This window comes from Nonlabens xiamenensis, from assembly GCF_003865345.1.
In the GTDB taxonomy this organism is placed as follows: Bacteria; Bacteroidota; Bacteroidia; order Flavobacteriales; family Flavobacteriaceae; genus Nonlabens; species Nonlabens xiamenensis.
Map to the genome: position 1 here is coordinate 230686 of NZ_RMVE01000003.1, position 115343 is coordinate 346028.

At 41.2% G+C, this 115343-nt stretch carries 102 protein-coding genes and 1 tRNA gene (1 of these 103 running past the window's edge); 49 read left to right on the top strand and 54 right to left on the bottom strand.

Annotation, left to right across the window (positions count from 1 at the left end; translation table 11 throughout):
* Positions 1-210: 210 nt before the first annotated feature.
* The 3 genes from EGM47_RS09475 to EGM47_RS09485 all read right to left on the bottom strand — a co-directional run bounded on the left by EGM47_RS09475 (position 211) and on the right by EGM47_RS09485 (position 4243).
* A complete protein-coding gene (locus tag EGM47_RS09475) occupies positions 211-3126 on the bottom strand; it encodes a S8 family serine peptidase (RefSeq protein ID WP_124980569.1) in 2916 nt (971 codons plus the stop codon).
* 632 nt (positions 3127-3758) lie between these two features.
* Positions 3759-4046 carry a 4a-hydroxytetrahydrobiopterin dehydratase gene (locus EGM47_RS09480; protein ID WP_124980570.1) on the bottom strand — a complete coding sequence of 96 codons (288 nt, stop codon included), beginning with the start codon at positions 4044-4046 and terminating at the stop codon, positions 3759-3761.
* A gap of 5 nt (positions 4047-4051) precedes the next feature.
* Positions 4052-4243, bottom strand: coding sequence for a CsbD family protein (locus EGM47_RS09485; protein WP_124980571.1), 192 nt, complete (start codon positions 4241-4243; stop codon positions 4052-4054).
* A 122-nt stretch (positions 4244-4365) separates the two neighbouring features.
* On the opposite strand from EGM47_RS09485, the gene EGM47_RS09490 reads away from it, so the two are divergent.
* The 6 genes from EGM47_RS09490 to EGM47_RS09515 all read left to right on the top strand — a co-directional run bounded on the left by EGM47_RS09490 (position 4366) and on the right by EGM47_RS09515 (position 9070).
* Positions 4366-5112, top strand: a complete 747-nt coding sequence (locus EGM47_RS09490) for an autotransporter outer membrane beta-barrel domain-containing protein (protein ID WP_124980572.1) — start codon at positions 4366-4368, stop codon at positions 5110-5112.
* A 73-nt stretch (positions 5113-5185) separates the two neighbouring features.
* Positions 5186-5704 (top strand): SRPBCC family protein, encoded by a 519-nt coding sequence (locus EGM47_RS09495; RefSeq protein WP_124980573.1) that lies wholly within the window; start codon positions 5186-5188, stop codon positions 5702-5704.
* 5 nt (positions 5705-5709) lie between these two features.
* Positions 5710-6408, top strand: coding sequence for an SDR family NAD(P)-dependent oxidoreductase (locus EGM47_RS09500; RefSeq protein ID WP_124980574.1), 699 nt, complete (start codon positions 5710-5712; stop codon positions 6406-6408).
* Complete coding sequence (locus EGM47_RS09505; protein WP_124980575.1) at positions 6408-7730, top strand: cryptochrome/photolyase family protein; 1323 nt, start codon at positions 6408-6410, stop codon at positions 7728-7730. The genes EGM47_RS09500 and EGM47_RS09505 overlap by 1 nt, the downstream gene beginning before the upstream one ends.
* A gap of 39 nt (positions 7731-7769) precedes the next feature.
* Positions 7770-8429, top strand: a complete 660-nt coding sequence (locus EGM47_RS09510; protein WP_124980576.1) for a hypothetical protein — start codon at positions 7770-7772, stop codon at positions 8427-8429.
* A gap of 74 nt (positions 8430-8503) precedes the next feature.
* The gene (locus EGM47_RS09515; protein ID WP_124980577.1) at positions 8504-9070 is read left to right on the top strand and encodes a hypothetical protein; all 567 of its coding nucleotides are present in this window, start codon (positions 8504-8506) and stop codon (positions 9068-9070) included.
* A 171-nt stretch (positions 9071-9241) separates the two neighbouring features.
* On the opposite strand, the gene EGM47_RS09520 is transcribed toward EGM47_RS09515, so the two are convergent.
* Entirely contained in the window at positions 9242-11677 is a 2436-nt protein-coding gene (locus EGM47_RS09520) for a zinc-dependent metalloprotease (RefSeq protein WP_124980578.1), read from the bottom strand.
* A gap of 222 nt (positions 11678-11899) precedes the next feature.
* Between EGM47_RS09520 and EGM47_RS09525 the strand changes: the two genes are divergently transcribed.
* From EGM47_RS09525 to EGM47_RS09565, 9 genes are all read left to right on the top strand, one after another.
* Entirely contained in the window at positions 11900-14101 is a 2202-nt protein-coding gene (locus EGM47_RS09525) for a RelA/SpoT family protein (RefSeq protein ID WP_124980579.1), read from the top strand.
* 4 nt (positions 14102-14105) lie between these two features.
* The gene (locus tag EGM47_RS09530) at positions 14106-14570 is read left to right on the top strand and encodes a Fur family transcriptional regulator (RefSeq protein WP_124980580.1); all 465 of its coding nucleotides are present in this window, start codon (positions 14106-14108) and stop codon (positions 14568-14570) included.
* 2 nt (positions 14571-14572) lie between these two features.
* On the top strand, positions 14573-15844 hold the full coding sequence (locus EGM47_RS09535) for an adenylosuccinate synthase (protein WP_124980581.1): 1272 nt from the start codon (positions 14573-14575) through the stop codon (positions 15842-15844).
* 114 nt (positions 15845-15958) lie between these two features.
* Positions 15959-16918, top strand: a complete 960-nt coding sequence (locus EGM47_RS09540) for a DUF368 domain-containing protein (RefSeq protein ID WP_124980582.1) — start codon at positions 15959-15961, stop codon at positions 16916-16918.
* Entirely contained in the window at positions 16919-17938 is a 1020-nt protein-coding gene (locus EGM47_RS09545; RefSeq protein WP_124980583.1) for a DUF368 domain-containing protein, read from the top strand.
* Positions 17913-18704: a shikimate dehydrogenase family protein gene (locus EGM47_RS09550; protein ID WP_124980584.1), complete on the top strand. Its 792-nt coding sequence runs from the start codon at positions 17913-17915 to the stop codon at positions 18702-18704. Before EGM47_RS09545 ends, EGM47_RS09550 begins: the two co-directional genes overlap by 26 nt.
* A gap of 65 nt (positions 18705-18769) precedes the next feature.
* The gene (locus EGM47_RS09555) at positions 18770-20887 is read left to right on the top strand and encodes a DUF349 domain-containing protein (RefSeq protein ID WP_124980585.1); all 2118 of its coding nucleotides are present in this window, start codon (positions 18770-18772) and stop codon (positions 20885-20887) included.
* A 150-nt stretch (positions 20888-21037) separates the two neighbouring features.
* Positions 21038-21733 (top strand): hypothetical protein, encoded by a 696-nt coding sequence (locus tag EGM47_RS09560; RefSeq protein ID WP_164510854.1) that lies wholly within the window; start codon positions 21038-21040, stop codon positions 21731-21733.
* A gap of 147 nt (positions 21734-21880) precedes the next feature.
* Positions 21881-22399: a CIA30 family protein gene (locus EGM47_RS09565; protein ID WP_124980587.1), complete on the top strand. Its 519-nt coding sequence runs from the start codon at positions 21881-21883 to the stop codon at positions 22397-22399.
* Between the two features lie 66 nt (positions 22400-22465).
* Here EGM47_RS09565 and EGM47_RS09570 read toward each other — a convergent pair whose 3' ends face one another.
* The 3 genes from EGM47_RS09570 to pfkA form a co-directional block, all read right to left on the bottom strand.
* On the bottom strand, positions 22466-23329 hold the full coding sequence (locus EGM47_RS09570; protein ID WP_124980588.1) for a BadF/BadG/BcrA/BcrD ATPase family protein: 864 nt from the start codon (positions 23327-23329) through the stop codon (positions 22466-22468).
* A gap of 187 nt (positions 23330-23516) precedes the next feature.
* Complete coding sequence (gap, locus tag EGM47_RS09575) at positions 23517-24521, bottom strand: type I glyceraldehyde-3-phosphate dehydrogenase (RefSeq protein ID WP_124980589.1); 1005 nt, start codon at positions 24519-24521, stop codon at positions 23517-23519.
* A gap of 92 nt (positions 24522-24613) precedes the next feature.
* On the bottom strand, positions 24614-25600 hold the full coding sequence (gene pfkA, locus EGM47_RS09580) for a 6-phosphofructokinase (RefSeq protein WP_124980590.1): 987 nt from the start codon (positions 25598-25600) through the stop codon (positions 24614-24616).
* A gap of 116 nt (positions 25601-25716) precedes the next feature.
* Between pfkA and EGM47_RS09585 the strand changes: the two genes are divergently transcribed.
* Together EGM47_RS09585 and EGM47_RS09590 are read left to right on the top strand one after the other, a co-directional pair.
* Positions 25717-27459 carry a sodium:solute symporter family protein gene (locus EGM47_RS09585; protein WP_124980591.1) on the top strand — a complete coding sequence of 581 codons (1743 nt, stop codon included), beginning with the start codon at positions 25717-25719 and terminating at the stop codon, positions 27457-27459.
* 36 nt (positions 27460-27495) lie between these two features.
* A complete protein-coding gene (locus tag EGM47_RS09590) occupies positions 27496-28566 on the top strand; it encodes an acyltransferase family protein (RefSeq protein WP_124980592.1) in 1071 nt (356 codons plus the stop codon).
* Between the two features lie 59 nt (positions 28567-28625).
* Here EGM47_RS09590 and EGM47_RS09595 read toward each other — a convergent pair whose 3' ends face one another.
* Positions 28626-29798 (bottom strand): DUF3095 family protein, encoded by a 1173-nt coding sequence (locus EGM47_RS09595; RefSeq protein ID WP_240642381.1) that lies wholly within the window; start codon positions 29796-29798, stop codon positions 28626-28628.
* Between the two features lie 132 nt (positions 29799-29930).
* Here EGM47_RS09595 and EGM47_RS09600 point away from each other — a divergent pair, with 132 nt between their 5' ends.
* Positions 29931-31895 carry an endonuclease gene (locus EGM47_RS09600; RefSeq protein ID WP_124980593.1) on the top strand — a complete coding sequence of 655 codons (1965 nt, stop codon included), beginning with the start codon at positions 29931-29933 and terminating at the stop codon, positions 31893-31895.
* 152 nt (positions 31896-32047) lie between these two features.
* Here EGM47_RS09600 and EGM47_RS09605 read toward each other — a convergent pair whose 3' ends face one another.
* From EGM47_RS09605 to EGM47_RS09625, 5 genes are all read right to left on the bottom strand, one after another.
* On the bottom strand, positions 32048-33940 hold the full coding sequence (locus EGM47_RS09605) for a DEAD/DEAH box helicase (RefSeq protein WP_124980594.1): 1893 nt from the start codon (positions 33938-33940) through the stop codon (positions 32048-32050).
* Between the two features lie 288 nt (positions 33941-34228).
* Positions 34229-34771, bottom strand: coding sequence for a nitroreductase family protein (locus EGM47_RS09610; RefSeq protein WP_124980595.1), 543 nt, complete (start codon positions 34769-34771; stop codon positions 34229-34231).
* Between the two features lie 98 nt (positions 34772-34869).
* Positions 34870-35142 (bottom strand): hypothetical protein, encoded by a 273-nt coding sequence (locus tag EGM47_RS09615; protein WP_124980596.1) that lies wholly within the window; start codon positions 35140-35142, stop codon positions 34870-34872.
* On the bottom strand, positions 35139-36536 hold the full coding sequence (locus EGM47_RS09620) for a radical SAM protein (RefSeq protein ID WP_124980597.1): 1398 nt from the start codon (positions 36534-36536) through the stop codon (positions 35139-35141). Before EGM47_RS09620 ends, EGM47_RS09615 begins: the two co-directional genes overlap by 4 nt.
* The gene (locus EGM47_RS09625; RefSeq protein WP_124980598.1) at positions 36523-37293 is read right to left on the bottom strand and encodes a prolipoprotein diacylglyceryl transferase; all 771 of its coding nucleotides are present in this window, start codon (positions 37291-37293) and stop codon (positions 36523-36525) included. The genes EGM47_RS09620 and EGM47_RS09625 overlap by 14 nt, the downstream gene beginning before the upstream one ends.
* A gap of 155 nt (positions 37294-37448) precedes the next feature.
* On the opposite strand from EGM47_RS09625, the gene EGM47_RS09630 reads away from it, so the two are divergent.
* Together EGM47_RS09630 and EGM47_RS09635 are read left to right on the top strand one after the other, a co-directional pair.
* Positions 37449-38987, top strand: a complete 1539-nt coding sequence (locus EGM47_RS09630) for a YifB family Mg chelatase-like AAA ATPase (protein WP_124980599.1) — start codon at positions 37449-37451, stop codon at positions 38985-38987.
* 487 nt (positions 38988-39474) lie between these two features.
* Positions 39475-39834, top strand: a complete 360-nt coding sequence (locus EGM47_RS09635; RefSeq protein ID WP_124980600.1) for an Hpt domain-containing protein — start codon at positions 39475-39477, stop codon at positions 39832-39834.
* Here EGM47_RS09635 and EGM47_RS09640 read toward each other — a convergent pair.
* Both EGM47_RS09640 and EGM47_RS09645 read right to left on the bottom strand, forming a co-directional pair.
* Entirely contained in the window at positions 39831-40259 is a 429-nt protein-coding gene (locus EGM47_RS09640) for a DUF4268 domain-containing protein (protein ID WP_124980601.1), read from the bottom strand. The two genes, EGM47_RS09635 and EGM47_RS09640, sit on opposite strands and share 4 nt — an antisense overlap.
* 171 nt (positions 40260-40430) lie before the next feature.
* Positions 40431-42902 (bottom strand): alpha/beta hydrolase family protein, encoded by a 2472-nt coding sequence (locus EGM47_RS09645; protein ID WP_124980602.1) that lies wholly within the window; start codon positions 42900-42902, stop codon positions 40431-40433.
* A 149-nt stretch (positions 42903-43051) separates the two neighbouring features.
* On the opposite strand from EGM47_RS09645, the gene mnmE reads away from it, so the two are divergent.
* Positions 43052-44506, top strand: coding sequence for a tRNA uridine-5-carboxymethylaminomethyl(34) synthesis GTPase MnmE (mnmE, locus tag EGM47_RS09650; protein ID WP_124980603.1), 1455 nt, complete (start codon positions 43052-43054; stop codon positions 44504-44506).
* 37 nt (positions 44507-44543) lie between these two features.
* Here the strand turns inward: mnmE and EGM47_RS09655 are convergent, their stop codons facing one another.
* The 3 genes from EGM47_RS09655 to EGM47_RS09665 form a co-directional block, all read right to left on the bottom strand.
* Positions 44544-45221 carry a HupE/UreJ family protein gene (locus EGM47_RS09655; RefSeq protein ID WP_124980604.1) on the bottom strand — a complete coding sequence of 226 codons (678 nt, stop codon included), beginning with the start codon at positions 45219-45221 and terminating at the stop codon, positions 44544-44546.
* Positions 45214-46290, bottom strand: coding sequence for a DUF4198 domain-containing protein (locus EGM47_RS09660; protein WP_124980605.1), 1077 nt, complete (start codon positions 46288-46290; stop codon positions 45214-45216). The genes EGM47_RS09655 and EGM47_RS09660 overlap by 8 nt, the downstream gene beginning before the upstream one ends.
* Positions 46291-46455: 165 nt before the next feature.
* Positions 46456-46950, bottom strand: coding sequence for a DUF2306 domain-containing protein (locus EGM47_RS09665; RefSeq protein WP_124980606.1), 495 nt, complete (start codon positions 46948-46950; stop codon positions 46456-46458).
* 513 nt (positions 46951-47463) lie between these two features.
* Between EGM47_RS09665 and EGM47_RS09670 the strand changes: the two genes are divergently transcribed.
* From EGM47_RS09670 to EGM47_RS09690, 5 genes are all read left to right on the top strand, one after another.
* Positions 47464-48513 (top strand): hypothetical protein, encoded by a 1050-nt coding sequence (locus EGM47_RS09670; protein ID WP_124980607.1) that lies wholly within the window; start codon positions 47464-47466, stop codon positions 48511-48513.
* Positions 48514-48649: 136 nt separating this feature from the next.
* Positions 48650-49546, top strand: a complete 897-nt coding sequence (locus EGM47_RS09675; protein WP_124980608.1) for a hypothetical protein — start codon at positions 48650-48652, stop codon at positions 49544-49546.
* 15 nt (positions 49547-49561) lie between these two features.
* A complete protein-coding gene (locus tag EGM47_RS09680; RefSeq protein WP_124980609.1) occupies positions 49562-50653 on the top strand; it encodes a DUF3810 domain-containing protein in 1092 nt (363 codons plus the stop codon).
* Between the two features lie 75 nt (positions 50654-50728).
* The gene (locus EGM47_RS09685; RefSeq protein WP_124980610.1) at positions 50729-53683 is read left to right on the top strand and encodes an amidohydrolase family protein; all 2955 of its coding nucleotides are present in this window, start codon (positions 50729-50731) and stop codon (positions 53681-53683) included.
* A 10-nt stretch (positions 53684-53693) separates the two neighbouring features.
* A complete protein-coding gene (locus EGM47_RS09690) occupies positions 53694-54998 on the top strand; it encodes an amidohydrolase family protein (RefSeq protein WP_240642387.1) in 1305 nt (434 codons plus the stop codon).
* A 139-nt stretch (positions 54999-55137) separates the two neighbouring features.
* Here EGM47_RS09690 and EGM47_RS09695 read toward each other — a convergent pair whose 3' ends face one another.
* The 3 genes from EGM47_RS09695 to EGM47_RS09705 are packed head-to-tail and all read right to left on the bottom strand — an operon-like array spanning position 55138 to position 58578.
* Entirely contained in the window at positions 55138-56115 is a 978-nt protein-coding gene (locus EGM47_RS09695) for a transglutaminase-like domain-containing protein (RefSeq protein ID WP_124980612.1), read from the bottom strand.
* 23 nt (positions 56116-56138) lie between these two features.
* Positions 56139-57086 carry an alpha-E domain-containing protein gene (locus tag EGM47_RS09700; protein WP_124980613.1) on the bottom strand — a complete coding sequence of 316 codons (948 nt, stop codon included), beginning with the start codon at positions 57084-57086 and terminating at the stop codon, positions 56139-56141.
* Positions 57087-57114: 28 nt separating this feature from the next.
* Positions 57115-58578: a circularly permuted type 2 ATP-grasp protein gene (locus tag EGM47_RS09705; protein WP_124980614.1), complete on the bottom strand. Its 1464-nt coding sequence runs from the start codon at positions 58576-58578 to the stop codon at positions 57115-57117.
* A 174-nt stretch (positions 58579-58752) separates the two neighbouring features.
* On the opposite strand from EGM47_RS09705, the gene EGM47_RS09710 reads away from it, so the two are divergent.
* Positions 58753-59325 (top strand): NUDIX domain-containing protein, encoded by a 573-nt coding sequence (locus EGM47_RS09710; RefSeq protein WP_124980615.1) that lies wholly within the window; start codon positions 58753-58755, stop codon positions 59323-59325.
* 13 nt (positions 59326-59338) lie between these two features.
* Here EGM47_RS09710 and EGM47_RS09715 read toward each other — a convergent pair whose 3' ends face one another.
* From EGM47_RS09715 to rpsF, 4 genes are all read right to left on the bottom strand, one after another.
* Positions 59339-59833: a DUF6495 family protein gene (locus tag EGM47_RS09715; protein ID WP_124980616.1), complete on the bottom strand. Its 495-nt coding sequence runs from the start codon at positions 59831-59833 to the stop codon at positions 59339-59341.
* A gap of 64 nt (positions 59834-59897) precedes the next feature.
* Positions 59898-60347 carry a 50S ribosomal protein L9 gene (gene rplI / locus EGM47_RS09720; protein ID WP_124980617.1) on the bottom strand — a complete coding sequence of 150 codons (450 nt, stop codon included), beginning with the start codon at positions 60345-60347 and terminating at the stop codon, positions 59898-59900.
* Positions 60348-60365: 18 nt separating this feature from the next.
* Positions 60366-60662 carry a 30S ribosomal protein S18 gene (gene rpsR / locus EGM47_RS09725; protein WP_124980618.1) on the bottom strand — a complete coding sequence of 99 codons (297 nt, stop codon included), beginning with the start codon at positions 60660-60662 and terminating at the stop codon, positions 60366-60368.
* Between the two features lie 2 nt (positions 60663-60664).
* Complete coding sequence (rpsF, locus tag EGM47_RS09730) at positions 60665-61009, bottom strand: 30S ribosomal protein S6 (RefSeq protein ID WP_124980619.1); 345 nt, start codon at positions 61007-61009, stop codon at positions 60665-60667.
* 549 nt (positions 61010-61558) lie between these two features.
* On the opposite strand from rpsF, the gene EGM47_RS09735 reads away from it, so the two are divergent.
* Positions 61559-62263, top strand: coding sequence for a LytR/AlgR family response regulator transcription factor (locus EGM47_RS09735; RefSeq protein ID WP_124980620.1), 705 nt, complete (start codon positions 61559-61561; stop codon positions 62261-62263).
* A 91-nt stretch (positions 62264-62354) separates the two neighbouring features.
* On the opposite strand, the gene priA is transcribed toward EGM47_RS09735, so the two are convergent.
* A complete protein-coding gene (priA, locus tag EGM47_RS09740; protein WP_124980621.1) occupies positions 62355-64808 on the bottom strand; it encodes a replication restart helicase PriA in 2454 nt (817 codons plus the stop codon).
* Positions 64809-64991: 183 nt separating this feature from the next.
* On the opposite strand from priA, the gene EGM47_RS09745 reads away from it, so the two are divergent.
* Positions 64992-65402 carry a glyoxalase gene (locus EGM47_RS09745; RefSeq protein WP_124980622.1) on the top strand — a complete coding sequence of 137 codons (411 nt, stop codon included), beginning with the start codon at positions 64992-64994 and terminating at the stop codon, positions 65400-65402.
* Here EGM47_RS09745 and EGM47_RS09750 read toward each other — a convergent pair.
* A complete protein-coding gene (locus EGM47_RS09750; RefSeq protein WP_124980623.1) occupies positions 65397-66068 on the bottom strand; it encodes a DUF2461 domain-containing protein in 672 nt (223 codons plus the stop codon). The two genes, EGM47_RS09745 and EGM47_RS09750, sit on opposite strands and share 6 nt — an antisense overlap.
* 63 nt (positions 66069-66131) lie before the next feature.
* Entirely contained in the window at positions 66132-68024 is a 1893-nt protein-coding gene (locus tag EGM47_RS09755) for a S8 family serine peptidase (RefSeq protein ID WP_124980624.1), read from the bottom strand.
* 198 nt (positions 68025-68222) lie between these two features.
* Between EGM47_RS09755 and dnaN the strand changes: the two genes are divergently transcribed.
* Positions 68223-69338, top strand: a complete 1116-nt coding sequence (gene dnaN / locus EGM47_RS09760; protein ID WP_124980625.1) for a DNA polymerase III subunit beta — start codon at positions 68223-68225, stop codon at positions 69336-69338.
* A 62-nt stretch (positions 69339-69400) separates the two neighbouring features.
* Here dnaN and EGM47_RS09765 read toward each other — a convergent pair whose 3' ends face one another.
* From EGM47_RS09765 to EGM47_RS09780, 4 genes are all read right to left on the bottom strand, one after another.
* Positions 69401-69949: a type 1 glutamine amidotransferase domain-containing protein gene (locus EGM47_RS09765; RefSeq protein ID WP_124980626.1), complete on the bottom strand. Its 549-nt coding sequence runs from the start codon at positions 69947-69949 to the stop codon at positions 69401-69403.
* Positions 69950-70073: 124 nt separating this feature from the next.
* Positions 70074-70586 carry a DinB family protein gene (locus EGM47_RS09770; RefSeq protein WP_124980627.1) on the bottom strand — a complete coding sequence of 171 codons (513 nt, stop codon included), beginning with the start codon at positions 70584-70586 and terminating at the stop codon, positions 70074-70076.
* Entirely contained in the window at positions 70587-71060 is a 474-nt protein-coding gene (locus EGM47_RS09775) for an Lrp/AsnC family transcriptional regulator (RefSeq protein ID WP_124980628.1), read from the bottom strand.
* Positions 71061-71132: 72 nt separating this feature from the next.
* A complete protein-coding gene (locus EGM47_RS09780) occupies positions 71133-72245 on the bottom strand; it encodes a M14 family zinc carboxypeptidase (protein WP_124980629.1) in 1113 nt (370 codons plus the stop codon).
* Positions 72246-72647: 402 nt separating this feature from the next.
* On the opposite strand from EGM47_RS09780, the gene EGM47_RS09785 reads away from it, so the two are divergent.
* From EGM47_RS09785 to EGM47_RS09795, 3 genes are read left to right on the top strand one after another with little or no spacing between them, the layout of a single operon-like run.
* On the top strand, positions 72648-73070 hold the full coding sequence (locus EGM47_RS09785; protein WP_240642388.1) for a helix-turn-helix domain-containing protein: 423 nt from the start codon (positions 72648-72650) through the stop codon (positions 73068-73070).
* 30 nt (positions 73071-73100) lie between these two features.
* On the top strand, positions 73101-73481 hold the full coding sequence (locus EGM47_RS09790; RefSeq protein WP_124980631.1) for a DNA topoisomerase IV: 381 nt from the start codon (positions 73101-73103) through the stop codon (positions 73479-73481).
* 3 nt (positions 73482-73484) lie between these two features.
* Positions 73485-74321 (top strand): TerC family protein, encoded by an 837-nt coding sequence (locus tag EGM47_RS09795; protein WP_124980632.1) that lies wholly within the window; start codon positions 73485-73487, stop codon positions 74319-74321.
* Between the two features lie 113 nt (positions 74322-74434).
* Here the strand turns inward: EGM47_RS09795 and mscL are convergent, their stop codons facing one another.
* From mscL to EGM47_RS09810, 3 genes are all read right to left on the bottom strand, one after another.
* The gene (gene mscL, locus EGM47_RS09800; protein ID WP_124980633.1) at positions 74435-74878 is read right to left on the bottom strand and encodes a large conductance mechanosensitive channel protein MscL; all 444 of its coding nucleotides are present in this window, start codon (positions 74876-74878) and stop codon (positions 74435-74437) included.
* Between the two features lie 51 nt (positions 74879-74929).
* On the bottom strand, positions 74930-77608 hold the full coding sequence (locus tag EGM47_RS09805) for a DNA gyrase/topoisomerase IV subunit A (RefSeq protein ID WP_124980634.1): 2679 nt from the start codon (positions 77606-77608) through the stop codon (positions 74930-74932).
* A 102-nt stretch (positions 77609-77710) separates the two neighbouring features.
* Positions 77711-79576 (bottom strand): DNA topoisomerase IV subunit B, encoded by a 1866-nt coding sequence (locus EGM47_RS09810; RefSeq protein ID WP_124980847.1) that lies wholly within the window; start codon positions 79574-79576, stop codon positions 77711-77713.
* 530 nt (positions 79577-80106) lie between these two features.
* Here EGM47_RS09810 and EGM47_RS09815 point away from each other — a divergent pair.
* Positions 80107-82515: a M43 family zinc metalloprotease gene (locus EGM47_RS09815; protein WP_124980635.1), complete on the top strand. Its 2409-nt coding sequence runs from the start codon at positions 80107-80109 to the stop codon at positions 82513-82515.
* Positions 82516-82645: 130 nt separating this feature from the next.
* Here the strand turns inward: EGM47_RS09815 and EGM47_RS09820 are convergent, their stop codons facing one another.
* From EGM47_RS09820 to EGM47_RS09830, 3 genes are all read right to left on the bottom strand, one after another.
* Positions 82646-83998, bottom strand: coding sequence for an NAD-dependent succinate-semialdehyde dehydrogenase (locus tag EGM47_RS09820; RefSeq protein ID WP_124980636.1), 1353 nt, complete (start codon positions 83996-83998; stop codon positions 82646-82648).
* Between the two features lie 173 nt (positions 83999-84171).
* Positions 84172-85134 carry a phosphoribosylaminoimidazolesuccinocarboxamide synthase gene (locus EGM47_RS09825; RefSeq protein ID WP_124980637.1) on the bottom strand — a complete coding sequence of 321 codons (963 nt, stop codon included), beginning with the start codon at positions 85132-85134 and terminating at the stop codon, positions 84172-84174.
* Positions 85135-85354: 220 nt separating this feature from the next.
* On the bottom strand, positions 85355-86305 hold the full coding sequence (locus EGM47_RS09830) for a PhoH family protein (protein ID WP_124980638.1): 951 nt from the start codon (positions 86303-86305) through the stop codon (positions 85355-85357).
* 149 nt (positions 86306-86454) lie between these two features.
* Here EGM47_RS09830 and EGM47_RS09835 point away from each other — a divergent pair, with 149 nt between their 5' ends.
* From EGM47_RS09835 to gldG, 4 genes are read left to right on the top strand one after another with little or no spacing between them, the layout of a single operon-like run.
* On the top strand, positions 86455-87291 hold the full coding sequence (locus EGM47_RS09835) for an SAM hydrolase/SAM-dependent halogenase family protein (RefSeq protein WP_124980639.1): 837 nt from the start codon (positions 86455-86457) through the stop codon (positions 87289-87291).
* Positions 87288-87584, top strand: coding sequence for a putative quinol monooxygenase (locus tag EGM47_RS09840; RefSeq protein ID WP_124980640.1), 297 nt, complete (start codon positions 87288-87290; stop codon positions 87582-87584). Before EGM47_RS09835 ends, EGM47_RS09840 begins: the two co-directional genes overlap by 4 nt.
* Positions 87581-88309 carry a gliding motility-associated ABC transporter permease subunit GldF gene (gene gldF, locus EGM47_RS09845; protein WP_124980641.1) on the top strand — a complete coding sequence of 243 codons (729 nt, stop codon included), beginning with the start codon at positions 87581-87583 and terminating at the stop codon, positions 88307-88309. Before EGM47_RS09840 ends, gldF begins: the two co-directional genes overlap by 4 nt.
* Before the next feature lies 1 nt (position 88310).
* A complete protein-coding gene (gene gldG, locus EGM47_RS09850; protein ID WP_124980642.1) occupies positions 88311-90029 on the top strand; it encodes a gliding motility-associated ABC transporter substrate-binding protein GldG in 1719 nt (572 codons plus the stop codon).
* 603 nt (positions 90030-90632) lie between these two features.
* Here gldG and ychF read toward each other — a convergent pair.
* The 5 genes from ychF to EGM47_RS09880 all read right to left on the bottom strand — a co-directional run bounded on the left by ychF (position 90633) and on the right by EGM47_RS09880 (position 94117).
* A complete protein-coding gene (gene ychF / locus EGM47_RS09860) occupies positions 90633-91727 on the bottom strand; it encodes a redox-regulated ATPase YchF (RefSeq protein ID WP_124980644.1) in 1095 nt (364 codons plus the stop codon).
* Between the two features lie 181 nt (positions 91728-91908).
* Positions 91909-92538, bottom strand: a complete 630-nt coding sequence (locus tag EGM47_RS09865) for a DUF4252 domain-containing protein (protein ID WP_124980645.1) — start codon at positions 92536-92538, stop codon at positions 91909-91911.
* A 39-nt stretch (positions 92539-92577) separates the two neighbouring features.
* The gene (locus tag EGM47_RS09870; RefSeq protein ID WP_124980646.1) at positions 92578-93108 is read right to left on the bottom strand and encodes a DUF4252 domain-containing protein; all 531 of its coding nucleotides are present in this window, start codon (positions 93106-93108) and stop codon (positions 92578-92580) included.
* Positions 93109-93143: 35 nt separating this feature from the next.
* On the bottom strand, positions 93144-93611 hold the full coding sequence (locus EGM47_RS09875) for a hypothetical protein (RefSeq protein WP_124980647.1): 468 nt from the start codon (positions 93609-93611) through the stop codon (positions 93144-93146).
* Positions 93608-94117 carry an RNA polymerase sigma factor gene (locus EGM47_RS09880; protein WP_124980648.1) on the bottom strand — a complete coding sequence of 170 codons (510 nt, stop codon included), beginning with the start codon at positions 94115-94117 and terminating at the stop codon, positions 93608-93610. The genes EGM47_RS09875 and EGM47_RS09880 overlap by 4 nt, the downstream gene beginning before the upstream one ends.
* 179 nt (positions 94118-94296) lie before the next feature.
* Between EGM47_RS09880 and EGM47_RS09885 the strand changes: the two genes are divergently transcribed.
* The 7 genes from EGM47_RS09885 to EGM47_RS09915 all read left to right on the top strand — a co-directional run bounded on the left by EGM47_RS09885 (position 94297) and on the right by EGM47_RS09915 (position 101879).
* Complete coding sequence (locus EGM47_RS09885; protein WP_124980649.1) at positions 94297-95724, top strand: S41 family peptidase; 1428 nt, start codon at positions 94297-94299, stop codon at positions 95722-95724.
* A 68-nt stretch (positions 95725-95792) separates the two neighbouring features.
* Complete coding sequence (locus EGM47_RS09890; RefSeq protein WP_124980650.1) at positions 95793-96452, top strand: hypothetical protein; 660 nt, start codon at positions 95793-95795, stop codon at positions 96450-96452.
* The gene (locus EGM47_RS09895) at positions 96452-96829 is read left to right on the top strand and encodes a VOC family protein (RefSeq protein WP_124980651.1); all 378 of its coding nucleotides are present in this window, start codon (positions 96452-96454) and stop codon (positions 96827-96829) included. Before EGM47_RS09890 ends, EGM47_RS09895 begins: the two co-directional genes overlap by 1 nt.
* 57 nt (positions 96830-96886) lie before the next feature.
* Complete coding sequence (locus EGM47_RS09900) at positions 96887-97693, top strand: hypothetical protein (RefSeq protein ID WP_124980652.1); 807 nt, start codon at positions 96887-96889, stop codon at positions 97691-97693.
* 68 nt (positions 97694-97761) lie between these two features.
* Positions 97762-100911: a WD40/YVTN/BNR-like repeat-containing protein gene (locus EGM47_RS09905; protein WP_124980653.1), complete on the top strand. Its 3150-nt coding sequence runs from the start codon at positions 97762-97764 to the stop codon at positions 100909-100911.
* 85 nt (positions 100912-100996) lie between these two features.
* Positions 100997-101071 (top strand) — tRNA-Pro (locus tag EGM47_RS09910).
* Positions 101072-101600: 529 nt separating this feature from the next.
* The gene (locus EGM47_RS09915; RefSeq protein ID WP_124980654.1) at positions 101601-101879 is read left to right on the top strand and encodes a hypothetical protein; all 279 of its coding nucleotides are present in this window, start codon (positions 101601-101603) and stop codon (positions 101877-101879) included.
* A 511-nt stretch (positions 101880-102390) separates the two neighbouring features.
* Here the strand turns inward: EGM47_RS09915 and EGM47_RS09920 are convergent.
* The 9 genes from EGM47_RS09920 to EGM47_RS09950 all read right to left on the bottom strand — a co-directional run bounded on the left by EGM47_RS09920 (position 102391) and on the right by EGM47_RS09950 (position 110856).
* Complete coding sequence (locus tag EGM47_RS09920) at positions 102391-103683, bottom strand: HlyD family secretion protein (protein WP_124980655.1); 1293 nt, start codon at positions 103681-103683, stop codon at positions 102391-102393.
* Complete coding sequence (locus tag EGM47_RS09925) at positions 103683-105872, bottom strand: peptidase domain-containing ABC transporter (protein ID WP_124980656.1); 2190 nt, start codon at positions 105870-105872, stop codon at positions 103683-103685. Before EGM47_RS09925 ends, EGM47_RS09920 begins: the two co-directional genes overlap by 1 nt.
* A 667-nt stretch (positions 105873-106539) precedes the next feature.
* Complete coding sequence (locus EGM47_RS09930; protein WP_164510855.1) at positions 106540-107700, bottom strand: thioredoxin domain-containing protein; 1161 nt, start codon at positions 107698-107700, stop codon at positions 106540-106542.
* Positions 107684-107935, bottom strand: a complete 252-nt coding sequence (locus EGM47_RS16325) for a hypothetical protein (RefSeq protein ID WP_164510856.1) — start codon at positions 107933-107935, stop codon at positions 107684-107686. Before EGM47_RS16325 ends, EGM47_RS09930 begins: the two co-directional genes overlap by 17 nt.
* An 89-nt stretch (positions 107936-108024) precedes the next feature.
* A complete protein-coding gene (locus tag EGM47_RS09935; RefSeq protein WP_124980658.1) occupies positions 108025-108420 on the bottom strand; it encodes a DsbA family protein in 396 nt (131 codons plus the stop codon).
* 45 nt (positions 108421-108465) lie between these two features.
* Positions 108466-109593: a vitamin K epoxide reductase family protein gene (locus tag EGM47_RS09940; protein WP_124980659.1), complete on the bottom strand. Its 1128-nt coding sequence runs from the start codon at positions 109591-109593 to the stop codon at positions 108466-108468.
* A complete protein-coding gene (locus EGM47_RS16330) occupies positions 109590-109823 on the bottom strand; it encodes a hypothetical protein (RefSeq protein WP_164510857.1) in 234 nt (77 codons plus the stop codon). The genes EGM47_RS09940 and EGM47_RS16330 overlap by 4 nt, the downstream gene beginning before the upstream one ends.
* Before the next feature lie 109 nt (positions 109824-109932).
* A complete protein-coding gene (locus EGM47_RS09945) occupies positions 109933-110175 on the bottom strand; it encodes a DUF5675 family protein (RefSeq protein ID WP_124980660.1) in 243 nt (80 codons plus the stop codon).
* A 45-nt stretch (positions 110176-110220) separates the two neighbouring features.
* Complete coding sequence (locus EGM47_RS09950; protein WP_124980661.1) at positions 110221-110856, bottom strand: transglutaminase-like domain-containing protein; 636 nt, start codon at positions 110854-110856, stop codon at positions 110221-110223.
* Positions 110857-110961: 105 nt separating this feature from the next.
* On the opposite strand from EGM47_RS09950, the gene EGM47_RS09955 reads away from it, so the two are divergent.
* The 3 genes from EGM47_RS09955 (at position 110962) to EGM47_RS09965 (ending at position 113349) form a co-directional block, all read left to right on the top strand.
* Complete coding sequence (locus tag EGM47_RS09955) at positions 110962-112296, top strand: MBL fold metallo-hydrolase (RefSeq protein WP_124980662.1); 1335 nt, start codon at positions 110962-110964, stop codon at positions 112294-112296.
* 78 nt (positions 112297-112374) lie between these two features.
* Positions 112375-112932: a YeeE/YedE family protein gene (locus EGM47_RS09960; RefSeq protein ID WP_124980663.1), complete on the top strand. Its 558-nt coding sequence runs from the start codon at positions 112375-112377 to the stop codon at positions 112930-112932.
* Positions 112933-112935: 3 nt separating this feature from the next.
* Positions 112936-113349, top strand: coding sequence for a DUF6691 family protein (locus EGM47_RS09965; protein ID WP_124980664.1), 414 nt, complete (start codon positions 112936-112938; stop codon positions 113347-113349).
* Between the two features lie 3 nt (positions 113350-113352).
* On the opposite strand, the gene EGM47_RS09970 is transcribed toward EGM47_RS09965, so the two are convergent.
* Entirely contained in the window at positions 113353-113577 is a 225-nt protein-coding gene (locus EGM47_RS09970) for a VF530 family protein (protein WP_124980665.1), read from the bottom strand.
* A gap of 2 nt (positions 113578-113579) precedes the next feature.
* Positions 113580-114110 (bottom strand): SixA phosphatase family protein, encoded by a 531-nt coding sequence (locus EGM47_RS09975; protein ID WP_124980666.1) that lies wholly within the window; start codon positions 114108-114110, stop codon positions 113580-113582.
* 123 nt (positions 114111-114233) lie between these two features.
* On the opposite strand from EGM47_RS09975, the gene EGM47_RS09980 reads away from it, so the two are divergent.
* Positions 114234-115343, top strand: partial view of a bifunctional alpha/beta hydrolase/OsmC family protein gene (locus EGM47_RS09980; protein ID WP_124980667.1) — the 5' portion only. Its footprint extends 108 nt past the window's final position; only the first 1110 of its 1218 coding nucleotides appear in the window; it begins with the start codon at positions 114234-114236; its stop codon lies beyond the right edge, outside the window.

The window sequence follows — 115343 nt, forward strand, 5'->3', positions numbered from 1 at the left end:
CGAGTTTCAATCATCAATCCCTATCAATTCTGATTATTACAAAAATGGGGTTATTCATTGTTTAGTTCAATGAATAACCCCAAATTTTGGCTACGATAGCTGATCTAATTAAACTATCATAGGAGACTTCACGAAGGTTTTATAGTTTCCGCTAAATGACACATTTTGAAATGCCTTCATTAGAATAACCTCCATTGATAGTCAAGTGAATTATTTCTTCACGAATCTCTTCACTACTGTTTCTCCATCCATCTCCAACCTAATCAAATATACACCAGTAGCAAGCGTAGAGATATCGATCTGCTTACTGAATTTACCTTCGAATACAGTTTGTCCGGTCGTATCATAAATGCTTAAACTATTAATTTTTAAGTTATCCGTAACAATATTGATGTTATCAACCGCTGGATTGGGATATAGAACGATCTGCTGCTGGATTTCAGATGTTCTTTGATCAGCGATTGCATCCTTTGGTTGTGCAGCATTAAAGTTTGGATCACCTAAAAGTACGACGGCATAATCTTCTACTTCTCCATATTCAACTCGGGAACATGGGCCATTGATTATATCATAATGCATAATCACCCTCATACGGGTACGACCATAGCCTATCTGTTGAGGAATGTTAAATGTGCCTATAACACGAGTTGACTCAGAAAAAGATCTTTCGTACACCAACTCTCCAGGATCATCAAAATCTCCGTCCCTGTTGTAATCAATGTACACAGCATAATCCTCTGGAAATCTCTGACCAGACCATCCTGGTTGAATAGCAACACTTCTAGTTTCCAATGGACCTATTTCAGTAAACATGGACTGAAAATCTGTAAAATTACTATAGCCACTATAATTCTCTGACGGTCCAGAATCATTCAATATATCAATGAAAGAGACTTGTTGAATCCATTCAAAAGTATTATCTGGTTCAGCCAAACCTATCTCGCAATATCCATCTGGCTCGGGAATGGTTGCTGCTCCAATATTGATTACCACATTATCCAAACCAACCACGGCACCAACGTCAAAGCGATTCCTGCTATAAACAAATCTCAACTCCATATCTCTACGGAAAAAAGGTTTCTGGAAATCAACACTCGCCGTTTCCCAACCAGAGCTTCCAAAAGAGCTCCATATCGGCTGCCAAAAATCATCACTTAATCTCATTTCCAACTTCAGGTAGCCTTTTCCATTGGGTCCTGCCATATTATAGGAGAAGGTAATATTACCGAGGCGCTCACTGCCCATATCTAAAATAGGCGTGAATAAATGAGCCTCGTGAGACCATCCATATACGTTTTCGTCAGGAACCACCAAGAAACCATCTCCTTGTTCAGCTTGCATTGGCAATACGACTCCGGCATTTGTAACTTCCTCACTATGCTTCCACTCCACAACATTTCCTATACCCCCTACACTCCATGGCAGCACAGACTCTTGCTCAAATCTCTCATAATAAGGAAATTCTGTCCTGGTCACCTGAGGGATATCATCAACGGATATTACTGATTGAATACCAGTGATGATTAGTGAAAAATTTTGGATGTTATTTTGAATGCTTCCTTTATGGTTTATTGTAATTGTATAGATACCACTAGCATTATCAACATCTACTCTTTCATAATTATCTACTGTATTGTCGCCACGATCATTACTGGTTATGGAAGTAAGCTTCCAAGGAAGATATTCCGTTCCATTTTGAGATACTCTAATATCTAAATCATTTACCAGTACTGGAGTGGATGAATTGACATCATTCTGCGTTGGCCCAGGGACATCTGTCCATGAAATAGAGGCTATCAACTTATCAATATCATTAGAAGCCACTGTAATTGTATAGGATTGACCATTATAAAGTTCTATTTCATTAATAACCGCCGTTGAGCCACTTGCGGTGATAGTTTCTGCAGCCTTTTTTGAGTTGAGCAAACCCCAACCTGTAGTAGCATCTGGTCCTGGGCCGGCAACATCGTCTGCGGTGTGAAGCGCGAGACCTTTGAGCGTGGCGGCCCTCATAAAACTGTTGTTCAGGTTCTGATAATGCTGTTGCAACAGAATCAATGAACCGGCGACATTGGGGGCGGCCATAGAGGTACCAGATTTTAGACCGTAGGCACTATCAGAAAAATCTAGTGCAGAATAAACAGATAAGCCATTACCTCCTATATCAGGTTTGATGCGTAAATCATCAGTTGGGCCTTCACTTGAAAAAGTAGCTCGTCTGATTAAAGATGTAGGATTTCCAAGGCTGTCTACCGATATATCAGCAAATGCTGCCACTACAAGATTATTTTTAGACACAGCCTCATTTAACAACTTGTCATATTCCGAATTACCGTTTAAAGGCATACTGTTAATATCGTCCCTGTTCCCATCATTTTGAGCTGATTTGACCGATAGATAATATGGAGCATTGTACAAAACCTCATCCCATTCAAAAGCTCTCGTATTATATTGTCCAAATAGTTCGGCCGGAACGACAAAATCTATAGTGTTTCGTCCATAGCTATGATTGGAAATCAAGAGGCCATTGGCTGCAGCTTGAGCGGCCTCCGCGATGTCATTGCTTGACGTATAAGCATCAATATGGGCATATGGCGCCATACCTTTTGCACTTGGATCTATTCCTGCGGCAGCAATGGTTCCCATGACATGATTAGCATGATAGGAAGAATAATTAAATGTATCTTGCTGGGTGACCCTGTCTGTACCTCCTGGCCCATCAAATTCCTGATGGGTCAACCTGGGACTTCCTACCTCCCAAACTCCAACAGTCATACCCTGACCATCCAGCTGTAGTCCAAGGCCACCTCCAGAATTTATAAAATTGGTCCGCGTTGTGCGGGCTGCATTGACATTATCGTCGGTAAAATAAACTGGTCGCCCTTGCTCATCAAAATATTGGAGAACAGACACGGATTGATTCCCTGTCTTGACTACCATGGGTATGTTATTTTCTTGGGCTTTGAGTTCAAGGTTCTGATAATCCTTGTTTTTCTCTTTTTGCAAAGCGCGTAATTGAACCATATTTGACTTGGCTCTAATCTTAGCGATTTGTTGCTGATTTTGTGCATTTGAATAGCCCATACACATCAGAAATGCGATGATGGGGAAATAAATCTGTTTCATAATTTAAGGGGTTTGATTTTTCAGGGGTTATGTAATGATGAAAACGGTTAAACTTTGTTGCAATAAAAGTGGAAACTATTGAACAAATCAAGAATGAATAATTTCCTATAAGCAATCCATCAAAATAAAGGGAGATATGCTGAAAAACCAAATTTTTTTAACATTTTTTTAAGTCTTTAAACCCTATCGTTTAACTATGGATTTCACCGTGATCACTGGACATAACGACTGTGGTGGCAAGAGATAAGAGAACAATTAAACTATTGGAGCGAAACAAGGTATTGAAAATATAGTATTGGAAATTGTAAAAATAAGTTAGTATTCAGTTGATCAACTCCACACAATGGAAATCATGGGTTGAAAGAAAATCTAATCTAATCGATGATCCACGTTCTCATTGATAAAAGAGACTTAATTATTGGGGGGTATTTTCAACTGAACTATTTTAAGCCTCAGCATGAATTGGACGGTAAATGAAGGTGATCATGAAATATAGGTCTCCGTTTCAACATTTATTTAGTTCGCCAGGCACTGTAAAGACCTGTTCAATTACCAGAATTGTGAAAAGGTCTAAAACAAAAAAATCCCGTTTGAAAAAACGGGATTTTTAAATGTTAAAAATGGATCAATAATTATTCATCACCCACTATATGCTCAATCGCATGAGCAAGTTTAAAATCTTTTTCTGTGAGTCCACCAGCATCATGTGTGCTTAAACTAATTTCTAGCGTAGCATAAGTATTATGCCAGTCTGGATGATGTTCCATCTTCTCAGCTTCAAGCGCGATACGGGTCATTACAGAAAAACAATCCATAAAATTGTCAAATTCAAAAACTGTATGGATGGCATCATCATAGTGATCCCAACCTTCAAGATTCTCCAGATGTTTTTCAATCTGTGCGTCGGTCAGTTTGCTCATAAGGTTTATTTTGAGTCGCTGTCAAAGGCATTTTTAACCTTGCGTTTGGCCTCACCAAAACCTTCTTTGATCTTTCCTTCTGCCTGTTCGGCTTTTCCTTCAGCTTCCGTACTGGAATCATTGGTGAGCTTTCCATACTCTTCTTTAGCTTTTCCTTTGGCTTGATCCCATTTTCCTTCTAGTTCCTTGTCGCTCATAATTATTGTTTTTTTGATTATTACCCTAAATTTAAGATCGCTTTCGCGAAAGCCAGCCCAACAAAATCCTAATCCTACACTAAAGCTTTCCCAATACGCCAAAAGTCTGCTATCTTTATATCATGAAAAAAACATGGCTTTTACTGCTGCTTCCAGTCTGCTTGTGGGCGCAAAATGATTCTTTGGTCAATTCCAAATTCAAGGACGCTGTTCACTTGAGAGAGGTGCCCAGGCATAATTGGGTGATCGATTTGGGATTGACAGAAGCTACAGGAGACTATGCCGATATTGCCAGAACCGGACTGAACTTGGGTGCCGAATATGTGTATTATGTCAATAAAAATCTCGGTATTGGTGCTGCAGCTAGACACCAATACAATGAGTTTGCCTACCTGGATTTTCAAAATTCAGATACTGTGAATAGCACAGATAATAACTATTCGATGACCTCCGTCTCCATAGGCCCTAGTCTCAGCCTAACTAAAAAACGCTTTCAAATTGATTTTTTTGCCAGGTCTGGGGTGGCCTTCTTGAACAATCCAGATAATTTGGTAACTCAGCTCGGAGTTGGTAATACACAGGTTTTTGCAAGTGATCAGACAAGTTCCTCTGACGCGGCTGCGTTTTTGGAAGGTGGTATTAGGCTTAATTATTATTTTAGAAGAAGTGTCCAGGTATTTTTTGCCCCTCAATATTCCACCACCCTAGGGAAACCAATTACCTATACCATACGCGATAACGACTCAACTGCTCCCATCGTCCCCAATACATCTATTCGCATCAATGCTAGTAATCTATTACTCAATCTGGGAATCAAAATTGCCATTGGAAAAGAATATAGCAATGGTGAGTGCCGGATAGATGATTAAACACAGATTTTAACAAGTCCTTATCGGTTCGCTGTTTGTTTAGGTATTAACTTTAAAACTTAAACAAACAAAGTTGAAATTATACCAATTTTCTTCCCAACAAAATCTTCCTATTTCTGTTCCCGAAGCCTGGGAATTCCTTACTGATGCACGCAATTTAAAATTGCTTACTCCAGACGAATTAGAAATGGAGATTCAATATGGAACAGAGCGTGGGATGTATCCGGGCCAATTAATAGAATATAGCGTCAAGCCTCTACCCTTCTATCGCACCCATTGGGTCACTCATATCACCCAAGTAGAAAAAGAGCGTTTTTTTGTGGACGAACAAATGTATGGTCCCTACGCCACCTGGCACCACAAACATTTTATCAGCGCTATTCCTGGTGGAACACTCATGGAAGATTTGATCCACTATCGCTTACCTTTTGGGTGGTTGGGGAAATTGGGCGCTCCCATGGTCAGGAAAAAACTGGAAGAGATTTTTCGCTTTCGCGAAAGCGCACTCATACGCCATTTTGGGCAATTTCATGAATCTGATGCCGATACAAAACCTCAGGCATCGCATCTTAAACACGAAATTTTACAATAAATCCTATGTCAAAGAATATTTTACTCATCGGCGGAAGCCACGGAATCGGCAATGCCATCGTCCAACATATGCACCAAGATCACAACATTATTGTAGCCTCCAGGGAAAATGAAAACCTACCCGACGGTGTCAAGCACATCCAATTTGACGCGCTGAATGACGAGCTTGATACCAGCGAATTACCAGATTCCCTGGATGGATTTGTTTATTGTCCAGGTAGCATCAACTTGAAACCCTTCAAAATGCTGAAACAAGAGCAATTTGATGAAGACATGAATATCAACTTCTTTTCACTTATTAAAGTTACACGCAATGTTTTGCCTCTGCTAACTGCAGCGGGTAACAGTAGTATTGTCTATTTTTCTACTGTAGCCGTAGGAACGGGTATGCCTTTCCATACCAGCGTGGCTGCCGCCAAAGGAGCCATTGAAGGTTTTGCAAAAGCCTTGGCTGCCGAATATGCGCCTACGGTCAGAGTTAATGTGATTGCTCCTTCCCTGGTTGACACTCCATTGGCGGGACGACTGTTGAACAGCGAAGACAAAAAACAGAAAATGGGAGACATGCATCCGCTGAAAAGAGTAGGAACTCCAGAGGATATTGCACAAGTAGCGTCTTTTTTACTTGAAAAAAACCAAGGCTGGATTACCGGTCAGGTAATTGGTGTTGATGGCGGTAAATCTACTTTAAATCTAGGCGCTTAATGGCTGAAGCAGTAAACGTTTTTTGGTTCAGAAGGGATTTGCGTCTGGATGATAATGTAGGTTTTTATGAAGCTTTAAAAGCCGATCTTCCAGTGTTGCCCATTTTTATTTTTGACAAGGAAATACTGGACGAACTTCCAGAAGATGATGCTCGGGTAACTTTTATTTATGAAGAGTTGCAACGCATGAGAAAAACTTTACAGGACGATCACGGGAGTTCGCTGGCTATGTATCATGGTAAACCAGCAACCATATGGAATCAACTGATGAATGATTATGATATTCAGGCAGTGTATACCAACAGGGATTATGAGCCTTACGCCAAAGAGCGGGATGAAACCATTACTAAATTACTGGAAGATCAAAACATATCTTTTCACAGCTTTAAAGATCAGGTGATCTATGAAAAGGATGAAATCGTTAAAAACGATGGAGATCCTTATGTAGTTTACACACCTTATAACAACAAATGGTTAGAACATTTCCGGGAAGATTTTGGCTCGGGTGAGGACCAGAAGTTTTATTATACCAATGATGTATTGGGTAATCTGATTAAAAATCTGCGCCTACCCAATTTGACTTTGAGTGATATGGGATTCAGAAAATCCAGTATTGAGGTACCAGAATATAAAGTAACACCCACACTGATTGAGGAATATGAAGACACCCGTGATTACCCTGCCATTGATTACGGAACTTCAAGGTTAGGAGTTTATCTGCGCTTTGGAGTGGTGAGCGTTAGAAAAATGGTGCGTAAAGCAGATCATGCAAAAAATAAAACCTTTTTGAGCGAACTCATTTGGCGGGAATTTTTCATGCAGATTCTTTACCATTTTCCAGACACTAGAAAAAAAGCCTTTAAGTCCAAATACGATCGGATTGAATGGCGCAATAATGAAGACGAGTTTGACCGATGGAAAAACGGGCAGACGGGTTATAAAATGGTGGACGCAGGTATGCGTGAATTGAACGAAACTGGTTATATGCACAATAGAGTGCGCATGTTAGTGGCCAGTTTTTTATGTAAACACCTATTGATCGACTGGCGTTGGGGTGAAGCTTATTTTGCTGAAAAACTCTTGGATTATGAAATGTCCAGCAATGTGGGGAATTGGCAATGGGCAGCTGGTAGTGGTGTAGATGCTGCTCCTTACTTCAGGATTTTTAATCCTATCACCCAAAAAGATAAATTTGATAAGGATCGGGAGTACATCAACCAATACGTTCCAGAACACGATACCAGTGATTATCCAGACATGATGGTAGATCATAAAGAGGCACGTGAAAGATGTCTTAAAACCTATAAGGAAGCGGTGCAGTAAATTTACCTTTGGTTGATAAACCACAAATCCTCCACTCCTATGAAAAATTATTTTTTACCTGTTTGCCTGGCCTTGGCAACGATATTAATGGGTTGTAAAAACAACCAGTCCGATCAGGAAATTGAACCCGAACAAGACATGGTCGATAGTCTTACCGTCAAAGCTCAAGACACCCAAGACCAACAAATCAGCAGTAATCCTAACAATAGCAGTGCGACACAATCAAACTCGGTTGAGGTTGATACAGGTCTCAATAGCTTTGATTTCAATCAGGCAATTCAACACATGGAATTAGATGGCCTAGAAGTAGGCATGGAAGCTAAAGATTTTCAGGAAATGAATATCAAAGCCAACCAAAATGTGGAAAAGAAGGAGCGAACAGATAGAAAAGGTGAATACCATGAAATTAGCAAGGGTGGTATTCCGATCGTTGAAGTTCACATGAATGGAGATCGAATCTCACAGATCCATTTGGTGAGCAAGCAATCTACTCCCAATGATATGGTTGGTGTTGGAACAAATTATGCGAGCTTGAAGTTAGTTTACCCCAATAACCAAAGCTCGATCGGAAATTCGGCTAGCTCTGATAAAATCATGTTGTCGGATAGGATTCATCTACAAATGAGTGCGACAGCTAAAACTGGTACAGACTCCACTTTTCCAGAGGCTGCTGAAATTGAGCGAATAATTATCCAATAAGGTTCGGGAAGTACTTTTTACGAGTGGAGGAGGTAGATTCTTGACGTTTTTTTAGTTTTGAAAAAATTAGATACGTGAAAAATTTAATCCTCTTAGTTGCTATCATTATCCTTAGTTCCAACTGCAAGCCTAAGGAATCAAACAAGATATCGGATGAGAGCAACGTTAAGGAATACCCAGTCAGTGATGTTCTACTTGATCCATTTGATCCTACAATAGCACTTGAATCGCTGGGTTTGGAGGAACTCGATTTGGGTAAAAACTTACCCGATTTGGCCCTAATTACTCCTGAGGGCACCGAATTAGAACGTTCAGTTTACAGAACCGAGCAAAGTAGTTTTGATGTGATTTACTATCGAGAAAATGGCCCTCACTTGATTAGATTCTATCCCGATATAGATCGCATGTTCATGATGACTTTTCTCGAACCAGAAGCAGTGCCAGATTCTATGATCAAGCCAGGAAATGTCTGGGCTGACCTTAAAAAAACCTATCCAGGTGTAGAAGTGGAAAAAGCTTATGATGGAAGGTTGGTAGTAAGAGTACCACAGTTGACTTTTGTTTTGGATGCAAAAAACATCGATCCTAAGGAAATTCCGCCAGGAACCAGAATTCAGGAGATAACAGCCCAGGGCCAGTAACCCGAACTCAATAAAAAAAGGCTGTCCGAGGTCATAAGCTTTAATGTTGTCAAGTTTGAGCTTGTCAAAGACCTTTTGAAAATCCAGAAGTTAAAAACTTCGACAACTTCAGTTTGACATGATAAAGTTTCTTGTTGGACAGCCTCTTTTTTGCATCGCTATAAAGTATGCCTACTTTTCAGGTTCAAGGATGATATCAACCCTGGCCAATAGATCTTCGTAATGATATTTGTTGATCGTATTGGAAGTTCTACTGAAACTTCTCAACTGATTCTTCAAACGCTTCAGTTCACCACGTACCAATGCCCGGATATCGCTTTGTGAAACATTGAAACCTGCACGGTTTGAATCCCCAGTCATCAGATAGCCTAAACGCTCGACATAAGCGCGCTGCAAATTACGGGTATACAAATCCACATTTCTGTTATTGAATAAGCCAGTTCTCATATCCACTAACATATTTAAAGCTGAATAATACTGGTCATTAAAAGTCTCGGCATTGATTAATCTACCGATACGATCAAAACTGAGCAAGTTATTCAAGTGACGTACCTGAAGCGAACGTACTTTTTCAAAATAGGCCTCATGATCGATGTTTTGCAATATACTTTTATCGATTAACCATGAAGGCGTGTCAAATAAATTGGCTTGTAGCCATTGTACAGAAGCCCGTTGGGTTTCAGCATCAACGTTGGAATATACCACACCTGACTGAGAAGGTTTTTTAAGGTTTTCATTGACTCCTCCTACATTAGTAACCACGTGGCCTACATATCTTGAATACACCCCTATGAGTTCGCTGTACAACTCTTCAAGATCATTATAATCATTGGTTTGGTCAGATGTCCATACGGGAAGGTTTTTGGCCACATACTTTAAATTTTTTAAAGCGTAGGTACTGGCTTTGATTGGGTCATTCCCAATGGCTTCTGTCTGCGACTGTGGGTCAAACCTGCTGCTCTGACGACCAAATTTGTATTTGGGGTCACCAGCTTTTTCTTCAATCCAGGAATTAAGGGTCGATACCTCTTCTTGTGCTGTATCTGCCTCAGGAATTACACGATAACCCCAATTCACCGCATAATGATCGTAAGGTCCCATCTGTCTTACAAACCGAATATTTTCGTCACCAGGTTGGGCGATGTAGTTGTACCTGGCATAATCCATCAAACTGGCAGCGATACCAAACTCTTGGGTAAATGCACCATTTCTGTAATCTTCCACGTCATAGGCATAACTGGCTGCCATATTGTGTGGAAAGCCCAAGGCGTGTCCTACCTCATGAGCGATTACCTGTCGCATCATTTCGCCAATTTCTTCTTGTGGGGTATCCAAAGTTCGCGCACTGGGATTGGCGGCTGCAGTTTCTAATAAGTATCTGTTTCTGTACGACCTCAAGTGATTGTGGTACCAAATAATATCGCTCTCAATAATCTCCCCACTACGTGGATCACTAACGCTGGGTCCTACTGCATTACGCGTGGTACTGGCCACATATCTCACTACACTATAGCGTATATCTTCAGGACTAAATTCTGGATCTTCTTCTGGTGTAGGAGCATCACGCGCAATAATAGCATTCTTAAAGCCTGCTGTTTCAAAAGGTCCCTGCCAATCCTCAATACCTTGTTTGATATAAGGTTTAAGGGATTCTGGGGTTCCTGGATCCAAGTAATAAACAATAGGTTTTACCGGTTCTGTCAATTCCCCTCGGGCATAGGCTTCAGGGTCCTTGGGTTCTAATCTCCATCGTCGTATATATGACTTTTCATCAGCTTTAAGTGCCTCACTGCTGTAATCGATTTGGTCAACGTTAAAGAAACCTACCCGTGGATCATACAATCTAGGCTGCATAGGTTCTTTGGGTAATAAGATCATGGATTGGTTCATCTGCAGGCTTATGGATCCTACCGAAGCGTTAGAAGGTGGCTCAGTAGCTGTGTAGGTCATGTCCTGTTTTACTTCGATATTTTCAGGGAAAGATTTGACGGAATGAATAAAACTCCGATCCCTATCCAGGCTGCGTACTTTGTAGGATCTTCTCAATCGGGAATTAAGACCACTAATGGCTTGTACGTCCGAGGCAAAAAATTTGCTTACATCAATGACGGTAGCCGTAGAGTCCTTATCAAAAGCCAAAATATCAAAGGCATACAAAGTTGGCTCATAGTTATTCACTTTGACAGATTTGCTAATAGCCGCATTTTCATCCAGGGCCACTTCAGCATAAGACTTTACCTTGAGTAAAATTTTATCTTGAAAACGTTCCCAGGCTACAACTTGCTCATTTGTTTTACTACCCGCATTCATGTAGCCTCCCCCTAAATTGGAAGGAATCTGTGAGATACGACTGACCCAAAGCATGTCCATACCCAACAAGCTATCTGGAATCTCGTAGTAATATTTATCTTTAACTTGATGCACCTTGAACACTCCCTCATCCGTCAAAGCATCCTTAGTGATGATTTTGGAATAGGGTTTAAACCGGTCATCTTTCTTTTCCTTTTCAATCGGAGACTTTACTGCAACAGCTTTTTTATTGCTGGCACAAGCAGTGATCAGTACGCAGATGACGACCAGCCAGCCAGTCCAATGGATTTTCTTCATGGGCATTTTTATTTTTTGTTTAAAAATCACAAGTTAAGGCCTGCAAGAGTAATTTCCCATTTTGGGGTATACAAATTAGGACGATTCGCACAAATATTGTGCTTGAAGTGAATTCCACCATCAGCTTTTGCGTCAAGCCTTACAAAAGGAAAGGGGAAACCACTATTGTCGACTTAGGTTTTATTATTGCCCATGTTGACAAAGTAGTTTAATTTTACTCATATGACCGAGGTGCAAATTGATAAGGAAAATAAGCTGATCGCAAAAGGTTACAAAGACCTCTTGAAGATCAGTTACCAGACCTTGACCGATACTGACAAGAAGTTGATACGCAAGGCTTTTGATATTGCTGTCGAGGCGCATGCTCCACAAAGACGTAAATCTGGAGAGGCTTATATTTTCCACCCTATCGCTGTCGCGAAAATCGTTGCCAAACAAATAGGCCTGGATGCGACCGCCATTGCCGCTGCACTCCTACACGATGTGGTAGAAGATACCGCCTATACGCTCGCTGATATAGAACGTATATTCAATGAGACCATCGCTCGTATTGTGGATGGTCTCACCAAAATTGCCCATTTAAAGAAAGAAGCAGACATTTCCCAGCAAGCAGAAAACTTCCGGAAAATGCTGCTGACCCTGAACGACGACATCAGGGTGATAATTATTAAAATTGCTGACAGGCTGCACAACATGCAGACCATGGATAGCATGCCTGACTATAAACAAGTCAAAATTGCGAGTGAAACCCTCTATATCTACGCTCCTATCGCACACCGTTTGGGATTGTACAACATCAAGACTGAACTCGAGGATCTTGGATTAAAGTACACAGAGCCTGAAGTGTACAATGACATTCAGCAGTCCATTGCAGAAAGTAAAGAGCAGCAAAAGAAATATATTGCAGACTTTAGCGGAGTAATCGATGAAAGTCTTCAAAAAGAAGGGCTGGAATATCAAATTTCCGGTCGACCCAAATCCGTTTTTTCCATACGTCGTAAAATGCTCAAACAAGGCGTAAGCTTTGACGAAGTATATGACAAATTTGCTATTCGTATAATTTTTAGAAGCGATCGTGCCAATGAAAAATTTCTGGCATGGAAAATTTATTCTGTGGTAACAGATCACTTTGTTCCTAATCCTGTCCGCTTACGAGATTGGATCAGTTCGCCCAAATCTACCGGCTATGAAGCCCTACATATCACAGTAATGGGACCTGATGGCCGTTGGGTGGAAGTACAAATCAGATCCGAGAGGATGCATGAAATCGCTGAAAAAGGCTATGCAGCGCACTATAAATATAAGCAAGGTGACAAGGAAGACGGTCTAGACGAGTGGCTTAATCGTTTACAAGATGCGTTGGAAAACCCTTCTGCCAGTGCAGTAGACTTTGTAGAGCAATTTAAACTCAACTTGTACAGCAAGGAGATATTTGTCTTTACACCTAAAGGCGAACTCAAATCTTTACCTAAAGGAGCTACGCCTTTGGACTTTGCTTTTGCCATCCACACCGAGATAGGTATGCAAACCAGAGGAGCCAGGGTCAATGGTAAACTGGTGCCGCTGAGTCATGAGCTCAAGAGCGGTGATCAGGTGGACATCATCACCTCTGAAAATCAAAAACCTACCAAAAACTGGCTGGATTACGCTACCACAGCCAGGGCCAGAGCCAAAATCAAAAGTGCCCTGAAGGAGGATCAAAAACTCATAGCTGAAGAAGGTAAGGTTGTACTGGCGAGGAAGTTGAAATCCCAGAAGATTAGTTTGGATCAGAACACCGTCAACCAAATGGTCAACTTTTTCAAATTAAAGACCAGTCACGATCTGTTCTACAGAGTGGGTACAGGGAATATCGATAATAAAGCGATTAAGGATTATGCCAATAGCCGTAGCAATGCCTTGTACAGCTTTATCAAAAACAAAATCCGCAAGCCGAAAGAAAATCCAGATATCAATAAGGAGGAAATTACCGAGACTTATGACGAGCTGGTTTTCGGAAAGGAAGGCACTACCCTGGATTATACGTTGTCAAAATGTTGTAATCCAATTCCGGGTGATCCAGTATTTGGTTTTACCACGGTAAGTGACGGGATCAAAGTGCATAAAAACAATTGCCCAAATGCCATTAGTCTCCAAAGTAAATTTGCCTATCGTATCATTAGCGCCAAATGGATTGATTCCTCGCAAAAAGAACACAAAGCCGATATCAAGCTCACTGGAATGGATCGAATGGGATTGGTACAGGAGGTTACACGTCTGATTTCAGAGAGTATGCACGTGGATATAAGAAATATATCCTTTGATAGCAACCACGGTGTATTTAAAGGAAATATAACGGTTGTAGTCCCTAATATCAATCTGCTGACCAAACTCATGCAGAATCTCAATAAAATAAACGGTATCGATAAAGTTACCAGATCATAAAATTATGTCAGAAATTATCAACACTTTGGAGAAGGAACAGGAAATAGTGCGTAATGTGTTTACCCAATTTCTAAACGAAAACAAGCACAGGAAAACACCTGAGCGCTATGCAATTTTGGATGAAATTTATGCCAGTGAGGAGCACTTTGATGTGGAATCATTATACATCAAGATGAAAGAGCAAAATTATCGTGTAAGCCGCGCCACACTTTACAATACGATCGAACTTTTATTAGAATGTAAGTTGGTGAGGAGACATCAATTTGGTCAAAATCAATCACATTATGAAAAATCGTATTTCGATCGTCAGCATGACCATCTTATCCTTTCAGATACTAACGAAGTAATTGAGTTTTGCGACCCCAGAATAGAGTCAATAAAAAAGACTATTGAAGAGGTCTTTGATGTCAAGATAACCAATCATTCTTTATATTTTTACGGGCTGAAAAACACAACTGAAAAACAGTAACAATGGCAGTAGATTTATTGCTCGGCCTTCAATGGGGCGATGAGGGAAAAGGTAAAATCGTTGACGTGCTTACCTCTAATTATGACATCATCGCAAGATTTCAGGGAGGGCCTAATGCAGGACACACTTTGGAATTTGATGGTATTAAACACGTCCTGCGTACCATTCCTTCGGGTATCTTTCATGATCAGGCGGTTAATTTAATCGGTAATGGTGTAGTTATAGATCCAGTAGTATTTGTCCAGGAATTGGATGGTTTGGATCAATTTGATATAGATTACAAAAAGAAGTTGATTATTTCGCGTAAAGCGCACATCATACTTCCTACCCACAGGTTATTGGATGCAGCTTCTGAGACGTCAAAAGGAAAGGCCAAAATTGGATCTACGCTTAAAGGCATCGGACCTACTTATATGGATAAAACAGGTCGCAACGGTATTCGTATCGGCGATTTGGAAATGGGAACCTGGAAAACCAAATACAGAAATCTGGCCAATAAACACGAGGAATTGATCAAATTCCACGATGTAGATATTCAATACAACCTTCCCGAGATGGAAGAAGAGTTCTTCAAAGCGATCGATAGATTAAAAGAGCTTAGCTTCATAGATTCTGAGGAGTATCTACAACAAGCCCAAAAGAATGGAAAAAGTATTTTGGCAGAAGGGGCACAAGGATCATTACTTGATATAGATTTTGGAACTTATCCTTTTGTCACCTCTTCTAACACTACTGCTGCAGGAGCATGCACTGGACTGGGAGTTTCACCCAGACAAATTGGTGAAGTTTACGGGATTTTTAAAGCTTACACTACACGTGTGGGTAGCGGACCTTTCCCCACCGAACTCTTTAATGAAATAGGTGCCAAAATGGCCAAAGTAGGTCACGAATTTGGTGCAGTGACCGGAAGGCCGAGACGCTGCGGGTGGTTGGACCTGGTTGCGTTAAAATACACATGCCAAATCAATGGCGTGACTCAACTGATGATGATGAAAGGTGATGTTCTTTCTGGATTTGATAAGCTAAAGGTTTGTACCGCCTACAAATACAAGGGTGAGAAAATTACTCACTTACCCTACAATATAGAGCCAGAGAACTTAACCCCTTTATACGCCGAATTTGATTGCTGGGAAGAAGACTTAACTGCAATGACCACGGCCTCAAAATTCCCGAAAGAGTTGAATGAATATATAGAGTTCTTGGAGAAAGAACTGGAGATTCCCATCAAAATTGTAAGTGTAGGACCTGACCGCACCCAGACGATCCATCGCTAAATATAAATTCACCACCCATAGCTGTCAGCTTACCGATCTAAAAAGTAATGAGCTGTCGCGGTGTAAAGGTTGATTAACATCTCAAGATTTTACCTCCAATTCAACGACTGAATTATGGCGCTCAAAAAGTATCTCAATATTTGTTTCAAAGGAATTCTTATGGGTGCAGCCGATGTTGTACCGGGAGTTTCTGGCGGAACGATTGCATTTATCACGGGTATTTATGAAGAATTGATCAAAGCCATTGATGGATTAGGTCCAGAAGTGCTGCGGGATTTTTTCAAATTAGGCGTAAAAAATACGTTTGTAAAATATAACCTTAGCTTCCTGCTCTCATTGGCATCAGGTATTCTGATAAGCATACTCAGTTTATCCAAATTGATTACGTACTTGTTGCAGACAGCACCCGTACTGCTTTGGGCTTTCTTTTTTGGGTTGGTACTGGCCAGTGTTTGGTATATAGGCAAACAAATTACGCGATGGAATTATTTGGTCATCATTGCCATACTTATCGGCTCTATTGCTTCCTATTACATTACAATCGCAGAGCCTCTGGGAAGTCCTGACAGCTGGTGGTACATCATCTTTTCTGGTTTTATTGCCATCATTGCCATGATATTACCTGGTGTCTCTGGTGCATTTTTGCTATTGCTGTTGGGTAGTTATGAAAGCGTTCTGGGCGCCGTAAGCGGACTGGTAGAAGCGGTGGCTGCTGGCGATTGGAATAAGGCTTGGGAATCTCTGGGAACGATCCTGTTATTTGCCGTGGGATGTGTGGTAGGGCTTAAAGTGTTTTCGCGAATACTTACCTGGTTGTTTGAGCATTACAAAAATGTGACCCTGGGTTTGCTTACCGGGTTTATGATAGGTTCGTTAAATAAGCTGTGGCCTTGGAAAGAAGTGTTGGTATATCGCACCAATAGTCACGGTGAAGAAATACCATTTTTGGAACGCAGTATCCTGGCATCGGATTTTGATGGAGACCCTCAAATTTTATGGGTCGTCCTGCTATCAATCAGCGGTTTTTTACTTATACTTATGTTAGAAAAATGGGCCAGTAAAAAACAATCATAATTGCGTCAAGCCACCAGAACATTCAGCGACAAATTCTTTCTCGTTCTTAAGGGAATCGCTATGGGTACCGCAAATAAGGTTCCTGGAATTAGCGGTGGCGTGGTGGCTTATGTAGCTGGATTTTACGAAGAATTCATCTACTCCTTACAAAAGCTCAACCTCAAGGCGCTCAAACTTCTGGTCAACGGTAGATTCAGGGTGTTTTTTGAATATATCAACGGGCGTTTTTTGTCCCTGTTAATCTTGGGAGAAACATTGAGTTATTTTACCGTCAGCATAGGCTTTGATGTACTAATCAGGTTTTATCCCATCCTTGTTTGGGCCTTGTTCTTTGGGATGATCCTGGGATCGATCTACTATATCTCCCGTAGTTATGGGGAATGGACCAGGCGCAATTTATTTTTGCTGGTTACAGGCGTGTTGGTAGGTGTAGGCACTTCCCTACTCGACCCTGCGACGCAAAATGAAAACTTGATGTTTGTGTTTTTTTGCGGGATGGTCAGTATCTCAGGTATGACCTTACCAGGATTAAGTGGAAGTTTTATATTGATTCTTTTAGGCAATTACGTGCTTTTAATGGTAGATAGCATTAATGCTTTTTTTGATACCATGGTATGGATTGTACAAGGTGATTTTTCCTGGTGGAATGATACAGCGAATATGGATATGTTGCTTATTCTCATCGTTTTTGTGCTGGGATCAATAACAGGTCTGATCAGTTTATCACACTTGTTGGGCTGGACCATCAAACATTATCGCAATGAGACCAATGCCGTCATTATAGGTTTTATAACCGGTTCGTTGGGTGTAGTTTGGCCCTGGAAAAAGGAGGTTTTTAAAAAAACACTGGATGGAAGTATCAGCGTGGATGCCTCAGGAGCTCCTATTCTTGAAAATTACAGCCGTTACTGGCCAGAAATTACAGATACCCACACTTGGATAGCCGTGGTCATGATTACCATAGGTTTTGCCAGTGTATATATTTTAGATCGTTATGGAAACAAAGCAAATCCCGTCTAGTATATTCGGTCTGGTAGGCAAGCGTTTGGACTATAGTTTTTCGCGAGCCTACTTCTCAGAGAAATTTGAAAAACTTAAGCTGACTGACCATGAGTACCGCAATTTTGAAATGGATCGAGAATATTTGTTAAGCCGCTTTCGCGAAAGCGTGACCTACGACCCTCAAACCCGTACAACAAACGGAAAGTCTGAAATTATCAGAGGGCTCAACGTTACTATTCCCTACAAAGAGGACATGTTGAAGGTGGTCGATCATATCAGCGAGGAAGCCAAAGCCATCGGTGCCATCAATACAGTGGTCATCGAGGATAATATCTGGACCGGACACAACACGGATTGCTATGGTTTTGCCAAAAGCCTAGAAAATTTACCTCCTATTCAGAAAAATGCACTCATTCTGGGAACAGGAGGAGCCTCTAAAGCAATTGCCTATACCCTAGAAGCCTTACAGATACCCTACCTTTTTGTGAGCAGGAATCCGCAGGATGAATACATTATAAGTTACACCGCTTTAAACAAGGAGGTAATGCAGAGTGTAGGATTGATCGTTAACACAACGCCGCTTGGTGTGACGCCAGAGGTACATTTACGTCCAGAAATCCCTTATGAATGTTTAAATGAATCCCATCTGTTATACGATCTCGTGTACAATCCAGCCCAAACCATGTTCATGAAATTGGGACAGCGACATGGTGCCCAAGTGACCAATGGATACCAAATGCTTGTGCATCAAGCAGAAAAAGCCTGGGAACTTTGGAACAACTAAATGCCCGATAGATTGTACTTCCTGCCGAATCTCTTTATCTTGCCATCCCATTAGAAATGATTGATATGGAACAGAAGGACAACCTGCAGGATGCAGACGGAACAAAAGACACCTTGGAAAATGCCATGGTAGAAGAATCACTACCCAAAAACCCTGAAACAGGTATGGAGACCGTTGCTGTTGATGGAAAGGATGAAGATGCGCTACGGGAAGGAACTAATAAACCGGCCGGGAGAAAGGAAGATGAATCCACAACACACGAGGATGCGATCGTAGAGGAGAAAACTACGGTTGAACAATCTGAAGATACCATTGTTGACCTGGATGAGGACGAGGATGAAGATGAGGATCCGAATGACACCAGCGCCAATGAAATCCCTGAAAAAGATTACGATGCGATGGACATGCCCGAATTGATTAAAGAATTGAGGCATTTGATGCAAGAGTATCCGATCAATAGTTTCCGCAGTCAGGCCGAAGATATCAAGAAAGCTTTTGAAGCTGCTGATGCTGAAAACAAAAAAGAAGCCCAGGAAAAATTTCAGGAGGAGAATCCGCCGAGTGATGATCCATTGGCTCCCGAATTTGACTATAACAACCCGCTGGCATCAGAATTTAACGATCTTCATGCCTTATACCGCAAACAAAAAGGTCAATTTCAACGTGATCGTCGCAAACAACAGGAGAAGAATCTTGAAAAGCGTCGCGAAATCATCGAAGGTATCAAACAGCTGATCGATGAAGAAGAGAATATTGGTACTACCTTCAAGAAGTTTCATGCTTTACAAGATGAATGGAAAGCTACCGGAAATATTCCTCATGATGCCTATAATATCACTTGGGAAGACTACCGACTGGCTGTACAAAATTTCTATGACTATATTGACCTGAGCAAGGAATTAAGGGACAAGGATTTTGAACGCAATCTCGAGTTCCGTAAAAAGATAATTGCCAGGGCCGAAGAATTGGGTCAAGAAGAAAACATTCACAAAGCTTTACGTGAGTTACAAGAGCTTCACCGGATGTGGAAAGAAGACTCAGGGCCTGTTGCCAAGGAATTACGTGATCCTATCTGGGATGAATTCAGCGCTGCCACCAAAGTTATTCACGACAAACGACAAGCCTATTATGAGGAGCGTGATAAACTGGCGGCCAAAAATCAGGTGGTCAAAGAAAATATCATTGCCGAAATAGCCAAAATCACCCAAGAAGGAGCTAAAAATCACAGGGAATGGCAAGAAAGATTGCAAGAGATGAAGGTACTGCGCGAACTCTTTACCACGACAGGACCTGCACCAAAGGCAGTTAATAACGATCTGTGGAATAAGTTCAGGGCCGGTACGAGAGCCTTTAATAAAGCCAAGAACAATTATTACAAAGATTTAAAACGCGAGCAACAAGAGAATCTTGAAAAAAAGATGAAACTGATTGAAATCGCCGAAGAACATCAGGATAACGAGAACTTTGCAGAAGGTCTTGAAATCATGAAGCGTATTCAGGCCGATTGGAAAAAGATAGGTCATGTCCCTCGCAAAGACAGTGATAAAATCTGGAAGAGATTCCAAAAAGCATGTAATGCCTTTTTTGACAAGAAAAACGCCAAAAAGAAAGAGGATAGTAAGGAAGAGTTGGCCAATTACGAAGCCAAAATAAAAGTATATGACGCTTTAAAGGAAATGCTGCCACAAGATGATAAAAAAGCTATGCAGGCCGATATCCAAAAGCACATGGAAGAATGGGCGGCGATAGGTCGCGTTCCTTATAGCAAGAGACATATCCAGGATAAATTTGAAAAGTTATTGAAGGCAAAACTTAAAGCGGCGGGTATGAACGCTGTTGATGCCGAAATGATGAAATATCAAAATAAACTATCCAGCCTGGAAAATGGTAGCGAAAGAGACTTTAAAAATGAGCGTTTCTACCTTTCCAAACGCAGAGATGAAATTCAGAAGGAAGCATTGCAATTGGAAAACAACCTACAATTCTTTAACGCAAAGGATGACAAGAATCCTTTATTAGTGGCCCAACGTAAAAACATTGAGGAGCTAAACAAAGAATTGGAGGTCATTAAGGAAAAACAAAAGCAACTCAATATTCTTCAACGACAGTTAGAGAGAGAAGAAAATGAAGCCCAAGCTGAAGAGGAAGATAACAAGCCTACTGAAGAGGATAGCAAGGATTGACACAAAGTGAGAGGTGAATTTTATTTTCAAGTGAAAGCTTGACATTGACTTGCTATTTGTCTCCCAACACCCATATCCTTTTCATTAAACTTTTACAAAATGCACCGAAATTGATCGGTGCATTTTTTATTTTTAAAGAAAGTTCAGTTGATGTTCAAATTTTTGGAAAGGGTTTTCGGCAAACCTATGCGTTATTATGAAAACCTCATGGAATCCAGAAAGGAGCACTCAAATATCACTGCTGGACAAATAAATGAGGTAAAAAAGCTGTTAGAACCTTGTGTCCTTCAGGCGACCGCTTTCACGCCGATAGCTGAAACACCCGCCTCCATTGCTCTGAAAGCAACAGCGGAATTACCAACAGACCCAAAGGGAAATGCTTTGCCCTATTGGGGTCGATTTAAGCATAATTCAACAACTTGGGACTTTTTTGCAAAACCTGAAAAAATCACCCCTCGTCAATATGAAAATTTTTCTAGGTTGGTTCCTCAAATTGATGACCTTTCAGCTACGATATCCAAAGATTGGGAACAAAAAAGCGTGAACAGTTTACCTATTTGGGAGGAAATCATCCATCGTTTCCCAGAAATTCATCGCGAGATTGTCAGCTTACAGCCTAATCATCCTTGGACGCTTTACCGCAGAGCAAAAAAAACGATCGCTGACCTGGACTATCAGTTTGTTTTGGGAGGCTATCCGCAATGGAAGGTGAATAATGTAGATTTCAGAAAAATCAAGGATATTGAATTTATTGGAGAATTTAAGGTACCCTCTACTGATTACTCCCTTTATTATTTCAAAGATCCAGTAAACAATGTACTGGATATTAAAATACAAAGTTTTTAACAAAATAGTTGAATGTCCTGTGAACAATACATGGATTAGATATGTCGTTTGCCTTGTTTAAGTGGGCGATTGTCCATTATTATTGTTATTCCTTTATTTATAAAGGGAATTTCCCTTAATTTAAACGAAAGCAAAAATCCCTAAATTATGCTTAGTAAAACCATTAAGATTACCCCTGAAGAGATCAAGTTCGGGAGGCAGGAACTGCGCTATCAGTGGCTGCCCTTTGATGATAAGGTCACTGGTGGAAGATCCACAAGCATTGTGGAGCAACATGAAAATCATACCACCTATAGTGGCGAGATCAGACATATCAACAATAGCGCATGGAGTTGCCTACGTTCCAATAAGGTCATTCAGGATTTGAGTAAATACACTTCGATCGAAATCAAGTTAAAGACAGATGGTCGTCCGTATGCCTTTGAAATGGAGTACAATGAAGGTTGGCAACATGAAAAAATAGGATTCTTGATCCGTACATTGCCCAATGAATGGACCACTGTACATTTTCCTATCGCAGATTTTCAACACTCTATTTTTGGCGAAATTCAGGATAAACCAGTTGATTTATCGGTATTAGATAATATACTGCGTTATAATTTCTATGTAGCCGAACGTATTACTGGCCCTTTTAGACTGGAAATAGAATACATCAAATTCTTTTGAATCTATCACTAAAAAAGCCGTCTAAATCAATAGACGGCTTTTATTATTAGTTCAAATTAACTCCAATCAAGAAGCCTTGAGTTTTTTGATGTGGTAGGCCACGACCCCTTCAATAGGTCTTCTGACGATGTTTCCGACTTCATAATCGTACTCATCAGCTACTTGTTTGATACGGCGCTCGGCAAAGTAAGCGATACTTCCGACAAAATGGACTTTATATTGCTTGATCTCTTCATGGAATTGCAGGATCATATTTCGCGAGAATTTACGCAAGCCTCTGCGCAACACCTTTTTTATATAAGGTTCTTCCAGGTTTTGAAAGATAAACTCAGCATGGGTCGCCAAGAAAGCATTGGGATTGGGTTGCTTATACAGATTGTTCTTGATGTAATCAGATTCCAGATTGTAATTGGCCACAAATCGCTCCCTTAATATTTCCGGCATACGCTTGAAATAATAATCTCGGATCAACTCCTTTCCATACCAGTTGCCACTGGCCTCATCCATAATGGTATATCCCAGTGATGTCACTTTTTGATGGATCTCCTTACCGTCTGAAAAACAACAATTGGAACCCGTCCCCAAGATACAAACAACACCTGGTTTATCCCCTACTGCGGCGTACACAGCGGCGGCGGTATCTTCCTTTACCACCACTTCGTCAGCTTTGTCGAAATAAGCGGTCAACAGGGCTTCTAGTGCGGTACGAGGCTTTTCAGTACCACAACCCGCTCCATAAAAATAAAGTTTTTCAACCTGATCTTTGGCATTGACCAATTCCTCACATTCCAGGATACGCGTTTGGAGTTCATCCACACTCAGTATGGCTGGATTCATGCCTTTAGTGCGTGCTTTAAATAACTGCTCACCGTTGTTATCGATGGCAATCCAATCACATTTGGTCGAGCCACTATCCGTAATAAGAATCATAATGGGTGTTTTAATTGAATTTCCTAAGCTGGGAAAATAAAAAAGAGGTCGTCTAAAAAGCAACGTTTTAATGTCAAACTGAACCTGTCGAAGTTTTTAACTTTTTGATTTTCAAAACGTCTTCGACAAGCTTAGATTGATAACATTGTCATTGATGGGCTTTTTAGACAGCATCTTAGGTATAGAATTAAAGAGAGTTGACTTTTTCGGCCAGATCAACCAACTTATTGGAGTACCCAAATTCGTTGTCGTACCAGCTGACCAACTTAAAGAAAGTTGGATTCAACTGGATGGCAGCTTCGGCATCATATATACTTGTGCGGTCATCACTCACAAAGTCTTGGGACACTACAGCTTCATCGGTGTAACCTACGACACCTTTCATGTCTCCCTTAGCTGCTTTCGCGAAAGCGGCATTGATCTCCTCCAAACTGGTTTCCTTTTCCAATTTTACCGTAAGGTCTACCACAGAAACATCGACTGTAGGCACCCTAAAAGCCATTCCGGTCAGTTTACCTTTCAATTCCGGGATTACCTTAGTTACGGCTACGGCAGCACCAGTAGAAGTAGGTATGATGTTATTCATAGCGCTACGGCCTAATCTATAGTTTTTCTTACTAGGTGCATCTACGGTCTGTTGAGTAGCGGTGGTAGCGTGCACAGTAGTCATCAATGCTTCCTGGATCCCAAAATTATCGTTCAGAATCTTGGCCATCGGTGCAAGACAGTTGGTCGTACAAGAGGCATTGGAAACGATATTGTGATCTGCGGTCAGTTCATTATCATTTACCCCCATTACAAACATAGGAGCTGTTTTTGATGGAGCAGAAATCACTACTTTTTTGGCACCGGCATCCAAGTGAGCCTGTGCATTGTCTAGATCTGTAAAGATTCCGGTACAGTCGGCTACCACATCTACATCTACCTCATTCCATTTCAGGTTTTTGGGATCACGTTCAGAAGTTACGCGCACTTCTACACCATCTATAACCAAGTTTCCGTTTTTGATCTCAATGCTTCCACCATATCTCCCGTGTACCGAGTCATATTCTAACAAGTAGGCCAATTGCTCTACATCTACCAAGTCGTTGATGGCAACTACTTCTACATTTTCTCTTTTTAGAGTCGCTCTAAACACAATACGACCTATACGACCGAATCCATTGATTCCTAATCTTAGTTTTTTACTCATTTTTCTGTAATTTAATTAGTTGTTATTATGGGTCCCTTGAATTTGTCTTCGGGACAAGTTGACCATTGCTATCAATGGCAATTCATTTTTAATTAGGTAGTCATGATATCACTTACCCTGAGTAATTCAAGATCGATATCGGTTTTTCCTTTTACCGCCTGATCGATCGGACAGAGCGTGATTTTAGAATCTTGTATACCGACCATATAGTTAGACTTCCCGTCTAAGAGGCTCTCAACTGCTTTGACCCCCATACGACTGGCCAGCACCCTGTCCCAACAGGATGGGCTACCGCCACGCTGCATATGACCCAACACAGAAACACGTACCTCATATTCAGGAAGGTTTTGCTCTACATAATCCTTAAGGTCAAATACATTTTCCCCAGTGGTATCACCTTCTGCTACCACAACGATACTAGACGTTTTCCCAGATTCCCGAGAGCGCTTTAAACTTTCGAGCAAACGGTCCTTACCTAGATTTTCTTCTGGAATCAAGATCTCTTCTGCACCTGCTCCTACTCCCGCATTTAAAGCGATATGACCGACATCACGACCCATCACCTCTACGAAAAACAAGCGGTTGTGCGAGCTGGCCGTATCCCTGATCTTATCAATGGCCTCGACTACTGTATTCAAAGCGGTATCATATCCCAAAGTTGAGCTAGTACCATAAATATCATTATCGATAGTGCCTGGAATACCCATGACAGGAAAATCAAATTCTTGGGAGAAAATCATGGCACCTGTAAAACTTCCGTCCCCTCCTATGACTACAAGAGCATCAAGTCCAGCTTCCATGGCATTGGAATGTGCCTTTTTTCTACCCTCTACAGTGCGGAATTCCTGGGATCTGGCACTTTTCAATATGGTACCTCCCTTGTTGACAATGTTGTTCACACTACGGGCATTCATCTCCTTAAAATCACCTTCTATCAATCCCTGATATCCTCTATAGATTCCTATACAATCTACTTTATGAAACGCACAGGTTCTTACCACCGCTCTGATGGCTGCATTCATTCCTGGAGAATCGCCCCCAGAGGTCATGACCCCAATCTTTTTAATCGATTTACTCATTAATTTTTTGATAATAAACACGCTAATCTATTAAAGTTTTATGATTGTAAATAGTGAATGTTTCTATATTTAGCTTTTTAATGAAATTCAAACGTTATCGTTAATAACTTTTGCCTATGAAGCTGGAAATCATTGACATTTGTATCATCATCACCTTCTTTTTGATCTCTTTGGCCATAGGTATACTGGTGTCTAAAAAAAGTTCGCAAGACAGCTCGTCTTTTTTTCTTTCAAGTAGAAATATGCCATGGTGGCTGTTGGGTGTTTCCATGGTCGCCACTACATTTGCCGCAGACACCCCAAATCTTGTAGCTGGCCTCGTACGTTCAGATGGTGTAGCCGGGAACTGGGTCTGGTGGGCTTTTCTGATCACTGGTATGCTCACCGTCTTCTTTTATGCCAAGCTATGGCGACGCAGTGGCATCACCACGGATCTCGAATTTTATGAAATGAGATATAGCGGTAAAAGCGCTGCATTTCTCAGAGGCTTCAGGGCCATATACCTGGGCGTTGTCTTTAATATTATTATCATGGCCACTGTTTGTCTGGCAGCCATCAAAATCGGCCATGTGATGTTTGGCTTTAGCGCAGGTACCACCCTATTCTATGCCTCCGTCGTTACCCTGGCTTATTCTCTTTTAGGAGGTCTTAAAGGTGTTTTGTTGACGGACTTTGTGCAATTCATTATTGCGATGGTGGGATCCGTATGGGCGACCTTGTATATATTAGATCTCCCTGAGATTGCAGGGATGAACTCACTGATGACACACCCGAATGTATCCGATAAATTAGCCTTGTTACCTGACTTCACCGATACAGATCTGGCGATGGGTATTTTTATTATTCCCATTGCTGTACAATGGTGGAGTACTTGGTATCCCGGTGCAGAACCTGGCGGCGGCGGATATATTGCCCAACGTATGCTGGCGGCCAAAAACGAAAAACATGCTACTTGGGCAGTTTTATTTTTTAATGTAGCTCATTATGCCTTGAGACCATGGCCCTGGATCATCATCGGTCTGGCTTCACTGGTTATTTTCCCAGACCTCTCAGCATTGCAATCTGCCTTTCCAGAGCTGAATGAAAGTTTTATTAAAGATGACCTGAGTTATCCGGCCATGCTCACCTATCTCCCGGCTGGCTTGTTGGGATTGGTTGTGACTTCACTGGTCGCGGCTTTTATGAGTACGATATCAACCCATTTGAATTGGGGGTCCAGTTATGTCGTCAATGATTTTTACGCTAGGTTTTTTCAACCCCAGGCAACGGAAAAGGAAAAAGTGATCATAGGACGTGTTTCCATGGTATTTATGATGGGGGCCGCAGCCCTATTGTCACTGGTATTGGAAGAAGCCAAATTTGCCTTTGACCTCATTATTCAAATTGGTGCTGGCTCTGGACTGCTCTTTATTTTGAGATGGTTCTGGTATCGCATCAATCCGTGGTCAGAAATTACGGCTATGATTTCCTCCTTCATCATGGCCCTCTTGTTTTTTGTCAACTCGAGTGAACGACTGGGCTTTCAGCATCAATTATTTGGTGAAATAAAAGGCTGGGAAGCCATATGTTTGAATGTGTTGGTCACCAGTATCGCCTGGTTAGTTGTCACATTTATCACTTCGCCCAGCAATACGGAAACCCTTGAAAAATTCCACCAAAGTATTTTTGGCACCCACTCAAAATTTCACCATTTCCAATTTAAAAGTCTTGGATTTATGTTGGGCATCATTGGGATATATGCACTTCTCTTTGGAACTGGAAAGTTTTTCTACGGCCAGCATGTCTTCGGACTGTGCTTGATCAGCTTGTGCATAGGTTGCGGATTAGGAATTTATAGCCTGCGAAAAAAACTATTTTAATACATACAAGCTTCTAAGCATTACATTTGCCTAGCTATGGAAATCAAGCAACTCCATCCACTTACCTCATTGAGGTTTGTATTTGCCTTGATGGTATTTTTTTCTCATTTGGCTTACCTAGAAGAAAGTCAAAATGAAGGACTGCAACAATTATATACACAAGTTTTTTCACAAGGATATATAGGTGTCGGGTTCTTCTTTATTTTGAGTGGATTTATCCTGACTCATGTGTATTCTGCCAGATGGCAAGAAAGGAAACAAGAACGCCGGAAGTTTTATATCCTTAGGATAGCAAGAATATATCCTTTACATCTATTGACCTTGTTGGTCGCGGCTCCCCTTATGTTGTACAACATAGTTTGGGGCCCCGAATTGTTAGCCATCAGTGTGAGCAACTTGACTTTGACACAGGCATTTATTCCAGATATTGACTATAATTTTTCTTATAACGGAGTTTCTTGGAGCATCAGTTGCGAACTCTTCTTTTATTTATGTTTTCCTTTTTTATTGCTGTGGTGGCGTCAACTTAAAGCACTGAAGTACTTCCTATTTTTTATTCTTACGGCCTTACTGTTAGTGCTGATGATCACCATCCCTGCCAGTTGGCATAACTCCTTGTTCTACGTGCACCCCTTATCCCGAATTCTTGATTTTATTTTGGGTATATTTCTTTACGAATTGTATCGCTACATCAAACGTATCAACTTCAGTACGATGCAAGGCTCCTTCTTAGAGCTGGGAGGGATATCCTTATTGGTATTGTTTTTTTGCTTTCGCGAAAGCGTGCCCGACAGCTTTCTTCACTCCATCTATTATTGGATACCTATGTGCGTCATCATAGCCACATTTTCCTTGCAAAGAGGTTATATTTCCCAACTGCTGAGTAGGAAACCAGCCATCTGGTTAGGCGAAATTAGTTTTGGTTTCTATATGTGGCATCATCTGGTCCTTCGATATTTTCATGCGATCAACCGTCGATTAAATTTTATGGAGAACGAAATTGTTATCGGGCTTACCTGTTTATTCTTCACCATACTCATTGCAGGGTGTAGTTTTCAATACTTTGAACGGCCTTCCAATAAATGGGTGAGGACTTTCTTAAAGTAGAATGGACTCGGAGTCAACTCTTAGGCAATACTGAAAGATCAGAAATCCAAGTGAACTCATTAACGCAACTTTTTCTTAAGCACCCTTGCTGCTTGGGTATAACCCCCATCCTCGCCATCTAAAAAGTGAATATGATAGTCATCTAAGGCCGTAACGTAGCAAGATAACACGCTGGTTTTACTACTATAAAAACCATATTTAATTTGGTCTTGGGACTCCAATTGGTCCAGATAGGCAATGAGCGATTCTCGCTGCTTGATCGTCCCTGTAATCACGGTGTTGATCGCCCCATCAATGAGCAAAGTTTCCGTAAGTTGGATCATATCTCGTACATAATCCTGACCCTTACGGGTGCTTTTGAGGTAAATTCTTCCCATGATCGAACGCAGCCAGCTACGGGACAATTCCAACCCAGTAACCTTAGCGTATTTCATTTTCACCTCGTCTTTGATCCGATTGATGCGATGAACCATTTTCAAACGTTTTGGTGTCACTGGATGTCTTTTATGATCATCACCGTAAATCTCTTCAATCTTTTGAAGCACATCAGCATAAACCTCAAACTGTTGAGAGACAAAGGTGGCATAGATAATTAGAGACAATACCTCATTCTGATTTTTAGGAGGTCTGATCTTGTCCCATTTACATTCCATGCCTTCAAGGTTGAGGTTGTAGTTCATGGCTGCCGTATCAAGGTTGTTTTCATCATTATTTTTGATCTGCTTTTCCGCAATATGTAAGGCATCGCCTATAACAATAGGCATGGTATGAAGATTATTGCGTTTGAATTTCAGCAGCTCTAAAACTCCCGTTTGCACCCTTATATCCCCCACATTTCTTGCTCCTACACGCAGATGAAACCCAAAGGATGAACTACATCGTTGCTGGTGTAATTGTAAGGCACTTAGACAGGCCAATCGTAAACTATCAGGCACGAGTAAAGTTGCGCCATCACCACCAAAAAAGAACGGAATATCTATTCCAGCATCACGGGCGATGTTGAGACAGGCAACTATACTGCCAGTAGCAGCCAGGTGGATCATTTGCTGTTTTCCTTGTTCAACGGCAATGGTCGAATTTTCCACATCGGTAACGATGATGTACCAATCACCTGGAACTTTATGATACAATTCAGGTCTGGCCATCACATCATAAATTGGCCCAGAACGTAGTGGCAGATTAGAATAGAAGCTATCCGTTGGCGTATGCATCCCCAAACTTACCAACTTCATAGCCAAATGATGACAAGGAATTCATAAATATAAATAGTCGAAATTCATGAATTACGACATGCTAATCCTTAACAGTTTATTCATCTGCCCTCGGTTTTAATGCAGTACTTTTGCAAAAATTTAAGCTCTCAAATGCGCATACTTTTATTTTCTATTGCGGTTATTTTCGCTTTCGCGAAAGCACAATCCCAAGTTATCATTAACGAACTAGACGCCGATACACCTGGTGTAGATACCGCCGAGTTTGTCGAATTAAAAACTCCGTCGCCATTTACGTCGCTCAACGGCTATGTGATGGTTCTTTTTAACGGTAGCAGTTCAAGCACCTCCGGAATGGGACGCAGCTACTTTGCCTTGGACCTGGATGGGGCAGTTACCGATGCCAACGGTCTATATGTGATTGGAGGAAATGACGTCGTACCCGTTCCAGACAGAGTATTTTCTCAAAACACCTTACAAAATGGGGCCGATGCGATCGCCATTTATCAGGGAAATGCGACCGACTGGCCAGATCGTACTTTTGCGACTACGGTAAACTTAGTAGATGCGGTGATTTATGACACGGATGATGCAGACAACGCCGATTTAATGAACTTGCTCAATATTTCCAGTCAGTGGAATGAAAATGAGAATGGTCTTAAAACTACTGAATCGCTTCAACGGAAGTCAGATGGTACTCTTGAAGCCAAAACCCCGACACCGCATTCACTTAACGATGCTATGTCTCCAACCTATACTGGAGTCGATTTTGCGATCAGCACCAGCGAATTAAATGAACCAGATACCTTTAATATTGTGTTTTCGTTGACCCAAAGCATTTCTAGTGATTTTAATTTGGGCTTTTCTCTTAACAACGGTAATTTCAATACGGCCGACTATACAGGAGCTACTTCTTTTACCATTCCCGCAGGTCAGACCAGTGTGAATCTTTCCTTCAGCATCGTAGATGATATGATTGATGAAGGTGATGAAACCATGCGTATTAATATAGGAAACAACCTTCCCGCTGGATTTAAACGAATCAAGGACAATCAGGAAGTCTTTGTCATCGATAATGATTTTCAGGTTGCCGGTTATGGAACCCCACTCGCTCCTACCTACGGAAACGTGGCCAGTACGGCACCGACCAATTACTACAATAGCCTCAATGGATTATCTGGTGCAGCCTTGGAAGAAGCGATCACAGCAATCATCGCAGAAGAAAATGTGGTCCGTATCCATACTTATGATGATGTCACCGAAATACTCAAGGATGCCGATGTTTCTCCATTGAACTCTAACAAAGTATGGTTGTTCTATACCGAACAAGAACGTAGAATCATTGATTTTCAGACGACGAGCGACAATACGGGGAAATGGAATCGCGAACATATTTACTCACGATCTCGAGGAGGATTCTTTGATATAGAATACGATCGTGTGAATGACGGTATTGCGGTTTGGACAGAAACTAATGCGGATAGCTTGAGGCATGGTCAAAGTGACGCTCATCACCTAAGGGCAGTTGACGGTCCTGAAAATAGTTCCAGAGGGAACAGCGACTATCCCGAATACAATGGACCAAGCGGCTCCCAAGGAAGTTGGCAAGGCGATGTAGCCAGGGCACTTTTCTATATGGACCTCAGGTACAATAACCTAGGTCTGGTGAATGGAAATCCACCCAATACTACAGTTGGACAGTTAGGCGATCTTGCCACCTTGATCCAATGGCATCGCAACGATCCACCAGACGATTTTGAAATGAACAGAAACAATGTCATTTATACCTGGCAAATCAACCGTAACCCATTTATCGACCTTCCAGACCTTGCAGAATATATCTATGGAAATCAAATAGGACAGAACTACACGCTTTCGGAAGATCGGGATTCATTAAATTCAGTTGTTGTCGCTCCTAATCCCTCTAATAGTTACTTTTTCGTAAGAAATATTCTGTATCCCACCCAACTCGCCATCTATGATATGATGGGAAGACTGGCCTTGCAAAGAGACCTGGATAGAGATACGAATATCATACACGACCTGGCTCCTGGGACCTATGTAATCCGTTTGACCGCCATGGATCTAAGTACTACCAAAAAACTGATCGTACAATAACATTTCCACAGAAATTTATAGGATATCTAATTTGTTTTGACTCCTTCTCCCATCTGATTAATTCTATTTATTCTGTGGGTAATAAAAGTAAAACCTAAAAAAACCCTTCTGTTGAAAGAAGGGTTTTTTAGTTGAGATGTAAAATAATAGAATCAGTCCCATTTTGAACCAAAGAATTTGGATCTTCCTTTGGCTTGGTTACCTTTCTTTTTACCCTTTTTGCTCTTTCCTCCTTTAGGACCAGACTCGGTGTTCTTCGTTTTCCGGTTTTTAAATCCGCCAGAGTTCTCCTGAGTATCCTTAGCGGGACGTCCTTTAAATCCTGATTTGGAATCGGAAGTTTCACCGTGTCTACTTCTTCCTTTAAAGCCTCCTTTTCTATCCTTATGACGACCGCCACCTCTTTCGCGGTTCTCTTTTACCGCTCCTTGATGCTCATTAGCTCTCAATTCGCGACCATTGCGTTCGGCTCCATTGAGTTTGTCCATTTTTTGAGCCACTTCTTCCTTTACATCCATAAATGAATGTGCACCGTCAAGGACAATTCGCCCTATATCATTTCCAGTAAGTCCGGTGACATCACAAACAAAACCAAGTAAGGACCCTTTATTCATATCATCTTTACGGCCCAAGTTGATGAAATAAGTCTTCATCCCTTCTTCCCGTCCTCTACTCCTGCGGCCTCTTTCATTAAAGCCTCCTTTTTCCTCCCGCATTTTTGAGCGATCGTTAAGGTCGGTAATAGAATTGCGCTGATAAATTTTATTATATTCTCTACTCAGGAATTTTCCTATGAGCTGATCTTTGGTAAGATCCTCTAGACTCTGCTGGACTTCATAGAATAATTCATCGCTGATTTTATCATTGACTTCCTGTTTTTTCAGGTTTTCGGTCCAACGCGAAATGCGTTTTTGCGTGATGGCTTCAAGGGCTGGGATCTCTCCTTTTTCAAATTTAATCCCCAATTTGTTTTCCATGTAACGCAGTTTGCGCACGTCTCCCTTTGTGATCAAAGCAATGGATCGACCGGATTTACCTGCCCGCGCCGTACGACCGGAACGGTGGGTGTAAAATTCTGGATCATCAGGCAGGGCAAAATGAATGACATGAGTAATATCCTCTACATCAATTCCCCTAGCGGCTACATCGGTAGCGATAAGCAGAGTAAGGTTTTTATTACGGAAACGTTTCATAGCCGCATCTCGCTGCGCCTGGGACATATCACCATGGAGGGCTTCCGTAGAATAACCATTATTGTTGAGCTCGTCGGCCACATTTTGTGTATCGCGTTTGGTGCGACAGAAAACCACACCAAATATATCTTGATCAAAATCCAACATTCTTCTCAAGGCTTCAGTTTTATCCCTGGCCTTCAATTGGACGTACTCGTGAGTAATATTTGTATTAACGATATGCTCCCGATTGATTTTCACCTCTTCGGGTTGCACCATATAAGTATCGACAATCTTTTTGATCTCTTTGGCCATGGTGGCAGAGAACAACCATATATTTCGGCCTACGTCAGTTTTGGAAAGAATATAGTCAATATCATCACGAAAGCCCATATTGAGCATCTCATCTGCCTCATCCAGGATAAGATATTTCAAGGCATCGAGTTTTACTTCCTTCCGCTTCATCAAATCCATCAATCTTCCTGGAGTAGCTACAATAACTTGCGCTCCTCTTCTGATGTCTTTAATTTGGCCCATGATGTTTGCTCCTCCAAAAACAGGTACAACGTTGAGTTTTCCCAATTTCTGAGACATCAAATCAATCTGTCGGCAAATTTGTTGTGCGAGTTCGCGTGTTGGCGCTAGTATCAGCGCCTGCGTTTCTTTTGAGCTGGTATCCATCAGTTCGAGCAATGGAAGACCAAAAGCTGCTGTTTTCCCTGTACCGGTCTGCGCCAGACCTATAAAATCTCCATCATGCTTAAGCAGGATGGGAATTGCTTGCTGTTGAATCTCTGTTGGATTCTCAAACCCCATTTCAGCAAGGCCGTCCAATAACGGCTGTGATAGCCCTAAGGCTTCAAAATTTTTCAAATAACTGTGTTTAAATATTTTGCAAAAGTACGATTAATAAATGGATTTGACTGATCTAGACATGCTTAGTTAAGCCGTGTACTTGGTTGTTAACTTTGAATGATCAGGTATTTCAACAATTAGGATTAGCGTTCATGTTTATACTGACTTGAATTTCCACACGCTGGTACTTAAGTTCAACCTACAAAAGGAACATCCTATTCGTCAGGTCCTATTTTTATGATTATCCATTTATTAGGCTGATCTGCTGTTGCCTTACTTCACAAATTGCACAATTTCATCCAATGGCTATCGTGCAGGAAGTTGATGATCAGGTGCTTCATCAAATGTGCCTAGAAAGAAAAATCCGAGAAAACGTTCCCGATCGTCTACTGAGATGCGATCATATTGGGACATATCTGCATAGGATTTGGGGCTGCTCCAATAACAACCGTGTCCCAGCGCATGGCAGGTCAGCCACATGTTCTGAACGCTCATTGCGGTGGCCGCCACTTCTTCCCATTCAGGGACCGCCTCTTGCTCGTCCCGATGCATGAAGATCAAGCATACAGCACTACTTGCTTCAAGGTTGGTTTTCAGCTTCTTGATTTTATAGGAAGTCGGCTTTCCTGTGCTAGCCATGAACTGCTCTTCCATGAAGTCACCAAGCGAGGTCAGCGCCTCTCCCTGAAGAACTTTGTAGCGCCAGGGTTCAGTTTTGCGGTGATTAGGTGCCCATCTCGCACTTTCAAGTATTTTATGTAAATCTGAAGATGAAATCTCTCCTTGGGTATATTGTGCAGGAAAAACACTGCGACGAGTCTGTATGAGTTGCAATAGGTCGTTTATCATGACCTAAAGATACTGATTGGATGTTCGATGATCAAAAAAATAAGCTAAACGCTAACGGAGCTAGTTACAAATACGGATGAATTTATCTTAAGGTTGAGTCAACCAAAACAACTGCTGAAACCCAGAATCAGAATCAATAACCCACTCACTCCAAAGCCCTGAGCCAGTCTTTTCCCGTTATTGATAAAAGCAAAAACCGTAGCCATAAGAAAACAAAAAATCCAATGGGGAATGGACAAGAAAAAAATACCGGCTAAATCTGGCGTATAAGGTCCACTATTGCCTCCATCAGAATAAATAATGATCGAATAGATTAAGAAAACTAGCAGATTAACTCCTACGGTAATACCAAAAACTTTCTTTGAATTCATAGGGACTGTGATTTTAAATGTTCGAGTTTTTCCTTGAATTCGTCTCTATAAAATAGATTCATGGTTTCAAAAGGAATGATGGTACCATTGGGTTGGGCGATGTGTACGCATGATTTCTTGATCGCCCTAACGTCAAAATCATAAGCGTCCATAAAGTTCATAACTATGATCCTAAAGATATTATCATAGCCCATATCAGGGGCAACGATTTCTGGTAAACAGCACAGTAACTCGTGCACATCTTCCCGCACCGCATCAACAGAAATACCCGTGCTAAACATTTGCAACATATGTTGCTTTAATCGCTCATCTTGTTCATAAACAATGGTGTTTTTTGAATTGTTGAGCAAATCCTCAGGGTTGATGTACCTAGTGAGCGGTTGTACCTCCCCCTCTACCTTGAGGGCGTAAGCCATCAATAAAGCATCGGGATTACAGGGTACTGGAATGATATCGTCATACGTAAAAATATTACTTTGCTCTACAATTAATCGGCGTACCTCTGAATTGGTCAAGCGATCCATGGCGGGATCAAAATGCTCCAAACGGCCACTGATGCTGGTAGGCTGAAAAGTCACCCCACGCACACACGGCTGTTGCATCGCGTATTCCAGGATTGTACCAATCTCCTGATCATTTTCACCTTTTTGAAGAGTGACTACCAGTGTGGTACTTAGGTTCAGCTGATTGAGCTTTTGTAATGCTTTTTTCCTAATATCAAGCAAGTCCTTACCTCGCATTCGCTCCAGCACTGCGGCGTCAAAAGAATCAAACTGAAGATAAATCTCAAAATCAGGCGTATATGTCGCCAATCGCTCTGCAAATCCAGGGTCATTGGCGATTCGCACACCATTGGTATTAAGCATCAAATGCTTGATGGGATAGGTCTTGGCCAAATCCAGGATCTCAAAAAATTGCGGATGTATGGTCGGCTCCCCACCACTGAGCTGGACTACATCGGGCTCACCTTCACTGAGTACTACCGTTTCAAACATCGAGCGAATTTCTTCTAAACTGCGGTGTCTGCCATGGGTTGGCGAGCTACTCGCATAGCAGGTAGGACAAGTTAGATTGCAACGATCGGTGACTTCGATCAAAGTCAGACAACTGTGTTGTTCGTGATCCGGACAAATACCGCAATCTAGCGGGCATCCATAATCAGTTGTTGTATGTGGTTTACGCGGATACTCACTGGCCTTGTTGAAATTGCGGATGTTTTTATAGAATTCGACATCATCAGCGATCAATACCTTTTGAAACCCGTGGTCTTTGCAGGTTTTCATGATATATACATTTTCCTTCTCAAAGATAATTTTGGCAGCTATAGGTCGGTGACACTCATTGCAGAGACTGGTCGTGGCATCGTAGTAAATGTAATTCTTATTTCTGGTCATGTAGCAGTTGGTGTGGAGCGATGAATAAAGATAGAATAGTTTTGTGATAGTAAGCCAAAACTGCCAGACAAACCCATTGGATAGAGCTAAGCCCTATAATATCATACGTCCAAACAGGTTTGATGAATTCTTGTAAAAAACGATAAACCACATAGGCGATCATAAAAAACTGAAACAACTTGCCTGACTGTAACGACCATCTTCTGCTTATCCAGTTGAGACATATCCAGAGCAACGCTAAAAAAATGAGTTCATACAACACCACAGGATGCCTTCTGATACCATCTCCCAAATCCATAGCCCAAGGCAGGTTGGAAGCCATCCCGTAGGTTTCCTCTCCCACACCCATACTAAAACAACCCAAGCGACCTATCATCAGGGCTAGGATTATGGGAAACACAAATAAATCCCCAGAAGACTGTCGAATTCCATAAGCCTTTTTCATCAGTTCAACCCCTATCAATCCGCCGACAAATCCGCCGACCACGGTTTTATTTTTATATAAATACAACCAGAAATCAGCCGCTGTCCACCAATCCAGCGGACGCTCCATGGCACCCAAAACCCGTGATCCGATTAATGCGCCCAGAGCTGCACCTATAATGATCAGGATACGTTGTGAGTTGCTAAGAGGATCAGTTTGGTATTTACGTAAATAGCTATAATAGCGGTAACCAAGACTAAAAGCCAGCACTTCAAATAAGAGATGGAGAGGCACATGAACTCCAAAAATGGTCCACTGAATAGGAAATTCCATGAGTGAAATATACAGTTAAAAATGATGGCGGCTATAAATTTTCATCACCTCTTAGCTAGACGTATTACTCTTTGAAAAACAAAACCCTCAAAAGCGGTGGTATAAAAAGTATTCAAATTTTAGCGTAACTTTAGAGTCGCTAAAACCAATACATCATGCTTACAAAAGTCTATGGCAGCGCCGTCTTTGGCGTGGAAGCCACTACAATTACCGTAGAAGTCAATGCCGATACTGGAATAGGATACCACCTGGTGGGACTACCCGATAAAGCCATCAGTGAGAGTTCCTTCCGCATCACGGCGGCTTTGAAAAATGTGGGCTATAAAATGCCTGGCAAAAAACTCATCCTTAACCTATCCCCTGCCGATTTACGTAAAGAAGGAAGTGCTTATGACCTCCCCCTAGCTCTTGGGATTCTCAATGCCTCCCACCAGATCAATACAGATAGGTTTGGCGAATTCGTTATTATGGGCGAGCTTTCCCTGGATGGAAATCTGCAACCCATCAAAGGTGCCCTACCTATAGCTATCAAAGCCAGGGAAGAAGGTTTTAAAGGCTTTATCTTACCTGCACCAAATGCTCGAGAAGCTGCCATTGTCGATGGACTGGACGTATATGGTGCTGAAAATATTCTAGAGGTAATTGAATTTTTTACCGGCGAGCGACAATTGGAACCCACGCTAGTAGATACCCGAGAAGAATTTTTTCACGCCCTGGAACATCCTGAATTTGATTTTGCCGATGTAAAAGGACAGGAATCCATTAAGCGTTGTATGGAAATTGCGGCAGCCGGTGGCCACAATATCATACTGATAGGACCACCTGGAGCTGGAAAAACCATGCTGGCTAAACGGCTGCCTTCCATCCTACCCCCGATGACCTTGCACGAAGCCCTCGAGACTACCAAAATTCATAGCGTTGCCGGACGCACGCTGGAAAAGTCAGGACTCATGGCCCAACGCCCGTTTAGGAGTCCGCATCACACCATATCTGATGTCGCCTTGGTCGGCGGTGGGGCCTATCCGCAACCTGGTGAGATCTCCCTGAGTCATAATGGGGTGCTGTTTTTGGACGAATTACCCGAATTTAAACGCAGTGTGTTGGAGGTGATGCGGCAGCCGCTAGAAGATCGCGAAGTGACCATTTCCCGGGCCAAGTTCACCGTCACCTACCCTTCTAGCTTTATGCTGGTCGCCAGTATGAATCCTAGCCCAGGAGGTTATTTCAATGATCCGGAGGCACCAGTGCAAAGCAGCCCAGCAGAGATGCAACGCTATTTGGGCAAAATCTCTGGTCCATTACTGGATAGGATCGATATCCATATCGAAGTCACCCCAGTACCTTTCGAAAAATTAACCGAAGAACGACCGGCAGAGCGATCCACAGCTATCCGCCAACGGGTCACTGCGGCTAGGGATCTTCAAACTTCACGCTTTCGCGAAAGCGACAACACCCACTACAACGCACAGATGAGCGTCAAGGAAATACGAAAACATTGTGCCCTTGATCAGGTGAGCAAAGACTTGCTGAAGAACGCGATGGAACGATTGAATCTGAGCGCACGCGCCTATGATCGAATTCTAAAGGTAGCCCGCACCATTGCCGATCTGGAAGGACAAACAGATATTCATTCCCATCACGTGACAGAAGCGATTCAATACCGCAGTTTGGATCGGGATGGATGGTTGGGGTAGGTCTTTATCAGTCATTATTCTCGTACTTTATCAATGTTGGAATATGGTTAGTGTAATCAAATACGGTTGATTGGTTCTACCAGAAATATTAGTTTTTTCGAGCATATGGATCATGAATCCAGAAATACCCGATATAGGCTATTTTTAATAATACACCGTCTACCACATTTAGGCGAAACAATCAACAACCAACCTCCAAAGAAAAAAACTTATTCTTAGGATTAGAAATTTTATACCCGAGCGCAAATAAAAAACAGTAATGACAAGGGTGCAAGCTTCCTCTATTTTATAGACCTATATTTGTTCTTTCTACATTCATTTTTTGCCTGGAAGTAACCCGCCTATTTTTTTCGTGGTGATGAGGCTATAACCTGAAAAGATGAATGCAGAATAAAGATAAAATTCATCTTTTTTCGATGAACGTAGGATTCTGACTAAAGTTTTTGCTATTTTTAATTTTTGATCACCAATAGCTTTTGAGTATCGTATGGAAAAAACTACTAATTCAATCCTACCTTTAACGGATTTGCGCAACTCATTTGACAATGACACTGATATTATCGTGTCTATTCTGGACATGTTTTTGGAAGAGGTTCCTCAAGATTATATGCAGCTCCAACAATACATAGGCAGCGGGAATTACGAGGCAGCTGGCCTACAAGCGCACAAAGTAAAATCCAGTTATCGCACTTTGGGAATTCAACATATGGCAAGTATTCTGGAAAAAATTGAACATCAGGCCAAAAACAACGAAAACACACAGGAAATCCCCGAACTCTTGGCTGTCTTTGATGCTAAATACCAAGATGTTCAGGCGCAGGTGATCAAGACCAAAGATCAAATTTAAGCGTCGATCAAATCTTTATAGGTTTTAAAAAATTCTTCTAGCCGATCCATATAGGTATGGAAGAACTCGTAAACCATTGGCCAATCCGTCTGTTTTTGAATTTTTACCCCATCCAGACTGATATATATCCGCGCAATTTCATTGCCTGAAACGGTGGTGTAATGAGGATCAAAAATAAGATATTGAGAAACTTCCTCCTTCATCAACGACTTAAGGGACTCCAATTTCTCAAAATAATAGGCACGATAGAAAGCATCGTCATGCGTCAGGTCCAATGCCACTATGGCTCGTTTATCCTCAAAGTCAAACTTGAGCACCACGTCCTTCATCTTGGTGTCATATAACATCCATTTGCGCTGATAACGCTTCCCAAACATTGTCCAAAACAATTGGCGACGCTCCTTGGCCTCTTCCTTTGAAAACATATACTTATTTATCTATCAAAACTACAAAGAAAAGCAACAAACCGGTGGCCGATTTGACTACCGTTAATGATCGCACACCAGACATTTGATCAAATAAAGGTGCTTGATCGAGCTCTACAAGCATCTTTTTATAAATGTGAAATTTCTAGGCCTTTTACAACTACGCAGACCCTACTCCTCGCCTTTCATTTTTCCGTCGGCAGCATGATCCATAGCTGGTTCGGTTTTGTTTTTTACATATTTCTCCAGCCATTGGTCTTGTTCCCATAACACGTGTAATATTGACTCCTTGGCGCGGTAGCCGTGACTTTCTTTAGGTAACATCACCAATCTGGCCGTGGCACCAAGACCTTTCAAAGCATTGAAATAACGCTCGCTTTGTAAAGGGTAAGTACCAGAATTATTATCGGCTTGACCATGAATCAATAGAATAGGCTCGTTAACTTTTTCGGCATTCATAAACGGAGACATCGTGTTGTAGATCTCAGGAGCCTCCCAGTAATTACGCTCTTCGCTTTGGAACCCAAATGGTGTCAAAGTACGGTTGTAAGCCCCAGACCTGGCGATTCCTGCCGCAAATAAATCAGAGTGCGCCAGCAGATTGGCGGTCATAAAGGCGCCGTAACTATGGCCTCCGACACCCACTCTATTTCTGTCGATATAGCCCATGGCGTCCACCGCATCGATCGCTGCTTTGCCGTTGGCCACCAATTGGGGTATAAAGGTGTCGTTAGGCTCCTCCTCACCTTCACCTACAATAGGAAAGGCGGCATCATCCAACACAGCATAGCCTTTCATTACCCAATACACAAAGCTTCCGTAATAGGGATATATAAATTCGTTAGGGTTTTGCGTATTCTGCCCGGCACTGGCTTTGTCCTTATACTCTCTAGGATAGGCCCAAAGCAACATCGGCAATTTTTCTTTTTTATTTCGGTCGTAATTGGGAGGTAAATACAAGGTAGCACTAAGGTCTAAACCATCATCACGTTGATAGGTGATAACCTCCTTATGCACCTTTTGCAAACCCTCAAATGGATTTTCAAAAAAAGTAATCTGTTCGAGATTGTTAGAGTTCAGGTCCCTTAAATAATAGTTGGGGTATGTTGTGGGCGATTCTATACGAACCAACAATTGTCTTTTGTCCATATCAATAGCTTCCAGCAGACTCTCTTTTTTATCAGTATACAAACTGGTATATAGGCGTTTGGATTTTTGTTTTTTCAGATTGTATTGATCCACAAAAGGAAACTGACCCTCTTCTGTAAATCCATCGCCTATCAAATAGGCATTGGAACCATCCAGTTTCAACACGGACCTTTTCCATTTATTTTTGGTCGTGACAAAACTTCCTGGATCGGAATAGGCATCTTGATAATTGCGGTCAAAAAGTACTTTGTGAGTTGATTTGTTATCGCTGGGGTCAAATACATAGGTACGTTGGTTCCTGGTATTCCACCAGTAATCATAAGCAATAGCCGTATGCTCATCCCCATAGAGCACACCGCTGAATCTGTCTTTGGTACGTAAGATTTCTTCTCCATTACCAGGCTTAAAAGGTGCCTTCCAGGTATACAAGGCATCTCTATGCGCAACTTCTCTCTCTGGGTCACCACCGTCCAAAGCCATCACATAATGCAATTCATGCGGTCGATCCGCGCGCCAACCCATGGACCGTTTACCTTCACGGGTGGCCATAAATCCTTTAGGCATCTCCTCAATTAATGGGACATCGTTGACCAGGGCCACCAGATCACCACCAGCGGTATAAACATGGGTTTTTTCTGGGAATCTGCCGTATGTCACCAAATAAGAAAATGGTTTTTGTAATTGTCTCACGAGTACATGTGTGCCATCTGGTGAAAAGGAAACACCTGTGTACATCGCACCGGGCAAGAAATCGCTTTGTGTTCCGTCTAGATTCACCTTGACCAAGCGGCTTAAAGCCAATTGTTCAAAATTATGCTCGTCTGACGGGTTTTTCAATAAATCCTGATAGGTTCTATTCTGAGCTTTGGAACCATCACTGGTAGAGATGGTTGGCCCGGTAGGAACCTCAACGCTGGTATCAATCAAGGGTTGACGATCATTGGTAAGCATCTTCACCAGCAGGGATTTCCCATCTTTGAACCAGTCGATAGGACTTCCCATATTAGCATTGACACTGGCCGTGGTGAGTCGTTTGGCGGTCGCCTTTTCTACATCGAGCACCCATACTTCTGTACCGTTTGAAGTAGTATGCGTCATGGCTACCATGGTTTGATCAGGTGACCAGCTGATATTGGAAAGTTGAGGTTGTCCAGGTAGTCCAGTTACGGGTTTTGGTGTTTTGCTGCCTACCGCCTGAACTGCTACCTTATCGTAAAAAGTGGTACGACTTCCAATATTGGTTTTGGGATTGATACGCAATCCGCCCAGTCGCATTTCCTCTTCAGAGAGTTGCGAGATTGACTTATAGGTGTCTCGGTACATCAACACCATGTATTGGGCATCATCATCAATCAATGTCCATGGTGGCCGGTCATAATCGACCAGTTTCATTATTTCTTCAGAGGGTTTTTGGTAGGTCAATTTTTCCTGTGGGTACGCTTTCGCGAAAGCGAACAAAGTCATACCGAGTAAATAAAAAGACAGGTTTTTCATGATTCACGATTTTCTTTAAAGATAATCCGTATTTGACAAAAATACCAGCCGAAAGCACCCACATTGATGAATTCCATGCAAATTATCTACCTCCCCTTATTCTGACCTCTGGACTTTTATAGGCCAGACAATCCGATTACCTTTGCATTATGTATAAGAATGATACCATCGTTGCTTTGGCAACACCGGCAGGAACTGGAGCCATCGCAGTGGTCCGCCTTTCTGGTCCGGCTTCCCACGAAATTGCCTCTCGCCTCTTTCTTCCCGCGAGCATTTCCCGTAAGGAAGTCAATATTGAGCAGGAATTGGTACACGGCCAGCATTATCATAAGTTGGCCGCCAATACGGTGACACTAGGTCATATTTACCAAGGAGACCGCATCGTGGACGAAGTATTGCTCACTAAATTTGAGGCACCCAGATCTTATACAGGCGAACATGTGGTAGAAATTTCCTGTCATGGATCAATTTATATTCAGCAGGAATTGATCGCCCTGTGCCTACAACAAGGCGCACGTATGGCCGAGGCTGGCGAATTCACCCTTCAGGCATTTCTCAATGCTAAAATGGACCTGTCTCAAGCTGAGGCGGTGGCCGATTTAATCTCTAGCGAAAGTGAGACGGCGCATCAAATTGCGATCCAGCAAATGCGTGGTGGGTTTTCTGGCGAATTAAAAGAGCTGCGCTCGCAATTACTCAACTTTGCTAGTTTAATCGAGTTGGAACTGGATTTCAGTGAGGAAGATGTGGCTTTTGCCAATCGTGACGACTTGCGTCAACTGCTGACGGAAAGTCAGCAAACCCTGCGTAAATTGATTGATTCCTTTGCGCTGGGAAATGTTTTAAAATCAGGGATACCAGTCGCCATTGTGGGTGAACCTAATGTAGGGAAGTCCACGCTGCTGAATGCTTTACTTAATGAGGAAAAAGCAATTGTCAGTGACATAGCAGGTACTACCAGAGACAGTATTGAAGACGAAATCAACATTGAGGGCGTCCGTTTTAGGTTGATCGATACCGCCGGATTACGTGAAACTACGGATACCATTGAGGGAATGGGGATTCAGCGATCCTATGCCAAGGCTGAACAATCAAAGCTCGTGTTGTATCTACTGGATGCCACCCAACTCAATACGCCTCCAAGAATTATTCACTGTCTGATGCGCATCCAGATCATGCGTGAAAAATTTCCGGACAAACCTTTGGTGGTAGTTTTAAATAAAATTGATCAAATCTCAGGTCTTGAGCACGCCGAAATTACCAAACAAATCCATAAGAAGTCCCCAGAGACCATACTGATCTCTCTGAGCGCCAAATCTAAGGCAGGTGTAGACGAACTTAAATCGGCATTGGTCCAGAGTTTCAATAGCGGTGCTTTATCACAAGATGATTCTATTGTAAGCAACGCGCGTCACTATGATGCCCTCCAAAAAGCCTATGCAAGCCTGTTGGAAGTACAGGAAGGTATTGAAAACGATATCTCCAGCGAATTTCTCGCCATTGATATCAAAGCTACCGCAGAAGCCCTGGGAGTCATTACCGGAGAAATCACCAACGATGAATTGTTGGGGAACATTTTTAGTCAGTTTTGTATCGGAAAGTAGAAGTAGTGAAAATGATCTGCCATACTTGTAAAGTGGTTTATGATGTCAGAAAATATTGATATATCTGATAAAGAAATAATCCCAAACCAGCGATAACCAGGTACCAGTTGACGGCTTTATAAAAAGCTTGGTATTGGGTCCGCTTTCGCGAAAGCGAGATCATAAAAACTATCGGAATCAACGCCAGCACCTGGCCTATTTCCACTCCTAGATTAAAGCACAAGATTTTTGACAGAAATTCATCACTACCAGTTTCAAAGGATTGTAGCCGTGTGGATAATCCAAAGCCGTGAATCAAGCCAAAAAAGCCAACCATTAAAAGAAGATTTGGCGTTTTAATACCTATACGTTGAAAGCTATCTAAATTTTCCAGCCCTTTGTACAACACACTTAGTGCAATGACAGCGTCCACCAGATATTCGTTGGCACTAATGCCCAAATAAGTAGCGCCAATTAAGGTCACACAATGCCCTAGGGTAAAAACACTGATGAACTTAAGGATATCCTTAAAGCTTCTTAAATAAAAAACTACACCGGTCAGAAATAACAAATGGTCGTAACCGGTGAGCATATGTGTCGCTCCTACCCTAATGTATGCCATCAGACCTCCTTGCGACAATAGTGCCTGATCTGCGCTGGTCACATCATGGGCAAATGACAAGAAGGGTAATAAGATCAAGACCGCAGCAAGCGTCATTTGCCTGGATTTAGGCATTGGTAGATTTTTTACTGAATAGCATAAATAGAAGGAGGATCGCCACTATACTTCCCACGACAAACCACCAGGTGGGAATACCTTCATCCTCATGGTTATGGTCATGATCATGTGTGGTATCGTCATGGCGATGGGTAGTTTCAAAAGTCAGCGTGGCCCATTTAGATCGATGGGTCAGGCTATCCACATCCTTTGCCTCTGTCATATAAATCGTGCGGAGGTAATAAATACCATCATGAGGTAAATGAAGACTGAGCATTCCCTCTGCATCTGTACGTAGCTGCTGACCTTCAGTATGGGTGTGGTTGGAGTTTTCATCTTCCATGTTCTCATGTGAATGGCCATGTTGTCCAGCGTCCCCAACATGATCATGGTGATGATCTCCTAGCTCATTGTTGTGGGTGTGATCATGATTCTCCCCCGATTTCTCCTGATGCTGATGTCCAGACGGTACGTAATCTGCATAGACTAATTGGTCAGGCAAGGCTTGTCCCTCATGCAACAGCTGAATCCTTATATGGTCTCCTGTATAGGCATCATATGGATTGGATTGTGGTACAAATTCAATGGGATAGCCCAACTTAGTTTTCCAATCGTCGGTGCGCTTCTCTCCTACCTGATAAATAGCCTTGACGTGTTTTTGATAACTTTCTACCGCGTCTTGTTTCATTTTACCTGCCTGCTTTCGGGCAGCCAACATATCCAATACACCATCGTGGGTAAGGTAGTCATTAAATTTATCGGCGCTGAGCTTAATATTACGGGCTTTAGTGGATACCCCAGCCACATAAGTTCCTGATTCACCTGTATTAAAGTTGACTTGGGTAATCGTACTGTCCAAATCTTGCCAGGCGGAAGAAATGATAGCTTTACGCTCTCCATGAGATACTATGGAGGCATCAAGCATACGATCTCTGGTGATCGTGTTTTCACTTTTCTCAAAAGTACCGTTGTATAATTGAAGGCTAACCGCTGATTGCTCTGGAACAAAATAAGTTTCCATTTTTAAATAGAGATCATGGCTGCATAAAAGTAGAACCAATAAAAGTAGAATGCAGGGTCGACGCATAAATGATATTTTAGGTTCAAAGATACGTTACAACAGAGTTCTTGGTTTTATATGCCCTTAAATTATTGGAATTTCATATGCCCATATCGGCACCTCCCTGTGACCTATCAGGAACTGCTCATTCTGATAAAAAAACTTTATATTTCCAAAACAGCAATCAGCTGCCTAGCATCCGAATTGTTGGTCCCAGTCTTTTTTCTTTTTAGAAAAATATCTACTGCCCATATAGCCGGTAAAACCGCTGGAAACACCTATCAAAGCATAAAAAACAATGTAATTCTCAGAGATTCCCAGTATATGGGGAAGTCTTGTAAAAATCTCTGCAGCAAATGCACAGTACAATCCAATCACCGACCAATACATCCATGAAAGATGCAGAGTTAGTGGTTGCCTAAACCACTTTTTAAAATACAGGGGAAACATCCCAAGCAACAAAGTAGCGCTGCTTATAGCGGCAAAAAAATGAAGAATACCTAATCCCTGATGCACGCGGTAAATCATAAAGGCGGTAATGCAAACTACAAGCATGCAGATTCCATACAATCGACCTATGCGTCGGTGGACCAAATCTCCTTTGGTTCGCGTTAGTATGATCGTTCCAAAAATCAAAGCGAATACAGCTGCCAAGGTATGCAGCCAACCGGTGAAATCATGAGGCATAATTCTAATTTTGGAAGAAAAGTAGCTGAAGATCCGATATTCAGTAAAATAAAATGACCGAACTGTAATTCTCGGTGTCTGAATTGTCATCCGCAAACAGACCGACAAATTCCTGAACACCATAGGGAGATAGTATGCAATCGCTGGAAGAAATAGAAATCGATACCAATACATGCCCAAGAAAATGGTATAAGCCCGGAACAACGGTCCAATTATTTTTCACATCGCAGTGAAGACATGAAATAAGCTGAAAATTCAGAAACGATTACCTAGACGAATTGAACAAGTAGTCTCCAATGGATGAGTAAATTCAACCCATCTATTCTCAGAGAGTTGTTTTGACCGAACAAATTGAGCATCTTATCTAAATCACTGATTACAAAGGTTATTAGACAAACAACAATGCACATTTGTCTCATAAAATCTTTAATTTTCGACCGTAGAATCTGAGACAGAAAATCTTCATCTGAAGATGAGGAAGTACGCGTCAGACTTAAAGTTAAATACGGCCTTATGAAACAAATTACATGCACATTCCTGATAATGATCAGCCTTCACCTGTATGCACAAGTAGGTATAAATACAGATGATCCCAGGGATGGCGCTGTTTTGGACATTGTCGGAGATGGTACTCAGGGGATCGTACTTCCCGAAGTAGCATTGACCTCGCTTACCAGCTTAAGTCCCGTTTTAGGCACTGGAATATCTGGTATGTTGGTTTATAATACCAATGCAGCTTTGCCAGGAGGAACTGGGGTATACTTGTGGAATGGAACCGCCTGGAGCAATGTACAAAGTAGTGGAGGTACGGCAGCCTGGGAGCTCACTGGGAACACTGGAACTTTGCCCACCCATTATATTGGAACAGCAGATGCTACAGATCTGGTATTACGCACCAATGGGGTTGAACGTGTGAGAATTGAGGATACAGGAAGTATAGATATCAATTATTCCGGCACGGAAAACGTTCTGGAAGTTAACGGTACCAGCACCGCAGCAGGTCCAGCACTTACCATAGGCCAATTTTCCTATACGGGCACCTTTGTGGACGACCATATAGGTGTTGCTGGAACTTCAAATCCAGCTGCGGGTTGGGGAGTTGGAGTGTATGGAGATGGAGGCTTTTATGGTGTGTACTCTGATGGTGACTTGGGCGCTACGGGTACCAAAACTTTTATTATCGATCATCCTGCGGATCCAGAAAACCTTTATTTAAGGCATTTTAGTATGGAAAGTAATGAGGTCCTGAATCATTATCGTGGTGTAGTGACACTGGATGCTTCTGGAAACGCGGTTATTTCCATGCCTGAATACTATGAATTGATCAACAAATCTCCTAGTTATCAACTCACTCCTGTAGGAGCAGCTATGCCAAATCTGCATGTTTCAGAAGAAATCCAACATGGCAGTTTCCGTATTTCAGGAGGTGTTCCTTTTAAAAAGGTTTCTTGGAATGTCACAGCCGTGCGCAATGATCCTTATCTGCAGAAAAATCCAGAGAAAAGAGCTGTAGAATTAGACAAAAAGCAGCACAAAATTCCAACATTTAAATCCCACAACTGACGCTCAACATGATGGGCTGATCAAATAGATGATGCTACTGTAAATCTGTTAGAAATAAATCGTAGAGAAGTTCTGCGGGAAAAATCTTATCTTTTCCTTAGCACAATTCAGCTGTCTTTGGTAGCATCTTTACCCCATGGCGACTAGTTTAAAAAAAACAAAGATCATCACTATCGTGTTGATCGTCATGAGTTCGATCGGACTTTATCTGGCTTTTGCCCTTAAAGCACAAGCCCCTGCTAAAGTTTCCAATGAACATTTTGAAGTTGTAAAACGCTGGAATCTTCCCGCTAAGCTCAACGAGATAAGCGGCATCGCTTGGTTAAGTAATGATCAAATCGCTTGCGTAGAAGATGAAGACGGGATCATATTTATTTATGATCTACAACAAAACAAAATAATTCAATCCGTTGATTTTGCTGGTAAGGGTGATTTTGAGGGTCTCGCATTAAATCAAGGCGATGCCTATGCCATACGTAGCGACGGACTTCTTTTTGAAATACCTCGCTTTCGCGAAAGCGATCCAAAAAGCATTCCGCATAAAACCGTTTTTTCTTCCTATAATAATATCGAAAGTCTTTTTTATGATGCTGCCAACCATAGGCTATTGACCATGCCCAAAGACAAAGATCTTTCCCAAACAGAAAAAAAAGGGATTTATGTGGTTGAATTGCCTAGTTTTCATATGGACAATACGCCAAAGATTAGCGTTGATTTCAACCATCCAGATTTAACCGCGGAGCAAATTCGACTGCTTAAGAGTAATTTTAATCCGTCTGATATTGCGATTCATCCGAAAACTAAAGAAATTCTCATCCTGCAGGGAAAAACACCTTTCCTCTATTTCCTGGAATCTGACGGCCGATTTAAAAAAGGATTACCGCTTCCAATCGCTGGTTTTCCGCAGCCTGAAGGTATATGTTTCAGTCCAGAGGGAAGACTTTTTATTTCTAATGAATCCACCACTTCAGGTCCTAATATTATAGAAATCCGACTTAAAAATCCTGAAACAATGGATGAGTTGTCAGAATGATAGTATTTTAGTGTCATGAATAAATCAGCCTACCTGATTTTTGCATCAGGACTGTTATTGTTACAGCTCTTCTTCTATTATAGTCTGCGCTGGATACCTGAAATTGTAGAGGAATATTATAGCACAGGCATTTATCCTTACATCTCCAAAGCCATGCGTTTTGGTTTAGGTTGGATACCTTTCTCCTTTGGCGATTTGGTCTACTCAATTGGAATCATCATGATCATCAGATGGTTAATTTTATACGTCAGGAGCTGGATACCGCTTCCCGCTGGTCGCGAAAGAAAACCACCATATTCAGCAATGCATCGGCATACCCAATTGGTGGTAGGACTGAATGTCATTCTCGGACTCTTCCACATGATGTGGGGATTTAATTATTACAGATTACCACTCCATCAGGTGCTGGAAATAGAAGCAGAATACACCACAGAAGAATTGCAACTCGTAATAGACCAGTTGATCATTACCAGCAACCAACTTCATACCCAACTACAGCCTATTGATAGTTTAGCAGTTGCGTTTGAGGAGAACCAGGCCACGCTCTTTAATCAAGCACCAGAGGCTTTTGACCGCATTGACCATGTATATCCAGCCCTAGATTATGGCATAGCCAGCATCAAGAAGTCCATGTTGACCATGCCACTTTCACACATGGGATATTCGGGTTATTTGAACCCCATTACCGGTGAGGCTCAAACCAACGCCTGGATCAATAACTATAAGACACCAGTTTTAATTCTTCACGAAATGTCCCATCAATTGGGATTTGCCAAAGAAAACGAGGCCAATTTCATCGCTATCATTGCAGGAATGAATCACAGCGACCCCTATTTTCAATACAGTGCTAGTATTTTTGCCCTGCGGTATTGTCTTTCGGATTTAAGTAGACGGGATCCTGAGGTTTACCAACAACTCAAAGGGAAGATACGCCCAGGCATCTTTGCCAATTACCAAGAACTCAGGGATTTTTGGATCCAGTATGAAGGCATCATCGAGGAAGTCTCTCAAGTTACCTATAATACCTACCTCAAAGCCAATAACCAACCCGATGGCATGCAAACCTATAGCTATGTAGTGGCCTTGCTGGTGAATTATTTTAAATAGCCAGTCAATGAATTATCTAATGTGAATATTCATTTTAGATTTGGTTATATTTAGGCCTCGTAAATAAAAGCTTAAATGAACAAATTTCTATTACTCCTGCTGCTGGTCTGCGGATCACTCTACGCACAGGATTATTTCCCCAATAACGACGACATCAGCGCAGTAAGCGATGTGACTCGCGTCATCACCAATGCCCATGTAACCACAAAACCTGGTGTACAGATTAAGAACGCCACTATCGTCATCAAGGATGGTAAAATCCAGGCGATTGGGAAAAATATTGATATTCCCAGTGATGCTGTAATAGAGGACGCTCAAGGTAATTATATCTATGCTTCCTTTATTGAGCCGTACGCCGATTTTGGGATGCGTGAACCCAAGAAAGCCCCTAGTAGTCGAACCTCCCAATATGATGAGGGAAGAAAAGGCTTTTACTGGAACGATCATATTCGCCCTGAGCAACGTGCCATGGACTTTTACGAATTTGACAAAAAAGCGGCCGAAAAATTCAATAAAGCAGGTTACGGTACTGTACAAACCCATCTACATGATGGTATTGCCAGAGGAAATGGCATGTTGGTGACCATGAACCTGGAAGGAAGTGATGCTGACCGAATACTTCAACAAGTGAGCGGTAACTTTTATTCGCTGAGCAAAAGCCGTCAGTCTAATCAGGCCTACCCTACCTCATTAATGGGAGCATTGGCATTGCTGCGACAAACCCACTTTGATGCCGACTGGTACGCTGGCGGGCACGCAAAAACTAAAGATTTGTCCCTTGAAGCACTGAATGATAATAAAGATTTGGTGCAAATCATTGAGGCAGGCGACAAGAAAAACCTGCTGCGCGTTGATAAACTTGGCGATCGTATCGGTAAGCAATTTATTATCGTGGGTGGCGCAGACGCCTATGAAATGATCGATGATGTACAAGCCACCAATGCGGCATTAATCGTCCCGGTAAATTTCCCGAAAGCCTATGATGTAGAAAATCCCAACCTGGAGTGGTTTGTAGATCTTTCGGATATGCGGGACTGGAAACAAGCCCCCGGTAATCTGATGAGCCTCTCTAATAAAGGAATCACCTATGCCATTACCACCAATGGCCTCAAGTCTCCTGACGAGCTCATGGAGCAGTTGAGAAGAGCTATGCAATATGGTTTGAAAGAAGAACAAGCCTTGGCGGCACTTACCACCACTCCTGCCCGATTGCTTAAAATTGATAATCAGTTGGGGACATTGGAAAAAGGCAAATGGGCCAACTTTATCATGACCTCAGGCCAGCTTTTTGAAAAGGAAACTGACCTATTAGAAAATTGGGTTCAAGGAGCCAAGCATGTCATCAAAGACAGAAATAAGAGAGATATTGATGGATCATATACCATGACCCTTGATGGCAACGACTACGACCTCGATATCAAGGGCAATGGGAAAAAATTAACTGTCAAGGTGGACAGCACCAAATTGAAATCTAAAATCAGTTATGATGGTGATTGGATCAATATCGTTAGTGCAGATAGAGAGGAGAAGAACTCTTTTATTAGATTACTAGCCCAACTGGATAAGGATGAGCAAGGAATTTCAGGCACTGCCTACCTTTTCAACGGAAATGAGGTTGCCTTTAAAGCCAAACGTCAAGAAAACAAGGACAAGGGTGAGGACGACGAAGAGCAAGATGAAAGTGACGTCAGCATCAATATGGGCCGCATTACTTATCCCAACGTTGGTTTTGGGAGCGAGGAACTGCCGCAACAAGAAACTATTTTATACCGTAACGCTACTGTATGGACCAATGAGACCGAAGGTATATTAAAGAATACCGATGTTCTGGTGAAGAATGGGAAAATCAGCAATATTGGAAATGATCTCAAGGCTGGAAATGCTCGGGTAATTGATGCAACTGGAAAACACTTGACTAGCGGAATTGTAGATGAACATAGCCACATCGCTATAGATAATGGTGTAAATGAGGCAGGCCATAACTCTACTGCCGAGGTGACCATTGAAGATGTAGTAGATCATGAAGATATTAATCTTTACCGCAATCTGGCCGGAGGAGTTACCAGTGCACAACTTTTGCACGGAAGCGCCAACCCCATCGGCGGACGTAGCGCGATCATTAAATTGAAATGGGGATATAAAGATGATGAAATGATTTATGACGATACCCCAAAATTTATCAAATTTGCCCTGGGTGAAAATGTTAAACAATCCCGTTACCAAAATGGGGTTCGGTTCCCGCAGTCGCGTATGGGAGTAGAACAAGTATTTGAAGATTATTTCTCTAGAGCCAGGGCCTATGCCGATTCCAGAGAGGATGCAGACTTTAGATACGATGAGGAAATGGAAACACTGTTGGAGATTTTGGAAAGCGAGCGATTTGTGTCCTGTCATTCTTATGTACAGAGCGAAATCAATATGCTGATGAAGGTAGCTGAGCGCCACGGATTCCGTATCAATACTTTTACCCACATTCTCGAAGGTTACAAAGTCGCCGATAAAATGGCCGAGCACGGTGCTGGAGGCTCCACCTTCAGCGACTGGTGGGCTTATAAGTATGAAGTAAATGACGCCATACCTTACAACGGAGCAATCATGCATTCCCAAGGAGTGACCGTTGCTTTTAACTCTGATGATGCAGAAATGTCCAGACGCTTGAATCAAGAAGCAGCCAAAGCTGTTAAATATGGAGGTGTGAGTGAAGAAGAGGCCTGGAAGTTTGTAACACTGAATCCTGCCAAATTGTTACATATTGACGACCGCACCGGAAGTATCAAAGAAGGAAAGGATGCTGACCTGGTGTTGTGGAACGACCACCCACTTAGCGTCACCGCAAGACCAGAAATCACGATGGTCGATGGTATCGTATTTTTTGATATGGAACGCGATGCCCGCTTTCGCGAAAGCATAAAAAAAGAAAGGCAACAGTTGATTAACGAGATGCTGGTTGCTAAAAATAAGGGGCTAAAAACCCAAGAACCGAAGAAAAAGGAGAAAACGCTCTATGAATGCGAAACCATACACTGGTAATATAAATACCATGAAAAAATTATTATTGATCATCTGCTGCTGGACTGTCACTTTTGCCAGCGCACAACAAACGCCCGCTCCAGAGCAATCCGGGACTTACACTATTATGAACGCTACTGCGCACATAGGAAATGGTGAGATCATTGAGAATTCTGTGATTGTTATTGAGAACGGAAAAATTTCTGCGATAGCAGATGCTACGACCGTTCGCATGGATATACGCGGAGAAAAAATTGATGCCTACGGGATGCATGTTTATCCGGGTATTATTGCCATGAACACCACCCTGGGGTTGGTTGAAGTTGATGCGGTAAAGGCAAGCGATGACGAACGGGAAATGGGAACATACAACCCACATATACGCTCTCTGATTGCTTACAATGCCGAAAGCCGGGTGGTGGAATCCATGAGACCCAATGGCGTCTTAATGGCACAGGTAGCCCCTCGTGGAGGTAGAATTTCTGGAATGTCTAGTGTAGTTCAGTTGGACGCCTGGAACTGGGAGGATGCGGTAATCCGTGAAGATGACGGTGTGCATATCAACTGGCCTAGTAGTTTTAGGAGAACTGGTACTTGGTACAATCCTGGACCCATTGAACCTAGCAAGAATTACCAAAAGCAGGTACAAGAGCTCACTGACTTTTTGCGTTCAGCCAAAGCTTATAATACCAGTACGTCCAACCAGGAATTAGACCTGAAATTTCAAGCTTTGGCACCAGTTGTCAAGGGAGAAAAAAACACTTACTTCCATGTGAACGGAGAGAAATCTATTAGAGATGTACTCAATTTTATCGATGAGCATGGTATTTCAAAACCTGTATTGGTAGGTGCGCGTGAGGCACAACATTTGGGTAGCGAACTCGCCCGTAGACAGATACCAGTATTAGCCGGGCGCGTACATGATCTGCCTGCACGGGAAGATGAAGACTATGACATGCCCTATAAGTTCCCAAAGCTTTTGGCCGATCAAGGTGTGATGGTAGCTTTAGAAAATGCTGGTGATATGGAACGCCACCAGACCAGAAACTTTCCATTTTATGCGGGAACCGTAGCGGGTCATGGAATGGACATGGAAAAAGCCTTGATGATGATTACCTTGACTCCTGCTAAAATTTTGGGGATTGACAAAGACTATGGTTCGCTGGAACAAGGTAAGAGTGCGACACTCTTTATCTCGCGAGGCAATGCATTGGACATGCGAGGTAATCAATTGATCCGTGCATTCATTGACGGTAGGGACATCTCGCTGGAAAGTCACCAAACTGAGTTGTACGAGCGCTACATGAACAAATACGGCGAAGAGATCAAGGATTGATACAAGACCAATCATCAGATTTCAAAGGAAAACAGCCAGAACAATAAAGTTCTGGCTGTTTTGTTTTACGAATAAACATTCATAGCTCAAGTGGTACTCATACTGAAAATAAGTATCCCCTATAGTCTTACTTTGCTTGCTATTGTTGTTGTTGCTGTTGTTGCCATTTCAAATAGGACGGATTGGAAAATCGGTTTTCCAAATCCCTTTTTACTTCTGCAAAATCTTCTGCCCGGTATTCCTGCTGAGTTCTTTCTTTGAACTCCTTTACTTCCTTTACCCTGACAGTATATTCTGTTTTGTTGTTTCCTGAACCGGTAAGATAAATCACACCCTTCAATGGAGCGCAGTCTTGATAATCCCTTCCATGGGTGACTTTGATATGATGGGTCGCCGCCAATAAATTATTGGTAGGATCGAATCCTACCCAACCCGTTCCGGGAATATAACACTCTACCCAGGCATGCATCTGAAGGTCTCCCACCATGGTATTATTTTGATGCAGGTAACCTGAAACATACCTAGCAGGAACGCCATTCAAGCGAGCGAGTCCGCAGAATACGTGAGTAAAATCCTGGCAAACTCCTTTGCGCTGGTCCAATATCTCTGTAATACTGGATTCTGTTGTAGTGACTTCTGTTTTAAAGGTAAAGTATTCAAAACTCCATTGATTGAGGTGACATAAATTTGAAAAAATAGTCTCCTTACGATCAAAAACAAACAATTTTTGGAACTGCTGGGGTATGCTTGTTAAAGCCGTAGGGAATAAAAACTTTTCATGATCTACCTTAAAAACCAGATCATCAATCATTTTAAAATCCTGACCAGGTGTTGAGTTTTTAATATTTTGAAAAGGGTTGATTTCTTTCTTCTCCACATCCATATGGGCGGTAAATGTTATTTCCCTAAGCGCCTTTTTAGTAACTAACTTGATGGTAGAGTTGAGAAATCCATCTACCGATTGATCGTAGGGAATGTTTTCAGAATTAGAAAACTGAAAAAACCGGAGTTTTTGGGTATCGTTGTCTTCCGGTAAAATGATGAATTGCCAAACAGCCTCTCTCAAAGGTACCTCATAGGTATTGACGGCTTCATAGAAAATCTGATATTTTAACATGTGGCAAAGGTGATAAGAACCTATTAATTATATAAAAAATACTCCTTTTCAATGGAAGAAGCGATCGTGTACAGGGTTTCCCTGATCTGGGTAAGATGGCCTTGAATGTCTTCCTCTATAGTTTCTATGGAAAGATAGGCCATATGAGCTTGGGTCTTTCCGACCAAATAGGCGGTAGAGTTTTTGGACGGGAGCTTTTCCATGGACAGACTCAAGATATGTTTGTTTAATCGATTGATGCTGTTCATGATGGATCTCGGACAATCCGGGTGAAGCACCAAAAACTCCAGTACATTGCTACTATCGGGGGTTTTCTTATAAAAACGGCGCATCATATCATGGGATTCAATACATTTAAGCAAGGTGATCCATTCATAGCTGCGTTCAAATAGTTCATCGTTAGGTGTAGACTCCAAGGCATCCGTATATTTTGTTTGAATGATATGACTGACCTGAATCGCACGCTCAACACTTATTCCCAGCATAATAATGGCGTACACCTCGTCGTGAAATAAGGTCCCTCTGATTTTCTCTCTCAAAATGGCGGTTGATTCTGTCACCAAGGTGGTGAACTCAAAAAGTCCTTTAACCTTAAAGTGATTGGGGTCATACCTCAATACCGCGTGATAAAATTTATTCAGCGCTTCATAAAATTCTGTCGAAAGCACATCTCGGGCGCTATTGGCATTTTCTCTAGCATTTCGCACCGCATTGATGATGGAGTACGGTTCATCAATATTTAGAGCAATATTGAAAAGCACTTCCTGTTCATCGAGAAGGTGGTCTACGGAAGTCGTCACCGTATTGGTCATAAAAAGTGAGGATCTGAGCACTCGTTGTCTGGATTGTGATTCAGTAGTGGGCGCATCCAGGGATGAAAAATAATTGACATTTAGAAATCTAGCGATATGTTCTGAACGTTCTATATATCGACCCATCCAAAATAGGTTATTGGCTACTCTTGCTAACATATGCAATATTAAATAAGATGATTAATGATTAAGATTTGAGAACCCAGGTATCCTTGGATCCGCCACCTTGTGATGAGTTGACGATCAGATTGCCTTTTTGAAGAGCAACTCGCGTCAATCCGCCTTTCAGCACAAAATCCTTGTCTTTACCCAAAATGGTATAGGTTCTCAAATCCACATGTCGTGGTTCAAAGGAGTTGGACTCTTCGATATAGGTAGCATGAACGGACAGTGACATGATAGGTTGGGCGATATATTTACGTGGACTGGCAGCAATCGTTTTCTTGACCTCTTCTATTTCGTCCTTTGTCAGTCTATTTCCTATGGAAATTCCATAACCTCCCGCTTCATCAACTGGTTTAATCACCAATTTGTCAATGTTGTTCAGCACATATTTCAATTCGTCGGGCCTGCTGCAATGGTAAGTGTGAACGTTATTCAGTATGGGTTCTTCATTGAGGTAATATTTGATGATATCTGGCATATAGGTATAGATCGCCTTATCATCTGCTACTCCAGTTCCGGGAGCATTTACCAACGTCACATTGCCTTTCGCGTAAGCGGAAAAAAGACCAGGAACTCCGAGCGTCGAATCTGGTTTAAATTCCATGGGATCTATAAACTGGTCGTCAATACGCCTGTATATGACATGTACTCTTTGGGCGCCATTGATGGATTGCATATATACCTTATCTTTTTCTACATATAAATCTCTTCCTTCTACCAGCTCCACTCCCATGGCTTTTGCCAAATAGGAATGTTCGTAATAAGCTGAATTATAAATCCCTGGTGTAATGACCACACAATTGGGTTGGTCTACGCCTTCTGGTTTGACCGTTTGCATAATCTCCAGTAAATTTTGTGCGTAATCGGTAACCGTAAATGTTTTATAGGCGTCAAAAACTCCGAATAGAGCCTTTTTCAAAGCTGTGCGATTACAAATAACGTAGCTTACCCCGGAAGGGCATCGTATGTTGTCTTCCAAGACATAATATTTGCCGTCACTGTGCTTGATCAGATCTGTGCCCGAGATATGATTATAGATGCCGCCAGGTGGCTCCAGTCCATTCATTTGACTCAGATAATTGGCACTCGAATTGATCAATTCTATGGGCACAATTCCATCCTTGATAATTTTCTTGTCGTGATACACATCATGTAGAAAATGGTTAAGGGCCTTGCTGCGTTGCAAAACTCCTTTTTCAATATGATCCCACTCACTTGAATCTATAATGCGGGGAAATAGATCAAAGGGGAATATTTTTTCCTTGATTTCTTGATCACCATATACTTGAAAAGTGATACCTTGATTAAAGAAGGATGATTTTGCATTGTTATTGAGGCTGGCAAAATCTTCCACCGTATGGCCGCTGTAGATTTCAAATAATTTCTTGTAGACTTCTTTTACATTTCCATCTTCTTCAAAAATTTCATCAAAAAATTCCGAATGTTGTTGATAACAAGAAAAAATGGGGTGTTCGGATACATTCATTGGTTGGAATTTGTGCCTTAAGTTAACACATCTTCCTTTTGATCTATTCCAAAGAAATGATAAACTCTAAAGAATTATCATGTAGATATTATTTTTTACCTAAAATTACAAATTTGACGTACAAGCTGCTCAAAGGATAAACATTTTACAATCTAAATCCATCTCATCCACCCTATGAAATATCAAATCTTAGAAGAACAAATCATATTGGACAAGTTTCTCAAAGTATATGAGGCCCGAGTGTCCTATGACACCTATACTGGCAATGAACCGTTAGAAGCTACCCGACAAGCATTGGATCGTGGAAATGCAGTAGCTGTTCTTTTGTACGAAAAGGACACACAACAATTTTTATTTGTCGAACAGTATCGCTATCCTGCCGCCAGGCATGATGAACCATGGCTTTTGGAAATCCCTGCCGGACACGTAGATGATGGAGAAGACCCCAAACAAGCCGCTATTCGTGAGGTTAGAGAAGAAATAGGTTTTGAGATTGAGAAGTTAGAACTGATTAATCAATATTTCCCGTCACCTGGAATGTTGTCAGAACAGATTAGCTTGTATTATGGAGAAGTCTGCTCCAACGACCAAATCCACCAAGGTGGTGGTAAAGAAGATGAGCAAGAAGACATTTTATTGGTAAAAATGCATAGGGATGAGGCAAAGAGAAAATTAGCTCAGGGAATGTTCAACACATCGGTATGTCTGATCAGCCTGCAATGGTATTTCTTAAACCATGCTGATTAGGCTTTTTATTGGATTAAAAGCCATTGGTTTCCTTACCCAGTTCCATCAAATCATCAAAATAATTGAACAACTGACCTTTGGTGATCACGGCACCAGTTTCAATCAGCTTGAATTTATCTGCGTTGGGATCCTCGCTATATTCTTTTGTGGCGGTAAATATTTTAACCGATTCATCCAAGAGGTTCTTCTGCAACCATTTATATCCTGAATCGGTAGTGATATCGATCAGTTCATCCCCTACCATAATAGAGATGAGTTCCATTTGATCCACCCCCAACTTGAACAAGTTCATGGTGCTAGGTGAAATGTGTTCGAGATATTCTGCCTTATTGAGCACACCTTCCCAGACCAAATCAGAAAACACATCAATCTCCTGCTCTGCTACTTCTGGTTTATTGGCTTTAATCTCTTTCCATTCCTCTCCAGTAATGGACTGAGTAGCAAGGAAGTTAATAAATTCCTGTTGCATCTCTTCCAACTGTTCTTTGGTAAGTCTTCTGTATTTCATGCCTAGTGATAAAAAAAGCCGTTTCAGATGATTGAAACGGCTTAGGATTTATGTGAAGTAGGGATTATTTCTCCTCTACAACATTGAAAGTCAACTGAGCATTTACTTCTCTATGGAAGCGTATGTCAGCGTCATATTGACCTAATCTTTTGATGTTTCCACCCAAGATGGAAATAAACTTCTTGTCAATTTCTACACCATTCTTGGCCAACGCGTCAGATACATCAGCAGTGGTCACAGATCCAAAAAGCTTATCAGCATCACCAGTTTTGGCAGAAATTTTAAGATCCAATTCAGCCATTTTATCGGCTTGCGCCTTGGCAGCCTTGATATTTGACTCTTCTTTGTGGGCGCGTTGCTTTAGGGTTTCAGCCAATTGCTTTTTTGCCCCAGCGGTAGCCATCACAGCTAGTCCATTAGGGATCAAATAATTACGACCATAACCAGGCTTAACCGTCACTACATCATCAGTAAAACCTAAATGTTCTACATCTTTCTTTAATATAAGTTCCATATCTTGATTCAGGTTTAATTATTTAAGGTTATCCACAACATAAGGAAGTAGGCCCAAGTGTCTTGCGCGCTTTACAGCTACAGCCACTTTACGCTGATACTTCAAGGAAGTTCCAGTAAGACGACGTGGAAGGATTTTTCCTTGCTCGTTCAATAGTCCCAATAGGAAGTCAGGATCCTTATAATCGATGTATTTAATTCCACTGCGTTGGAAACGACAATATTTTTTTCTCTCTTGTGTCTCTATCTTTAAAGGAGACAGGTAACGAATGTCACCGTCTTTTTTTCCTTTAGCTTGTTGTTGTAATGTTGCCATGATTAAGCTTTGGATTTTTTAGACATTCTACTTCTTCTCTTCTCTGCCCACTCTACTGCATACTTGTCAAGTTTTACAGTTAGGTATCGCATGATGCGCTCATCACGACGGAATTCTACTTCATAGTCGTTGATCACCTCACCAGGAGCTTCAAATTGGAATAAGTGATAAAAACCACTCTTTTTGTTTTCGATTGTGTAAGCTAATTTTTTAAGCCCCCAATCTTCTTTGGCTACCATTTTGGCACCTCTCTGCGTAAGGAAATCCTCAAACTTCTTTACTGCTTCCTTTACCTGATCATCAGATAAAACGGGATTCAAAATGAAAACAGTTTCGTATTGATTCATAATTAATATTGTTTTAAACGGCTGCAAAAATACTTCTTTTAAGTCTTACCTGCAACAAATTAAACTCTAAGTTGATTAGCTGTATGTTTTTCATTCAAGGCCTTTATAATAATTTAGGGTGTAAAAGAAACTTGAATATTGGCACTTCATTGCTACAGAACGATATTTTTCAACCCGTTGACCCAATTCTAACTGGAAAGATCAGCTCTATTATTTAATATCCCTGATGGAAATGGTTATTTTGCCTGTATCTAACTTTGTGAAAAACGTATTTCGCGCACAATATTTATCACATTGGTTAATAAAAACTATTATTCAATGCATTGTATCTCAGCTAAATGTGTTTTGTTAACAATTTTTTTATAGATAAACTGCATTTTTAAATTCGATGAAATGCACTCTTAACTAGCTACAAACGAATTATTTATGCTCAAAATTTACTACAGGTGAATTCGTTAAGTCGCCAAAAAAGTCCGTTCAAAGGACTGGTATTCTTGTATTTCATCAGAAAAGAACGTAGTATTGCTCAGTAAACCATTAATTATTTCGATGAGCAACATTATTTTAAATTGTTATGTGGTGGACGACTCTAGTATACAGAGGTTGGCCATCGTTAAAATGATTGAAAGCCACCCTAATCTTAAACTCGTAGGGGAGTTTAGCAATGCGGTCGAAACTAAAGCTGCTATCAAGGAACAAAATGTTGACTTGATCTTTCTCGATATCGAGATGCCTATCCTTACCGGATTTGATCTTTTGGATGACATCGTGGAAAAACCAGGTGTCATATTCGTGACCGGACAAACTAAATATGCTTTCAAGGCATTTGACTATGCAGCTATCGATTACCTCCAAAAACCTATCAAAAAGGATCGATTTCTGTATGCTGTAGAAAGGGCTTTGCTTGCCCATAAGATGAAAACCGAAATGATCGAGGATCGTGGCGAATTTATCTTTGTCAAAAGCAACCTTAAGAAACGCAAGGTTTATCTCAAAGAATTAAAATATATCCAGGCCTTGGGAGATTATGTCAAGTTGATCACTGATGAAGATAGCCTTGTTGTACTTTCAACCATGAAGTCATTTGAAGGACTTCTGCCTGAGGAAGACTTTTTACGTATCCATAAGTCCTATATCGTTAACCTTAGAAGAGTGGAAAAATTCAACTCCAAAGCGGTAGAGCTAGATGCAGAAGTGCTTCCATTAAGTCGAAACAGAAAATCACAATTGGTTGAAGCGCTTTCCCAATTCTGACACCATTACTAATTCCCTCAAAAAAGCCACTTCCAATTAGGAGTGGCTTTTTGTTTTCTTTATCATGCTTATTTAAGCAGAAAAAGTCACATTAATAACAGTCTACATCAACATTACAACGCACACTGCGATAGCTTTTGATGGATTCAAAGCTTCTTTTCACTTTCCTAATGTATCTTTTGATTTGTTCAGGCTGATGTTGCTTATTAAGCTTGATGATGATGTGTATGATATACAAATTCCGAATCCTGGATACAGGTGGGAATTCAGGCCCCAGCACCTCTACCCCATGCTTGATTTGATGTAAGGCATCCACAAACCATTTACTTGATTCTAATGTCGTGTTGTAATCTCTATGTTTAAAGGTGATACGTATCAGTCGTTGGAAAGGTGGATATTTAAACTGGTAACGTTCCTCGAGTTGCTCCTCGTACATTTTGCGGTAGTTGTAGGTACTAACTTCTTGTAATATAACATGATCTGGATTATAGCTTTGGATGAGCACCTTACCTCTTTCGCTGGTTCTACCAGCTCTTCCCGCCACTTGAGTAAGCAACTGGAAACAACGCTCATGTGCTCTAAAATCAGGAAAATTGAGCATGCTATCGGCATTCATCACCCCTACCAATATAACATTTCTGAAATCAAGTCCTTTGGTAAGCATTTGGGTTCCTACTAAACAATCAACTTTTCCACCTTCTACTTGCTGGATCAACTTTTCATAGGAATGCTTCCCCCTGGTTGTATCTAGATCCATTCGCGCAATTTTTTGCTCAGGAAACAAGCTTATAAATTCTTGCTCGATTTGTTCTGTACCAAATCCTTTGGTGTCCAATGCTGTACTACTGCAGGAAGGGCACTCTTTATAAACAACACTGTGGTAGCCACAATAATGACAGCGTAATTGTGCTTTGTATTGATGGTAAGTGAGACTCACGTCACAATTGGGACATTGGGGCGCATTACCACAAGTGGCACACTCCATTATGGGGGCATATCCTCTTCTATTTTGAAATAAGATCACCTGCTTTCCATCGGCAAACGCCTCTTGCATTTTCTCGATCAATGTATCAGAGAAATGACCTGACATTTTTTTGCGCTTATATTTCTCCCTGAGATCCACCATGTTAATTTCTGGCATCAACACCTGACCATGACGTTTGTCCAATTCCACCAACGCATACTTACCTATACTGGCATTGTAATAGCTCTCTAATGAGGGGGTAGCGCTGCCTAAAATAACATTCGCTTGCTTAATTCGTCCCAAAACGAGAGCAGCATCTCTGGCATGATATCTTGGAGCAGGATCAAATTGCTTAAAACTTGTCTCATGCTCTTCATCAACGACGATCAAACCCAACTTCTGATAAGGTAGCCAAACCGCACTGCGAGCTCCGATAACTACAAAGGGTTCATTTGCCTGAAGCACATGGTTCCAAACTTCTAGTCGCTCGTTGAGGTTGTATTTGGAATGATACACCAATACCTGGTGTTTGAAAAAACTTTTTAATCTACCTATCAATTGGGTAGTTAACGCAATCTCTGGAAGCAAATAAAGTGCCTGATGTCCTTTATCCAATTGCTCTTTGATCAGGCGGACATACAGTTGAGTTTTACCGCTCGAAGTGACACCGTGAAGTAAAACAGTCTTATCTTCTAAAAATTCGCTGCTAATTTTTTGATAAGCCAACTGTTGATCCTCGCTAAGCTCATATAATTTAGCGCCACTTGCTCGTTCCTCCAGCACTCTGTCGATTTCTTTCTCCTCCTCAATAAATATTTCTTTATCTACTAAAGACTTTACCACGCTTGAACTCACCTGCGCTCGTTGTAAAAATTGCGTCTTAGCAATGGATTGTCTATTTCCCGCCAGCATCATAAATAGCGTCATTACAGCATCCCGCTGCTTTGGCGCTCTGGTCATTTCATCCAACAGTAATTTTAATTCTTCCTCGTCTTTATAACGTTCATGAAAGCGCAGGTACTTGCTGGTTTTAGGTTTATAGATCGAGTATAATTCCTCTTGGAGAACGATCAAGGACTTATCCAGCATATGTCGTAATAGCGGTAAGACGGTCTTTCGATCCAGGATTTCCATAACCTCATGGACTTTAAGGGAGTCTCGATTTTCCAATGCCTCCATGATCAAAAACTCACGATCGTCCAACTCAGCTTCATCCACCTGAGTTGATTCATTGGCCAAAATAATAGTTTCGCTCTCCAGCAATAAGGATTTTGGTATCGCAGCACGCATCACCTCCCCTACGCTACATACGTAATAAGAGGCAATCCATTCCCAAAACTTCAATTGATCCCGAGTCACCACAGGCTCATCGTCCACGATAAATTCGATATCCTTAATCTCAAATGGGCTATCAGAATTGTGATGCAGCTGTTGAACGATAGCGGTATAGATTCGGGATTTCCCAAATGGAACGGCGATTCGCATACCAACTTGCAGATAATCAAATTCTGCCTCGGTAACACGATAGGTAAAATAACGCTCAAGCGCCAAGGGTAAGATGACATTCACAAAATGGCCCATAAGGTAAAAATAAGCAGCCTTAGTCAGTCAATCCACATACCGAACAGAAACTTATCCGATTTTTTCATGCTTCTAACACTTGCATATTGAACAGCCCAATTTGTTCATAAGCTTGTTAAGAACAGAATCTAATTTATGGCTTGAGATTTGAATTGAGTTTTAACTTTATTCAAACACTATATCATGGATAGCAGAGACGAATACCTAATTGCACTCCGACCTGAAATTCCCAGCGCTACAATCAGGGAAAACATGAGCGAAGATGAGCGTTTTCAAAACAAAACTTTGCGACCGGTTGCAAAATTACAGCACGATCTTCTTGTCGCCGTTTTTCGAAATTATATTGCAAAGCACAAAAACGTATTCTACGGACTCACCGCCCATAAGCGTATTGATTATATAGAAAATGCCGTCAATCGAGACCAGAAGTTTCGCAATTCTCTTAAAGGAATCATGATCGGCCAATTTACCTTGGAAGAATATCAGCGATATATCCAAAACTCTAGTGCGTTAAATAAACGCATGATGAATATTGTAAGAGAAAGATTGATCAGTGCCATTCAGTTGTTTGAACGACCAGCGGTCGATTTATAAAATGGATTCTCCATTGAGGTCCGTGGTCAGCACTTCACTCATATAATTTAAAAATGGCATAGCTGCCTTGAAATTTTGTGCAATTTCAAACTCAAAATCAGTGCTTTGAATTTGCTCATCAGTAAAGCTATGTTCAAAAAAGAAAGATTTGAATCTAATGATATCGATATGGTCGTGAGCGCTGTCAAAGTTTCTAGGTGAAGTTTTTAAACGTTCCCCTTGCAATTTACCCCATATAGATTGAAAACCTAGATCACTAGTGATGGTTTTAAATGAATCCCCATCGACCTCAAATTCCTGACGAATACGCAGTAAATCATCTTTATTTGGACCAAAGAAACCTACCGCCATGTAACTTCTGTCCCCTGGTTGAATTTTCAAATAATAACCACCTCTTCTTTGACTTCCTGCTCTTTTCCAATAGGCACTGCGATGGGGTTTAAAAGGTGTTTTATCTTTTGAAAATCTGATATCGCGATATATGCGATAAGCCTTATATTTTTCAATGATATCAAACTGATTCAAACGGTTAGCTATGCTGCTGATCGTTGCTTTGAAACCCTCCTCTAAACTTAGAAATTGCGGTTTGTGTGCTTCAAACCAGGCTCGATCATTATTTCTTTCCAACTGATTTAAAAACTCCAAAAGTTGAGCGTTACACCCCATATGATTCGGCATAAAAAAACCTCCAGTAAGGTATCTGGAGGTTTTTATAAATGATGGAAAAAATTATTTAACCACTAATTTCTTTGTTGTGGCAGTCAGGCCATTTCCAACCTTGACAATATACATTCCTGATTGTAAGCTAGTGATATCGATCGATTTTTCAAAACGCCCACTATTTTCATAGGATTGAGACATCACCTGCTTTCCTAATACGTCATAGATGTCAACAAAAATTTTATCCCCTGTGAGTTGGTTGTTAAATCCAATCTTTACGCTGGACTGTGCAGGGTTAGGATATAACACAAAGTCTTCCAACACCACTTCAGTATTGGATAATGTCCCTGGATCTGCTCCAAATACAATCAAAGCATAATCTTGCGCATTGCCAGTCAAGCTACCTTTATGTGAGACGGTAATGGTGTAAGTTCCAGCTGGAGCATTCACTTCTACGATCTCAACGTTATCAACGTTATTTACACCTTTGGTTGCAGGATTATTGGGAAAAGCTGGATCAAGTTTCCAAGGGAAAAATTCATTACCATTGCTATCCGTAACTTTTACGTCCAAATCATTAATTAGTGAAGGTGTAGGATCATCAGTTGATGCTGTATTAGGAGACCCTGAACGTTCGGTCCAAGATATACCAACTTTTAACACTGGTTGGTTAGAGGTCACCGTAGTAGAATAAGTTGCATTATTGGCAAGATTACGCTCTTCTAAAAGCGTGCTATTATCCATTTCAAGAATCAACTCTGCAGCAGCTTTGACATCCATCAATCCCCATCCAAACTGCGCATCAGGACCATCTGCAACTCCAGCTTCTCTAGCCGTAAGAAGTACTAAACCTTTAGCAGTTGCAGCTCTCATAAATCTATTTTGCTCTTGGTTATGTAATTCTTGTAATAACATCAAACCTCCAGAAACCATGGGTGCAGACATTGAGGTACCTTGTCTTGTCGCATACGCAGTATCGGAACTTCCGCTCAAGCTGCGAACTCCAACTCCTTTGGCAACAATATCAGGTTTGATCCGACCATCATCAGCAGGCCCCCATGAACTAAAGTTTGACATAGTTACTGAACTAGGACCACTGTAGGGAAAAACATTATTTACAGCACCTACGGTAATAACATTTTTAGCCAGACTTATATCTGTTAAAAGATCATAACCATTTTTACTAGTATTCAACCCGTCATTTCTATCATTTCCAGCGCTTACGACAGGCAAATAATAAGGATTAATCGAAGTTATTACATCAAATCCGCTGGACCTACCATCATATTTACCATAAACAGATGTTGGCGTATTACTTGTGACTTCTCTACCATAACTGTGGTTAGAAATTAGCATCCCTGCAGATGCCTCAATCAACATTTCCTGTTGATCAGAATCAAAACGGTATGAGGTTAAAGTACCTCGAAAGGCAACACCTCTATTAGGTAATCCACCTGTACCATCACCGATCATTGTTCCTCCCACATGACTTGCATGACCACTAACATTTGTATTAGTTTCACCATAGGTGACCCTTCCGACTATGTCCTGATGAGTTTGTCTTGCATAACCTCCATCCCAGATTCCAGCATTAATTCCAGATCCTTCTATACTAAGACCAAGGGATTCCCCTGTGTACAAATGATTGGCATTGATGGTTAATGCACCTACAAAATTATTGGTCGTCCTATAAACAGGTTGCCCATTAGGATCAATTGAAACCAACAATCGCTCATTACCTTGCTCGTCAACTGAAAAAATAGGCACATTATTTCTTTGCGCATAAAGAGTAACTTCATTAAGAGCGCGTTGCTCTTCTCTTTGGAATTGCAAGAGAATTTCCCGATTTTGCTCTTGATCATAGTCGGCGATAATTTGCTTTCTTTGTTCGGGAGTTTGCGCCCATGACAACATGCTTGTCGCCATAAGTAGGACCAAAAGTGAAGTGTATTTCTTTGACATAAAATTAATTTGAATAACTAAGTAATAATTGTTGATAAGTAACTATTCTGACCATTGAGTCACAACAGATATATCAAATATCTTTGTGTATCCCAATTGTGGCGAGCAATTTAGGTCATAAAAATCATAAAACCAGATAATTTTTATTTAAATCCTCTGCAATTTAGGTCGCTACATTCACAAAAACATAACAGAAGTATGAAATTTATTGTATCCAGCTCTTATCTTCAAAAAAATCTTCAACTGTTGGGTGGTGTCATTAATAACAACAATACCCTCCCCATATTAGACAATTTCCTGTTGGAGCTCTCTGGAAACGAACTTAAGGTTTCTGCAAGTGATATGGAAACAACCATCGTTAGTAAACTGGAAGTCGAGAGTCAAGACGATGGAAGTACAGCCCTACCTGCTAAATTATTATTGGATACCTTAAAAACCTTTCCTGAGCAACCGCTGACTTTCCATGCCGAAAACAATATCATGACGGTAAGCCATGACAAGGGTAAATCAGAAATCGCCTGTGCAGCTGCCGAGGAATTCCCGAAAGCGGTGAATATCTCTGACCCCAGCAGCACGAGTATCATGGGTGATACACTTGCAACTGCTGTTAATAAAACCATCTTTGCGGCAGGTAATGACGACTTAAGACCAGTCATGAGTGGTGTATTTTTCCAATTCAATTCTGATTCACTCACTTTTGTAGCTACTGACGCCCATAAATTAGTACGTTATAGACGTGAGGATTTAAGCGCTTCCCAGACCGCAGAGTTTATCATGCCAAAAAAGCCGTTGAATTTGCTCAAATCCATGTTGGCAGGAAGCGAGTCAGAAGTCTTGATTGAGTACAATGAGAGCAATGCACAATTCAGCTTTGACAACACGACCATCATCTGTAGATTAATTGACGGGAAGTACCCTAATTACGAAGCGGTTATCCCTAAAGAGAATCCAAATAAACTAACGATTTCCAGAACTCAGTTCTTAAACTCGGTCAGACGTGTGAGTATTTTTTCTAATAAGACCACGCACCAGATCCGATTAAAAATGGCTGGTGCAGAGCTGAATATTAGCGCCGAGGATTTAGACTACAGCAATAAAGCTGATGAGCGCCTCACTTGTGATTATCAGGGGGACGACATGCAAATAGGTTTTAATAGCCGTTTTTTAATCGAAATGTTGAATAATCTCACCTGTGATGATGTTTCCATCGAAATGTCTTTACCTAACCGGGCTGGAATTCTGACACCCATCGATGGACTTGATGAAGGAGAAGAAGTCACTATGCTGGTTATGCCAGTCATGTTGAATCAATAGAATAAAAAAAGGCCTGTTTTTAAAAACCGGCCTTTGACATATCATTTCTGATCTTTAACGAATTATGCGTGTTGCAATTCGTGTTTACCTTCACGCACCTCTTCTACCAATTTTGCATTAAAGGCATCTAGATCATCTGGTGTACGACTTGTTGTGAATCCTTCGTCAACGACTACTTCTTCATCTACCCAAGTTCCACCTGCGTTTTCAACATCTTTTCTAAGAGAAGGATAAGAGGTCAAAGTACGACCTTTTAATACATCCGCATCAATCAATGGTTGGATCCCGTGGCAAATAGCACTTACTGGCTTTTTCTGTTTAAAGAAGTCTTTAATAAAGGATACTGACTCCTTATTTTGACGCAATTGATCTGGATTCATCACACCACCTGGTAACATTAAAGAATCATAATCATCTGCAGACACCTCGCTAATGTGCTTGTCGACGCTATAAGATTCGGACCAATGATCTTTATCCCAAGCTTTGATACTTTCTTTTTCAGGACTGATGATATGCGCATCAATTCCAGCATCTTTTAACGCTTTCATTGGACTGGTTAATTCAATTTCTTCAAATCCGTTTGTGGCTAATATGGCTACTTTCTTTTTCATGGTATATATATTTCGATTAATAATTCACACCAAAGATGAAAGTTTCATTCGTCATAATGTAATAAGAGCCTACTAATTCTTTCTTAGTAGGCTCTTAAACAATACTCCATTGCGTTAAATTAACTTAATAACGCGTTGCAATTACGTTTTCATGATGCTTATAATGACCGGCAATAATGAAAGGGATCACTCGAGCACTCATTGAATGACCACTGGCGCTCCCCATTCTACTCAACCATTCTTCTGGGACTCCCTGAAAAAGGGATCTGGTAGCAGCTCTGGTAACTTTCAGTGATTCTGTGAGATCCGCTTTCGCGAAAGCGTGTCCCACCAATGCTTCAGAAAAGATATCTTGATCAAATCCCGAAAGCGAAGTTTGATCGCCACGCATAAAGCGTAATGCTCTATATGCAAAAATGCGCTCCGTATCAATGTTGTGCATGATCACTTGTCCTACAGTCCATTTATCAGGGGCGTAGGAATGATCTAGTGGCAGCTGAAGTTTATCCAGAAACAACAAACTACGCTCCAAAGAATCGTTCAACACCTGATCTATGGAAAGATGATCTGGCGACATGGACAGATACTTCTCAAAATAAGGCGCGTATTCAGAGGAATCAATATCTGCTTTAGTCATTTACAGGTCTTGGAATACTTTATGCAACAATCTCTTTTTGTCATTGATGCTCTCTTCCAGACTGATCATGGTTTCGGTGCGACTTACCCCATCAATATCATCCAACATGAAGATAATTTTTTTAGCGTGGGTAGTGTCTTTAGCCCGTATTTTACAGAAAATATTGAACTTTCCGGTAGTGATGTGGGCTACGGTAACGTATGGGATTTCTTGTATTCGACTTAAAACGAACTGAGTTGTACTGGTTTTTTCCAAAAACACACCGATATAAGCGATGAAAGTATATCCTAATTGATGGTAATCTACGGTCAGAGAAGAACCATGAATAATTCCAGATTCTTCCATTTTTTTCACACGCACATGCACGGTACCCGCACTGATGTTGAGCCTCTTGGCAATGTCCGTGAATGGAGTTCTGGTATTTTCAATCAGGACATCCAATATTTGCTTATCTATTTCATCAATCTTAGCCATAATGGTTTTTTCTTAGCGATTTTTTGCAAAATAAAGATAAATACTAATAATAAACTAACACAAACAGTGATTTTAGAATTTATTGGCAAAAATATTTATCCCCAATGACTCGCTGGTCAATACCAACGAGGCAGATATTTCTATATCTTTTTGGTAATCAGAATCTTTGGATAGGTCAATCACCCTATGCCCATTGAGTATATCATTGCGATTAACGCCAATAAGGATTGGGACGAAATACAATTCCCCTTCCACCACCTGCTCATGAAAACTGACCTGGAGATTCTGAAAATCACTTTTAGCGTCCTTATGATTCTTGATGAGTATATCACAATAATTAGTAGCAATGTTTGGAATAGCTGTATAAGCGTCAATAATGCTTGTCTTATCATTAAGGACTGGCATGCGATTTATAAATATCAAAGACGCATGCAGCAGATCTGTCATCACGGCTGTGATCTCATCCCTAGCGTAGTCATCCCCTGCATGACCAGCCTCAAAAAGCACTACAGCAGCCTGATGTAAGGTCATCCAATCTCCCCAGCAATTAGGATTGAAATCATCCTTATAACGGCCGACCAGTCCAGAAAGCCTCGTTTCTGCAATGGAGTAAAGATGATTAATGATCTGCATGGCGAGGAGGCGCTGCGGTCCAATGGTCTTTTCAATGTCACCAGCAGGAGAAAGAAATGAGGCCTGCACAGGCATTGTACCTTCTTTATTACCGTAAATCGTGCGTTGGTCATGAAGATTCAAACAAAAGTTTGGCTGAAAATCATGGAATACCTTATGTAACAATTGGCTTTCCGGCTGACTCAACTCCAGGGCATCTCTATTAAGGTCGACATTATTGGCATTGTTCCTGGTCCAGGCCGTAGCACCGTCCGGATTTAAAACAGGAATAATATACAATGATAAATTAGATAGATTTTGCACTAGTTTCCCAGAAGCCAACAAAAAAAGAAGTGCTCGGGTGAGCGTGGATTCGTTCCCGTGCATTTGCGACCATAGCAACACTTTAGTATCTCCCGAACCTATTTGAAGTCCATAGATAGGTTGTTTTAACACAGAGCTGCCGATGACGTCCAAACGATAAGAACCTGAGGGAAGGGATTTGCAAAGCTGTTTAAACAGTTGCTCAAAATCGGTATAGCTAAAGTATCTAGGTAAGGTAGTGAAGCTCATAAAGAAGAAAATACTAGTAACCGACCAAAAGCAGCAGATTACACTAGTTACAAATGTAACCGTAACAATGTTTACATACGTAAACAGCTAAGTATTTACATTTGTAAACAATAAGACATCGCTTGATTTTTCCAATTGTAAACAAAATGTATCAAGGGTCAACCTGCACAGACCTTACATTTTAACAAATCAGATGTTTGATATAGTTTAAAAACTTGTTTTCAGAGCTTTATATTCTTTTAATTAAAGTTTTTATTTACAACTATTAAGGTAGATATTAAACGATGTCCAATCAAATTTTTGGTTTGTTTCCAAAAGTAAACACCAAATATGTTCAGTTTTTGTATACCTTTGTAAACAATGGTAGATTCAACTAAATTTTCAAAAAGACTGCAAAAAATCATGGATCACAATGATCTAAATGCTTCTTCATTTGCAGAAAAGATAGATGTAGGACGCAGTACGATTTCTCATATCATCTCTGGGAGAAACAAACCCAGTTTGGATTTTGTGATGGGTATCGTCAAAGAATTTCCAGAAGTCGATTGGTATTGGCTCTTACACGGAACTGGTGATTATCCCAAAAATACCTCTGCTCCACCACAACAAGAGACGATGAATACAACGCCATCTGAATTACCAAAACCAATAAAAAATAAGGAGGTACCCCACCAACAACCGGCAGAACTTACGGATTTATTTACGGGCATACCACCGGCAGATTCAACAAACACGTCAAAAGTGAGTTCCAACAAAACAAGGAAGAATTTACAAAAAGTAATTTTGCTGTATGACGATGGAAGTTTTGAATACTTTATCAATTAAAACCAGTTTCTGTTTTTACATTTGCGAGTCATGAAGGATTCGACTAGACTCATATATTTGGGAAGCTTAATTTTCTTTTTAACTGGTTGTTATGAAAACCGACCTAATTGTTCTGCATTTCATGAAGGAACATTTATCTGGGAACAGGAAAGTGGTGGTAAATTACTGACAACCGAGTTTACCCGTAAAGGTGACTTACAGATCGAGCGATTTGAAAATCAGGTCGACAGCGCTAAAATTGAATGGATCAATGATTGTGAATGGCGGGTAATCCCCATAGATCCCAAAACCAATGCCGAGAGCAGAGCTTATCTCTTTAGAATCTTGAACACTACAGAAGATTCTTATACCTTTGAGTTTAACCAGTCTGGCCGAGATCAGGTATATACAGGAACCGCTATAAAACAATAAATCATGTTTGAAATTTTTGCCAGCGCAGATGCCTGGATCGCACTTCTCACCCTTACTTTTTTGGAAATTGTTCTGGGAATAGATAACATCATCTTTATTTCCCTTGCAGCAGATAAACTGCCAGACCACCAGCGCAAAAGAGCCACCAATATAGGGTTAGTACTTGCGATGGTGTTGAGAATAGTTTTATTGTTTGGTATTAGCGTACTGATCTCGCTTCAAGGTAGCTTCTATGATTTTGATTGGGGATGGGCCAGCGGTGGAATTTCTGGACAATCATTAATTCTAATTGCCGGCGGATTGTTTTTGCTCTATAAGTCCACGCAAGAGATCTATGAAAAAGTAGAAGATATAGGTCATGATCAGCGACAGATCAAAAAAAAACGCAGCAGTACGCTCTCTAAAGTGATTCTTGAGATTACAATGATCAATATTGTCTTCTCATTTGACAGTATCCTGACGGCGGTAGGTATGACCAACGGGTTAAGTGATGATCCAGATGGTGCCTTGCTGTTGATGATTATCGCGGTGGTTATATCTGTAGTCATTATGCTCCTATTTGCACATCCTGTGGGGAAATTTGTCAATAAACACCCATCAGTGCAGGTTTTGGGACTGGCTTTTTTACTCTTAATAGGATTTATGCTGATCGCAGAAGGTGCTCATCTAGCTGATCTTGAATTTTTTGGATCGCATACCGGAGTTATTCCCAAAGGCTATCTTTATTTTGCCATCTTCTTTTCCATGTTTGTGGAATTTCTCAACTTTAAATTGCGCAGTAAAAACAAGTCGCACAAGAAAACCACAGATTTACTGGAGGAAGATGAAAAGTTGGGTTGATCCATCTTGACAAGAAACAACACAGATTAACGTCTTTTTAAGTAAATTGATACTTAAATGATGAATAAGGTAGAAATGTAAAATTGTATATTCTCTACTTTGCGATAAACGGATCATCCTTGTTTGGACTTGAGCCACTCATTCTGCTCTTGCATTAACTCCTTGAGATCATTGAGCAATTCGATGTCTTTGGGAGTTACCACCTTTTTGTTTTTAGGATCCTCAGCATTGTTTCTTAAACGGTTCATTAGCTTGACCACAATAAAAACCGTGAAACCAATGACCAAAAAATCCAGCGTAACATTAAAGAGTTCACCGTAATGTATCGCAATTTCCTTAGCCTTGTCCCCTGTTCCGCCCTCGATAGCTTCCCGTAAGACATATTTTTTGTCTTCATAATTAACGCCGTCGGTTAAAAATGACAAAGGTGGTAGGATGACCTTTTTCACCATGGTTTGAACGACATTATTGAAGGCAGTACCAATAATAATCCCTACGGCCATATCGATCATATTACCTTTGACCGCAAACTCCTTGAATTCTTTTAACAATCCCATGAATAGGTTTTTCTATTTAATCTTTACAACCAACGATTTTCAATTTCCTTATTAAAATAGGCTGGACTGCCCGGTATCATCTATATTAGGATCGGGCTCATCTGTTGAAGCTTTGGTGGAATTATCGGCCTTTGCTTGTGTTTCAGACGATTCATGTTGGTTCACATCTTCTTCATCGTTGACATCTATATCTTGAGCGGGAACGTTTTCCTCTGGTTCATAGGGCAATGGATCCAGCAGGTTGATTTGCTTGACCTTGCTTTTTGTCAGCATATTCCCCTGGGCACCAATGCCTTTAACAGCAATAAATTCTTCCAGATCAATCTCATCGTTAGGGGGTTGTTCCTTCCCTCTGGGTTTTACATGAACCAATTCGGCTACAGGGCGATAGTCGGTAGATACTACTTCAAGATAAGAATCCTTATGGTCGGTGATAAACGACTCTTCCTTTTCCTCATTCTCTACCAAAAACCTCTTGATATAAAACAGCTCACGATCTCCATTGTAATAAATGGCAGTAATCGGTTTTTTAGGGATCCATTTTTCCAGTACAATCATGTCCTCATCAAATCTTGCGGTCACCTCAGGAATGATAGTTTTAACTAATCCCTTCTGGTTGATGATTAACAATCGGTCCTCGCCCCTGAATTCGCCCAAAAGTTCGCCTCTACCATCGACATTAAGACGTTGTACCACTTCATCAAACCAAATTTTCCTTGGTTTGAGCGTGGAAACACCTTCCTCCTTAAGTTCGACGCGTTTGACGTTGTATTTGGTCACCAAATTACCTTTAGCTCCTCTTCCTTTGATCAAAATCTCGGAAAAGTCGATATCCCATTTTAGTTTTTTAATACTGCCCTGCTGGCGCAGGTGCACGGTGACCACTTCGGCCTCGCCATTTGGATTGGCACTGAAGTAATGAATCAAACTTCCTTTATCTGCTTTACCCATGGTGTATTCCCGATCTCTGGTAATACTGGTTACCGCAAAACGCTTGATGTAGCTGGGTCCTGATTTTCCATCGCGGTAAATGACATTGTAAATCGTACGCTTATCTTTTTTCTTAAAAATGGCAACGTGAATGATGTTTTTACCCACAAAAGTTTTGGCGTCCACTTTGGTTACCATCATGGTACCGTCTTTCGTAAAAACGATGATATCATCAATATCAGAACAGTCACAGACATACTCATCTCGCTTAAGGGAGGTACCCACAAAGCCTTCTTCTCTATTGACATAGAGCTTTGTATTTCTAATCACCACCTTGCTCGCAACGATATCTTCAAAATTCTTCAGCTCTGTCTGCCGCTCCTTGCCTTTACCATAATCTTTTTTGAGATTTTCAAAGTAGTTGATAGCATATTCGATCAAGTGATCCAGGTGATGTTTTAATTCTTTGATACGATCTTCCAGCGCCTCTATCTTTTGTTGCGCCTTGTCAATATCAAATTTTGAGATACGTTTGATGCGTATTTCTGTCAAGCGTACAATATCATCCTCGGTAATTTCACGTCTCAAATGACCTATATGTGGTTGCAGGCCTTTATCAATCGCACTAATCACTCCTTCCCAGGTCTCCTCTTCCTCGATGTCCCTATAGATTCGATTTTCGATAAAGATTCGTTCCAGCGAGGCAAAATGCCACTGCTCTTCTACTTCATTGAGAAGGATCTCCAATTCTGCCTTCAACAGTGCTACGGTATGATCGGCACTCCTTCTGAGCATTTCAGACACCCCAATAAATAATGGCTTATTGTCCTCAATCACACAACCCAGAGGTGAAATACTCACCTCACAATTGGTAAAAGCATAGAGCGCATCCATGGTTTTGTCAGGAGACATTCCAGATGGAAGGTGAATCATGATTTCAACTTCAGCAGCCGTATTGTCTTCAATTTTTTTGATCTTGATCTTCCCCTTATCGTTGGCTTTTAAGATGGAGTCAATCAGCGAACTCGTGGTTGTACTATACGGGATCTCGGTGATGACGATGCTGTTTTTGTCAGGGGAATGCATCTTGGCGCGCACTCGCACCTTACCACCCCTTATTCCATCGTTATAATTGGAGATATCAGCTTCTCCTCCTGTAGGAAAATCCGGGTAAAGCTTAAATCGTTTGCCTTGTAAATGCTTGATGGAAGCATCGATCAATTCGACAAAATTATGCGGTAAAACTTTGGTGCTCAACCCCACGGCTATACCTTCTGCTCCTTGGGCCAACAACAACGGAAACTTCACGGGAAGATTCACGGGTTCCTTACGTCTCCCATCATAACTGGCCTGCCATTCAGTGATCTTTGGATTAAATAGAACCTCCAGACCGAATTTGGATAAACGTGCCTCAATGTATCGGGAGGCCGCTGCGGGATCACCTGTCAGGATATTCCCCCAGTTTCCCTGCATATCAATCAGCAAATCTTTCTGTCCTATTTGCACCATCGCATCTCCTATACTCGCATCACCGTGTGGGTGATATTGCATACAGTGTCCTACGATATTGGCGACCTTATTGTAACGCCCGTCATCCAGGTCCTTCATGGACTGCATGATGCGTCGTTGTACGGGTTTAAATCCGTCCTCAATAGCTGGAACCGCACGTTCCAGAATCACATAACTCGCGTAGTCCAGGAACCATTCTTTATACATTCCCGTTACCCGGGTGATGGTTTCAGTGGATTGCTCCCCAGCTCCTTCGTTCAGGTTATCAAGTTCTTCGTTTTCTTCACTCATACACCAAATTCCGATTGAGGTTTAAGAATTGTCTGTTTATTTATTTTGAATGAGGCAGTTATCGCTTTCGCGAAAGCGGACACCTCATAGTTCTATTTAGTTTTATATCACCGTGCCATCTTCTACCACATCCAACTCTACCTTAAGGTTATCGATGATAAACTCTTGGCGGTCTGGCGTGTTTTTACCCATGTAGAACTCGAGCAATTCGTCTATACTCATGCCATCGTCCAGCATGATGGGGTCCAATCGCATGTCCTCTCCTATGAAATGAACAAATTCGTCTGGACTGATTTCACCCAATCCTTTAAACCTTGTGATTTCTGGGTTTTTGCCCAGTTCCTCCAAGGCTTTAGCGCGTTCCTCTGGCGTATAGCAATAACGGGTTTCCTTTTTATTTCTCACTCTAAACAAAGGAGTTTGCAGGATATACAGATGGCCTTTTTTAATCAATTCTGGGAAAAACTGAAGGAAAAACGTGATGAGCAGCAGGCGTATATGCATTCCGTCCACATCGGCATCCGTTGCAATGACTATTTTATTATATCTCAAGTCTTCCAAGCTGTCCTCGATATTCAATGCTGCCTGGAGCAAATTGAATTCCTCGTTTTCATAAACAATTTTTTTGCTCATGTTGTAAGAATTCAAGGGTTTACCTCTCAGTGAAAATACCGCTTGGGTATTGACATCTCTGGACTTGGTAATTGATCCACTCGCACTATCTCCCTCGGTAATGAAAAGTGTACTTTCCAGGTTATTCTCCTTTTTAGTATCTCCCAGGTGTACTCTACAGTCCCTAAGTTTCTTGTTGTGCAAACTCGCCTTTTTTGCACGGTCCCTGGCTAGCTTGCGTATACCACTCAATTCCTTACGTTCCCTTTCTGCCTGAATGATCTTCTTTTGAAGCGCCTCAGCAGTTTTGGGATTCTTGTGAAGGAAATTGTCCAGCTTGGTTTTAATAAAGTCGTTGATAAAGGTGCGCACTGTAGGCAAATCGCCTCCCATCTCGGTAGAACCCAGCTTGGTTTTAGTTTGCGATTCAAAAACCGGATCCATGACCTTGATGGCTACCGCACTCACAATAGATTTACGTATATCGCTGGCGTCGTAATTCTTGTTGTAAAATTCGCGTATGGTTTTAACCACCGATTCCCTAAAGGCAGCCTGGTGGGTACCTCCTTGGGTCGTATTCTGACCATTGGCAAAAGAGTGATATTCTTCAGAATATTGGGTACGGCTATGGGTCATGGCGACCTCGATATCCTCACCTCTTAAGTGAATGATTGGATACAAACGGTCGGTCTCGTTGATCTTTTCACTGAGTAGATCCTTAAGTCCGTTTTCCGAAAAGTACTTTTCACCATTAAAAATAATGGTGAGCCCAGGGTTCAGGTAAACGTAGTTTTTCAACATACGTGAAACGTACTCTGGACGGTACTTGAAGTTTTTAAAGATATCGGCATCTGGGACAAAAGTCATCTTGGTACCGCGACGTCTGGAGGTTTCATCCAAAAATTCCTTTCCGGTAAGTTCGCCGCGTTCAAATTCAGCACTGGCGCTTTGTCCATCCCTGCTCGACTCTACCCGGAAATAGGTCGAGAGCGCATTCACCGCCTTGGTCCCCACTCCGTTCAGACCCACTGATTTCTTAAAGGCTTTGGAATCGTATTTCCCACCTGTATTCATCTTGGAGACCACATCTACCACTTTGCCCAAAGGAATACCTCTACCATAATCACGCACGATGACGCGCTCACCTTGGATAGAAACTTCTATCGTCTTTCCAGCGCCCATTACGTATTCATCAATAGAGTTATCGATGACTTCTTTTAAAAGAATATAGATACCGTCATCGGCACTAGATCCGTCTCCCAGCTTACCTATATACATCCCAGGACGCATTCTGATGTGCTCTTTCCAATCGAGCGAGCGGATATTTTCTTCGGTATATTTAGTAGTTCCGTCCATGAATTCTTCCATCTGTCGTAGCTTGAAATATAAGTATTGTTGCCTCCTTTCCCATTCAGCTTTTTTGTTTTTTAATTAACAGGTTTAAACCTTCAATTGTGAATAAAATCAATCATTGTTTATGATTTTTCTGCACCTCTGGTCTTAACTCGTGTTTTGTAGCAAAGCTGTATGACTTCCTACCCACCAGGATCAACAATATTTAATTCTACCGGAGATGGATATCAATGCCCAAATAGCTATTAACCCCTTTAAACATTACAAACATCGACAAACTACATCATAATTACTTTTTAAAATAAAGTGCTAAATCATTAACATTTGGGAAGAATAGCGTGTTTTGATTTCGAGATTAAGTTTTTGAAAATAAACCAATTACCCTAGTAGCTGACTGGGTTTTATGCGGATTATCAAACTAGCAAAAATTGGAGCTTCCCACTGATTGATTCGCAATATAACGCGTGTGAATACTTGGTTTTTAACAATAAATTATATTTTCGGCTGACCATTTTTAATATTAAAACAAAAGAATGAAAAAAACCCTTACTTCTCTACTGGTTCTAGGTGCAGTGTTATTGTCTTCCATGGCACTCGCTCAACGTACCTGTTCCGCACATGACGATTTGGAATTGGCCAAATCTCAAAATCCAACCTTGGCGCGCAACATGCAACGCATCGAACAATTTACCCAGCGCAGGGCCAATGAATTGATGATCCAAAAAGCGATCGACGGTTCAATCATTACTATCCCTGTAGTTGTTCATGTATTGTATGGCAACTCTACCCAAAACATCAGTGATGCGCAAATACAATCACAAATCGATGTATTGAATGAAGACTTTAGACGCCTCAATGCCGACCGTGATAATACCTGGTCTCAAGCAGCAGATATGCAAATTGAATTTTGTTTGGCTCAACAGGATCCCAACGGCAACCCTACCAACGGTATCACCAGAAAGGCATCTAACGTTACCACTTGGAACACGGTAGAAAACAGAATGAAAAGTTCGGCAACAGGAGGTATCGATCCATGGGATACCACCCAGTACCTGAACATGTGGACGGTAAGTGCACTGAATAGTAATGGACGACCAGGAATTCTTGGATACGCACAGTTTCCTGGAGGTAATCGCGCCACCGATGGTGTGGTAATGGGTTACAACTATTTTGGTCGCACCGGCGCGGTTTCTGCACCTTTCAATGGTGGTAGAACAACCACCCATGAGGTAGGACACTTCTTGAACCTGCGCCACATTTGGGGTGATGGTCCTTGTGGAGCCGATGATTTTGTAAGCGATACGCCTGAATCAGATGCCGCCAATGCAGGATGCCAGGTAGGAAGCATCTCTTGTGGTTCTTCTGATATGGTACAGAACTATATGGATTACTCAGATGACGCTTGTATGAATCTGTTTACCACAGGTCAAAAAGCAAGAATGAGAGCTACCCTACTTAACGGAGGTTTTCATTCTGGATTAGCACAGTCGACTAAATGTACTCCTCCATCAGGTGGTGGAAACGGAACTGGATGTAATTCAACCATCGACAGCTTCCCTTATAACAACGGATTTGAAAACGGATTGAGCGGATTTACTCAAGACACCAGTGATTCCCATGATTGGACGCTGCGTTCAGGAGGTACTCCTTCTTCGAGTACTGGACCGTCTGGTGCAGATCAAGGTTCTTTCTATGTGTATGTAGAAGCTTCTGATCCTAATTTTAATAAAACCGCGATTTTAAATGCACCTTGTTTTGACTTTGCCAGCGTATCGAGCCCAGAAGTGAGTTTCAGATATCAAATGACTGGAAACGCGGTGGGAACTTTAAGTTTGCAAGCCAAGGAAAGTACTGCCAATACATGGAGTACCATCTTCACCCAAAGTGGTGATCAAGGCAGCGCCTGGAAGACTGCATCAGCATCACTGGCCAGTCTGGCTGGAAAAGTAGGTCAATTGAGATTGGTGGTTAACACCATTGGATCCTGGCAAGGAGATATTGCAGTTGATGCGTTTGAAGTGCGCAATGCCTCTACCGGCGGTGGTGGATCTTCCTGTACCAATGGAGTCAGTAGCTTCCCATATGCTGAAGGTTTTGAAAACACCTTGGGACAATGGACGCAAAATAGCAGCGATTCTCACAACTGGAGCCTGCGTTCTGGCGGGACACCATCCAGCAGCACAGGACCATCTGGAGCGGCTCAAGGTAGTTACTATATTTATGTAGAAGCCTCTGACCCTAACTTTAATAAGACGGCCATTCTGGATTCTCCATGTTTCGACCTTACATCTCAATCTGCGGCAGTATTGAGTTTCAAATACCAGATGACTGGAAATGCAGTAGGAAGACTTAGGGTTCAGGCCAGCACAGGAGGTGCTTATGCCACCATTTTTGATGTATCAGGAGATCAGGGAGCTGCATGGCGTACCGCGAGTGTAGATCTTGCCACCTATCTTGGAAGTGATGTGAACTTGAGATTGGTCGTCAATACGTCTAGTTCATGGCAAGGGGACATCGCGGTGGATGATTTAGCTATCTCTAGCGGTAACATAGACAAATGTGCTGGTGTACCTGCTTACAACAGCAACCAAAATTACAGTGTTGGCGACAGGGTAGTTTATCAAGATTATCTCTTTGAACTTCAACCTGCAGGTTGGGAGAACCTTGGTCAATGCGGAACTGCCAGAAGCATCTCAAATGTCAAGGTTAACATTCCAAATGAGATTAGTATTTACCCGAACCCAGTAAGTGGAGCTGAGTTATTTACGACTGCCAGTGGCTCGGCAGCTACCTATCAAATCTTTAACCTGAGCGGACAATTGGTGCGGTCTGGTAAGGTGAATCAAGGTACTATTGAGGTGAGCGAATTGACGCCAAACGTTTATTTGATTCGCATTGATGATGAAAACAATAGTTTGACTACCAAATTCATCAAAAAATAAATTAAATCCCTTTTAACGCTAAAAGCCTGTCATTCCCTCGATGACAGGCTTTTTTTTGGATTCAAGTTCTTCTGTTTCCTGTTTAATGTACGGCAATGGTACTTCTAATTCAATGACTGATTTGATCAAATCAAGCAATCACTACTGTTTTAATATTGGTGAATTCCCTAATCCCAAAAGCTGAGAGTTCGCGTCCATAACCAGAAATCCCAGTTCCGCCGAAAGGCAATGCTGGATGACTGGCTACTTTGTGATTGATAAAAACGGCTCCGTCTTTAATTTTATGGGATAACTTTTCCATGCGGTCTACATCTGTCGAAAACAGGCTGGCCCCCAGACCAAATTTTGAGTTGTTGACCATATCAATAGCTTTCTCTTCGGTAGAAAATGTGGTTACAGCAATCAGCGGTCCAAAGGTTTCTTCCGTGAAAACGGGCATATCTTCTGTTACATCAGTTAATATAGTGGGTTCATAAAAGGCTTTGTCTCTTTTTCCGCCGAGTTTTAATTGTGCACCTTGATTCAGAGAATCATTCATGAGCTCTTCTAATTCCTCGGCAAGATCTTCTCTGGCCATGACTCCAATATAGGTTTCATCATCCATTGGGTCTCCAGCTGATAATTCTTGCACCTTCTGGGTGAACTTTTTCATGAATTCTTCTTCAATGTTTTCGTCTAGCAATAAGCGTTTACCTGCTATACAGCTTTGTCCGGTATTTTGATACCTGGCATCCACACACTTTTCAACAGCATCATCCAAATCGGCATCTTTAAAAACTACAAGTGCATTATTTCCTCCCAGTTCTAATACAGATTTTTTGATTGCACCACCAGCTGTCGCCGCTACACTACTACCTGCTGGTTTGGAACCGGTAAGCGTCACTGCTTTGATGATCTCGTTTTTGATCACTCCTTCAATCGGGTCGCTGGAAACTACCAGGTTTTGGAAACAGCCTTTTGGAAAACCTGCGGTGGTGAAAAGCTGCTCTATACGTTCTGCACAACCCATCACACTGCTTGCGTGTTTCAATACACCCACGTTACCGGCCATTAAGGCAGGAATGATAAATCTAAATACCTGCCAATAGGGATAATTCCACGGCATTACGGCCAGCACCACACCTAGCGGCTCGTAAGACACATAGGATTTGAGGTGTTCCGTTTCTATAAATTCACTGGCCAGATATTCAGGTGCCTTTGTTGCATAATGCTCACAGAGCCATGCACATTTTTCAAGTTCGCCACGCGACTGACTGATAGGTTTACCCATTTCCTCTGTCATTTGTTGCGCGTAGTAATCCGTATTTGATTTCAGCAGACGAGCAACTTCTTTAACTTTTTCGGCACGGTGGTCAAAACTGGTATTCTTCCAATCTTGAAAAGCTTGTTGTGCCCGATCTAATTTTTGCTGAATCTCAGATTCTGTGAGTTCGTTATATTGTGCGATTTCCTTTCCTGTATAGGGATTGATGGTCGTAATCATGTTTTTCTTTTAAAATTACGATACCTCAACGCATATTGAGCAAGGCTTTAGAAGTTGTTAACGATTGCCACTAAATCGTTTAACGATGTTGGATAAAAGAAATAGCCTATATGCTGTTCGATGTATAATCCTCCTTTCGAAAAATAATTATTGACGATTTGTCCAATGCTTTACTATCTATGCGACAGCCACTGGCGAACATTGGTGTCGATGCGATTTGATATATCAGAGGTATCGGCTTTTTCAAAGTCTCTACCAGTGATCCTTTCATAAAGTTCGACGTAGCGATCACTCACACCCTGGATATATTCATCGCTCATTTCTGGTACCTGCTGCCCTTCCAAACCTTGAAAATCATTGGAGATCAACCATTGTCGAACGAATTCCTTGCTGAGTTGTTTCTGAGGTTCATTGTTGTCCTGACGTTGCTGATACCCGTCGGCATAAAAGTATCTGGAAGAATCTGGTGTATGAATTTCGTCTATCAATACTATTGTTCCATCCTGTGTTTTTCCAAATTCATATTTGGTATCCACCAGAATCAATCCGCGCTTTGCGGCAAGCTCGGTACCACGTTGAAACAGCGCCTTGGTGTATTTTTCTAGTACGGCATAATCTTCGGCAGAGACAATTTTGCGTTGTAGAATTTCCTCTTTGGAAATGTCTTCATCGTGGTCTCCCATTTCTGCTTTTGTAGCAGGAGTGATGATTGGCTCAGGAAATCTATCGTTTTCTTTCATGCCATCTGGCATGGAAACACCACACAATTCTCTTTTACCCTTTTTGTATTCCCTGGCAGCATGACCAGACAAGTACCCACGAATGACCATTTCTACCTTAAAAGGTTCACAACGATGTCCGATGGCTACATTAGGGTCAGGAGTTGCCAGCAACCAGTTGGGAACAATATCTTCGGTATCCTTCATCATTTGAGTAGCGATCTGGTTGAGAATTTGCCCTTTATAAGGTATCCCCTTAGGCATCACCACATCAAAGGCACTGAGTCTATCACTGGCGATCATCACTAATAATTGATCCTCCAGATAATACACTTCCCTGACTTTTCCTTTGTATACTTTTTGTTGTCCGGGAAAATCAAAATCTGTCCCTGTGATGGTTGTAGGTAATGATGGCATGCCTCTAATGGTTTGGATTGCTGCACAAATTTGCAGATTTTTCAGTTGCCTCAACTAACATTGAGCAATTAATTTAAATGAAGTTATTGACTGGATATCATCAGCATTCATTTTCTGAAAAATGAAAACAAATAACTTTGGCCAAGAGCCGCAACGTGCATATATAGTGCGCTAATTAGCCTATCAGTTGATAAAACAATCCTTAGATCAATAATCCGAATCAATTCCTGTTTTCAATCTGTTTGTAAGCTGCCACGACATGTTTTACCAGACGGTGTCTGACCACATCACTATCGTCCAAATACATCATACCCACACCCTTGACATCCTTCAAGATCAACAAAGCCTCTTTGAGTCCAGAAGTGACCCTCCTGGGCAGATCAATCTGCCCAGGATCACCAGTAATGAAGAATTTGGCATCCTTACCCATTCTCGTCAGAAACATTTTCATTTGCGCGTGGGTGGTGTTTTGAGATTCATCCAGTATCACATAAGCCTGGTCCAGTGTTCTTCCTCTCATAAAAGCCAATGGCGCAATCTGAATGGTACCTTTTTCAATGTAAGCGGCAAGACGTTCTGCAGGAATCATATCCCTTAGTGCGTCGTATATAGGTTGCATATAAGGGTCAAGTTTTTCTTTGAGATCTCCAGGTAAAAAACCAAGGTTCTCGCCTGCTTCTACGGCTGGTCTTGTGATAATAATTCTTTTGACTTGTTTCTCCTTGAGTGCACGCACCGCCAAGGCCACACCAATATAGGTTTTACCAGTACCTGCGGGACCTACGGCAAAAACCATATCATTCTTGTTACAAAGTTCTACCAGTTTGCGCTGATTGGGAGTTTTAGGACGAATCAGCATTCCTGAATTACCATGTACAAGGACTTCATCTTTTCCCTTGCCCATATAATCATGGCTGCTGTCACTGGTCAGCAATCGTTCCATCACGTTTTCATCCATTTTATTGTATATACCAAAATGGGTCAACATCATTTGGATACGTTTGTCAAATTCAGCTAATTGTTCTTCATCTCCATATACCTTCATGGTACTACCTCTTGCCACAATTTTCAATTTGGGGAAATGGGATTTTAAGAAAGCTAGATTCTTGTTTTTGGCTCCAAAAAATTCTCTTGGATTGGATTCTGACAGGTCGATGATAAGTTCGTTCAAAAGCGGCGTTTTAGTTCTGAGATTGCGTGTTAATTTTCATAGTTTTGTTTGAGGTCAAACCAGTGTTTGAATGTAATAAAATTTGTTCTTCAAGCCGCAAGACCGATCGGATTTTAACCAGCAATTAATTAACAGTTTTTCAATTCCGTATGGCCATAATTACCTTAACAACAGATTTCGGCTGGAAAGATCCCTATGTGGGAGCGGTAAAAGGGGCGATTTATAAGGAATTGAAGGAAGTCACCATTGTGGATATATCGCATGATGTTACGCCTTTCAACATTGCCGAAGCAGCTTACATCATACAAAATGCCTATCACTCCTTTCCAGAAGGCACCATTCACATCATAGGGGTGGATGCAGAACACACCCCTGAAAACATTCATATTGCCGTATTACTTAAAGGACATTATTTTATTTGTGCAGATAATGGTGTACTTGCATTGATCATGAACAAATTGAGACCTGAAAAACTAGTAGAGATCAATATACATGACCGCATCACCAGTAATTTTACCACCCTCGATGCTTTTGTCAGTACGGCTTGTCATATCGCTCGAGGCGGAACACTGGAAGTAATCGGAAAACCTCTGTCGCGTATCCGCGCTATTTCAGGCGTACAACCCAAAGTCTCTGATAGCAGCAATAGCATTTACGGACAAGTCATTTATATTGACAATTACGGAAATTCGGTGACCAATATATCTGAGGAGATTTTTGATACAGTGGGTAAAGGTAGGGCGTTTGAAATATCTGCCCGAAACGAACGATTTACCAAAATCTTCAAACAGTATAGCGATATCATTAACTTTGAAGACGAAGAGAAAAAACGGGACGTGGATGGTAAGGGGCTCGTCATTTTCAATAGTGCCGGCTATTTGGAAATGGCTACCTATAAATCCAATCCGCTAACCGTCGGAAGCGCAAGTTCGCTTTTCGGTTTAAAAATTAATGTTCCGGTGATCATAACCTTTAAAGACTCATGATTGTACGTATTGTCCACATGCATTTTAATGCCCATGATATCGATGCCTTTAAGTTATTATTTAAAGAACATAAAGAGGCCATCCGGAATCAGCCAGGTTGTACATTTTTGGAACTCTACCAGGATACGATCGACAAACAACGTTTTTTTACTTACAGTCATTGGTCAAATGAATCGGCACTCAATAATTACCGTCATAGTGCGTTGTTTGCTAAAGTATGGCCTGCTACCAAGGTTTTATTTGACCAACAGCCCAAAGCCTATTCCGTAAATAAAATACACAGCCTAGCATGAAAGCCATTTTTATTAAAGAACTTAGAGGTTTCTTTTCTAGCCTAACCGGTTACCTGGTGATTGGTATTTTCCTGCTGGTGACTAGCCTTTTTGTATTTGTTTTCAAGGGTGAATACAATATATTGGACTACGGATTTGCTGAGCTAGCCCCCTTCTTTCTTTTAATACCCTGGCTTTTTATGTTCCTCATACCTGCCATCACCATGCGCAGCTTTACAATAGAACGCAACTTGGGTACACTCGAAATGCTCGTAACACGACCGATTTCGTACAGAAAATTGGTAGGGGGAAAATATGCAGCTGCACTGGTATTGATCGTTTTGGCGCTCGTACCCACTCTTATTTACGTATGGAGCATCAGCGTTTTAGGAGAAACACCTTATAATATGGATTATGGTAGTACTCTTGGGAGTTACTTGGGCGCCCTGTTGTTGGCCATGAGCTACACCGCAATCGGCATATTTAGTTCTACGCTGACTTCCAATCAAATTGTTGCTTTTCTTTTGGCTGCTGCTTTGAGCTTTGTCATGTACTTTGGCTTTGAGGGATTACAGGGCCTCGTTGCCGACTCGGATAGCCTTTCGGCACTGGGATTGAAATATCATTATGAAAGTATGGCCAGAGGAGTAATTGACACGCGGGATATGATTTACTTTTTGAGTGTCGCTGTACTTTTTTTCGCTTTAAGCGAAATAAGCCTTAAAACCTTACTTAGTAAAAGATAAGATGAAAAAAAATATTAGAAACATCCTCATACTTATCGTCCTATTGGTGATCATACACTTTTTGTCTAGCCACTTTTTTACCCGTTTTGACTTAACCAGGGACCAACGCTATACCGTATCCCCTACCACCACTAAGTTGCTGGAAGAAGCCTACCATCCCATCGTAATTGATGTGTTTTTAGACGGCGAACTCCCGGGAGAATTCCGCAAATTAAAAATGGAGACCCGACAATTCCTGGAAGAGATGGCAGCCATCCATCCTCATCTAAAATACAACTTTGTCAATCCCATTGAGGATGCCAGCCCGCAAGAAACCCAACAAATTACCCAACGGCTTAACGAGCTTGGCGTCAAAGGTGCCGTAGCGACGATTCAGGAAGGTGGCTCCAATACCAATCTTACCATATTTCCATATGCCTTGATCTTATATGAAGGTGAAACAACACCCGTTCCTCTTCTTAAAACCGTGGCTCGAGCAACGACTGAAGAGAGGGTCAACTCCAGTATTCAACAACTGGAATACCAATTTGCAGATGCCATCAGAAAGGCTTCCCAACCCAAAACCAAAACTATTGCCTTTCTAAGAGACAGCGGTACCTTAAAGGATATACAGATCCGGGATTTTATTCTGTCCCTGCAGGAGTATTATAGTGCGGCACCTTTTGGTATCGAGTTTGTTAACACCAGTGATTCTATACAACCGCAGCAAGTACTAGCTTCTCTCAGCAAATTTGACCTCGTGGTTGACCCAAAGCCTACCGAAGCTTATAGTGAAACGAAAAAATATATTATTGACCAATATTTGATGCAGGGTGGAAAACTATTGATGGCAGTCGATCCGATTGTCATGGAAAATGACAGCTTATCCAATGCAGAAGCTAAAGCTTATCCATTATCGAGAGACCTGAATCTGGACGATATGTTATTCAGGTATGGATTGCGCTTGAATCGAGGCTTGGTGAAAGATTTAAGACATGGCCCCATTGCGCTGGCTGTCGGTCAAGGTCGCAATACCCAATATGAGGCTTACCCCTGGCCCTACTACCCCATTTCAAAGTCATCGCCGGATACCAGCAAGACCGCTCAATTTATTACAAAAAACCTGGAGGAGGTGCGATTTGAATATACTGGAAGCATTGACACCTTGGCCAATGATATTAAAAAAACGGTACTACTCTCTAGCTCTGATCAAACACAGGTACTAACGCTTCCAGCTGTTGTGTCTCTATTAGAACTGGAACAAGAAGACAATCCAGCAGCTTACTCGAGGTCCCACCTCCCACTGGCTGTACTCGCAGAGGGACAATTTACCAGCGCTTACAAAAACAGGGTCAAACCATTTGAGCTCGCTAATTCCAGGGATCAGGGAGAGCAAGGTGCCATTGTTCTCATCGCCGATGGTGATGTATTGAAAAATCAAGTAGATCGCGGAAGAGCGACTGAATTAGGCTACGATATCCGCACCGGTTCGTTATATGGCAACAAAGAGTTTTTGATGAATACAGTAAATTATTTGTTGGACGATACCGGATTGATCAAATTGAGAAACAAGGACATCCAAGTACCGTTTTTGGACACCCAAAAAGTAAGCCGCACCCGCCTGCAATGGCAATTGATCAATGTGTTACTGCCATTACTGCTGATCAGCGGTTTTGGTCTGTTGTATTTATGGTGGAGGAAGCGTAAATATTCGGCAGTTGCATCTGGGGGAAATGTATAAGTCTGAAGGTCTCCAAATCTTAAATGAAAGCAGACGTTTCTTTAGATTATTATGGATATTTCTTTGCAGCGCTTTGATTCTTTTTATTGCTTATCAACTCATCAATGAATACATACCTGAATCCACTCACCACCGACCTATGCGAATAGAAAGGAAAACGTGGTGGATGATACTGATTTTATCAACAATCCTTACGCTGAGCCTGATCTTGCTGAGACATTTTTACCGGACAACCTATAATCTTTATTATGACCTGGAGCGGCTTTATTTTATTTCTAAAAAAGAAAAAATAAGTGTGCCCTTACAAAAAATTACCCGTGTTCAGTGTACCATGGCCAGTTTTAAACTCATGGGCTTTCGATGGCAGAAATACGAAATTCACAGCCTAGGCTATCCGCACTACATTAAATTTTTTATTCCTCATAAAAATGAAAACTTAGAAAATTTTGAGTCGTTATTGGAGCGAAAAGTGCCTGAATGTAGGATTTTTGGCTGAGGGTTGATAAATTTTCTTTACCATTATAAACAAAAAAGCCGCGTGACTTATCAACGCGGCTTTTTTATGGGTTACTTCAGCTCGATGAGGGTGTAACAAATAGGTATTTATACATTGAAAAGGAAATGCATGACGTCTCCATCTTGAACGATGTACTCTTTACCTTCCACCTTTAGCTTTCCAGCCTCCTTGACTTTGGCCTCAGAGCCGTAATCTACATAAGTGTCGTATTTGATCACTTCTGCCCTAATAAAACCTTTTTCAAAATCGGTATGAATGACACCTGCTGCCTGCGGTGCGGTTGCACCTATCTTAACGGTCCAGGCACGTACTTCTTTTTCTCCAGCGGTAAAATAGGTTTGTTGATCTAGCAGTTTATAAGCAGCACGGATCAACTTTGCACTACCAGGTTCTTCCAGACCCATATCTGCCAAAAACTCCTGACGCTCTTCATAATCCTCCAGCTCAGTAATGTCTGCTTCTGTACCTACCGCAAGTACCAAAACTTCTGCATTTTCGTCTTTTACTGCTTCCTTGACCTGATCTACATAGTCATTACCTGAAACCGCTGCCTCGTCATCTACATTGCACAGATAAAGGACAGGTTTATCCGTAATAAATTGTAAAGGCTTGATATATTCTTTTCTGATTTCTTCGCTTAAGTCGACCGCTCTAACAGAAATTCCTGATTCCAAAGCGTCTTTAACTTTGACAAGCGCCTCTTCTTCCTTGATCGCTTCCTTATTACCTGTTCGCGCGGCTCGCTTGACCTTTTCCAGTTTTTTTTCGACAGTCTCTAGATCTTTGAGCTGTAGTTCAATGTCAATGGTTTCCTTATCGCGGATAGGATCAACACTTCCATCCACATGAACGATGTTGTCATTGTTGAAGCAACGCAAAACATGAATTATGGCATCGGTTTCACGTATGTTTCCCAGGAATTGATTTCCCAGCCCTTCCCCTTTGCTGGCGCCCTTAACAAGACCTGCGATATCTACAATTTCGACTGTAGCTGGAATCACTCTTTCTGGATTGACCAGCTCCTCCAATTTCTTTAATCTGGGGTCAGGTACGTTGACCACGCCTACGTTAGGCTCAATGGTACAAAATGGAAAATTGGCACTTTGTGCCTTGGCATTGGATAGGCAGTTAAAAAGTGTTGATTTACCTACATTAGGCAGTCCTACGATTCCGGCTTTCATTCTTATGGATTTCTAGAGTTAGCGACTTTAGACCTTGATGTCTGGACTAATTAACAAGACCCGGTCAAAAGGCGTGCAAATATAAAATATCCTACTGCATTTCAGGCATAAGACCTTTTCTTGCATAAAAAAAATCGGCAGGCCTTGACCTACCGATTTCTAGTATTTAGATTTATGGATATCAATCCTCGATATCAGCTTGTATCTCTTCCACAGTTTGTTGCAATTCCTGCTCGTTGTCTATCTTGTCGCCTCTCTTATTCATACCCAGATCTCCAAGAATTCCTTTCATCATGCTGGTGTCTACATCTGCATTTTCCAGCTCTTTCATCATTTTCATCAACTGACTAATATTCATGTCGTCACCAATAATTCTGGCTATCCCCATTCCCATCTCGTCTGATGTTCCAAAAACAATGATTTCATCAATAGAATCTGCATCGCCTTCATAAAGGAACTTTGCTTTCACGCCATCCCTATTATGAGTCATGAGTGTCTTATACCTTTCACTCTTCAGAATATCATTCAATTCGGCACTTTCTTTTTCATAAGTGGCCTTATTGTTTTCGTTCAGCGGGAAAGCCAGTACATTAATTTTCTTTACCGATTCGAAGGCGGCTTGGGACTCGGAGCTCATTTCACTACCATCTATACCCAAAATTCCTTTAGGAATAGAAGTACTGATGAATCCATCTTTTTCATCGCTCTCGACAATATAGCTTTGCAACGTAGGTGCTGGATCCGACTCACAAGACATCACTCCCAACAGGGCGAGTGCTAAAAAAATTGTTTTGATCAAGTGGTTTTTCATAATGTGGTTTTTTAATGGTGTTGGTTGTGTAATCACGGCTTATTTGTCCTTGGTAGCTTCTTCAATTTGCTTTTGTCCAGGTACATTGATCATTTTGGTGATTTTGGAAATCTGGTTCAAATCAATATTTCCCGAAATCTTCAAGACAATAGCTTCGGGATTGTCCGTGTTCATGGTTTCATCAATGACCATGACTAGGGTTTTTACCTTTTTGTCTGAAGCCCTCTTGACGTGAAAACTAAAGTTTTGATCATCCTCCTTTACGCTCATGAGTTTGACAAGACCATTTGAACTGATGTAGGCATTGGCCATGTCGATCATTTTTCTGGCACTATCAGGATTACTGGTTTCATAGAATCTAGCATCTTTCAAACTGTCCAGAAGTTCCTTTCCAGCTTTCATGCCTTCATCTTGAATATCCATATCGATCTCTGCCAAAAGCTCAAAGGCATCTTTGGTAACTACGGTTTCTGAGATGTTTTTCAGGCTTCCCATTTTCTCAAAGGCATCCTGGGCAAGAACTGGCAATGCCATCATTACCATTACGAGTGTAAGCATTAACTTTTTCATGTTGACTTATTTAAATTGTGATTGAGGTTTTGTTATTATTTTAAATTAAAGACTGCTGTAGTCTTATTTTCCAAGGTATTCATTGGGCTCATTTTACGTTTACCTTTATTGAGGCGATCGCCTACCATTTCCAGCATTTTCAAGGTTTCTTCTCGAGCCTCTTCGGCATTGGCGACTGTTCCCAAATCTTTGTTATCCGAGGAAACAGGGCCGTCATAGAGTCCTGCACCTGCAGCGACCAGCAAAGCAAAGCCTGCAGCTATGGCCAGTCCTTTCCATCGTCGTGCATTCTGTTGCTGGTCCAGCGCGTTTTTTCTTTTCACTTTCGCGAAAGCGTCATACGTGCCTTCCTGCATTTGTTGTTCCAACTCAAAACTGTTGAAAATACTACGGTAGACTTCGTGCTCTGGAGCTACATTCCCAGCATTGAAGTAGTCCCGCAATTCCTGTTCTTCGTGCAGGCTGGTCTGACCTTCCCAATATTTATGCAATAAATCGTTCATGCGATTTCAGTTTTATAATGTTCTTCTATTTTTTCTTTAAGCATTTTTCTGGCCCGGCTCAAAGCCACTCTTACCGCAGTGGATTTCATGTCCATAATGGTTTCAATGGATTCAAAATCATAATTCTGAATATCCCTGAGGTGCAAAATACTGCGGTACTGCTCAGGAAGCTCTGCAATCATTTTCCGTACCATTTTCACTTCTGTACGCCTCTCTAGTTGGTCCTGAGCATTTAAATCTTCACTGTCATAATTACTGTGAACGATTTTTAAATGACTGGCCTGTTTACTTTTCAATCGGTCCAATGAAAAATTCTTGACCATTTGCATGGCGTAGGCTTCTTTGTTCTTTACCTTTTTCAACTGTGTACGTTTCTCCCATAATTTTACCATAACTTCCTGCACCGCGTCTGCAGCCTCCTCATGGGAAGTAAGCAGCCTTTTGGAGAGAAAGTACATTTTGGGTTGTACCTCCTGAAAGGTTTTGATAAAAGTTTTTTGGTTCATTGTTCTGGTTATACTTGCATGACGAGAGTCTCCTTCATTTGTTACCAAAGCTGATCAATTTTAACAATTTGGCCCGAAAATTGAAATTCATGTGCTAGAATTAGGAGTATCAAGCTTATCATTTCTTTGATGAATTTGTGATGCTATTTACCTATTTTTACTCCAAATCAGCGATGAAAATGAAAAAATTCCTAGGTTTTTCCTTACTTCTTTTATTGATCGGCACCAGCGTAACTAGTTGTTTTGATGATCGGGATGACGTATTTGCCAGTGATGCAGTTGTCAAAAATTTTATTTACAGAGGCATGAATGCCTTTTACCTCTACAAACCTGAAATTCCAGTGCTGGCAGATGATCGTTTTGCCAATACCAGCGAATTGGAAAGTTATCACGAACAATTTGAAAGGCCAGAAGAATTTTTTGAGTCCTTATTGTTTGATCCGAATCGCGTAGATCGCTTTAGTGTTCTAGTCAGTGATTATGTGGCATTGGAAAACATTCTGTCGGGAAATACCCTGAACAATGGGATGGAGTTTGGACTGGTGGCAGAGACAGGTAGTATGACTGATGTTTTCGGATATGTGCGTTATGTCTTGCCAAATACCAGCGCCGACCGACAAAATGTAGTTCGCGGTATGGTATTCAACAGCATTGATGGCATCCGACTTACCAGAGAAAATTTTAGGACTTTACTGGCACAGGATAATTATACCATAGGTCTTGCTAGCCTTAATAATGGCGTAACCACTGCTATCGGAACAGAAATAGATTTAGTCAAGGAAGTAGTTCAGGAAGACCCTATTCATGTTACCCGTGTGATTGATCAAGGCGGACTGAAAATCGGTTACCTCATGTACAATAGCTTTTTATCGCAGTTTGACGGTGATCTCAATGCTGTTTTTGCAGATTTTCAGGCACAAGGTGTAACGCACCTAGTATTGGACTTAAGATATAATGGTGGAGGATCGGTCAATACTGCAATCATTTTGGGAAGCTTGATCAGTGGTAACCCCACGACCGACATTTTCTCTACCGAGGAATGGAATCCAGATATTCAAGCACAATTAGCGATGCAGGACCCGGATTTGCTGGTCAATTTTTTTGCAGACCAAACCTCGACAGGTAATGCATTGAATAGCCTAAATCTATCCAAAGTACACATCATCACCACCGGTAGTAGCGCCAGCGCCAGCGAACTCGTAATCAATTCGCTGGATCCATATATCAATGTGGTACAAGTGGGTGATGATACGGCAGGAAAGTTTCAAGCCAGCATTACTTTATATGACAGTCCAGACTTTAGAAGATCCGGCGCGAACCCTTCTCATCGATATGCCATGCAGCCCCTGGTGTTGAAAAGTGTTAATTCGGCAGGTAATACAGATTATATTGATGGTCTGGCGCCAGATATAGCTATACGGGAGGATTTAGAAAATTTAGGAACCTTGGGAGACCCTAGTGAACCACTATTGGCCGAATGCTTAAATGATATCATGGTGAACGGTAGATCACAGCGATCTTCTGCACTGCAGATCGATTATGAGGAATTTACCGGAAGTAACCGCCTGCGCCCGCTGGGTGACCAAATGTGGAAAAATCTAGACTAAAAAATATCGCTAATATTTAACTATGGGCCATAGGATCATGCTTAAATTTAGCCATTGTTTCATCACTTATGTCTGCCTCTAAAATGTTAAAAAGCTTTACGATTTTCAGCTTTATTTTGATCGCTTCTCTTTTTCAATTCAAGGCTTTTGGACAGGAGTTGCCTGTCGAGAAGCCCATGTACTTCTTTGATCATTTGGGGAAGCCCATGATGGAAAAGGATTTTGAAAAAAAAATAAGGTCCTTTGGTTATACCCATAGCTTTCGCGAAAGCGATACCGCATTTGTAGGTCGTTTACAACTGATCCGTGAGAAAGGCCAGCTATCAACAACTGAACTTAAGGAAATCCGAGCCTATGTGAGACGTTTGACTGGAAAGACCGTAGAGAAAGCTAATACGTTAGTGCTACATTATTTTATCGCTCCGACCGAGGATACTTCCGCTTGTGACGAAAAGTACCTCAATCAACCTACCTATATCAAGACCCTGGAGAAAAGACGAACCGTAGAGCAGTTTTTTATTAGTGAAACAGGATACCTGAAACAGAAAGAACAAGTGTTTCAAGATAGGGAGAGTTTCTTGCGTGATCATTTGTTTGCTCATGCACAGATTTGCGGCAATTATGTTATTATACAACCTGACGGGAGTTATTACGCCAAATATGGGGTCTTCAAACAAACCTCTGACTTGAGTCGGATCGATGCCAACTGGGATAATGGACAGGATTGATGAATTTAAATCAAATCACCATACCCGTAACCGATGTTATTGTATCCATTAGCTTTTATGAGCAACTGGGGCTGAACTGTATCGTCCATACCCACGATGATTATGCGAGATTAGAGTTGCCGCAAGGAGAGGCCACTTTAAGTCTTACCCGCGTGGACAAGGTAACTCAAGGGAATGGTATAAAAGTTTATTTTGAATGTGCTGACATCGATGAAAAAGTAGCGTTTCTCGAGTCTAAAGGCATTCATTTTGATTCGGCTCCTGAGGATAAAACCTGGCTTTGGAGAGAGGCACATCTCAGGGATCCCGACGGTCACCATTTAATTCTCTTTCGCGCTGGAACCCATCGAAAAAACCCGCCCTGGAGAAAGAAATAGCATCTTCATAATGTAGTCAGGTTAAAATTCCTATTTTCAACACCAAAACCAACCAGTTTGAAAAAATTAATTCTTCTATTTGTGCTTTTCGGGCCTGTAGTTACAGCGCAAAACCTTGAAAAAAAGGCCGATTCAATTATGGCTGAAGCCAAGTTATTGCTTCAATTAGAAAAAGCCTCATGGCACGCTACCGACCATTTCCTTGAAAACTTCCCAGATCAAAAGGAGCAAATAGTCGGGTATTTTTCCTATTTGAATCATCTGGGCAACGTGGCCACTATTTTTTATGGCCAAGAAGAATATCAAATTTTGGCGAGATATCTCTTTGAAGATGTTCCATCTCCAGAAAGTCTTCAATGTGTCACGGAAAACCTGATGATTTCAGATCCTGAAGCCACCTTATATGACATGCGCAAAGCAGCTGTGAATCACTACTTAAATAATAAAGAAGGAATTTATAAATATTACAACGATGTCAACCCCAACTTTATACCGCTGAATTACGGAGGAGATAAAAAAGTTTACATCATTTCTGGAACCTCAGAAAATAAGATGCTGATCGGTAATGATTATCGTCTGGAATTTGATGAAGATAATCAGGTTACGCAAGCCACGGCATTGCACAATAGCTTAATTCCCTACGACTACACAAAGCAGCAAAATACAATCACCAGTTTACACAGTCATGTGAATTCAGCATTTATAGATGTGACGGATGTTTGTACCTTATTGCTGTATAAGGATTATATTGGAGTTAAAAAACATATCGTAGTTCATAAGGATTATGTTTCCATCTTGGATTTAGAATCTGAAAATCTACTGATATTGAACAAAGAAGCCTTTGACAAGATAGCACAGGACTGATAAGCCTGTCCAACCTCCCTGTATTTTGTAACCTAGATCTTATCTTTAGACTTTTAATAGCTATAGATATGAACAAAATATTAGTCGGCTTCCTTATACTGGCAGCACAAACCCTTGTTGGACAAGAAGTTGACCTCCAGCTTTTTGAAAATATTGAACCTCGCAACATTGGTCCTGGGGGTATGTCTGGAAGAGTTACCGCCATTGATGTGGTAGAAAACCATCCAGAAATTATCTATGCTGGGACAGCCAGCGGCGGACTTTGGAAATCGCCGAATGCTGGAATTACCTGGGAGCCTATTTTTGAAAAGGAAGCTACTGCCTCCATCGGTGCTGTAGCTGTTCAGCAGTCCAATCCCAGCGTTGTTTGGGTAGGTACTGGTGAAGGGAACCCACGTAATTCTCTGAATGGTGGTTATGGCATCTATAAATCGATGGATGGTGGAAAGAACTGGGAATTGATGGGTTTAGAAAATACCAGACACATCCATAGAGTGGTTATCGATCCCACAGACCCCAATACAGTTTATGTAGCCGCAATCGGCTCTCCGTGGGGGGAACATCCTGAAAGAGGTATATTTAAGACAACAAACGGTGGAACATCCTGGGAAAAGATTCTTTTCACCAATAACAAATCCGGAGCTGCCGACCTGGTCATGGATCCGGAAAATCCCAACAAACTTATCGCTGCCATGTGGGAACACAAACGCGATCCTTGGTTTTTTAATTCTGGAGGGAAAGGTTCTGGCCTTTATATGACCCACGACGGAGGGAAAAATTGGAAGCAATTGACTGATGAACAAGGCTTACCTAAAGGAGAATTAGGTCGTATAGGTATCGCCATTGCTCCCAGCGATCCCAATGTGGTCTACGCTTTAATTGAATCCAAAAAGAATGCCTTATATAAGTCGACGGACGGCGGCTTCAATTGGAAAAAAATCAATGATAAGAGTGATATTGGCAATAGGCCTTTCTATTACTCGGATATCTTTGTCGATCCACAGAATGAAAACAGAGTATATTCTGTATTTACCTATGTCAACGTTTCTGAAGACGGTGGTAAAAACTTTAGTCAACTCATGCCTGCCTATGGTGTGGACAATGGCGTTCATCCGGACCACCACGCCTGGTACATACATCCCAAAGATGGAAAATTTATGATCGATGGGAATGACGGCGGACTCAACATTACCCGTGATCGAGGGAAGCATTGGAGGTTTATTGGTAATCTACCTGTAGCCCAGTTCTACCACATCAATGTGGACAATGATATACCCTACAATGTGTATGGTGGAATGCAGGATAATGGTAGCTGGAGAGGTCCAGCCTATGTTTGGCGTGCACAGGGAATACGCAATAGTTATTGGCAAGAAATAAGTTTTGGCGATGGATTTGACGTAGTTCCAGATCCAGAAAACAGCAGATTTGGCTATTCTATGAGCCAGCAGGGATTTGTCAGCAGATACGATTGGCAAACGGGTAACAATTATAGTGTAAGACCTACACACCCAGATCCAGAGGTTCAATTAAGATTTAACTGGAACGCTGCCATAAACATGGATCCATTTGACAGTGCCACCTTATATTTTGGAAGTCAGTTTGTACATAAATCTACGGATAAGGGGCTTACTTGGGAAGTGATTTCCCCAGACCTGACCACCAACGATCCTGAAAAACAAAAACAATCGGCTTCAGGAGGTTTGACCATGGATGCCACTGGAGCAGAAAACCATACCACTATTTTGGTCATTGAACCCAGCGCAGCAGAGCGAAATGTGCTTTATGTAGGGACAGATGATGGACGCGTACACGTGAGTAAAGATGGTGGAGGTCAATGGCAGGATATTTCCAAAGGACTCAAAGGTCTACCAGAGGGAAGTTGGATTGCCCAGATCAAAGCTTCCAAAACCAAAAAAGGCCACGCCCTACTGGTGGCCAATGATTATCGCAGGTTCAATTATGAGCCTTATGCTTACAGGACCACCAACTACGGTAAATCTTGGACCAGAATTGTGGATGCTGAGGATACCCTGAGCTATGCCCTCTGCATTATTGAACATCCAGAGGAAAATAATTTGATGTTTTTGGGGACAGACGACGGACTCTACGTCAGTTTTGATGCTGGTAATCGCTGGTCCAAATACACCCATGGTTTTCCGACAGTTTCGGTTAAGGATTTAGTCATCCACCCCAGGGAAGATGATTTGGTGATTGGTACTTTTGGTCGAGCAGCTTGGGTATTGGATGATTTGGCTCCATTTATCGCTTTCGCGAAAGCGGAAACACCTACCAATTCAAAAAAACCAATTGCCCTATTTGAACCACCCGTGGCCTATCTGGCCAGAAATCAGCAACCTACTGGTAGTCGTTTTGGAGCGGATGCCATGTTTAATGGTGAGAATAGAGGAAGCGCAGGCCGATTCAAATTCTTTTATGATAACGAACTTCAGGCATCATCTGATACCACCAAAGTCGATTCCCTATTTCTTCATATTTACAAGGCTGATGAACTCATACGTACCCTCAAGCGCAAAGTACCTAAGGAAAAAGGTATCTATCAATGGAACTGGCGCTTGCGAGAGAAAGGAGTCGAACGTCCATCACGTCGGGTCCGGGAATCTCAAAGTGAACCAGCGGGACAAACTGTTCTGCCTGGCACATACAGAGCAGAATTGGTTTATAATGACCAAATTAAAGATGAAAGTCAAATAAGAGTAGAAGAAGATCCCAGAATTGATGAAATGAGCATGGCCGACAGGATACAGCAACGTGAGGCCCAGAATGAATTGAACAAACTCCTCCAGGAAATCAACGATGTGACCAGCTTGCTCGCAAAAAATAAGGAGACCGCATCCAATTTTAAAAAGCTACTGAAACAACAGGATGAAAATAGCTTTAAAAACCAGATTAAAAGCACTGATTCATTGATTAAGCAAATAGACAGTTTACAGAATAAGTATTTTGGAACGCCAGATGACCGCCAGGGCATCACCCGTAATCCTGAAATCACTGTAATGAATCGTGTGTATAGTGCGGCAAGCTATATCGGCAGCAGGCAGGGGCCACAAACCGCCACTGAAAGCCGATTGTTCAAACAAGCCAAAGATCAGGCGATGGAAGTCAATGCTGAGAGCAAAAACTGGTTAGAAAACGAGTGGAAGAATTTTGTAAACACAATGAAGCAAGTGAGTATCAATATGTTTGATTCACCCGAATAAAAGTTGGCAAAAACCTGCGCCAAAGTCTTGACTGGTGTGTCAAATATATATTAGATTTGCGCGCACCAACGACGAGTTGGTTTTTCGGGATGTGGCGCAGTCCGGTTAGCGTACATGGCTGGGGGTCATGTGGTCGCAGGTTCAAATCCTGTCATCCCGACAAACAGATGCCTGACAACGAAAGTTGTTGGGCATTTTTTGTGTTGGTCGTTGCCGAGCTCAGCCTCGAGCATAAGACCAATACAGAAAATGTCCAGACACGCATTAAGCGTGGCAGGCAGCTAATTGCAAACAATGCGATGTAAAAGGGTTCTGTAAATCCTGTCATCCCGACAAACAGATGCCTGACAACGAAAGTTGTTGGGCATTTTTTGTGTTGGTCGTTGCCGAGCTCAACCTCGAGCATAAGACCAATACAGAAAATGTCCAGACACGCATTAAGCGTGGCCGGTAGCTAATTGCAAACAATGCGATGTAAAAGGATCCTATAAATCCTGTCATCCCGAAAAATGAGGCTTTATAAAATTGGAGTTTTTTCCATAGCATCGAAAACCAACCGATTCGGTTATCAATTGGGTTAGCAAATTCAAAAATGAAAAGTGCTAACCGAATAAGCTGTAAAACGCTTTTATTTAAATAGTTGATTTGACATTCGTCGAGAAGTTTTCATAACTTTTAAGACGACAACTATGAAATCACGGTTAGCATTTAGTCTGCTATTTTGGCTGGAAACCTCCAGAGCTAAAAATGGAATGGCTCCAATTATCGCACGGATTACTGTAAAATATATCTACTCGGTATTGCCGTTTTTCTTAGCTGATTATTCAAAAAAGAGTAAACAAAAGGTTCCAGGCGAAGCTTTAATATTTGGTAATTGTGTGCCAATGCCATTACATATGAAAGTTCACGAGGCAAAACCAGCACCAAACTCATCTAATTGTAATATAAGTAAAGAGTGGTACGGGTAAAGTCTCACCAACGGCACTTGCCACTTCATCCCTCTTTACCTCATTCCGCTCGCTACATTCGTCCATCCGTCTTCAGCAACAAGAGCCTTCGGTTCCGCACAGTATCAGCAGGGATTGTGAAACGCTTGTCATATCGAGTTCAGATTTGAATGAACAATTTGTAATTTCAAAGGAAAATATTTAATCACAATCCCTACTCGTACACTTCGCCTTTTCGTCCACCCATCCAACTATTTTCGTCGTCATAATAAACAGCAGTGATGCCATTCGCATCCGGGAAGGCAGGTAATAAGGTGTGCTTCATTCATTTCATTTTGTTCCAAAAAACATCCTTGCAGGGGGGGGGCTATTCACTCTACCATCGGGAACTTGTTTCAAAAACTTCAGGTTCCTTAAAGGATTTACGTACAAACATCAGCGATAGGCACATGCTGGTGCCGCACGAATTATTTCATTTCACTAAATGAGATCTGAATCTTCCTTTCATTCATGAAAATCTGAAATAAACTTTCTATCTATCAAACAATTCTCTAAATCGATAAATAAACCTATCTATAAGGCGAAGATCCTCTGTGATAATTTCAGCGGTGGCAATAGCTTCTTGAGAAAGCTCAATTTTTTTATTATAGGTTGTAATAAGGTTTTCTGGTAATTGAACAATGACTAAGTAATTCCCGTCATCGTCTGTACTCGACCCCATACTTTCAACACTACCAATAAGACTACCATACTCAGGCTCAGGATAGCTGATCATATTTATATTGACACGTTGTCCAGGTTTTACTTTTCCAAAATTTAAAGCTGGTGTTTTACAAAATGCAAGGTATCCTTCAGGGTTTTCCGGAAAGATGGTGAAAAGTTCTTCTCCTGCCTGCACAAAATTACCTTCTTCCCAGTTTGTTGGAAAACTGATGGTTCCAGAGCGATTGGCATAAGTTAAATAGGTACTCTTGTAATTACTTATAGATCGCTTTAAATTAATAAACGCTTGATTAACACTTCGCCTTAAAGTAAAATTAGCGATCTCGTTTTCAATGGCGATGCCCTTTAATGTACCAGAATTATTGTAAAGCTGATTGCGTAATTGAGAGATCTGACTGGTAAAGGATTGATAAGAGCGTTCGTATTGAAAGATGTCTAGTTGTTTCGATTCATATTCTTGTCTTGCAATAACACCTTTGTCAAACAAAGTTTTCATGCGACGTAATTCTTCTTGTTTTAATTCTAGTTCTTTCAAATTGTTTCGCTTTCGCGAAAGCAAGTTCTCCAACTGTATTTCAAGCTCTCTTCGATTAAATTTCTGCGATTGAGTATTGTTTTCAAAAGGTTTAAGCTTTCGGTTGAGCTCATAACTCAAATACGCGTTCTCAAACGCAGCATAGTCCTGCTCGAGATCGCCCAAGTATAATATAGGCATACTGTAAATAGGAAAAGTAACATTTTCATTATCCATGGAAAGTGTATCTAGCGTTCTTTCCAATAACAAAACATCTTGAAAAGCAGCATTATTCTCAAGGATCATTAATAAATCCCCTTCTTGCACCTTTCCATTCTCCGTAACATAAATGCTGTCTAGCCTTGTACTTACTTGTGCCAGTTCTTTTTGAGGTGCGTCTCTTGTGGTAATAATAGCTTGTGTAGGTACCAGGTCAGGGTATTCTATAAGATAAGACAGTCCTAACCCAAGGATGATGACAAGTAAAATTGAAAAGCTGCCATAACGCAGTAAAAAGTGTGGTACACGGGTTATGATCTCCTGTACCTCATCACTGCGCAATTCTAAGTTCTCATTATTTTCTGGCATTAATTCCCTAGTTCTAGTTGGTTTTTGACCAGTTCGTAATAGGCTCCCTTTTTTGCTGTAAGTTCTTGATGGTTACCGGTCTCTATAATTCTTCCTTTTGACAACACCACGATTTGATCTGCATTCTTTACAGTACTCAATCTGTGCGCAATGATTAGAACTGTTTTATCCTTAAAGAACTGGTTCAGATTATTCATAATGATCTTTTCATTGTTAGCATCTAGTGCGCTAGTAGCCTCATCAAAAAACAAAAAATCTGGGTTTTTGTAAACCGCTCTTGCTATCAATAGGCGTTGTTTTTGTCCGGTACTCAAGCCTGTGCCTTCTTGACCTATTTTGGTATTATAAGAAAGTGGTAGCATTTCTATAAAATCCTTTATGTTGGCGATGCTAATGGCTCGCTCCAGCCTTTCCTGATCAATGTAATCTTCCCCAACTGCGATATTATAGGCAATTGTGTCGTTAAATATATAACCTTCCTGCATTACCGTGCCACTGCTGTCTCGCCATGCTTGGTGTGAAATATGATGGAGTTTTTGATTTCCTAGGTAAACAGTTCCCTGTTGTGGTTCATAGAACTTGAGCAACATTTTCATTAATGTGGTCTTTCCACTACCACTGGTACCTACAATAGCAGTAACTTTATTGGCAGGAATAATCATGTCTAAGTCTTCCAGAACGAATTGATTACTTCCCATATATCTAAAACTGACGTTCTCAAGAATTATATCACTATCCAGTTGAACTTTCATGATGCGCTGTTCTTCTGGAGGCTCCTCGTCCTCCCGATCATGGATTTCTCCCAATCTTTCTAGAGAGATGCGCGCATCCTGTAGTTCTCTCACATAGTTGATCAGCTGTCCTATAGGAGCATTAAGTTGACCCACTATATAGGTAATTGCCAGCATCATACCAAGAGTGATATCGCCTGAAATAACTAGCGTTGCAGAAATGATCGTAATAAAAATGTTCTTTAGCTCGTTGATAAATCCAGATCCTACGCCCTGAAACTGCTCCAACCTCAAACCTTCCATCGCTACCTTAAATAGTCTTGCCTGCGTGTACTCCCAGTTCCATCGCTTACGCCTTTCCGCATTATGAAGTTTGATGTCTTGCATTCCATTAATTATTTCAATGACTTTGCTTTGCTCTTGACTGACTTGTGAGAAGCGTTTATAATCTAGATCCCGTCGTTTTTTAAGAAAAATGGCAATCCATAAAAAATAAAGAGCACTACCAGCCATAAATATTCCAAAAATCAGCCAGCTATAATAGGCAAGCACGATACTAAAAATGATCAAATTGAACATTCCAAACAATACCGACAATGACGAGGTTGTAAGGATTTGCTCAATACGCCTATGGTCGTTGATGCGCTGTAGAATATCTCCAGTGACTCTAGAATCAAAATAGGCAATTGGCAATTTCATCAACTTGATAAAAAAGTCTGATACAAGCGAGATATTGATGCGGGTACTCAAATGCAGTAGGATCCAACTACGTATGACTTCAATCACGGTACGACCTAAGAATACGGCCAACTGGGCAAAAAGTACTAAATAGATAAAACCTATATCTTGATTCTTGATCCCAATATCTACTACACTTTGAGTCAAAAAAGGAACTACTAGTTGTAATAAACTAGCCGCAAGCAATCCCAGCACCAGTTGCCATAAAAGATTTCTATGCCGCTTAATATAATGGGTCAGGACTCCAAAACCATATTTCGATTCTTCGTCATCTTCAAAATCATTATTAAAGCCAATCGTAGGTTCAAGCATCAATGCTATTCCTTCTTGAGAATCTTCTTTGGCACTTTTACCGATCCACGCATCAATGAATTCTCGTTGAGAATATTTGATCAAACCATGTGCAGGATCTGCAATAAAAAATCGATTTTGTTTGATCTTATATAGTATAACGTAATGATTCTGCGACCAATGCAAAATACATGGCAACGGTGCTTTAATAAGTTTCTTAGTACTTAGTTTTACAGCAAGAGTTTTGAAGCCTATCTGCTCTGCAGCCTCACTAATACCTAATAAACTACTACCTTCACGAGTAGTCTCCGCCACCTGCCTCAAACGATCTATGGAAAGTGTTTTTCCGTAATGTCTAGCTACCATTTTAAGACAGGTGGGACCACAATCTTTAGCCTCTGACTGTTTAAAAATTCTAAACCGCTTCAAATAAGAACATCTTTTTAATTATAGTTTTTGAAATAACAATATGCGATAGATATCCATATCCATCGCGGTACTTTAGAAGATCTAAACGATTAAATTCAATATTGCCAAAAACTAGAATTTAATATTATAATAATGACATTGTTCGATTAAAAATTTACCTGTTGCAAGAATTAGTTTAGTCGCCATGAGCACAGTCATAACCACATTTAGAATTACCTTCATTTATAATGAAGTTCGCACAGTAATCATTTGCAACCCCACTTTCACGTTCAGCTGGCTGTAGACTAGGACTTATAGTCATTGTATACATTGTTTCACTTCCTTGGGAATCTGTTAGATAAATAATACAGGTGCCACCGCCTTGAATGATTCTTTGAGTCTCTTTAGATAATAAGAATATTCCGTCTGTGTTAATTAAATTTTCAAACAAATTTTTAATATTTTGATTATTGATTAGTTGAAATTACCAATTATCATAATTATTTATATCCTGTAGCTTTGGTAAAAATTGTTCTTGTTGAGGGTGGTAAAATGCTTGATCTATAAGATTTAAGTTCCTATCTATTAGAATATATCTCGGTAGTGTTTCTAACTGTATAAATTTTAAAAACTCCGTATTTTCGGTGAACGTTTCACTTAAATGATAACTAACATCTTGACCTAGTTCTTAGGTTAAATCTTGCCATTTTTTAAAATCTTTATCTTTATCTAAACTAACACTTATAACTTCAATATTATATGGCAGTTTCATACCTTTGATCAGTTTTACTCCTTCAATACATGGAGCACACCAAGTAGCCCAAAAATCAATCAAGTAAAATTCATTCGGATTTGCCTTCATGATATTTTCAAAGGTTTGTTCTCCATTAAATTTTAATCTTTGAATTTTTTCTTTAAAAGTGATTGCATCTAACGGCTCAATTTTGCTTTTTAATGCGACTGAATCTCTTTGAAATTCTTTGGTAGACTTAAACCAAGCTATTGCCTCGTCAAGCTCATGATCTCCAATGTTATCTTCAAATGAAAGAATTCTAAACATTGATTCCTTATACAATTTCAAACAATAATCATTCTCGATACTCTGATAATCATTGAAATTATATGAGCGTATTCTTGAATTTAAATGATTTTCTGGTAAAGAACCAAATAGTGTGTTAATGATTAGCGAATTAGGCTTTAATTGTTTGAAAAAAAAGTCTGATTCAGTATTACGAGGGTCAACCTTTTCCAAATATGTGTAGAAAAGAAGATCATTGTGGTAAGAGAGTCTTTCATTCTTATTTTTTTCGCGGACGGCAGTAATTTCTGCCTTAATAGTAGCCTTATCATATTCGCTTTTCTTTGAAGCCCAAAATACAGACATGTAGCGATTTATCAAATTATTTATCTGCAATTGCAAAGAGTCATCTTTTATTCCCAGATTTCCATTCTCCATTAAATCTAGATTGATTGTGTCTGATTCATTAGTAAGATATACAAAATCTAAACGAAAATCTGATCCGTCAAATTGAGCTGCAACGTGTGGTCGAAAATGATTTTCGAATTTATAAATTATTGTGGAATCTGATGAGCTAGGATTCGAAAATGAAAAATACATATCTCCCTGATAAGGCAAAGTAAGATTTAAGCCAGCATAGGTTTTTGCAGGTATTACACTTTTAAGAAATGTATAATCTGCTACAGCCTTTTCAGATTCAACCTCTACAGGATCTTTAAACTTCTCTTTTGAATCCTGTTTGCAACCGATCAATGCGATAGTAACTAAAAAAAGAAGGAGTAATATACTCCTTCTCAATTTAAGAGATTTCTGTCTATCTACCAAATCCATCGTATGCACAATCATATTGACATCTATCCCATCCAGCTTCGATCGCCTGTACACAATGGGTATTGGCGACAATTGAATCATTGGGACCTTGAATAAGTCCAGTACTAATCTCTTGTGTGAATGTAGTGCCACCACTGGTGTATGTAACTCTACACTTTCCACCACCGTTAACGCTAGTTTGCCGTTGTTTTGAGAGTACAGTAACTCCTTCCGTACTCATTAAATCTTGAAACATAATAAAAATATTAAATTATAAAATAAGCGACCGTTTTATTTTAGGACCGCACCGATTTTGTACTGTCCATCACCTTGCAAGTGTGTTTTTTATACAGCCTTTTCCATAGGCTGCATTAATTTATTGTTTAGTTCGATGATTATATCTTTTATTTGATCTTTTGTATAGCTGGAGGTGACCAATTTATTATTAATGATTAGTGCTGGGGTGTAATTAATTTGCTGGCTAAAGCACCAATTCCGGTGTTCTATCAATTGTTTATGGATCACTGTTTTGTCAAAACTCCTTTGCCATTTTTTAGTCCAAACTTTGTAATTTTTATTTTGAAACCAGTCTGTAAGTGCTTCGTTCTGTATTTCCAAGGGTAAGGCAAGAATAGAGGCGCTTATTATGTAGGCTTTGCTTTCTTTATCATGAGCTTCTACCAAAAATCTAGGACTCAAATGCATATGAATATGATCAAGATCTGATATTACTTGTTCCATTCTGTGATGTAGTATTTTGCATCCTGGACAACTAGGATTTGTGACTCATATAATCTCAACACCATCCTGTTGCAGGTGCTTAAAATCTTTATCATAATCTTCCAAACGAGTATCGATCAAAGGCAACTTATCTATCAATGTCTCTAGCACTTGCGGCGTGCGCCATAGAGTTAAATATTTCAACTGGTTTTCAAAACTGCTGGCTTTAAATTTAAAACCTTTCTTAATCTGTGATAAGGCCATTATTGAAATTAGAGTGGCACTTAAAAGTATTAATAGAGAAAGAACATCTATTGCAAAGAAATCTAGCAATGGTAAACTGAAAAGTGCAGTCACCACAATAAAGCCAGCAATTCCCAGACATAAGGGACACCATTTTTTTATGATTACAGCTTGTATGTAGATACTATATGGCAAGACGGCTGCGCCGGAAATAGCAATTATACCAACTAGACTCACTTGTAAGGTTATCAGTTGCAACAATGCTACAGAACCGAAGTAAATCCAACATAAATCGGTTAGTTCTATTTTATTAAAAATTTTAGCTTGTGGTGAATTGATTACGCTGTTGCAATCTGACTTTTTACTCAACTTGCATATTTTGAGACCTTGCCCATTGCTGTACTTTTGCTGTAATAGAAAATATGAAAGTACTAATCCACTAGATAAAGCACAAAATATCAATAATTGCGGCAAGCTTTCTGTCGAAAAGGCTATATAAAGGAGAGCAAAAAGGAATATGCATATCGCACCAATATATTCTGCATTTTTCTTTGATAAGAACCTTCTAATATTCGTTGAAGTTTTATTTTCTTCTACAGCAAACACAACTCCAGTCCATTCGTTGAGAAAATGATTTTTGGCAAAAGGTTGAAAATTACCTACCCCCTTGGTAAATGAAATATCGCCATTGGTTTCTTTCTTGATCAAAACTAGTAGCTCCTTTTGTCCATTGCTTATTTGCGCTATGAAATAATTAGGCAATTTTCCTAGTGCAGCAGGTGGCACTCTCATCGATGCATTGCGCACTTCAAAAAAATCACAAGTGTTAGAATATGCTTGGAGCGACTTTTCACGATCAGATTGCATACGCAATCTCAATTCTTTTTCTGCAACATCATGCCCTTGAAATTCAAGCAACCGTTTTAACAAATAAGTTCCGTTTTCTATCAAAAGTTTAACATTAACTCTTTAAAATTAAAATAAAAATTAACTTTTATAGCTGTTTGGTTTTTTTTGTTATGGAATTGGTATTTTTTGTTAAGGAATTTATTCCTAGCTGTTTTCTCTTCCTTTTGGACCAATTGTTCGCTGATAGTTTCGCGTGACTCATTTTGATCGGAGACAGTCTTTTCATCGACAATCACCGCCTGATTAACGGCAGTGGCGACTGTTCCAGCCACAGCCAGGTACGTGACCAAGGTCACCCGCGGCGCCACCCATAGTGGCCAGTGCATGGCCAATATTGCGCAAGACTCCAAAAGAATTTCGGAGTCGGTGTTTGATAGCGTTCTATAATATTAATAATTTATAAATTTTGATGTGTATATCAACTTTTTCGCTACTTTCAAAAGCCTCATGACAAATCGCCAAAAGCTTATTCAATGCCGCTCTGGATTGAAGTCCTTTTCCGATGCCTGTAGGTGAACTTACTAAGGCAATGCAGCCCTGCAGCTCTTTCACTGCATCATTAGCCGTGTGTATCAAAATCAAACTTCTATTTGGTATATCCAGCAAGTGTAAATAATGCTGCATGCGATGTAAAAGGATTCTATAAATCCTGTCATGCCGACTGGATGACTACTGAATTAAAATCTGATCCTTGCCTTTAAAATTTTTATAAAGCGCTGGATAATTGGATTTAAATATTTCTTTGATCAATACAAAAGGAACATCTGAAAAGTGGCCATAATCTTCCAGATAACGCATAAATAATTGCTGATCACGATTATACTCCTGAAAAACAGCGTCCTGACTACCGTCAAATTCAAGTACTTCTACTTGGTACCGATCGCATAGTTCTTTATTGAAGGCAGGCGAACACTTTACCCATTTTCCCTGGTGGTAAACATCTACCATTCCGTGGGGAGCCAATTCATTGGTTCCAATGATCTTTTCCAGTCTTTCAGTAGCAATATGGTTGGATACCTTGGCCAGATGCAGTCGCGCTGGAATTTCAAAAGCTCTCAGCAATGTGGTGTAGAGAATAGCCTTGTCAATGCAATGACCGCTGGGTTTTTGTGCAATATTACTGGCTTTAAAATGAGATTTGGTCAAACCGATGTCAAATGGGCGATATAGCCAACCTTCACGAACTTTGATATAAAGTTCGCGGATGACATCAGTATCCGACCCCAGGTCGCGATAATCTTCTACTATTTCCTGTATAACCGGATGATCTAGATCAAAAAAATAGGATTTTGCCGTGTACTTCACTGTATAAAGGTAGGGTTTTTCTTAGAGCGCTGTTAAAAAACTGGCTTATGTATCAAAAGTCACAAGAGTTCATCCTAGGCTGTGCTACATTTGAAAATAAAACCCATGAAAGTCAAACAATTTGAATACAAGCCACTCGCCCATTATTCTTATGCCATTCTGAGTAAAGGGGAAATAGCATTGATTGACCCAGAACGCGACCCTTCGCAATATTACGCTTTCGCGAAAGCGAATCAAGCTAAAATAGTCGCCATTATTCAAACCCACCCACATGCCGACTTCGTGAGTTCTCATCTGCAAATCCATCAGGAAACTGGTGCTACCATTTACAACAGTCAAAAATTGGGAGCAGACTACCCGTACACTTCATTTGATGAAGGCGATGAGATAAACCTAGGTGACTTGCAATTAGTTGCCATCGACACGCCTGGACACTCCCCTGATAGCATAAGTATCTACGTCCAAGATGCAGAAGCTGGAGTATTATTCACAGGAGATTGTTTATTTATCGGCGATGTAGGTCGTCCAGACCTCAGGGAAGAATCAGGTAATATGCAGGCCAAAAGAGAAGAATTGGCAGAAATGATGTACCACACTATCAAAAACAAATTTGAGGAATTACCAGATGATACCTTGATATATCCAGCCCATGGTGCAGGTTCTTTATGTGGAAAAAGCATGAGCGATGCCAACAGCAGTACTTTGGGGGCTGAACGACAGGGAAACTGGGCCTTTAAAGAACAAAGCAAACAGGAGTTCATTGATACTTTACTGGATGGACAGCCTTTTATTCCTTCCTATTTCAGCTATGATGTAGAGCTAAATAAAACTGGTGCTCCTTCTCTGAACGAAGCCTTAAGCAAAATTCCATTTCAAGCCAATACCACTGTCAATGGGCTTATAGTGGATGTAAGGGATGAAGCCAACTTTAAAAAAGGTCACCTACCTCAAAGTATCAATATTATGGCGATTTCAAAAAATGCCAAATTTGAAACCTGGTTGGGTGCAATCGTCAAACCAGAAGAGCCTTTTACCCTGGTGTTGGACAGTAAAGAGAATAAAGAAGACCTGTTGAATCGGGTAGCTAAAATCGGTTACGAACAGCAACTTGAACAAGCGATCACGCTGACGGCTGAAGATTTAAAAGAAACACCTGCACTGGACTTGGAGCATTTTAAAAATCATCCAGACGCTTACACCATAGTGGATATACGCAATCAAAGTGAAATAGCAGAAGGAAAGGTTTTTGAAACTGCCCTAGCGCACCCTTTGAATGAATTACGCCAAAGCTGGGATCAAATACCTACAGATCGACCCATTGTGGTACATTGTGCCGGTGGGTATCGCAGCGCCGCAGGAAGTAGTATACTTCAGGCCAAATTCCCAGACATCAAGGTATATGATTTAAGCGATGATATTAAAAAATTTCAGAATCAGTAAAATTTTTGATCACGGAAGTCTGTATAACATCCTGCTTCCGCGAAAAAACTATTCCAAACCCTAAAAAATAATAGAATAATGAATTGGATATATGATCCATGGCCCTGGTACGTCGCAGGGCCGCTGTTAGCACTAGTAATGTTTGCCTTACTCATGGTGGGTAAGAAATTTGGCATGTCCTCCCCTATGCGCACCACCTGCTCAGCATTGGGTGCTGGAAAAGCTGCCTCATTTTTTTCATTTGATTGGAAAGCCGAAAGATGGAACTTAATGGTCGTGTTAGGAGCAGCCATAGGTGGATTTATTGCCGCCAACTTTCTAAGTGACAATACAGTTCAAATCAACCCAGAAGTGGCCAATCAGCTGGCAGAACAATATGAAATCAAAAGCGCTGGAGAAGCTTATCTACCACCAGAATTGTTTGCAACCGAAGTTTTAGGTGATCCCTGGATAATAGCTATTTTGTTGGTTGGCGGCATCTTAGTAGGTTTTGGCGCCAGGTATGCAGGTGGTTGCACCTCTGGCCATGCGATTTCGGGACTAAGCAACTTACAACTTCCCTCTTTGATTGCTGTCATTGGCTTTTTTATTGGTGGATTAGTGATGGTGAATTTGTTATACCCCTTAATTTTTTAAATGATGAGATATTTTACTTATTTGGCCATCGGCGTTTTTTTCGGAATTGTTATGTACAAGTCTGAGGCCGCATCCTGGTTTCGTATCTATGAAATGTTTCAATTCGGAAGTTTCCACATGTATGGAATTATTGGTTCTGCTTTAGTGCTAGGTATCATCGGTGTACAGTTGATCAAACGAAAGGACGTTAAGCCGATTTCTGGCAAGCAAATGAGCCTACAACCTAAAGAAAAAGGGGTGTATAGATATTTGTTGGGCGGAATTATTTTTGGACTAGGCTGGGCACTTGCTGGTGCATGTCCAGGCCCGATGTACGTATTGGCGGGAGCTGGTTATTTACCCATTCTGGTGGTTATCGTTGGAGCTCTGCTAGGTACTTTTATTTATGGTTTGTTACGCTCAAAATTACCTCACTAGCGACTATTTTTTGACAAATGTTTCCAGGTAGAGTTCTTCCACTTGCTGCCTGGCCCAGGGAGTTCGCCTTAAAAATTTAAGACTGGACTTGATGGAAGGATTCGTATTGAACGAATTGATCCTGATTTTATCACCCAGTTCGTACCAACCGTAATGTTCTACCAATTGGGTAACCATATCGGCCAGTTTGATACCGTGCAGCGGATTATTAGGTTGCTCGACTGCCATAATTAATCCATAAAATCCATGCTTTCTTTTGTAGCGCTGGAGTTGCCATTGTTATCTACACGTACAACAAAGAAAGTATCGTAATCAGATTCGTTTAACTCGGGATAATTCACATCATCTTGGAGGTCATTTGCATAATTGTGTATGGTATTGGAATGACCAAAAACAACCACCGTTTTTCCCCGATACCGCTCCAAAATCGCCTTCCCTGTAAGTGTTGAAACGTCATAGATTTCAATCTCTAAACCTTGTGCCTCCGCCAATGCCTTGGCAGTTTGACGTGTGCGATTAAAGTCCGAACTCAGGACATGATCGACTTCTTTCAGGAAAAAATAATTGACCCATGCCTTGGCGCGTTGTTGCCCCTTTCGGGTTAGCCCCGGGTCCTTTCCTTGACTCAAGTCTTTTTCGGCGTGACGGATCAGGTACAAACTGGTCAATGAATCTGAATCGGCATCATTTTTTTCTTGGCCAGACCCGGTATGCATACAGGAGATGACAAGGAAAGTCAGTAGAAAGGATAGATATTTCATGTAGAGGAACTTTGTGTAAAAATACCAAAACCTATGGCAACAGACGAGTTTGAAACGATCTTAATAAGCCATTAGGTTACCGAAAACCGACGATTCTCCCTATTTTTAATGAAAATTTGAGGAATGAATTATGAAAAAATCAGCTTTACCAATGCTCACGGCTATGAATTAAGTGGTCGTTTGGAATTGCCAGCTGACCGGTTACCACACAACTATGCTATTTTTGCTCATTGTTTTACCTGCAGCAAAAACTTTGTTGCAACGCGCAATATTTCAAGAGCTTTGACTACTGCCGGATACGGTGTTCTAAGGTTTGACTTTACTGGATTGGGAGAATCTGATGGAGATTTTGCCGATACTAATTTTTCAGGCAATGTAGAAGACCTATTGGCCGCTATCGACTTCATGTCGTCTTCTTATGAAGCTCCCACGCTATTGATAGGTCATAGTTTAGGAGGAGCGGCGGCTATCTTCGCTTCCGCGAAAGCGAAATCTATCAAAGCCCTCGTGACTATAGGGACACCTAGCGATACCAAACATGTAAGAGGATTGTTTGGGGATCAGATTGATGCCATACGTAAGAACGGAGAAGCTACTGTGGAATTGAGCGGAAGACCCTTTAAAATCAAAGAACAGTTTTTGGACGATATCAACGAACAAATGCTTACTGATACGCTCAACAAGTTGCGTAAACCCATTCTCATTGCCCATTCTCCACAGGATAATACTGTTGGCATACAACACGCAGAAAAACTGTATCAATCTGCCATCCATCCCAAAAGTTTTATCTCGCTGGACGGCGCAGATCACCTCCTTATGGATACAGCCGACTCAAAATATATGGGAGAAGTGATCGCTGGCTGGGTTTCTCGCTATATAGAACTACCAGCACCTACCCAGCTCAACTCTGAACATCCTGTGGTCGCCAGTTTGGATCAGAAACAAATGTTTACCACCCAAGTGAAGGCAGGAAAACATTATTTTACCGCAGATGAACCTGAAGATGTCGGTGGAAAAGATTTTGGCCCCACGCCATATGAGTTGATGTCCAGTGGTTTGGCAACTTGTACAGTGATGACCATGCAGATGTATGCCCGAAGAAAGGAATGGCCATTGGACAATGTAGAATGCCATGTGAATTACGCTAAAAAACATGCCGCAGACTGTGAGCAATGCGAGGATGACGCTTCCAAGATTGATACTTTTGAAAGATATATCCAAATTAATGGAGAC

Bases quoted from the DNA above. Each gene is read 5' to 3' on its own strand.
- EGM47_RS09710 (WP_124980615.1), top strand. From the start codon at position 58,753: ATGAAATATCAAATCTTAGAAGAACAAATCATATTGGACAAGTTTCTC.
- rpsR (WP_124980618.1), bottom strand. From the start codon at position 60,662: ATGGCAACATTACAACAACAAGCTAAAGGAAAAAAAGACGGTGACATT.
- priA (WP_124980621.1), bottom strand. From the start codon at position 64,808: ATGGGCCATTTTGTGAATGTCATCTTACCCTTGGCGCTTGAGCGTTAT.
- EGM47_RS09615 (WP_124980596.1), bottom strand. From the start codon at position 35,142: ATGAATTCAAAGAAAGTTTTTGGTATTACCGTAGGAGTTAATCTGCTA.
- EGM47_RS09665 (WP_124980606.1), bottom strand. From the start codon at position 46,950: ATGCCTCATGATTTCACCGGTTGGCTGCATACCTTGGCAGCTGTATTC.
- EGM47_RS09625 (WP_124980598.1), bottom strand. From the start codon at position 37,293: ATGGAATTTCCTATTCAGTGGACCATTTTTGGAGTTCATGTGCCTCTC.
- EGM47_RS09500 (WP_124980574.1), top strand. From the start codon at position 5,710: ATGTCAAAGAATATTTTACTCATCGGCGGAAGCCACGGAATCGGCAAT.
- EGM47_RS09565 (WP_124980587.1), top strand. From the start codon at position 21,881: ATGCTTAGTAAAACCATTAAGATTACCCCTGAAGAGATCAAGTTCGGG.
- ychF (WP_124980644.1), bottom strand. From the start codon at position 91,727: ATGAAAGCCGGAATCGTAGGACTGCCTAATGTAGGTAAATCAACACTT.
- EGM47_RS09920 (WP_124980655.1), bottom strand. From the start codon at position 103,683: ATGCCAGAAAATAATGAGAACTTAGAATTGCGCAGTGATGAGGTACAG.
- EGM47_RS09780 (WP_124980629.1), bottom strand. From the start codon at position 72,245: ATGAGCTTCACTACCTTACCTAGATACTTTAGCTATACCGATTTTGAG.
- EGM47_RS09505 (WP_124980575.1), top strand. From the start codon at position 6,408: ATGGCTGAAGCAGTAAACGTTTTTTGGTTCAGAAGGGATTTGCGTCTG.
- EGM47_RS09970 (WP_124980665.1), bottom strand. From the start codon at position 113,577: ATGGCAGTCGAGCAACCTAATAATCCGCTGCACGGTATCAAACTGGCC.
- EGM47_RS09550 (WP_124980584.1), top strand. From the start codon at position 17,913: ATGGAAACAAAGCAAATCCCGTCTAGTATATTCGGTCTGGTAGGCAAG.
- rpsF (WP_124980619.1), bottom strand. From the start codon at position 61,009: ATGAATCAATACGAAACTGTTTTCATTTTGAATCCCGTTTTATCTGAT.
- EGM47_RS09630 (WP_124980599.1), top strand. From the start codon at position 37,449: ATGCTTACAAAAGTCTATGGCAGCGCCGTCTTTGGCGTGGAAGCCACT.
- EGM47_RS09870 (WP_124980646.1), bottom strand. From the start codon at position 93,108: ATGAAAAAGTTAATGCTTACACTCGTAATGGTAATGATGGCATTGCCA.
- EGM47_RS09930 (WP_164510855.1), bottom strand. From the start codon at position 107,700: ATGGATTTGGTAGATAGACAGAAATCTCTTAAATTGAGAAGGAGTATA.
- EGM47_RS09635 (WP_124980600.1), top strand. From the start codon at position 39,475: ATGGAAAAAACTACTAATTCAATCCTACCTTTAACGGATTTGCGCAAC.
- EGM47_RS09840 (WP_124980640.1), top strand. From the start codon at position 87,288: ATGATTGTACGTATTGTCCACATGCATTTTAATGCCCATGATATCGAT.
- EGM47_RS09805 (WP_124980634.1), bottom strand. From the start codon at position 77,608: ATGAGTGAAGAAAACGAAGAACTTGATAACCTGAACGAAGGAGCTGGG.
- EGM47_RS09695 (WP_124980612.1), bottom strand. From the start codon at position 56,115: ATGTTAAAATATCAGATTTTCTATGAAGCCGTCAATACCTATGAGGTA.
- EGM47_RS09510 (WP_124980576.1), top strand. From the start codon at position 7,770: ATGAAAAATTATTTTTTACCTGTTTGCCTGGCCTTGGCAACGATATTA.
- gap (WP_124980589.1), bottom strand. From the start codon at position 24,521: ATGAGTAAAAAACTAAGATTAGGAATCAATGGATTCGGTCGTATAGGT.
- EGM47_RS09480 (WP_124980570.1), bottom strand. From the start codon at position 4,046: ATGAGCAAACTGACCGACGCACAGATTGAAAAACATCTGGAGAATCTT.
- EGM47_RS09640 (WP_124980601.1), bottom strand. From the start codon at position 40,259: ATGTTTTCAAAGGAAGAGGCCAAGGAGCGTCGCCAATTGTTTTGGACA.
- pfkA (WP_124980590.1), bottom strand. From the start codon at position 25,600: ATGAGTAAATCGATTAAAAAGATTGGGGTCATGACCTCTGGGGGCGAT.
- EGM47_RS09975 (WP_124980666.1), bottom strand. From the start codon at position 114,110: ATGAAATATCTATCCTTTCTACTGACTTTCCTTGTCATCTCCTGTATG.
- EGM47_RS09485 (WP_124980571.1), bottom strand. From the start codon at position 4,243: ATGAGCGACAAGGAACTAGAAGGAAAATGGGATCAAGCCAAAGGAAAA.
- EGM47_RS09555 (WP_124980585.1), top strand. From the start codon at position 18,770: ATGGAACAGAAGGACAACCTGCAGGATGCAGACGGAACAAAAGACACC.
- EGM47_RS09770 (WP_124980627.1), bottom strand. From the start codon at position 70,586: ATGACTAAAGCAGATATTGATTCCTCTGAATACGCGCCTTATTTTGAG.
- EGM47_RS09530 (WP_124980580.1), top strand. From the start codon at position 14,106: ATGTCAGAAATTATCAACACTTTGGAGAAGGAACAGGAAATAGTGCGT.
- EGM47_RS09960 (WP_124980663.1), top strand. From the start codon at position 112,375: ATGAATTGGATATATGATCCATGGCCCTGGTACGTCGCAGGGCCGCTG.
- EGM47_RS09880 (WP_124980648.1), bottom strand. From the start codon at position 94,117: ATGAACCAAAAAACTTTTATCAAAACCTTTCAGGAGGTACAACCCAAA.
- EGM47_RS09600 (WP_124980593.1), top strand. From the start codon at position 29,931: ATGCGCATACTTTTATTTTCTATTGCGGTTATTTTCGCTTTCGCGAAA.
- EGM47_RS09490 (WP_124980572.1), top strand. From the start codon at position 4,366: ATGAAAAAAACATGGCTTTTACTGCTGCTTCCAGTCTGCTTGTGGGCG.
- EGM47_RS09795 (WP_124980632.1), top strand. From the start codon at position 73,485: ATGTTTGAAATTTTTGCCAGCGCAGATGCCTGGATCGCACTTCTCACC.
- EGM47_RS09905 (WP_124980653.1), top strand. From the start codon at position 97,762: ATGAACAAAATATTAGTCGGCTTCCTTATACTGGCAGCACAAACCCTT.
- rplI (WP_124980617.1), bottom strand. From the start codon at position 60,347: ATGGAACTTATATTAAAGAAAGATGTAGAACATTTAGGTTTTACTGAT.
- EGM47_RS09535 (WP_124980581.1), top strand. From the start codon at position 14,573: ATGGCAGTAGATTTATTGCTCGGCCTTCAATGGGGCGATGAGGGAAAA.
- EGM47_RS09820 (WP_124980636.1), bottom strand. From the start codon at position 83,998: ATGATTACGACCATCAATCCCTATACAGGAAAGGAAATCGCACAATAT.
- mscL (WP_124980633.1), bottom strand. From the start codon at position 74,878: ATGGGATTGTTAAAAGAATTCAAGGAGTTTGCGGTCAAAGGTAATATG.
- gldF (WP_124980641.1), top strand. From the start codon at position 87,581: ATGAAAGCCATTTTTATTAAAGAACTTAGAGGTTTCTTTTCTAGCCTA.
- gldG (WP_124980642.1), top strand. From the start codon at position 88,311: ATGAAAAAAAATATTAGAAACATCCTCATACTTATCGTCCTATTGGTG.
- EGM47_RS09680 (WP_124980609.1), top strand. From the start codon at position 49,562: ATGAATAAATCAGCCTACCTGATTTTTGCATCAGGACTGTTATTGTTA.
- EGM47_RS16325 (WP_164510856.1), bottom strand. From the start codon at position 107,935: ATGTTTCAAGATTTAATGAGTACGGAAGGAGTTACTGTACTCTCAAAA.
- EGM47_RS09885 (WP_124980649.1), top strand. From the start codon at position 94,297: ATGAAAAAATTCCTAGGTTTTTCCTTACTTCTTTTATTGATCGGCACC.
- dnaN (WP_124980625.1), top strand. From the start codon at position 68,223: ATGAAATTTATTGTATCCAGCTCTTATCTTCAAAAAAATCTTCAACTG.
- EGM47_RS09620 (WP_124980597.1), bottom strand. From the start codon at position 36,536: ATGACCAGAAATAAGAATTACATTTACTACGATGCCACGACCAGTCTC.
- EGM47_RS09750 (WP_124980623.1), bottom strand. From the start codon at position 66,068: ATGGGGTGTAACGCTCAACTTTTGGAGTTTTTAAATCAGTTGGAAAGA.
- EGM47_RS09755 (WP_124980624.1), bottom strand. From the start codon at position 68,024: ATGTCAAAGAAATACACTTCACTTTTGGTCCTACTTATGGCGACAAGC.
- EGM47_RS09810 (WP_124980847.1), bottom strand. From the start codon at position 79,576: ATGGACGGAACTACTAAATATACCGAAGAAAATATCCGCTCGCTCGAT.
- EGM47_RS09785 (WP_240642388.1), top strand. From the start codon at position 72,648: ATGGATCACAATGATCTAAATGCTTCTTCATTTGCAGAAAAGATAGAT.
- EGM47_RS09610 (WP_124980595.1), bottom strand. From the start codon at position 34,771: ATGATAAACGACCTATTGCAACTCATACAGACTCGTCGCAGTGTTTTT.
- EGM47_RS09825 (WP_124980637.1), bottom strand. From the start codon at position 85,134: ATGCCATCATTACCTACAACCATCACAGGGACAGATTTTGATTTTCCC.
- EGM47_RS09685 (WP_124980610.1), top strand. From the start codon at position 50,729: ATGAACAAATTTCTATTACTCCTGCTGCTGGTCTGCGGATCACTCTAC.
- EGM47_RS09815 (WP_124980635.1), top strand. From the start codon at position 80,107: ATGAAAAAAACCCTTACTTCTCTACTGGTTCTAGGTGCAGTGTTATTG.
- EGM47_RS09965 (WP_124980664.1), top strand. From the start codon at position 112,936: ATGAGATATTTTACTTATTTGGCCATCGGCGTTTTTTTCGGAATTGTT.
- EGM47_RS09790 (WP_124980631.1), top strand. From the start codon at position 73,101: ATGAAGGATTCGACTAGACTCATATATTTGGGAAGCTTAATTTTCTTT.
- EGM47_RS09540 (WP_124980582.1), top strand. From the start codon at position 15,959: ATGGCGCTCAAAAAGTATCTCAATATTTGTTTCAAAGGAATTCTTATG.
- EGM47_RS09935 (WP_124980658.1), bottom strand. From the start codon at position 108,420: ATGGAACAAGTAATATCAGATCTTGATCATATTCATATGCATTTGAGT.
- EGM47_RS09645 (WP_124980602.1), bottom strand. From the start codon at position 42,902: ATGAAAAACCTGTCTTTTTATTTACTCGGTATGACTTTGTTCGCTTTC.
- EGM47_RS09745 (WP_124980622.1), top strand. From the start codon at position 64,992: ATGGATAGCAGAGACGAATACCTAATTGCACTCCGACCTGAAATTCCC.
- EGM47_RS09875 (WP_124980647.1), bottom strand. From the start codon at position 93,611: ATGAACGATTTATTGCATAAATATTGGGAAGGTCAGACCAGCCTGCAC.
- EGM47_RS09700 (WP_124980613.1), bottom strand. From the start codon at position 57,086: ATGTTAGCAAGAGTAGCCAATAACCTATTTTGGATGGGTCGATATATA.
- EGM47_RS09705 (WP_124980614.1), bottom strand. From the start codon at position 58,578: ATGAATGTATCCGAACACCCCATTTTTTCTTGTTATCAACAACATTCG.
- EGM47_RS09670 (WP_124980607.1), top strand. From the start codon at position 47,464: ATGAAACAAATTACATGCACATTCCTGATAATGATCAGCCTTCACCTG.
- EGM47_RS09915 (WP_124980654.1), top strand. From the start codon at position 101,601: ATGAAATCACGGTTAGCATTTAGTCTGCTATTTTGGCTGGAAACCTCC.
- EGM47_RS09520 (WP_124980578.1), bottom strand. From the start codon at position 11,677: ATGAAGAAAATCCATTGGACTGGCTGGCTGGTCGTCATCTGCGTACTG.
- EGM47_RS09715 (WP_124980616.1), bottom strand. From the start codon at position 59,833: ATGAAATACAGAAGACTTACCAAAGAACAGTTGGAAGAGATGCAACAG.
- EGM47_RS09835 (WP_124980639.1), top strand. From the start codon at position 86,455: ATGGCCATAATTACCTTAACAACAGATTTCGGCTGGAAAGATCCCTAT.
- EGM47_RS09475 (WP_124980569.1), bottom strand. From the start codon at position 3,126: ATGAAACAGATTTATTTCCCCATCATCGCATTTCTGATGTGTATGGGC.
- EGM47_RS09735 (WP_124980620.1), top strand. From the start codon at position 61,559: ATGAGCAACATTATTTTAAATTGTTATGTGGTGGACGACTCTAGTATA.
- mnmE (WP_124980603.1), top strand. From the start codon at position 43,052: ATGTATAAGAATGATACCATCGTTGCTTTGGCAACACCGGCAGGAACT.
- EGM47_RS09660 (WP_124980605.1), bottom strand. From the start codon at position 46,290: ATGCGTCGACCCTGCATTCTACTTTTATTGGTTCTACTTTTATGCAGC.
- EGM47_RS09585 (WP_124980591.1), top strand. From the start codon at position 25,717: ATGAAGCTGGAAATCATTGACATTTGTATCATCATCACCTTCTTTTTG.
- EGM47_RS09865 (WP_124980645.1), bottom strand. From the start codon at position 92,538: ATGAAAAACCACTTGATCAAAACAATTTTTTTAGCACTCGCCCTGTTG.
- EGM47_RS09525 (WP_124980579.1), top strand. From the start codon at position 11,900: ATGACCGAGGTGCAAATTGATAAGGAAAATAAGCTGATCGCAAAAGGT.
- EGM47_RS09895 (WP_124980651.1), top strand. From the start codon at position 96,452: ATGAATTTAAATCAAATCACCATACCCGTAACCGATGTTATTGTATCC.
- EGM47_RS09675 (WP_124980608.1), top strand. From the start codon at position 48,650: ATGGCGACTAGTTTAAAAAAAACAAAGATCATCACTATCGTGTTGATC.
- EGM47_RS09945 (WP_124980660.1), bottom strand. From the start codon at position 110,175: ATGCAGCATTATTTACACTTGCTGGATATACCAAATAGAAGTTTGATT.
- EGM47_RS09595 (WP_240642381.1), bottom strand. From the start codon at position 29,798: ATGAAGTTGGTAAGTTTGGGGATGCATACGCCAACGGATAGCTTCTAT.
- EGM47_RS09560 (WP_164510854.1), top strand. From the start codon at position 21,038: ATGTTCAAATTTTTGGAAAGGGTTTTCGGCAAACCTATGCGTTATTAT.
- EGM47_RS09655 (WP_124980604.1), bottom strand. From the start codon at position 45,221: ATGCCTAAATCCAGGCAAATGACGCTTGCTGCGGTCTTGATCTTATTA.
- EGM47_RS09690 (WP_240642387.1), top strand. From the start codon at position 53,694: ATGAAAAAATTATTATTGATCATCTGCTGCTGGACTGTCACTTTTGCC.
- EGM47_RS09890 (WP_124980650.1), top strand. From the start codon at position 95,793: ATGTCTGCCTCTAAAATGTTAAAAAGCTTTACGATTTTCAGCTTTATT.
- EGM47_RS09765 (WP_124980626.1), bottom strand. From the start codon at position 69,949: ATGAAAAAGAAAGTAGCCATATTAGCCACAAACGGATTTGAAGAAATT.
- EGM47_RS09570 (WP_124980588.1), bottom strand. From the start codon at position 23,329: ATGATTCTTATTACGGATAGTGGCTCGACCAAATGTGATTGGATTGCC.
- EGM47_RS09590 (WP_124980592.1), top strand. From the start codon at position 27,496: ATGGAAATCAAGCAACTCCATCCACTTACCTCATTGAGGTTTGTATTT.
- EGM47_RS09955 (WP_124980662.1), top strand. From the start codon at position 110,962: ATGAAAGTCAAACAATTTGAATACAAGCCACTCGCCCATTATTCTTAT.
- EGM47_RS09775 (WP_124980628.1), bottom strand. From the start codon at position 71,060: ATGGCTAAGATTGATGAAATAGATAAGCAAATATTGGATGTCCTGATT.